Source organism: Maritimibacter harenae, from assembly GCF_009882975.1.
In the GTDB taxonomy this organism is placed as follows: Bacteria; Pseudomonadota; Alphaproteobacteria; order Rhodobacterales; family Rhodobacteraceae; genus Maritimibacter; species Maritimibacter harenae.
In genome coordinates, this window is sequence record NZ_WTUX01000005.1 from 26,512 (window position 1) to 138,003 (window position 111,492).

The 111,492-nt window shown below is 67.5% G+C and carries 112 protein-coding genes, 1 tRNA gene and 1 pseudogene (1 of these 114 only partly in view); 73 read left to right on the forward strand and 41 right to left on the reverse strand.

All coding sequences use genetic code 11. From position 1 onward, the window contains the following. Positions 1-11 precede the first annotated feature (11 nt). The 11 genes and pseudogenes from GQE99_RS01815 to GQE99_RS01865 all read left to right on the forward strand — a co-directional run bounded on the left by GQE99_RS01815 (position 12) and on the right by GQE99_RS01865 (position 10,739). A pseudogene (locus GQE99_RS01815) lies at positions 12-204 on the forward strand (Flp family type IVb pilin). 204 nt (positions 205-408) lie between these two features. Further along, positions 409-1,266, forward strand: coding sequence for a Flp pilus assembly protein CpaB (gene cpaB, locus GQE99_RS01820; protein ID WP_161349874.1), 858 nt, complete (start codon positions 409-411; stop codon positions 1,264-1,266). 261 nt (positions 1,267-1,527) lie between these two features. After that, positions 1,528-2,952 (forward strand): type II and III secretion system protein family protein, encoded by a 1,425-nt coding sequence (locus GQE99_RS01825; RefSeq protein WP_161349875.1) that lies wholly within the window; start codon positions 1,528-1,530, stop codon positions 2,950-2,952. 2 nt (positions 2,953-2,954) lie between these two features. After that, complete coding sequence (locus GQE99_RS01830) at positions 2,955-3,638, forward strand: OmpA family protein (protein WP_161349876.1); 684 nt, start codon at positions 2,955-2,957, stop codon at positions 3,636-3,638. A gap of 291 nt (positions 3,639-3,929) precedes the next feature. Beyond that, positions 3,930-5,228: an AAA family ATPase gene (locus tag GQE99_RS01835; RefSeq protein WP_161349877.1), complete on the forward strand. Its 1,299-nt coding sequence runs from the start codon at positions 3,930-3,932 to the stop codon at positions 5,226-5,228. A gap of 11 nt (positions 5,229-5,239) precedes the next feature. Beyond that, the gene (locus tag GQE99_RS01840; protein WP_328794027.1) at positions 5,240-6,721 is read left to right on the forward strand and encodes a CpaF family protein; all 1,482 of its coding nucleotides are present in this window, start codon (positions 5,240-5,242) and stop codon (positions 6,719-6,721) included. Positions 6,722-6,725: 4 nt separating this feature from the next. Beyond that, complete coding sequence (locus GQE99_RS01845; RefSeq protein WP_161349878.1) at positions 6,726-7,694, forward strand: type II secretion system F family protein; 969 nt, start codon at positions 6,726-6,728, stop codon at positions 7,692-7,694. 10 nt (positions 7,695-7,704) lie between these two features. Beyond that, on the forward strand, positions 7,705-8,676 hold the full coding sequence (locus GQE99_RS01850) for a type II secretion system F family protein (protein ID WP_161349879.1): 972 nt from the start codon (positions 7,705-7,707) through the stop codon (positions 8,674-8,676). Positions 8,677-8,749: 73 nt separating this feature from the next. Next, positions 8,750-9,298 carry a tetratricopeptide repeat protein gene (locus GQE99_RS01855; RefSeq protein WP_161349880.1) on the forward strand — a complete coding sequence of 183 codons (549 nt, stop codon included), beginning with the start codon at positions 8,750-8,752 and terminating at the stop codon, positions 9,296-9,298. Positions 9,299-9,366: 68 nt separating this feature from the next. Beyond that, positions 9,367-10,227 (forward strand): tetratricopeptide repeat protein, encoded by an 861-nt coding sequence (locus tag GQE99_RS01860; RefSeq protein ID WP_161349881.1) that lies wholly within the window; start codon positions 9,367-9,369, stop codon positions 10,225-10,227. Further along, positions 10,224-10,739: a prepilin peptidase gene (locus GQE99_RS01865; RefSeq protein ID WP_161349882.1), complete on the forward strand. Its 516-nt coding sequence runs from the start codon at positions 10,224-10,226 to the stop codon at positions 10,737-10,739. Before GQE99_RS01860 ends, GQE99_RS01865 begins: the two co-directional genes overlap by 4 nt. Positions 10,740-10,750: 11 nt before the next feature. Here GQE99_RS01865 and GQE99_RS01870 read toward each other — a convergent pair whose 3' ends face one another. After that, entirely contained in the window at positions 10,751-12,376 is a 1,626-nt protein-coding gene (locus tag GQE99_RS01870; RefSeq protein ID WP_161349883.1) for a hypothetical protein, read from the reverse strand. Positions 12,377-12,501: 125 nt separating this feature from the next. Here GQE99_RS01870 and GQE99_RS01875 point away from each other — a divergent pair, with 125 nt between their 5' ends. From GQE99_RS01875 to GQE99_RS01915, 9 genes are all read left to right on the forward strand, one after another. After that, positions 12,502-13,824 carry a P-loop NTPase family protein gene (locus GQE99_RS01875; RefSeq protein ID WP_161349884.1) on the forward strand — a complete coding sequence of 441 codons (1,323 nt, stop codon included), beginning with the start codon at positions 12,502-12,504 and terminating at the stop codon, positions 13,822-13,824. 32 nt (positions 13,825-13,856) lie between these two features. Then, positions 13,857-16,250, forward strand: a complete 2,394-nt coding sequence (locus GQE99_RS01880) for a ligase-associated DNA damage response DEXH box helicase (protein ID WP_161349885.1) — start codon at positions 13,857-13,859, stop codon at positions 16,248-16,250. 46 nt (positions 16,251-16,296) lie between these two features. Beyond that, the gene (pdeM, locus tag GQE99_RS01885; RefSeq protein WP_161349886.1) at positions 16,297-16,947 is read left to right on the forward strand and encodes a ligase-associated DNA damage response endonuclease PdeM; all 651 of its coding nucleotides are present in this window, start codon (positions 16,297-16,299) and stop codon (positions 16,945-16,947) included. A 65-nt stretch (positions 16,948-17,012) separates the two neighbouring features. After that, positions 17,013-17,459, forward strand: coding sequence for a PaaI family thioesterase (locus GQE99_RS01890; RefSeq protein WP_161349887.1), 447 nt, complete (start codon positions 17,013-17,015; stop codon positions 17,457-17,459). Positions 17,460-17,462: 3 nt separating this feature from the next. Then, positions 17,463-18,254 carry a crotonase/enoyl-CoA hydratase family protein gene (locus GQE99_RS01895; RefSeq protein ID WP_161349888.1) on the forward strand — a complete coding sequence of 264 codons (792 nt, stop codon included), beginning with the start codon at positions 17,463-17,465 and terminating at the stop codon, positions 18,252-18,254. Positions 18,255-18,443: 189 nt separating this feature from the next. Continuing rightward, positions 18,444-19,736 (forward strand): homoserine dehydrogenase, encoded by a 1,293-nt coding sequence (locus GQE99_RS01900; protein WP_161349889.1) that lies wholly within the window; start codon positions 18,444-18,446, stop codon positions 19,734-19,736. A gap of 191 nt (positions 19,737-19,927) precedes the next feature. After that, complete coding sequence (gene glpX / locus GQE99_RS01905) at positions 19,928-20,908, forward strand: class II fructose-bisphosphatase (protein ID WP_161349890.1); 981 nt, start codon at positions 19,928-19,930, stop codon at positions 20,906-20,908. Positions 20,909-20,918: 10 nt separating this feature from the next. Next, positions 20,919-22,667 (forward strand): single-stranded-DNA-specific exonuclease RecJ, encoded by a 1,749-nt coding sequence (gene recJ, locus GQE99_RS01910; RefSeq protein WP_161349891.1) that lies wholly within the window; start codon positions 20,919-20,921, stop codon positions 22,665-22,667. 371 nt (positions 22,668-23,038) lie between these two features. Further along, positions 23,039-23,113 (forward strand) — tRNA-Glu (locus tag GQE99_RS01915). 157 nt (positions 23,114-23,270) lie between these two features. Here GQE99_RS01915 and betA read toward each other — a convergent pair. The 4 genes from betA to betI are packed head-to-tail and all read right to left on the reverse strand — an operon-like array spanning position 23,271 to position 28,512. Continuing rightward, a complete protein-coding gene (betA, locus tag GQE99_RS01920) occupies positions 23,271-24,929 on the reverse strand; it encodes a choline dehydrogenase (protein WP_161349892.1) in 1,659 nt (552 codons plus the stop codon). Position 24,930: 1 nt separating this feature from the next. Then, on the reverse strand, positions 24,931-26,391 hold the full coding sequence (gene betB, locus GQE99_RS01925) for a betaine-aldehyde dehydrogenase (protein WP_161349893.1): 1,461 nt from the start codon (positions 26,389-26,391) through the stop codon (positions 24,931-24,933). A gap of 22 nt (positions 26,392-26,413) precedes the next feature. Next, a complete protein-coding gene (gene betC, locus GQE99_RS01930) occupies positions 26,414-27,928 on the reverse strand; it encodes a choline-sulfatase (protein WP_161349894.1) in 1,515 nt (504 codons plus the stop codon). Beyond that, a complete protein-coding gene (gene betI, locus GQE99_RS01935; protein WP_161349895.1) occupies positions 27,925-28,512 on the reverse strand; it encodes a choline-binding transcriptional repressor BetI in 588 nt (195 codons plus the stop codon). The genes betC and betI overlap by 4 nt, the downstream gene beginning before the upstream one ends. 98 nt (positions 28,513-28,610) lie before the next feature. On the opposite strand from betI, the gene GQE99_RS01940 reads away from it, so the two are divergent. After that, positions 28,611-30,170 (forward strand): ABC transporter substrate-binding protein, encoded by a 1,560-nt coding sequence (locus GQE99_RS01940; RefSeq protein WP_161349896.1) that lies wholly within the window; start codon positions 28,611-28,613, stop codon positions 30,168-30,170. A 58-nt stretch (positions 30,171-30,228) separates the two neighbouring features. Here the strand turns inward: GQE99_RS01940 and GQE99_RS01945 are convergent, their stop codons facing one another. The 4 genes from GQE99_RS01945 to GQE99_RS01960 form a co-directional block, all read right to left on the reverse strand. After that, positions 30,229-31,221 (reverse strand): GGDEF domain-containing protein, encoded by a 993-nt coding sequence (locus GQE99_RS01945; protein WP_161349897.1) that lies wholly within the window; start codon positions 31,219-31,221, stop codon positions 30,229-30,231. Further along, positions 31,218-31,826, reverse strand: a complete 609-nt coding sequence (locus tag GQE99_RS01950; RefSeq protein ID WP_235917079.1) for a heme NO-binding domain-containing protein — start codon at positions 31,824-31,826, stop codon at positions 31,218-31,220. Before GQE99_RS01950 ends, GQE99_RS01945 begins: the two co-directional genes overlap by 4 nt. Before the next feature lie 124 nt (positions 31,827-31,950). Continuing rightward, on the reverse strand, positions 31,951-32,664 hold the full coding sequence (locus GQE99_RS01955; protein ID WP_161349899.1) for an HAD family hydrolase: 714 nt from the start codon (positions 32,662-32,664) through the stop codon (positions 31,951-31,953). Beyond that, a complete protein-coding gene (locus tag GQE99_RS01960; RefSeq protein ID WP_161349900.1) occupies positions 32,655-32,933 on the reverse strand; it encodes a DUF3572 domain-containing protein in 279 nt (92 codons plus the stop codon). The genes GQE99_RS01955 and GQE99_RS01960 overlap by 10 nt, the downstream gene beginning before the upstream one ends. Before the next feature lie 97 nt (positions 32,934-33,030). On the opposite strand from GQE99_RS01960, the gene GQE99_RS01965 reads away from it, so the two are divergent. Further along, positions 33,031-34,395, forward strand: a complete 1,365-nt coding sequence (locus tag GQE99_RS01965) for a diguanylate cyclase (RefSeq protein ID WP_161349901.1) — start codon at positions 33,031-33,033, stop codon at positions 34,393-34,395. A 4-nt stretch (positions 34,396-34,399) separates the two neighbouring features. Here the strand turns inward: GQE99_RS01965 and GQE99_RS01970 are convergent, their stop codons facing one another. The 4 genes from GQE99_RS01970 to GQE99_RS01985 form a co-directional block, all read right to left on the reverse strand. Further along, positions 34,400-34,906, reverse strand: a complete 507-nt coding sequence (locus GQE99_RS01970) for a periplasmic heavy metal sensor (protein ID WP_161349902.1) — start codon at positions 34,904-34,906, stop codon at positions 34,400-34,402. Then, positions 34,903-35,298 (reverse strand): dihydroorotate dehydrogenase, encoded by a 396-nt coding sequence (locus tag GQE99_RS01975; RefSeq protein WP_161349903.1) that lies wholly within the window; start codon positions 35,296-35,298, stop codon positions 34,903-34,905. Before GQE99_RS01975 ends, GQE99_RS01970 begins: the two co-directional genes overlap by 4 nt. Next, a complete protein-coding gene (locus GQE99_RS01980; protein ID WP_161349904.1) occupies positions 35,285-35,872 on the reverse strand; it encodes an RNA polymerase sigma factor in 588 nt (195 codons plus the stop codon). The genes GQE99_RS01975 and GQE99_RS01980 overlap by 14 nt, the downstream gene beginning before the upstream one ends. Positions 35,873-35,961: 89 nt before the next feature. Further along, on the reverse strand, positions 35,962-36,591 hold the full coding sequence (locus GQE99_RS01985; protein WP_161349905.1) for an EF-hand domain-containing protein: 630 nt from the start codon (positions 36,589-36,591) through the stop codon (positions 35,962-35,964). Positions 36,592-36,817: 226 nt separating this feature from the next. Between GQE99_RS01985 and GQE99_RS01990 the strand changes: the two genes are divergently transcribed. From GQE99_RS01990 to GQE99_RS02000, 3 genes are all read left to right on the forward strand, one after another. Beyond that, a complete protein-coding gene (locus GQE99_RS01990; RefSeq protein ID WP_161349906.1) occupies positions 36,818-37,249 on the forward strand; it encodes a DUF983 domain-containing protein in 432 nt (143 codons plus the stop codon). A gap of 31 nt (positions 37,250-37,280) precedes the next feature. Then, positions 37,281-37,988, forward strand: a complete 708-nt coding sequence (locus GQE99_RS01995; RefSeq protein ID WP_161349907.1) for an NUDIX hydrolase — start codon at positions 37,281-37,283, stop codon at positions 37,986-37,988. A 187-nt stretch (positions 37,989-38,175) separates the two neighbouring features. Further along, a complete protein-coding gene (locus GQE99_RS02000; protein ID WP_161349908.1) occupies positions 38,176-38,673 on the forward strand; it encodes a hypothetical protein in 498 nt (165 codons plus the stop codon). A 369-nt stretch (positions 38,674-39,042) separates the two neighbouring features. Here the strand turns inward: GQE99_RS02000 and GQE99_RS02005 are convergent, their stop codons facing one another. Then, positions 39,043-39,696, reverse strand: a complete 654-nt coding sequence (locus tag GQE99_RS02005; protein WP_161349909.1) for a sulfotransferase family 2 domain-containing protein — start codon at positions 39,694-39,696, stop codon at positions 39,043-39,045. A 97-nt stretch (positions 39,697-39,793) separates the two neighbouring features. On the opposite strand from GQE99_RS02005, the gene GQE99_RS02010 reads away from it, so the two are divergent. Continuing rightward, the gene (locus GQE99_RS02010) at positions 39,794-41,422 is read left to right on the forward strand and encodes a long-chain-fatty-acid--CoA ligase (RefSeq protein ID WP_161349910.1); all 1,629 of its coding nucleotides are present in this window, start codon (positions 39,794-39,796) and stop codon (positions 41,420-41,422) included. Between the two features lie 3 nt (positions 41,423-41,425). Here the strand turns inward: GQE99_RS02010 and GQE99_RS02015 are convergent, their stop codons facing one another. The 3 genes from GQE99_RS02015 to GQE99_RS02025 form a co-directional block, all read right to left on the reverse strand. Continuing rightward, on the reverse strand, positions 41,426-42,724 hold the full coding sequence (locus GQE99_RS02015; RefSeq protein ID WP_161349911.1) for an NAD(P)/FAD-dependent oxidoreductase: 1,299 nt from the start codon (positions 42,722-42,724) through the stop codon (positions 41,426-41,428). 9 nt (positions 42,725-42,733) lie between these two features. Beyond that, complete coding sequence (locus GQE99_RS02020) at positions 42,734-44,131, reverse strand: aspartate aminotransferase family protein (protein WP_161349912.1); 1,398 nt, start codon at positions 44,129-44,131, stop codon at positions 42,734-42,736. Between the two features lie 88 nt (positions 44,132-44,219). Further along, positions 44,220-44,876, reverse strand: a complete 657-nt coding sequence (locus GQE99_RS02025) for a GntR family transcriptional regulator (RefSeq protein WP_161349913.1) — start codon at positions 44,874-44,876, stop codon at positions 44,220-44,222. Positions 44,877-45,041: 165 nt separating this feature from the next. On the opposite strand from GQE99_RS02025, the gene GQE99_RS02030 reads away from it, so the two are divergent. The 6 genes from GQE99_RS02030 (at position 45,042) to GQE99_RS02055 (ending at position 51,776) form a co-directional block, all read left to right on the forward strand. After that, a complete protein-coding gene (locus GQE99_RS02030) occupies positions 45,042-46,127 on the forward strand; it encodes a polyamine ABC transporter substrate-binding protein (protein ID WP_161349914.1) in 1,086 nt (361 codons plus the stop codon). Between the two features lie 51 nt (positions 46,128-46,178). Then, positions 46,179-47,330, forward strand: coding sequence for an ABC transporter ATP-binding protein (locus GQE99_RS02035; protein WP_235917080.1), 1,152 nt, complete (start codon positions 46,179-46,181; stop codon positions 47,328-47,330). Further along, positions 47,327-48,217 (forward strand): ABC transporter permease, encoded by an 891-nt coding sequence (locus GQE99_RS02040; protein ID WP_161349915.1) that lies wholly within the window; start codon positions 47,327-47,329, stop codon positions 48,215-48,217. Before GQE99_RS02035 ends, GQE99_RS02040 begins: the two co-directional genes overlap by 4 nt. 93 nt (positions 48,218-48,310) lie before the next feature. After that, positions 48,311-49,117, forward strand: a complete 807-nt coding sequence (locus GQE99_RS02045) for an ABC transporter permease (protein ID WP_161349916.1) — start codon at positions 48,311-48,313, stop codon at positions 49,115-49,117. After that, positions 49,114-50,469, forward strand: coding sequence for a glutamine synthetase family protein (locus GQE99_RS02050; RefSeq protein WP_161349917.1), 1,356 nt, complete (start codon positions 49,114-49,116; stop codon positions 50,467-50,469). Before GQE99_RS02045 ends, GQE99_RS02050 begins: the two co-directional genes overlap by 4 nt. Further along, the gene (locus GQE99_RS02055) at positions 50,466-51,776 is read left to right on the forward strand and encodes an NAD(P)/FAD-dependent oxidoreductase (RefSeq protein WP_161349918.1); all 1,311 of its coding nucleotides are present in this window, start codon (positions 50,466-50,468) and stop codon (positions 51,774-51,776) included. The genes GQE99_RS02050 and GQE99_RS02055 overlap by 4 nt, the downstream gene beginning before the upstream one ends. 144 nt (positions 51,777-51,920) lie before the next feature. On the opposite strand, the gene GQE99_RS02060 is transcribed toward GQE99_RS02055, so the two are convergent. From GQE99_RS02060 to GQE99_RS02075, 4 genes are all read right to left on the reverse strand, one after another. Next, entirely contained in the window at positions 51,921-52,574 is a 654-nt protein-coding gene (locus tag GQE99_RS02060) for an SOS response-associated peptidase (RefSeq protein ID WP_161349988.1), read from the reverse strand. Next, the gene (locus GQE99_RS02065) at positions 52,574-52,882 is read right to left on the reverse strand and encodes a DnaJ family domain-containing protein (RefSeq protein WP_161349919.1); all 309 of its coding nucleotides are present in this window, start codon (positions 52,880-52,882) and stop codon (positions 52,574-52,576) included. The genes GQE99_RS02060 and GQE99_RS02065 overlap by 1 nt, the downstream gene beginning before the upstream one ends. Positions 52,883-52,940: 58 nt before the next feature. Continuing rightward, positions 52,941-53,426, reverse strand: coding sequence for a phosphoglycerate mutase family protein (locus GQE99_RS02070; protein WP_161349920.1), 486 nt, complete (start codon positions 53,424-53,426; stop codon positions 52,941-52,943). A gap of 110 nt (positions 53,427-53,536) precedes the next feature. Beyond that, positions 53,537-55,105: a bifunctional metallophosphatase/5'-nucleotidase gene (locus GQE99_RS02075; RefSeq protein WP_202530547.1), complete on the reverse strand. Its 1,569-nt coding sequence runs from the start codon at positions 55,103-55,105 to the stop codon at positions 53,537-53,539. A gap of 173 nt (positions 55,106-55,278) precedes the next feature. Here GQE99_RS02075 and GQE99_RS02080 point away from each other — a divergent pair, with 173 nt between their 5' ends. Genes GQE99_RS02080 through arsC form a run of 3 tightly spaced genes read left to right on the forward strand, consistent with a single transcriptional unit; the run spans position 55,279 to position 57,022 of the window. Next, positions 55,279-55,617, forward strand: coding sequence for a DUF952 domain-containing protein (locus GQE99_RS02080; RefSeq protein ID WP_161349921.1), 339 nt, complete (start codon positions 55,279-55,281; stop codon positions 55,615-55,617). Next, positions 55,614-56,678 carry a quinone-dependent dihydroorotate dehydrogenase gene (locus GQE99_RS02085; RefSeq protein ID WP_161349922.1) on the forward strand — a complete coding sequence of 355 codons (1,065 nt, stop codon included), beginning with the start codon at positions 55,614-55,616 and terminating at the stop codon, positions 56,676-56,678. Before GQE99_RS02080 ends, GQE99_RS02085 begins: the two co-directional genes overlap by 4 nt. Continuing rightward, positions 56,675-57,022, forward strand: a complete 348-nt coding sequence (arsC, locus tag GQE99_RS02090) for an arsenate reductase (glutaredoxin) (RefSeq protein WP_161349923.1) — start codon at positions 56,675-56,677, stop codon at positions 57,020-57,022. The genes GQE99_RS02085 and arsC overlap by 4 nt, the downstream gene beginning before the upstream one ends. A 101-nt stretch (positions 57,023-57,123) precedes the next feature. Here the strand turns inward: arsC and GQE99_RS02095 are convergent, their stop codons facing one another. From GQE99_RS02095 to GQE99_RS02105, 3 genes are read right to left on the reverse strand one after another with little or no spacing between them, the layout of a single operon-like run. After that, the gene (locus GQE99_RS02095; protein ID WP_161349924.1) at positions 57,124-58,461 is read right to left on the reverse strand and encodes an MATE family efflux transporter; all 1,338 of its coding nucleotides are present in this window, start codon (positions 58,459-58,461) and stop codon (positions 57,124-57,126) included. Continuing rightward, positions 58,454-58,960: a PaaI family thioesterase gene (locus GQE99_RS02100; RefSeq protein ID WP_161349925.1), complete on the reverse strand. Its 507-nt coding sequence runs from the start codon at positions 58,958-58,960 to the stop codon at positions 58,454-58,456. The genes GQE99_RS02095 and GQE99_RS02100 overlap by 8 nt, the downstream gene beginning before the upstream one ends. Next, the gene (locus GQE99_RS02105) at positions 58,957-59,415 is read right to left on the reverse strand and encodes a PaaI family thioesterase (protein WP_161349926.1); all 459 of its coding nucleotides are present in this window, start codon (positions 59,413-59,415) and stop codon (positions 58,957-58,959) included. The genes GQE99_RS02100 and GQE99_RS02105 overlap by 4 nt, the downstream gene beginning before the upstream one ends. Positions 59,416-59,674: 259 nt before the next feature. On the opposite strand from GQE99_RS02105, the gene GQE99_RS02110 reads away from it, so the two are divergent. From GQE99_RS02110 to GQE99_RS02145, 8 genes are all read left to right on the forward strand, one after another. Continuing rightward, positions 59,675-60,067 (forward strand): MerR family transcriptional regulator, encoded by a 393-nt coding sequence (locus GQE99_RS02110; RefSeq protein ID WP_161349927.1) that lies wholly within the window; start codon positions 59,675-59,677, stop codon positions 60,065-60,067. Positions 60,068-60,187: 120 nt separating this feature from the next. Continuing rightward, entirely contained in the window at positions 60,188-60,586 is a 399-nt protein-coding gene (locus GQE99_RS02115) for a MerR family transcriptional regulator (RefSeq protein ID WP_161349928.1), read from the forward strand. Between the two features lie 54 nt (positions 60,587-60,640). Beyond that, positions 60,641-62,419: an acyl-CoA dehydrogenase C-terminal domain-containing protein gene (locus GQE99_RS02120; RefSeq protein ID WP_161349929.1), complete on the forward strand. Its 1,779-nt coding sequence runs from the start codon at positions 60,641-60,643 to the stop codon at positions 62,417-62,419. 24 nt (positions 62,420-62,443) lie between these two features. Continuing rightward, positions 62,444-62,656: a hypothetical protein gene (locus GQE99_RS02125; RefSeq protein ID WP_161349930.1), complete on the forward strand. Its 213-nt coding sequence runs from the start codon at positions 62,444-62,446 to the stop codon at positions 62,654-62,656. Between the two features lie 12 nt (positions 62,657-62,668). Next, positions 62,669-63,175, forward strand: a complete 507-nt coding sequence (locus tag GQE99_RS02130; RefSeq protein WP_161349931.1) for a hypothetical protein — start codon at positions 62,669-62,671, stop codon at positions 63,173-63,175. 94 nt (positions 63,176-63,269) lie between these two features. Then, positions 63,270-63,905, forward strand: a complete 636-nt coding sequence (locus GQE99_RS02135; protein ID WP_161349932.1) for a glutathione S-transferase family protein — start codon at positions 63,270-63,272, stop codon at positions 63,903-63,905. Between the two features lie 25 nt (positions 63,906-63,930). Beyond that, a complete protein-coding gene (locus tag GQE99_RS02140; protein ID WP_161349933.1) occupies positions 63,931-65,142 on the forward strand; it encodes an acetyl-CoA C-acetyltransferase in 1,212 nt (403 codons plus the stop codon). A 14-nt stretch (positions 65,143-65,156) separates the two neighbouring features. Further along, positions 65,157-67,340 carry a 3-hydroxyacyl-CoA dehydrogenase NAD-binding domain-containing protein gene (locus tag GQE99_RS02145; protein ID WP_161349934.1) on the forward strand — a complete coding sequence of 728 codons (2,184 nt, stop codon included), beginning with the start codon at positions 65,157-65,159 and terminating at the stop codon, positions 67,338-67,340. A gap of 190 nt (positions 67,341-67,530) precedes the next feature. Here the strand turns inward: GQE99_RS02145 and GQE99_RS02150 are convergent, their stop codons facing one another. Further along, positions 67,531-68,142, reverse strand: coding sequence for an ImuA family protein (locus tag GQE99_RS02150; protein ID WP_161349935.1), 612 nt, complete (start codon positions 68,140-68,142; stop codon positions 67,531-67,533). 112 nt (positions 68,143-68,254) lie between these two features. On the opposite strand from GQE99_RS02150, the gene GQE99_RS02155 reads away from it, so the two are divergent. The 11 genes from GQE99_RS02155 (at position 68,255) to ptsP (ending at position 79,246) form a co-directional block, all read left to right on the forward strand. Beyond that, positions 68,255-68,689, forward strand: coding sequence for a DsrE family protein (locus GQE99_RS02155; protein WP_161349936.1), 435 nt, complete (start codon positions 68,255-68,257; stop codon positions 68,687-68,689). Between the two features lie 90 nt (positions 68,690-68,779). After that, entirely contained in the window at positions 68,780-69,820 is a 1,041-nt protein-coding gene (locus GQE99_RS02160) for an aldo/keto reductase (RefSeq protein WP_161349937.1), read from the forward strand. 55 nt (positions 69,821-69,875) lie between these two features. After that, positions 69,876-70,409: a lipocalin family protein gene (locus GQE99_RS02165; protein ID WP_161349938.1), complete on the forward strand. Its 534-nt coding sequence runs from the start codon at positions 69,876-69,878 to the stop codon at positions 70,407-70,409. A gap of 21 nt (positions 70,410-70,430) precedes the next feature. After that, the gene (locus GQE99_RS02170) at positions 70,431-70,853 is read left to right on the forward strand and encodes a lipocalin/fatty acid-binding family protein (RefSeq protein ID WP_161349939.1); all 423 of its coding nucleotides are present in this window, start codon (positions 70,431-70,433) and stop codon (positions 70,851-70,853) included. Beyond that, complete coding sequence (locus GQE99_RS02175; protein ID WP_161349990.1) at positions 70,853-71,746, forward strand: DMT family transporter; 894 nt, start codon at positions 70,853-70,855, stop codon at positions 71,744-71,746. Before GQE99_RS02170 ends, GQE99_RS02175 begins: the two co-directional genes overlap by 1 nt. A 60-nt stretch (positions 71,747-71,806) precedes the next feature. After that, positions 71,807-73,525, forward strand: a complete 1,719-nt coding sequence (gene metG, locus GQE99_RS02180) for a methionine--tRNA ligase (RefSeq protein ID WP_161349940.1) — start codon at positions 71,807-71,809, stop codon at positions 73,523-73,525. A gap of 79 nt (positions 73,526-73,604) precedes the next feature. Further along, entirely contained in the window at positions 73,605-74,063 is a 459-nt protein-coding gene (locus tag GQE99_RS02185; protein WP_328794028.1) for an NUDIX hydrolase, read from the forward strand. Between the two features lie 68 nt (positions 74,064-74,131). Then, positions 74,132-74,551, forward strand: a complete 420-nt coding sequence (locus GQE99_RS02190) for a DUF1178 family protein (RefSeq protein WP_161349942.1) — start codon at positions 74,132-74,134, stop codon at positions 74,549-74,551. Between the two features lie 40 nt (positions 74,552-74,591). Beyond that, complete coding sequence (locus GQE99_RS02195; RefSeq protein WP_161349943.1) at positions 74,592-75,398, forward strand: glycosyltransferase; 807 nt, start codon at positions 74,592-74,594, stop codon at positions 75,396-75,398. An 81-nt stretch (positions 75,399-75,479) separates the two neighbouring features. After that, entirely contained in the window at positions 75,480-76,715 is a 1,236-nt protein-coding gene (locus tag GQE99_RS02200) for an aspartate kinase (RefSeq protein ID WP_161349944.1), read from the forward strand. Positions 76,716-76,948: 233 nt separating this feature from the next. Next, positions 76,949-79,246: a phosphoenolpyruvate--protein phosphotransferase gene (gene ptsP, locus GQE99_RS02205; protein ID WP_235917081.1), complete on the forward strand. Its 2,298-nt coding sequence runs from the start codon at positions 76,949-76,951 to the stop codon at positions 79,244-79,246. Here ptsP and GQE99_RS02210 read toward each other — a convergent pair. After that, entirely contained in the window at positions 79,243-79,761 is a 519-nt protein-coding gene (locus GQE99_RS02210) for a GNAT family N-acetyltransferase (RefSeq protein WP_161349991.1), read from the reverse strand. The genes ptsP and GQE99_RS02210 overlap by 4 nt on opposite strands. Positions 79,762-79,943: 182 nt before the next feature. Here GQE99_RS02210 and GQE99_RS02215 point away from each other — a divergent pair, with 182 nt between their 5' ends. Continuing rightward, positions 79,944-80,549: a flavin reductase family protein gene (locus GQE99_RS02215; protein WP_202530548.1), complete on the forward strand. Its 606-nt coding sequence runs from the start codon at positions 79,944-79,946 to the stop codon at positions 80,547-80,549. A gap of 88 nt (positions 80,550-80,637) precedes the next feature. Beyond that, on the forward strand, positions 80,638-81,039 hold the full coding sequence (locus GQE99_RS02220) for a DUF4260 domain-containing protein (protein ID WP_161349946.1): 402 nt from the start codon (positions 80,638-80,640) through the stop codon (positions 81,037-81,039). A 187-nt stretch (positions 81,040-81,226) separates the two neighbouring features. On the opposite strand, the gene GQE99_RS02225 is transcribed toward GQE99_RS02220, so the two are convergent. Next, entirely contained in the window at positions 81,227-82,855 is a 1,629-nt protein-coding gene (locus tag GQE99_RS02225; RefSeq protein ID WP_161349947.1) for a SulP family inorganic anion transporter, read from the reverse strand. An 82-nt stretch (positions 82,856-82,937) separates the two neighbouring features. Next, on the reverse strand, positions 82,938-83,540 hold the full coding sequence (locus GQE99_RS02230; protein ID WP_161349948.1) for a hypothetical protein: 603 nt from the start codon (positions 83,538-83,540) through the stop codon (positions 82,938-82,940). Positions 83,541-83,646: 106 nt separating this feature from the next. Here GQE99_RS02230 and GQE99_RS02235 point away from each other — a divergent pair, with 106 nt between their 5' ends. The 3 genes from GQE99_RS02235 to GQE99_RS02245 all read left to right on the forward strand — a co-directional run bounded on the left by GQE99_RS02235 (position 83,647) and on the right by GQE99_RS02245 (position 85,806). Then, positions 83,647-84,516 carry an S-methyl-5'-thioadenosine phosphorylase gene (locus GQE99_RS02235; protein WP_161349949.1) on the forward strand — a complete coding sequence of 290 codons (870 nt, stop codon included), beginning with the start codon at positions 83,647-83,649 and terminating at the stop codon, positions 84,514-84,516. An 11-nt stretch (positions 84,517-84,527) separates the two neighbouring features. Further along, complete coding sequence (locus tag GQE99_RS02240) at positions 84,528-85,187, forward strand: DUF2927 domain-containing protein (protein WP_161349950.1); 660 nt, start codon at positions 84,528-84,530, stop codon at positions 85,185-85,187. Positions 85,188-85,275: 88 nt separating this feature from the next. Beyond that, the gene (locus GQE99_RS02245) at positions 85,276-85,806 is read left to right on the forward strand and encodes an adenine phosphoribosyltransferase (RefSeq protein ID WP_161349951.1); all 531 of its coding nucleotides are present in this window, start codon (positions 85,276-85,278) and stop codon (positions 85,804-85,806) included. Between the two features lie 131 nt (positions 85,807-85,937). On the opposite strand, the gene GQE99_RS02250 is transcribed toward GQE99_RS02245, so the two are convergent. The 4 genes from GQE99_RS02250 to GQE99_RS02265 form a co-directional block, all read right to left on the reverse strand. Continuing rightward, a complete protein-coding gene (locus tag GQE99_RS02250; protein WP_161349952.1) occupies positions 85,938-87,356 on the reverse strand; it encodes an FAD-binding oxidoreductase in 1,419 nt (472 codons plus the stop codon). A gap of 37 nt (positions 87,357-87,393) precedes the next feature. Continuing rightward, positions 87,394-88,221, reverse strand: a complete 828-nt coding sequence (locus GQE99_RS02255; protein ID WP_161349953.1) for an MBL fold metallo-hydrolase — start codon at positions 88,219-88,221, stop codon at positions 87,394-87,396. Positions 88,222-88,294: 73 nt separating this feature from the next. Further along, the gene (locus tag GQE99_RS02260) at positions 88,295-90,511 is read right to left on the reverse strand and encodes a polysaccharide biosynthesis tyrosine autokinase (RefSeq protein ID WP_161349954.1); all 2,217 of its coding nucleotides are present in this window, start codon (positions 90,509-90,511) and stop codon (positions 88,295-88,297) included. 214 nt (positions 90,512-90,725) lie between these two features. After that, a complete protein-coding gene (locus GQE99_RS02265) occupies positions 90,726-91,841 on the reverse strand; it encodes a polysaccharide biosynthesis/export family protein (protein ID WP_161349955.1) in 1,116 nt (371 codons plus the stop codon). A 526-nt stretch (positions 91,842-92,367) separates the two neighbouring features. On the opposite strand from GQE99_RS02265, the gene GQE99_RS02270 reads away from it, so the two are divergent. Together GQE99_RS02270 and GQE99_RS02275 are read left to right on the forward strand one after the other, a co-directional pair. Further along, the gene (locus GQE99_RS02270; RefSeq protein WP_161349956.1) at positions 92,368-92,724 is read left to right on the forward strand and encodes an SPW repeat protein; all 357 of its coding nucleotides are present in this window, start codon (positions 92,368-92,370) and stop codon (positions 92,722-92,724) included. A gap of 183 nt (positions 92,725-92,907) precedes the next feature. Continuing rightward, positions 92,908-93,618 carry a response regulator transcription factor gene (locus GQE99_RS02275; protein ID WP_161349957.1) on the forward strand — a complete coding sequence of 237 codons (711 nt, stop codon included), beginning with the start codon at positions 92,908-92,910 and terminating at the stop codon, positions 93,616-93,618. Here the strand turns inward: GQE99_RS02275 and GQE99_RS02280 are convergent. Beyond that, entirely contained in the window at positions 93,581-95,554 is a 1,974-nt protein-coding gene (locus GQE99_RS02280) for a PAS domain-containing sensor histidine kinase (protein ID WP_161349958.1), read from the reverse strand. The genes GQE99_RS02275 and GQE99_RS02280 overlap by 38 nt on opposite strands. A 133-nt stretch (positions 95,555-95,687) precedes the next feature. Next, positions 95,688-96,110, reverse strand: a complete 423-nt coding sequence (locus GQE99_RS02285; RefSeq protein ID WP_161349959.1) for a phasin family protein — start codon at positions 96,108-96,110, stop codon at positions 95,688-95,690. A 165-nt stretch (positions 96,111-96,275) separates the two neighbouring features. Between GQE99_RS02285 and GQE99_RS02290 the strand changes: the two genes are divergently transcribed. Beyond that, a complete protein-coding gene (locus GQE99_RS02290; RefSeq protein ID WP_161349960.1) occupies positions 96,276-96,782 on the forward strand; it encodes a universal stress protein in 507 nt (168 codons plus the stop codon). 3 nt (positions 96,783-96,785) lie between these two features. Here GQE99_RS02290 and GQE99_RS02295 read toward each other — a convergent pair whose 3' ends face one another. Then, entirely contained in the window at positions 96,786-97,826 is a 1,041-nt protein-coding gene (locus GQE99_RS02295; RefSeq protein ID WP_161349961.1) for a hypothetical protein, read from the reverse strand. A gap of 107 nt (positions 97,827-97,933) precedes the next feature. On the opposite strand from GQE99_RS02295, the gene GQE99_RS02300 reads away from it, so the two are divergent. Genes GQE99_RS02300 through GQE99_RS02310 form a run of 3 tightly spaced genes read left to right on the forward strand, consistent with a single transcriptional unit; the run spans position 97,934 to position 100,233 of the window. Then, complete coding sequence (locus tag GQE99_RS02300) at positions 97,934-98,935, forward strand: ribose-phosphate diphosphokinase (protein WP_161349962.1); 1,002 nt, start codon at positions 97,934-97,936, stop codon at positions 98,933-98,935. A gap of 54 nt (positions 98,936-98,989) precedes the next feature. After that, positions 98,990-99,553 carry an HPF/RaiA family ribosome-associated protein gene (locus GQE99_RS02305; RefSeq protein ID WP_161349963.1) on the forward strand — a complete coding sequence of 188 codons (564 nt, stop codon included), beginning with the start codon at positions 98,990-98,992 and terminating at the stop codon, positions 99,551-99,553. A gap of 29 nt (positions 99,554-99,582) precedes the next feature. Next, positions 99,583-100,233, forward strand: a complete 651-nt coding sequence (locus GQE99_RS02310) for a BON domain-containing protein (RefSeq protein ID WP_161349964.1) — start codon at positions 99,583-99,585, stop codon at positions 100,231-100,233. 15 nt (positions 100,234-100,248) lie between these two features. Here the strand turns inward: GQE99_RS02310 and GQE99_RS02315 are convergent, their stop codons facing one another. The 5 genes from GQE99_RS02315 to GQE99_RS02335 form a co-directional block, all read right to left on the reverse strand. After that, positions 100,249-101,082: a universal stress protein gene (locus tag GQE99_RS02315; RefSeq protein WP_161349965.1), complete on the reverse strand. Its 834-nt coding sequence runs from the start codon at positions 101,080-101,082 to the stop codon at positions 100,249-100,251. A gap of 53 nt (positions 101,083-101,135) precedes the next feature. Next, a complete protein-coding gene (locus GQE99_RS02320) occupies positions 101,136-102,005 on the reverse strand; it encodes a Crp/Fnr family transcriptional regulator (RefSeq protein ID WP_161349966.1) in 870 nt (289 codons plus the stop codon). Positions 102,006-102,134: 129 nt separating this feature from the next. Further along, the gene (locus GQE99_RS02325) at positions 102,135-102,797 is read right to left on the reverse strand and encodes a phosphoribosyltransferase (RefSeq protein WP_161349967.1); all 663 of its coding nucleotides are present in this window, start codon (positions 102,795-102,797) and stop codon (positions 102,135-102,137) included. 9 nt (positions 102,798-102,806) lie between these two features. Beyond that, the gene (locus GQE99_RS02330) at positions 102,807-103,304 is read right to left on the reverse strand and encodes an Hsp20/alpha crystallin family protein (protein WP_161349968.1); all 498 of its coding nucleotides are present in this window, start codon (positions 103,302-103,304) and stop codon (positions 102,807-102,809) included. Positions 103,305-103,474: 170 nt separating this feature from the next. After that, complete coding sequence (locus GQE99_RS02335) at positions 103,475-104,566, reverse strand: bifunctional aminoglycoside phosphotransferase/ATP-binding protein (RefSeq protein ID WP_235917082.1); 1,092 nt, start codon at positions 104,564-104,566, stop codon at positions 103,475-103,477. 110 nt (positions 104,567-104,676) lie between these two features. On the opposite strand from GQE99_RS02335, the gene GQE99_RS02340 reads away from it, so the two are divergent. Genes GQE99_RS02340 through GQE99_RS02375 form a run of 8 tightly spaced genes read left to right on the forward strand, consistent with a single transcriptional unit; the run spans position 104,677 to position 111,091 of the window. Further along, positions 104,677-105,072, forward strand: a complete 396-nt coding sequence (locus GQE99_RS02340) for a c-type cytochrome (protein ID WP_161349970.1) — start codon at positions 104,677-104,679, stop codon at positions 105,070-105,072. A gap of 39 nt (positions 105,073-105,111) precedes the next feature. Continuing rightward, a complete protein-coding gene (locus GQE99_RS02345) occupies positions 105,112-106,317 on the forward strand; it encodes a thiamine pyrophosphate-dependent dehydrogenase E1 component subunit alpha (RefSeq protein WP_202530549.1) in 1,206 nt (401 codons plus the stop codon). 15 nt (positions 106,318-106,332) lie between these two features. Beyond that, positions 106,333-107,301, forward strand: a complete 969-nt coding sequence (locus GQE99_RS02350; protein WP_161349971.1) for an alpha-ketoacid dehydrogenase subunit beta — start codon at positions 106,333-106,335, stop codon at positions 107,299-107,301. 3 nt (positions 107,302-107,304) lie between these two features. Further along, complete coding sequence (locus GQE99_RS02355; RefSeq protein ID WP_161349972.1) at positions 107,305-107,625, forward strand: type II toxin-antitoxin system MqsA family antitoxin; 321 nt, start codon at positions 107,305-107,307, stop codon at positions 107,623-107,625. Beyond that, positions 107,622-108,206: a hypothetical protein gene (locus tag GQE99_RS02360; RefSeq protein WP_161349973.1), complete on the forward strand. Its 585-nt coding sequence runs from the start codon at positions 107,622-107,624 to the stop codon at positions 108,204-108,206. Before GQE99_RS02355 ends, GQE99_RS02360 begins: the two co-directional genes overlap by 4 nt. A 6-nt stretch (positions 108,207-108,212) precedes the next feature. Then, on the forward strand, positions 108,213-108,734 hold the full coding sequence (locus tag GQE99_RS02365; protein ID WP_161349974.1) for a hypothetical protein: 522 nt from the start codon (positions 108,213-108,215) through the stop codon (positions 108,732-108,734). A gap of 16 nt (positions 108,735-108,750) precedes the next feature. Further along, the gene (locus GQE99_RS02370; RefSeq protein ID WP_161349975.1) at positions 108,751-110,118 is read left to right on the forward strand and encodes an MBOAT family O-acyltransferase; all 1,368 of its coding nucleotides are present in this window, start codon (positions 108,751-108,753) and stop codon (positions 110,116-110,118) included. A 43-nt stretch (positions 110,119-110,161) separates the two neighbouring features. Further along, positions 110,162-111,091, forward strand: coding sequence for a hypothetical protein (locus GQE99_RS02375; protein ID WP_161349976.1), 930 nt, complete (start codon positions 110,162-110,164; stop codon positions 111,089-111,091). Between the two features lie 4 nt (positions 111,092-111,095). Here GQE99_RS02375 and GQE99_RS02380 read toward each other — a convergent pair whose 3' ends face one another. Continuing rightward, positions 111,096-111,492, reverse strand: partial view of a host attachment protein gene (locus GQE99_RS02380; protein WP_161349977.1) — the 3' portion only. It continues 116 nt past the right edge of the window; only the last 397 of its 513 coding nucleotides appear in the window; its start codon lies beyond the right edge, outside the window; the stop codon is at positions 111,096-111,098.

The window sequence follows — 111,492 nt, forward strand, 5'->3', positions numbered from 1 at the left end:
GAGACATGAAAATGAAACTCGTGAACCTCTTCAACCGCTTCAAGAAAGACGAAGACGGCGCCGTGACCGTGGACTGGGTTGTCCTCACCGCCGCCATCGTCGGCCTTGGCATCGCGGTNCCTGACCTCGGTTTCCGGCGGCACCACGTCGCTGGCCGACAAGGTCTCGTCCAGCCTCTCGGGCATGACGATCCTGACGCACTGAGCGTCATCTGAAGGACCTCCGGAATGGGGCCGTGCCTGATGGGCGCGGCCCTTTCCCTTTGATACCCGCGCAGGGATTGATCCCGGTTTCGAAGAAAACCGGCTTAAATTCACCCTTTGTCCAGAATTTCGCCGCATTCTCGCAGCATGAAGACGGCAGGGACTTTGTAGCCGGGCGACCGGCACAGATGGGAAAGGATACGATATGCGAGCAGTCTTCGGACTCGTGCTGGTGATCGGTGTGGCTCTTGCCGGCTTCGCCGTCTACATGGCGCGCGACTATATCGGGAACTACCAGGCCGCACTCGAGCAGGAGCGCGCCGCACGCGCGCAGATGGTGGAGACGGCCGAGATCTTCGTGGTCAACGAGCAGCTGAGCTACGGCGACCGCATCAACGACGAGAACATCCGCCTCGAACGCTTCCCGGTCAACGCGATCCCGGAAGGCGCCTTCAAGGACATCGAAGAAGTCTTCCCGCAGGGGGAGAAGCGGTTCCGCACCGTGCTGCGTGCAATGGAGAAGGACGAAGCGCTTCTCGCGGTGAAGGTCACCGACGCGGGCGCCGACGCCGGCGTTTCATCGCGGCTGGGCGCCGGGATGCGCGCCTTCGCGATCCGGGTCGACGTGGCCTCCGGCGTGTCCGGCTTCCTGCGCCCCGGCGACAAGGTGGACATCTACTGGACCGGCCGCGGCTCGGTCGACAACGTGACCACCCAGGAAGTCACCAAGCTGATCCAGACCAACATCCCGATCATCGCCGTCGACCAGATGGCCGACCAGGACCGCACCGCCCCCACGGTGGCGCGCACCGTCACCGTGGAAGCCACGCCGCAACAGGTGGCCGCATTGGCCCAGGCGCAGGCGACCGGACGCATGTCGCTGTCGCTTGTCGGCACGCAGGATGAAAGCGTGGCCGATGCCGTCGAGATCGACCAGAACGAGCTTCTGGGCATCGAGACCGCGGTGGTGGAAGCGCCGAAGCCGGAGAAGGAAGTCTGCACGGTGCGTACCCGCAAGGGCGCGGAAACGGTGGAAGTGCCGATCCCCTGCCCGACCAATTGATGACCCTCACCGCCCCGGCGGAACGGTATGGGCATCCCGCGTGTTGCGGGGTGCCCACAGCAATGTCGGGGGCCAAGCCCTTGATTCTTGCAATAAAGTGAAAACTGACGCATTGTGTGTTCAACTCGGGGTGAAAGAGCCGGAAAAAACGGCCGTGACCCGAAACAGGCGGACCCGGACAACCGGGCGAAACAATCGGACCGCGGGACACGCCCGCGCGAAGATGAGCAGACAGAGACGTGATCGGAGAGGCAGGATCACATGGGATTTGACCGAACCTTCAGGGCCATTCTGGCCGGTGTCGCGCTGGCGATGGCAAGCGTGCCGAGCGCCGCGTCCGCCCAGAACCTGCGTGTGCTGGACGGCGGGGTCGCCGAAACGCTGAACGTGCCGATGAACCGCGCGGTCGTGGTGGAAAGCGATGAACCCTTCGCCGAAATCTCGATCGCCAACCCCGGCATCGCTGACATCTCCACCCTTTCGGACCGCACGATCTACGTGCTGGGCAAATCGCAGGGGCGCACGACGCTGACGCTGCTGTCGCCCAACGGCACGCTCATCGCGAACGTCGAAGTCCAGGTCACGCCGGACATGTCCGAGTTCAAGGAACGCCTGCGCCAGATCCTGCCGGGCGAACCGATCGAGGTCCGGACCGCCAACGACGGCATCGTCCTGTCGGGCACCGTGTCGTCGGCCGCCGCGCTCGACCGCGCGCTCGACCTCGCCTCCCGCTACGCGCCCGACCGCGTGTCGAACCTGATGTCCGTCGGCGGCACCCAGCAGGTCATGCTCAAGGTGCGCTTCGCGGAAATGCAGCGTTCGGTGACCAAGTCGCTCTCCGCCTCGCTGGGCTTCGGGGCCGACATCGGGGGCGTCGGCGCCTCCGTCGGGACCAACGCCCTGGGCAACCAGTCCGCCATCAACAGCGCCGTGACCGGCGACCTCGTCTCGACCGGCAGCGATCGCACCGGGGCCTTCACCTTCGGCTTCAACGCCGGCGCGCTTCAGTTCGCCGTGATGCTGGAAGCCCTTGAAAACAAGGGCATGGTCCGCACGCTTGCCGAGCCGAACCTGACCGCCCTCTCGGGCCAGCAGGCGAGCTTCCTCGCCGGTGGCGAATACCCGATCCCGTCGGTCCAGGAGAACGGATCGGTGATGATCGACTACAAGCCCTTCGGCGTCGAGCTCACCTTCACGCCGCGCGTGGTCGATGAAGACATCATCAACCTGCAGCTGACGGCTTCTGTCTCCGGTCTCGACAATTCGGTGACCTACGGCGACGGTTCGATCTCGGTCAACGCCTTCGCGCGCCGCGAAACCTCGACCGTGGTCGAGATGCGCGACGGCCAGAGCTTCGCGATCGCCGGGCTCCTGCAGGACGACTTCCGCGACCTGAACGGCCAGGTGCCCTGGCTCGGCGACGTGCCGATCCTGGGCGCGCTGTTCCGCTCCGCCGATTACGAGCGGTCGCAATCCGAGCTGGTGATCATCGTCACCCCGCATCTCGTCAGCCCCACCCGGGGCGAGGCGCTGGCACTGCCCACCGACCGGGTGCGCCCGCCGTCGGAGAAGGACCTGTTCCTGCGCGGCGAAACCGCCGCCCCCAACCGCCCGACCACGGGCGCTGCGGGCGAAGTGGCGCGTCAGGACTTCACCGGCTCCTACGGCTACGTGATGGAGGATTGAGCATGGCCGCCCTGACCCGCACCGCCCGGATCGTCGCCACCACTTCGGCCCTCGCCCTCGCGGCAGGCTGTTCCGACTACGGCACGCCCTATGGCGGGCCCGAGGCCGGCGCGATCCCCGCGCGGTCCGAGTTCGGCGCCTCGACGCAGAACAATTTCCTCGTCCAGTCGGGCCAGCGGTCCTACGTGATCGACCTGGCCGAACGGTTCAACGAGGAAGTGCCGGACACGGTCAACTTCGCCTTCAACTCGGCGGTGCTCGATCCGACAGCGCGCCAGATCCTGGCCCGCCAGGCCGGCTTCATCAAGCAGTTCCCGGAAGTCACGTTCCGCGTTTTCGGCCACACCGACAAGGTCGGCTCGGCCGCCTACAACCGCACACTGGGCCTGCGGCGGGCGCAAGCGGTGGTGAATTACTTCGCCTCCGTCGGCATCAGCCGCGCCCGCGTCCAGGCGGTCGTCACCTATGGCGAAACGATGCCGCTCATTCCCACCGACGACCGCGAACGCCGCAACCGGCGCACCGTGACGGAGGTGTCCGGCTTCGTTCAGGACGACCCCTTGATCCTGAACGGGAAATACGCCGAGGTCGTGTTCCGCGAATACGTGCAGTCGGCGACCGAGTTCCCGCCGGGCAACGATGGCGGTCTTCAGAACTTGCTTTCCGCGGCGCAGGGCGGCGGCTGACGCCGCCCTCCCCCGACTTTTCCAAGCTTTTTCAATTACTTGATTCCAAGTCCCGATTCGGCTGCGCATTGTTTCTTCGTTGTCGTGTGGGAAACAGCCATCCAGCAGATAGCTTTATCGTCTCAATTCATCGCATAATTTCGCGCATTCCGACAAAATGTCGCCCAACTTACCCATGACATTCCAGACTTGCGAGCAGCCCGTGCGACCGAGTCGTGCGGGGCCCGTCCGGGGGTGCGCGAAGCAACCGCAAGCCCGAAACCGGACGGTCGTTAAGGAAAGGACCGAGGCATGAGTGGGAACACCGCACTGCGCGAAGAGGACCAGGGGCAGGAGCCGGCGCCGATCGTCGCCTGCACGATCTCGCGCGATGTCCAAGCCTTCGACCTGCTGATCGAGGACATGGAAGCGGAGATGGGCGAATCCTGGGGGGATCTGTCCATCGTCGACGCGCTGGCGTTCTTCCAGCAGTCCGAAAGCGACACGCTCGAATTCATCGCGATCGCGATGGACGACCAGGACGAAGCCAACCTCGCCCAGATCGCCGAGGTGATCCGCCAGGCGACCGCGAAGGGCATCAAGGCGATCGTCATCGCCGAGGAGGTCAGCCCCATCGCGCTGCACCAGCTGCTCAAGGTGGGCGCCGAGGAATTCATCCCCTACCCGCTCCCCGACGGGGCGCTGCACGATGCCATCGAACGGCTGCGTGCGCCGGAACCGGCACTCGCCCCGCAGGCCGAAGCGCCCAACGTGCCGCCGCAGCCCTCGGGGACCGATCGTCACGGCGTGCTGATCGCCATGCACGGGCTGGCCGGGGGCACCGGGGCCACGACGATGGCCGTGAACTTGGCCTGGGAACTGGCCACGATAACCAAGGACGACAGCCCGCGCGTCTGCCTGATCGACCTCGACCTGCAATTCGGCTCGGTCTCGACCTATCTCGACCTGCCGCGCCGCGAAGTCGTCTACGAGCTGCTTTCCGACATGGAATCCGCGGACGACGAAAGCTTCATGGCGGCCCTCCTGACCTTCAACGAGCATCTCAACGTGCTCACCGCGCCGTCCGACATGCTGCCGCTCGACCTGATCGGCCCGGCCGACGTCGACGCGCTGATCGCCCGGGCGCGGGCGAATTTCGACTACGTGATCATCGACATGCCGACGGCCGTGGTGCAGTGGACCGAAACGGTTCTGCAGGCCGCCCATATCTACTTCGCGAGCATCGAGCTCGACATGCGTTCGGCGCAGAACACGCTGCGGATGATCCGGGCCCTCAAGTCCGAGGACCTTCCGGTGGAAAAACTTCGCTACATCCTCAATCGCGCGCCCAAGTTCACCGACCTCAGCGGCAAGGGGCGCGTGAAGCGCATGGCGGAAAGCCTCGACATCTCGATCGACCTGCAGATGCCCGAAGGCGGCAAGCAGATCGTGCAGGCGGGCGACCACGGCGTGCCGCTTGCCGAAGCGGCGGCCAAGAACCCGCTGCGCAAGGAAATCCAGAAACTCGCCGACCAACTTCATGCCCTCTCCGCCGACGAAGAAGAACAGGCGGGCAAGCGGGGCCGGAAGAAGAAGAAAGCGCGGAAATAGGAGCGGCCCAGGTGTTTTCGAAATACAAGAAACCAGCAGGTGCCAGGAAGCCGGCCAGCCCGGAGGCGCCGAAACTCGCAGCGATCGACGGCGGCGCTCAGGCGCCCGCCAAGCCCGCGGCCCCGGCCCCGAAGGCGGCGCCCGCGCCGACCGCGAAGCCGCGCATGGTGGCCGAGACCAAGCCCGCGGCCCCCTCGCCCGCCGACAAGGAACGCAAGCGGCGCGACCGGCTGATGGAAATCAAGGTCGAGCTGCACAAGCAGCTGCTCGACAACCTGAACCTGTCCGCGCTGGAAAGCGCGCCGGAGAAGGAGCTGCGCGCCGAGATCCAGTCGATCGCGGCCGAGGTCCTGTCGGACATGAACGTGGTCCTGAACCGCGACGAGCGTCAGCAGCTCAACTCCGAGCTCTACGACGAGGTCACCGGCCTCGGCCCGCTCGAGCCGCTGCTCAAGGACGACGACGTGAACGATATCCTCGTGAACGGCCCCAAGCAGATCTTCGTGGAGCGCAATGGCAAGCTCAGCCTGACCGACGTGACCTTCAAGGACGAACGTCACCTGCTGCGCATCATCGACAAGATCGTCTCGGCCGTGGGGCGCCGGGTGGACGAGTCGAACCCGAGCGTGGACGCGCGCCTGGCCGACGGGTCGCGCTTCAACGCGATGGTTCCGCCGATCGCGGTGGACGGCAGCCTCGTGTCGATCCGGAAATTCAAGAAGGACAAGCTGGGCATCGACGACCTGGTCAAGTTCGGCGCCTTCTCGGAAGAGATGGCCGCCTACCTGCAGGCCGCGGTGTCGACCCGTCTGAACGTGATCGTCTCGGGCGGCACGGGTTCGGGTAAGACCACCACGCTCAACGCGCTGTCCTCCTTCATCGACGACAGCGAACGCATCCTCACGATCGAGGACACGGCGGAACTTCAGCTTCAGCAGACCCACGTGGGCCGGATGGAAAGCCGCCCGGCCAACGTCGAGGGCAAGGGCGCGGTTTCCCAGCGCGATTGTCTGAAGAACGCGCTGCGCATGCGTCCCGACCGCATCATCGTGGGGGAGACCCGCGGCGAAGAGGTCATCGACATGCTGCAGGCCATGAACACCGGCCACGACGGGTCGATGACCACGATCCACGCCAACTCGGCCCGCGACGCGATCTCGCGTCTCGAGAACATGGTCGCGATGGCCGGGATCGAGATGCCGGTGAAGGCGATCCGCAGCCAGATCGCCAGCGCTGTCCACCTGATCGTGCAGGCCAGCCGCCTGCAGGACGGCTCGCGCCGGATGGTCTCGATCACCGAGATCACGGGGATGGAAGGCGATGTCATCTCCATGCAGGAAATCTTCCGCTACGAGCGTCTCGGGCTGACGCCCGAGGGCAAGATCATCGGCCGCTTCAACGCGACCGGCGTGCGCTCGCACTACTCGGAACGGTTCCGCCAGTGGGGCTACGACCTGCCGCCCTCGATCTTCGAACCCCTGGTCGCGGAGTAACCCGATGCCGTTCTCGTCCGATATCATCATCTATGGCGTGATCTTCATCGCCGTGCTGCTGCTGGTCGAAGGCGTCTACCTGACCGTGTTCGGCAAATCGATCAGCCTGAACAGCCGGGTGAACCGCCGCCTCGACATGCTCGAGAAGGGCGTGGGCCGCGAACAGGTGCTGGAACAACTCCGCAAGGAAATGCACCAGCACATGAACGCGAAGGGCTTCCCGCTCTATTCGCTGCTGGCCGAGAAGGCGCAGAAGGCCAACATCGCCTTCACCCCGCGTCAGCTCATCATGGTGATGGCGGGACTGGCGATGGTCGCCTACCTGGGCCTGACGATGGGCACGAGCGCGGCGCCGGGCGTGCGCATCCTCGTTTCCATCGCGATGGGCGTGGGCGGGGTGTATGTCTGGATCAACGGCAAGGCCAAGAAGCGCATGGCGCTTTTCGAAGAGCAGCTTCCGGACGCGGTCGAGCTCATGGTGCGCAGCCTGCGCGTCGGCCACCCGTTTTCCTCGGCGATCCAGATCGTGGCCAAGGAAGTGCCCGACCCGCTGGGCTCGGAGATCGGCGTGATCGCGGACGAAAGCGCCTATGGCCGCGACGTGGGCGAAAGCCTCAAGGCGATGGCCGAACGCATGGACATGCAGGATCTCCGCTTCCTCGCGGTCGCGGTGACCATCCAGCAGCAATCGGGCGGCAACCTGGCCGAAATCCTCGAGGGACTCGCCAAGGTGATCCGCTCGCGCTTCAAGCTGTTTCGCCGCGTGAAGGCGATCACGGCGGAAGCGAAATGGTCCGGCGCCTTCCTGTCGGGCTTCCCGGTGCTGGCCGTGGTGATGATCAACGTGATCCAGCCGAACTATTACGACGACGTGAAGGAAACCGGGTTCTTCATCCCGGCGGCCCTCGTCTGCGTCGGTTTCCTTGTCGCGAACTGGTTCGTGATGAAGACGCTGACCAACATCAAGGTGTGAGGACCGGATCATGCTCGACACCCTGACGCAGATGCTGACCGATCAGCTCGGTCCCTTCGGCCCCCTGCTCGCCCTGGGCGGGCTCGGCCTGATCATGATCGTCGCGGCCCTGCCGCTGCTGCTCAAGAAACCCGACGACCCGCTCGACAAGCTCAAGCGCAGCCAGCAGGAGCTGGAAGAGGACCACACCGCCCTGCGCCGGGTCGAGAGCGGGATGGGGGACAAGCTCGAGAAGTACAAGGGTTTCCTCGAGCCGCAGGATAAGGAAGAATATTCCCAGATCCAGCTCAAGCTTCTGCAGGCGGGCTACCCGGGCAAGAACGCGGTGCGCACGTTCCACTTCGCGCAGTTCGCGCTCGGCATCGGCATGCTGTTCCTGGGCCTGATCTACGCGTTCTTCGTGAACGCCGACAATGCAACGCCCCAGCAGATGATGCTTACCGTGATCGTGCCCGGCGCCGTGGGCTACATGGCGCCCAAATACTGGATCACCCGCCGCGTCGAGGCGCGCAAGGAAGAGATCACCAACGGTTTTCCCGATGCGCTCGACATGATGCTCGTCTGCGTGGAAGCGGGCCAGTCGCTTGACCAGTCGATCATCCGCGTCGCCAAGGAAATGCGCTCGGGCTACCCGTCGCTGGCCGACGAGTTCGAGATCGTCGCCTGGGAAATGAAGGCCGGCAAGGAGCGCATCCAGGTCCTGCGCGACATGGGCGACCGCTGCGGCGTGCCCGACGTCGCCTCCTTCGTGACGGTGCTGATCCAGTCGACCTCCTTCGGCACCTCGATCGCCGAGGCGCTGCGCGTCTACGCCGGCGAAATGCGCGACAAGCGCGTGATGCGGGCCGAGGAGAAGGCAAACACCTTGCCCACCAAGATGACGCTTGCCACAATGATGCTGACCGTGCCGCCGCTTCTGATCATCCTGATTGGACCGTCGGTCTACGAAGTGTACAAGACACTGAGAAGCATCAGCTTCTAGGCGCGCAACCGGCGCGCCCCGACAGGAAAAAGGGACGCGCCACTTGGCCCGGGCAGCCACATCCATTCTCGCAATGATCATGATCCTCGTCGCCCTGTCGTCCTGCGACACGGCGCGGGGATTGGGCAACACCGGTGACAATGCCTATGCCCCCGATGCCCTGCCGGCGGGCGAGGACAGCGTCGACGGGCTCATCGTCGGCCATCGCCTCATGGAAGCCGGGGAATACGAGCTGGCGCTGAAGGCCTACCTCCGGGCGGCCGCCGAGCGCGGCATGACCGTCGACACGCTGTCGGCCATCGGGTCGGCCAACCTGCGTCTCGGGCGGCTGGGCCAGGCGGAACGCATCCTGCGCCAGGCCACCAAGGAGGATCCCGGCTTCGCGCCCGCCTGGAACAACCTGGGCGTCGTGCTCATGGAAATCGGCCAGGTCGGCGAGGCCGTGCGCGTCTTCAAGGTCGCCTTCGGCGCCGACAGTGGCAAAACGGACTCCATCCGCGAAAACCTCAACCGCGCGCTCGCAAAACAGGAAAACCTCGCCTATGATGGCGAGGCAGAAAGTGCGGAATTCGCCCTGATGCGACGCGGACGCGGGGACTACCTGCTGCTCGGGTCGCGCTAGACGCCGGAAAAACGGCGCAAGGGACAAGAAGCGGATCCGCCGAGGAGAGCAGGAAAAGGATGCAGGCCATGCGCCATCCGCTTGTCATGTCCGCCCTGATCGGGCTGGTCACGCTTGCCGGCTGTGAAAGCCAGATGAGCGACGAAGAAGTCGAACGCGCCGTCGCGGGCGTCAACGTCATCGACGAAGCGAACCTCAACGACATCATGCTGACGGTCGGCGACCCGGAAGAGGCGGTCGCCTATTTCCGCCGCGCGGCCGCGAAGGACCCCGACCGGATCGACCTCAAGCGCGGGCTCGCCCAGTCGCTGGTCAAGGCGCGCAAGGCGTCCGAAGCCGCAAGCGTCTGGACCGAGGTCGCCAACAGCCCCGAGGGCACCGCGCGCGACCGCGTGGAACTGGCGGATGCCTATATCCGCGCGGGCGACTGGGCCAAGGCCAAGACCGAACTCGACCGCGTGCCCCCCACCCACGAAACCTTCGAGCGCTACCGGCTCGAGGCGATGGTGGCCGACAGCGACGAGGACTGGAAACGCGCCGACAGTTTCTACGAAACCGCGGTGGGCCTGACGACGCAGCCTGCGGGCACGCTGAACAACTGGGGCTATTCCAAGCTCACCCGTGGCGATTTCGCCGGGGCCGAACGGCTCTTCGGCGAGGCTTTGACCTACGACCCGGACATGTTCACCGCCAAGAACAACCTGGTCATGGCGCGGGGCGCGCAGGGCAAGTACGACATGCCCGTGCTCGACATGAACCAGATCGAGCGGGCACAACTCCTTCACACGCTGGGGCTGGCCGCGATCAAGCAGGGTGACCTCGTGATCGGCAAGACGCTTCTGCAGGAGGCGATCGACACCCATCCGCAGCATTTCGAAGAGGCCGTGCGCGCGCTGCGGGCCCTGGAAGCGAACGTTTCGAACGGATGACGAGCGTCCAGCCGGCTCTCGCGGGGCTCGTCTTCCTGCCCTTCGCCACCGTGATCGCGGTCTGGGTCGCGGTGAGCGACATGAGCCGCATGAAGATCCCGAACAAGGCCGTGATGGCGCTGTTCGTGGTCTTCGCCGCGGCGGGCCTCGGGCTTGTCGCGCTCGGGGCGTTCACCCTGCCCGAGTATCTCTGGCGCTACGCCCACCTCGGCGTGGTCCTGCTCCTGGGTTTCGTGATGAACGCGGCCGGGCTTCTGGGCGCGGGCGACGCGAAATTCGCGGCCGCGATGGCGCCTTTCGTGGCCCTTGGCGATATCGCGATGTTCGGCTATGTCCTTGCGATCGCGATCCTTTTCGGTTTCGTCGCCCACCGGCTCGCCAAGCGGGTGCCAGGCGTGCGTAGCGCCACGGCCCACTGGGAAAGCTGGGAACGCGACGATTTCCCGATGGGCCTGTGCCTCGGGATCGCGCTGGTCGCCTATCTCGCCATCGTGGCCACGGGCGGCGCCTGACGCCCTGCCCCTTACCGCTCGAGCGCGTAGAGAATGAATTGCGCGTTGCGCGCGACCTCGGTCATCTCCGGGCCTTCTTCCTTCAACTCCTCGAGGATCGTGTTGCGCACGAGAAGCGACTGCGGGCAGACCGGCACGACCACGTAATCGGCCTGCGCAAGCCCCGTGAGCCCGCCGTAATACCACGGCGCGTTGCCCTCCAGCGGCTCGAACGCACCGAAGAGCCAGTACCCGTTCAGGATGTCGGCCACGAAGGCGGTCTTGCCCTCCGTGTCGACCGTCTCGTTCAGCGTGTCCGCCATGGTCTGGAACCAGGCAACCATCCCGACCTCGGTGACGCAGACAGGCAGGGTCTCGCCCTTCCAGTCGATCACTTCGCCCTCGCGGAACTCCGGATCGTAATACTTGGCATAGACCGTGTCCGGCCCGCCCAGCGCGACCTTGGCATCGAGCCGATGGGCGCGCAGGCCGAAGGTGCGGATGTCCTCGTGAATGCCCGAGCCAGGGATGAGCGCGGTGTATTCCTCGGGCTTCTCCGTCAGGTGGCGGAACGGCGAATAAGTCAGGTTGATGAGCGACGGCAGGCCGAAGGCGAAAGCCGCCACTGCCGTCGTCGTCATCACCTGCCGCATGTCCCAGCCCATGCCATTGCGCAGGCCCGCCGCGGGCAGAAGCATGACCAGGATCAGGCCCAGGAGCGGCAGCCACTGGGGGTCGTTCCCGAAATTCTGGAAGGTGACGTAGAAGAAGCCCGGCACCAGGATCAGAAGCACCAGCCCCTCGAGCTTGCGGCCCGCCTGTCTCAGCCAGATCACCGACAACAGCAGCGCGATGGACCCGGCCATGTAGGCGGGCGCCCCCACGACCACGTTGAACGGATGGCCCGGCTGTGGCCGCGTCTCGGAGGCCGCGACGATCATCAGGTCGCGCAGGTAGGCGAGCCACACCACCGGCGTGCCCGCCGCCACCGTCAGCGCGACCATCACGACCAGGCCGGTGATCACCCCTGAAGCGATGGTTCGCCAGGCGTGCCGCCCGATCAGGGCCACCAGCACCGGCGGGAAGAAGGCAAGGATATAGGTCGCCTTGGTCAGGAACAGCACGGCCATCGCCGCACCGATCACGGCCCCGTCGGCCACCCGGTTCTCGACCCGCGCGGGCAGGATCGCGGTCGCGATGGCAAGGAACGCCGCCGCCCAGGCCCAGCGGTTGTAATGCATCGAGATCGACGTGGCGCGTGTGGTTTCGCCGTGCACCAGCGCGAGGATCAGGATCAGGACGACCGCGCCGAAGGCATAGGCCCAGATCCCCGTGAACCGCGACCGGGCCACCCACCAGATCGCGGGCAGCGCGACCAGCGCCACGATCACCTGCGACCACAGGATCGCGTGCCCGACCCCCAGCCCCAAGGACACGAGCCAGGCGATGGGCGCGACGGCCAGCACGCCGATGGGGGTGACGAAGTCGAGATGCGGCCAGTCCCCTTCGGCCATGCGAAACACCATCTGGAGCAGGTGCAGCGTGTCGCCTTCGTGCTTGCCCAGGTAGAAGCCGCCCTTCGCCAGCGCCGTGCCGCCCAGCACCAGGATGATCAGCGCGAACACCCCAAGCAGCAATTTGCCGTTTGTCTTGCCCATTCTGCCCTCTTTTCGCCGATTTCTTGGTTTTTGTTGAAGGTGCGCCCGGCACCCTGGCCCGACTATACGGGATTTGCGGTGGCGACGGGACGCAAAGCGGAAAAAAATCGGGCAACGAGCACACGATGAATATGCAGACAGAGATGGCCACCTCGGGTGTCGAGGCGCCGCCGCCGTGCCGACAGATGGAGGACACCGGGCTCTCCCCCGTGATGATGCGCGACATCCTCCTCAAGACCATGTTCCGGATGAACCTGGAGCATGTCTCGAAGCTCGAACGCGTTCTGTGCCTGCCCACGCGGGTCACGCAGGAGTTGATCGACAACGCGCGCGACCAGGGCCTGGTCGAAGCGACCGGCACGCTCCATGCGACCTCGGGCAACGAGATGGGATATCGGCTGTCGGACAACGGCAAGGCGCGCGCGCTCGATGCGCTGTCGCAGTCGGAATACTACGGCGCGATGCCCGTGCCGCTCGACAAGTACTACGAACAGGTCGAGCGCCAGTCGATCAAGAACATCCGAATCACGCGCGACCAGCTGACCAAGGCGATGGGGCACCTGATCCTGCCCAGCGAGCTTCTCGATCATCTGGGTCCGGCCGTCGGGTCGGGCCGGTCGATCCTGATGTATGGCCCCCCGGGCAACGGGAAATCCTCGATCTCCAACGGCATCCGCGACGCGCTTGGCGACAAGATCTACGTGCCGCGCGCGATCCTGTATTCCGGGCAGGTGATCACGGTCTACGACCCGATCGTCCATTCGGCGGCCGAGGAACAGGTCGACGACCCCAATTCCCTGCGCCGCACGTCGAACAAGTTCGACCGGCGCTACGTGAGGTGCCAGCGGCCCACGGTCGTCACCGGCGGGGAACTGACGCTCGACATGCTCGACCTTGTCTACAACCCCACCGCGCGGACCTACACGGCGCCGCTTCAGCTCAAGTCGACGGGGGGCGTCTTCATCGTCGACGACCTCGGGCGCCAGGCGGATTCGCCGCAGTCGCTGATCAACCGCTGGATCGTGCCGCTCGAGGAGTCGAAGGATATCCTCGCGCTGCAATCGGGCGAGAAATTCGAGGTGCCGTTCGACACGCTGGTGATCTTCTCGACCAACTTCCACCCGAACGAGATCTTCGACAAGGCGGCGCTGCGCCGGATCTTCTTCAAGATCAAGATCGACGGGCCGGACCAGGAGAATTTCCTCAAGATCTTCGCGCTGGTGGCCAAGAAGAAGGGCATGGCGCTGGACGAAACGTCGCTGGTGCACCTGCTCAAGCGAAAGTACCCGACGATCGACAACGTCTATGCGAACTATCAACCGGTGTTCCTGATCGACCAGATGATCGCGATCTGCGACTTCGAAGACATCCCCTACCGGATGACGCCGGAGCTGGTGGACCGGGCCTGGGCCAACATGTTCGTGAGGGATGAAACGATCGTGCGCTGACATCCGCGCAGCGCACGCCTATCTTGCAGGGCATGACCGCCCTGCCCCCCGAGATCGACAGCTGGTTCGCCGCCAAGGGCTGGCACCCGCATCCGCACCAGTTGGAGATGCTGGCGCGCGGCGGCGACCCGGCGACGCTTCTTGTCGCGCCCACGGGCGGGGGCAAAACGCTTGCAGGTTTCCTGCCTACGCTGGTCGAATTGACCGAAAATCCGCGTAAAGGCTTGCACACTCTCTACATTTCGCCGCTGAAAGCGCTGGCTGCGGACATGCGCCGCAACCTCACCGGCCCGATCGCGGAGATGGGCCTCCCGATCCGGGTCGAGGATCGCTCGGGCGACACCACCCAGGCCCGCAAGAAGGCCCAACGCGCCGATCCGCCCGAGATCCTGCTCACCACGCCCGAAAGCCTTGCCCTGCTCTTGAGCTACGAGGACGCGCCGCGTGTCTTCGCCAACCTCGAACGCGTGGTGGTGGACGAGGTGCATGCGCTGGCGGAATCGAAACGCGGCGACCAGCTGATGCTCTGCCTCGCGCGGCTGCAAACCCTGCGCCCCGACCTGCGCCGCGTGGGCCTGTCGGCCACGGTCGAAGATCCCCCGGCCCTGTCGCGTTTCTTCATGGCAGGCGGTTGCCCCGTCCTGACCGCCGATCCCGGCCCCGACCCGGATATCGCGATGCTCACGACAACCGCGCCCCCGCCCTGGTCGGGGGGTGGTGCGGCCTACGCGATCCCCGACGTGCTGGAAGAAGTGAAGAAGCACAAGACCACGCTCATCTTCCACAACACCCGCGCGCAGGCGGAGATCTTCTTTCACAACCTCTGGCTCGCCAACGATGAAGGGCTGCCGATCGGCATCCACCACGGCTCGCTCGCCCTCGACCAGCGCAAGAAGGTCGAGGCGGCGATGGTCGCGGGCGACCTGCGCGCGATCGTCTGCACCGGCACGCTCGACCTGGGCCTCGACTGGGGCGACGTGGACCTCGTGGTGCAAGTGGGCGCCCCCAAGAACGTCAAGCGCCTCGTGCAACGGATCGGGCGCGCCAACCACCGCTACAACGCCCCCTCGCGTGCGCTGCTGGTGCCCGCCAACCGTTGGGAGGTGATCGAATGCCAGGCCGCGCTCGAGGCGGTGCTGGCCCGTGACCTCGACGGCGACCCGCGCGGCCCCGGACCGCGCGACGTGTTGTGTCAGCACATCCTGATCGCCGCCTGCTCGGCCCCCTTCGACGCCGACGCGCTGTTCGCCGAGGTCACGCGCGCCGGCCCCTACGCCGCGCTCACCCGCGCCCAGTTCGACGAATGCCTCGACTTCGTGGCCACCGGCGGCTACGCCCTGCGCGCCTACGACCGCTGGCAGCGGCTGAAACAACGCGCCGATGGCCTGTGGCAACTGCGCGACCCGCGCGCCACGCAGCTCATTCGCATGAACATCGGCACGATCCAGGACACCGACACGCTCAAGGTCCGGATGCGCCAGAACCGAAAGCAGCTTGGCGAGGTCGAAGAAGGCTTCGCGGCCTCCCTCACCCCCGGCGATACCTTCCTGATCGGCGGCAGGATCGTGCGGTTCGAGAGCCTCAAGGAGATGTTCGTCGACGTCTCCCACGACCGTGGCCGAAAACCCAAGATCGCTGTATTCGCCGGCTCCAAGTTCGCCACCTCGACCCAGCTGTCCGAACGCATCCTGCGCCTCATCCACCGTGTCGACCTCACCGCCCTGCCCGCCCATACGCGCGAATGGATCGGCCTCCAGCGCGAGGTCAGCCACCTGCCGCAGGCGGGTCGCATCCTGGTCGAGAGCTTCCCCCATTACGGGCGCGCGCAGACGGTGATCTACGGCTTCGCCGGGCGCGGTGCGATGCAGACCCTCGGGCTTCTCCTCACCCGCCGGATGGAAGAGGCCGGACTGGGCCCCCTGGGCTTCGTGGCCACCGATTACGCGACGCTCATCTGGGGGCTGCACCCGGTCGAGGAGCCGGCATTTCTCTTTTCCCGCCAGGATCTTGTCGATGCGCTCGAAGGCTGGCTGTCGGAAAACGCGCTGATGAAGCGCAGCTTCAAGGCGGTGGCGAACATCGCGGGCCTCACCCCGCGCAATTTCCCCGGCACCCGCGCCTCCGGGCGGCAGGCCACGTTCTCCTCCGCCATCCTCTACGACACGCTGCGCAAGTACGACCCGAACCACCTGCTCCTCGACATCACGCGCGAAGAGGCGATGCGCGGCCTGATCGATTTCGGCCGGATCGAGGAGATGCTCGACCGCACCGATGCCCGCGTCGACCACGTGATCACCGACCGCGTCACCCCCTTCGCCGCCCCTCTCTTCCTCGAAGCTGGCCGTGTGCCCGTCGAAGGCGCGGGGCGCGAGGCGCTGATCCAGGCCGAGGCGGAAGCCCTGATGCGCGAAGCCGGGCTCGCCTGAGCGCGGCCCCTTGCATCGGCCGGGTCCATGCGCGAAAGAACGGACCATGAACACCTACCGCTTCACCTTCCGCGACGCGACGCTCGATTTCCTGCCCTCCGGCGCGCTCCACTGGCCGGACGAGGGGTTGCTCTGCGTCTCCGACCTGCACCTCGGGCGGTCGGAACGCTATGCGCGCAGGGCCGGCGCGCTTCTCCCGCCCTACGAGGCACGCGAGACGCTGACCCGGCTCCAGGCGGACATCGACGCGACCGCGGCGACCACGGTCATCTGCCTCGGCGACAGTTTCGACGACGACGCGGCGGCGGCGGGGCTCGACGAGCCCGTCGCGCTCTGGATCGCCCGGCTCATGGCGGGCCGGCGCTGGGTCTGGATCGAGGGCAACCACGACCCGGGGCCCGTCGAACTGGGCGGCACGCACCGCGACGCGCTCACCCTTGGACCGCTGACCTTCCGCCACATCGCGACGGCCGACGCCGTGGGCGAAGTGTCCGGGCACTACCACCCCAAGGCGCGCATCGCCGGACGCGCGCGCCCCTGCCTGCTGGCCGATCGGCAGCGCCTGATCCTGCCCGCCTACGGCACCTATACAGGCGGCTTGCGCAGCACCGACCCGGCGCTCACCGCCCTCATGGCCGCCGACGCGCGCGCCGTGCTCACGGGCCCGCGCCCGGTTCCCATCCCGATGCCACGCTGAGCCGCCGTCGCGTCACGCTTGCCCCCCGCCCGGCCCGGCGACAGGATGCGACGAGGGAGGCGCCCATGACGGCATTCACACCGAAAGACCCGGATTACGAGGCCCGCGTGCGCGCGAGCTTCGCGCGTCAGCCGATGATGGAAACGCTGAGCGCCACGCTCGAAGAGGTCGCCCCGGGAACCACCACGATCGTCTCGACCATCCCCCCTGGCACGCTCCAGCAACAGGGGCAGACGCATGCCGGGCTGGCCTTTTCCATCGGGGACACCGCGGCGGGCTATGCCGCCTCCTCGCTCCTGCCCAAGGGGTTCGAGATCGTCACCTCGGAGATCAAGATCCACCTCCTCGCCCCCGGCCGCGGCGACCGGCTGGTCGCGATCGGCCGTGTCATCCGCCCCGGCCGCCGGCTGACGATCGTCGAGGCCGATGTCCATGCCGAGAGCGGCGACACCCGCACCCTCATCGCGAAACTCATGGGCACGATGGTGCCCGTCCCGCTGACGGAGAGCTGACACATGACCGACCGCGTCACGATCGAGATCGAAGACCACGTCGCCCGGGTCACCATGAACCGGCCCGACAAGCTGAACGCCCTCGACCCCGCGCAGATCGAGGCGATCGTCGCCGCGGGGCGCGAGGTGTCGGAGACCAGGGGCGTGCGCGCGGTTGTGCTGACCGGCGCGGGCAAGGCGTTCTGTGCCGGGCTCGACATGGCCTCCATGGCCACGATCGCGCAGGACGCGGCCAAGAACGGCTTCCAGGCCCGCACCCACGGCATCTCCAACCTGTTCCAGGCCACCGCGATGGTCTGGGCCGAATGCCCGGTCCCGGTGATCGCGGCGGTCTCGGGGCACACCTACGGCGGCGGCTTCCAGATCGCGCTCGGCGCCGACATGCGCATCGCGGGCCGCGACGCGCGTTTCTCGATCATGGAAACAAAGTGGGGCATCATCCCCGACATGGGCGGCATGCACCTGGCCCGCCGGCTGATGCGCGGCGACGTGCTGCGCCGGCTCACCTACACCGCCGAGGTCTTCGACGCGCAGGCCGCCCGCGACTGGGGCGCGGTGACGGAAATCGCCGACGACCCGCTCGCGCGCGCCATGGAACTGGCCCGTGCCATCGCGCAGAAATCCCCAGACGCGATCCGTGCGGCCAAGGCCCTCATTACCGAGACCGAGCAGACCTCGCCGGCCGATACCCTCCTGGCCGAAAGCCGGGTGCAGGAAGCGCTGATCGGCACGCCGAACCAGATGGAGGCGGTCATGGCTGGCATGCAGAAGCGCGCGCCCGACTTCAAGGACTGAGCACCCCCTTCTTCGTTTGAGAAATACCTCGGGGTGAGGCCCGCGCTTCGCGGGCCGAGGGGCAGAGCCCCTCGCCGCGCGTCAGCGCGGCCCCTCGCGACGCGCCCCGGCGCGGCGCAACACCGCGAGCGATTGCACCCCGGCCCGGGTTTGGCTAAGGGGACGGGGATTTTCGCAAGGAGAGCCGCCATGTCCAACCCCGCCCCGCTTCGCCTCGGCATCGCCGGTCTGGGCACCGTCGGCGTCGGCGTCATTCGCATCGTGCGCAAACACGCCAAGCTCATCGAGGAACGCACCGGCCGCCCGGTGGCGATCACCGCCGTCTCGGCGCGCAACCGCGCCAAGGATCGGGGCGTGGACCTGAAGCCCTACGACTGGGAAGACGATCCCGTCAGCCTCGCCACCCGCGACGATGTCGATGTCTACGTCGAACTCATGGGCGGCTCGGACGGCCCGGCCAAGGCCTCGGTCGAAGCCGCCATCGCGGCCGGCAAGCACGTGGTCACCGCCAACAAGGCGCTCTTGGCCCATCACGGCCAGGCCATCGCGGAAGCCGCCGAGGAGGCGGGCGTGGTCCTGCGCTTCGAGGCGGCCGTCGCGGGCGGCATCCCGGTGATCAAGGCGCTGACCGAGGGGCTCGCAGGCAACGAGATCACCCGCGTCATGGGCGTGATGAACGGCACCTGCAACTACATCCTGACGCGGATGTACGACGCGGAACTGCCCTACGACGTGGTCTTCGACGAGGCCGACAAGCTGGGCTTTCTCGAGGCCGATCCGCAGCTCGACGTGGGCGGGATCGACGCGGGCCACAAGCTTTCGCTCCTCTCCTCCATCGCCTTCGGCACGCAGGTCGATTTCGACGGGGTGGAACTCGAGGGGATCGAGCGCATCCAGATCGCGGATATCGAGCAGGCAGCCGACATGGGCTACCGCATCAAGCTCCTGGGCGTGGCCCAGATGACCGGACGCGGGCTCGAGCAGCGGATGTCGCCCTGCCTCGTCCCTGCCGCCTCGCCCCTGGGCCAGCTCGAGGGCGGCACGAACATGGTGGTGATCGAGGGCGACAGCGTGGGCCAGATCGTCATGCGCGGCGCCGGGGCCGGCGAAGGCCCGACCGCGAGCGCGGTGATGGGCGACGTCATGGACATCGCACGCGGCATCACGATCTCCACCTTCGGCAAGGCCGCGACCGCCCTGGTCGAGACTCGGCCGGCCAAGGCCACCGTCCCGGCCGCCTATTACCTGCGCATGTCGCTGATGGACAAACCCGGTGCACTTGCCAAGGTCGCCCAGGTGCTGGGCGATGCCGGCGTGTCGATCAACCGGATGCGCCAATACGGCCACGACGAGGGTACCGCGCCGGTGATCATCGTCACCCACACCTGCACTCGCGCCGCGGTGGACGAGGCGCTCGCGGGTCTCGGGACCACCGGCGTGGTCGAGGGCGACCCTGTCGCCATCCGGATCGAAGAGGTCTGAGGAGGTCCTCGGATGGGCTGCGCCCATCCGACCCGGCGGGAGGGCTCTGCCCTCCCGCACCCTCCCGAGGTATTTCCGAAACGAAGAAGGGGACGCGGGCTTTGGTAGCGCAAACCTGCGCATGCCAGCTTTTACCCTCCTCGCGTGCCTGCTAGGAGTTGGTCAACACGAACCTTCGAGGGACATTTTCCATGACCGCTTCGCCCGTCGTATTCGCCGACCGTCTGTTGTCTTTGGGCCTCGCCCGCGTGTCCGAGGCGGCCGCGATGGCCTCGGCCGAGCTCGTCGGGCGCGGTGACGAGAAGGCCGCCGACCAGGCCGCCGTCAACGCCATGCGCGACCAGCTCAACCTGCTCGACATCAAGGGCACCGTCGTGATCGGCGAGGGCGAGCGCGACGAGGCGCCGATGCTCTACATCGGAGAGGAAGTGGGCACCGGCAACGGGCCCGAGGTGGACATCGCGCTCGACCCGCTCGAAGGGACGACGCTCACCGCCAAGGACATGCCCAACGCGCTCACCGTGATCGCGATGGCCCCGCGCGGCACGCTGCTGCACGCGCCGGACGTCTACATGGACAAGCTGGCGATCGGGCCGGGCTATCCGGCGGACGTGGTGAGCCTCGAGATGTCGCCGTCCGAACGCGTGCGCGCGCTCGCAAAGGCGCGCGAGTGCGATCCGAACGACATCACCGTCTGCGTGCTGGAACGTCCCCGCCACGAGGAGATGATCGCCGACATCCGCTCCACCGGGGCCGCGATCCGGTTGATCACCGACGGTGACGTGGCCGGCGTGATCCATTGCGCCGAGGCCGAGATCACCGGGGTCGACATGTACATGGGGTCCGGTGGCGCACCGGAAGGCGTGCTCGCCGCCTCCGCGCTCAAGTGCATGGGCGGGCAGATGTGGGGGCGCCTCACCTTCCGCAACGACGACGAACGGGGCCGCGCCGCCAAGGCCGGGATCACCGATCTCGACAAGATCTACGCCCGCGACGAAATGGTGCAGGCCGACGTGATCTTCGCCGCCACCGGCGTCACCGACGGGTCCATCGTCGAGGGCATCAAGCGTGAACCCGATCACCTGACCACCGAGACGCTGCTCATGCGCTCGAAGACCGGGTCGGTGCGGCGCATGATCTACCGGAACCCGAAGGAATGGGTCGGCGCCTGATGGGGGCGCGGTGACAGCCTATCTCGGCGTCGAGGAGAGCCTGACCGGCCGGCGCTGGTCCGGGCCGGGCGTGGAGCTCGAGCGCCAGGCAGAGGCGCTGGTGCAGGCCACCGGCCTGTCCGCCCCGGTCTGCGCCGTACTGGCCCGGCGCGGCATCGCGCCGGAGGCCTGCGCGGGCTTCCTGGCCCCCACCCTGCGCGACACCCTGCCCGATCCCCGCTCCATGCGCGACATGGAGACAGCCGCCGCGCGCGTGATCGCCGCCCTCGACAAGGGCGAGCGGATCGCGGTCTTCGCCGATTACGACGTGGACGGGGGGGCCTCCGCCGCGCTCCTGATCGACTGGACGCGCCGGATGGGCCACCGGGTCACGCTCTACGTGCCAGACCGGATCGACGAAGGCTATGGCCCCAATGTCCCGGCGATGGAGACGCTGGCCGAGTCCCACTCGCTCATCATCTGCGTGGATTGCGGGACGCTGAGCCATGAACCCATCGCGGCGGCCAACGCCAAGGGGGCCGAGGTGGTCGTGCTCGACCACCACCTGGGCGGCGAAACGCTTCCCCCTGCCGTGGCCGTGGTGAACCCCAACCGGCAGGACGAGATCGACGCCCCCGGCTATCTCTGTGCCGCAGGCGTGGTGTTCCTGATGCTGGTCGAGGCCGGGCGCCAGCTGCGCGAGTCCGGTCGGCAGGGCCCCGACCTCTTGTCGCTCCTCGACCTCGTGGCGCTCGCCACGGTGGCGGATGTCGCGCCGCTCGTGGGGGCGAACCGCGCGCTGGTGGTCCAGGGGCTGAAGATCATGGCCCGGCGCACCCGCGCCGGCCTGGTGGCCCTGGCCGACGTCAGCCGGATGAACGAGGCGCCCCGCCCCTATCACCTGGGCTTCCTGATGGGGCCGCGGGTCAATGCGGGCGGACGCATCGGCAAGGCGGACCTGGGCGCGCGGCTCCTGTCGACCACCGACCCGGCCGAGGCCGCCGCGATCGCCGACCGGCTCGACCAGCTCAACACGGAACGGCGCGAGATCGAGGAACAGGTGCGCCTGGCCGCGATGGAGCAGGCCGAGGGCCGCGGGCTCGAGGCGCCGCTCGTCTGGGCCGCGGGCGACGACTGGCACCCGGGCGTGGTGGGCATCGTCGCCTCGCGCCTGAAAGAAGCCTCGAACCGTCCGTCCATCGTCATCGGCTTCGACGGGGACGACGGCAAGGGCTCCGGGCGTTCGGTGTCCGGCATCGACCTGGGCGCCGCGATCCAGAAGCTGGCCGCCGAGGGGCTCATCGAGAAGGGCGGCGGGCACAAGATGGCCGCCGGGCTGTCACTCGGCCGCGCGCAGCTGGAGCCCGCGATGGCGCGGCTCTCGGAGCTTCTTGAGCGACAGGGAGCCGGGGCGATGGGACCGCGCGACCTGGCGCTCGACGGCACGCTGATGCCGGGGGCGGCGCGCGTGGAGCTGATCGAGGAGATCGAGTCGGCCGGCCCCTACGGCGCCGGAGCGCCGGGCCCGCGCTTCGCCTTCCCGGACGTGCAGATCGCGTTCGCCAAGCGGGTCGGCGACCGGCACCTCAAGGTCAGCTTCGGCGACGGGCTGGGCGCGAAGCTCGACGCCATCGCCTTCGGCGCTTTCGACGGCCCGCTGGGACCGGCGCTCGAGAACCATGGCGGGGCGCGCTTCCACCTGGCCGGACGGCTCGAAATCAATCACTGGAACGGGCGCGTGATGCCACAGCTCCGGCTGGACGACGCCGCACCCGCGTGAGGGCACCACCGCCCGTCATCCCCGCCGCGCGGGACTGCGCGACCTGACGAGTCGGCCGGCGCCGGCGTGGCCGGGCGCAGTGGTCACGTGACCCGACGAAAACGTTTTTTCAAACGCGTGGGACGTGACCTGCGCCGCGCCTCCCGGCCATGTGCAGGCGAACTGGCGCGCGCTGCCGGATCGCCCGTCAACTCATTGATTAAAAGGGGTAATGACGAGACACCCGGGTCTTTTCCGGTCCTTCCATGCCCCTCGACACCCCCGCGATTTCCGGTGCCGGTGACGACGATGCAGAAAAAGTTGCATCGGGGCCAAGATTCCCTCTTGCACCCACCCCGGGCTTTTTCTAAACACCGGCTCACGCCAAGCGCGGCCCGTTCGTCTATCGGTTAGGACGCCAGGTTTTCAACCTGGAAAGAGGGGTTCGATTCCCCTACGGGCTGCCACTTGGCGGGTAACTTTCCCTGAAATTCAAGACCTTGCGCGCCTCACGCGACCATTCGCGTGCGCGGACGCAAAAGCCATGCGCCGGACTTTCTCTTCGCATGAAATGGCGGCTGCGGCGGCGGCGGAGAACCGTTCCGTGCGCCGCCGCCAAGTCGCCTACCGCTGCGCGGTCTGCCAGTCGGGGTGCATCCACACCTTGGCGTTTTCCGGGGGGAGCGGGGTGCGGCCCAGGATGTGGTCCGACATCTTTTCGCCCGTCATGATCGACGGCGCGTTGAGGTTGCCGTTGGTGATGCGCGGGAAGATCGAACTGTCGGCGACGCGCAGCGCGTCGACGCCGATCACGCGGCCTTCCGGGTCGACCACCGAGCGGGGATCGTCGGCACGGCCCATGCGGCAGGTGCCGCAGGGGTGGTAGGCGCTCTCGGCATGCTCGCGGATGAAATCGTCGAGCGCCGCGTCGTCCTGCGCGCCGGCGCCCGGCTGGATCTCGTGCCGCAGGAAAGGCTTGAACGCCGGCTGCCCGAAGATCTCGCGCGTGAGGCGCAGGCACTGGCGGAACTCCTGCCAGTCGCTCTCCTCGCTCATGTAGTTGAAGCGGATCACCGGGTCGTCGGCCGGGTCGGCGCTGCGCAGGCTCACGGCCCCGCGCGAGGCGGAGCGCATGGGACCCACGTGGGCCTGGAACCCATGTCCCTCGGCCGCCGCCTTCCCGTCATAGCGCACGGCGATGGGCAGGAAATGGAACTGGATGTCCGGGTAGTCGACACCGGCGCGCGAGCGGATGAAGCCGCAACTCTCGAACTGGTTCGACGCCCCCGGCCCCGATTTGCCCAGGAGCCAGCGCAGGCCCACGAGCCCTTTTCCCAACAGGTTCCAGTAGCGATAGAGGCTCACGGGCTGGCTCGCGGCCATCTGGACGTAGGTCTCCAGGTGATCCTGAAGGTTCGCCCCCACGCCGGGGCGGTCGGCGACCACCTCGATGCCGTGTTCGGCCAGATGCGCGCCGGGGCCGATGCCCGAGAGCATGAGGAGCTTGGGCGAATTGATCGAGGATGCCGCGAGAATGACTTCGCGCCGGGCCCGGATCACCTCGGTCCGGCCGCCGCGCAGCGCCTCGACGCCCACGGCGCGCCCCTCTTCGATCACCACGCGCTGCACCAGTGCGCGCACGATCGAGCAGGTCTCGCGCTTCAGCGCGGGCTTGAGGTAGGCGTTCGCGGCCGACCAGCGCCGACCGCGCCAGACCGTCATCTCGAAGGGGCCGAAGCCTTCCTGCTGGGCACCGTTGTAGTCGTCGGTACGGGGATAGCCCGCCTCGACCCCGGCCTCCACGAAGGCCCGGGTGAGCGGGTTGGCCATGCGCCCGCGGCTGACGTGAAGCGGCCCGTCATGGCCGCGCCAGGCGGCGTCGCCCCCGTGCCCGCCGTCGTGCCAGTGTTCCATGCGCTTGAAGTAGGGCAGCACGTCGGCATAGCCCCAGCCGTCCGCCCCCTCGTCGCGCCAGTGGTCATAGTCGCGGGCGTGGCCGCGCACGTAGACCATGCCGTTGATCGAGGACGACCCGCCGATCACCTTGCCGCGTGGGCAGGCCAGCCGCCGGTTGCCCAGGTGCGGCTCCGGCTCGCTCTGGTAGCCCCAGTCGTAGCGCTTCATGTTCATCGGGTAGGACAGCGCGCCCGGCATCTGGATGAACGGCCCCGCGTCCGAGCCGCCGTGTTCCACGACGAGCACCGAATGACCGGCCTCGCTCAGCCGATTTGCCATGACGCAGCCCGCGCTGCCGGCCCCAACGATGACGAAATCCGCTTCCATCTCAGAACGGCGCCTCCACCGCGCCCATGCGCACGTAGATCGATTTGAGCTGGCTGTAGTGCTCGATCGCGGCCTTGGAATTCTCGCGCCCTACGCCCGAGGCCTTCACGCCCCCGAAGGGCATCTCGACCGGCGCGTCGTTGTAGGAATTGAGGTAGCAGGTCCCCGCCTCCAGGCGCCCGATCACCCGGTGCCCACGCTTGAGGTCGGAGGTGAACACACCGGCGGCGAGCCCGTATTCCGTATCGTTCGCGCGCGCGATCACCTCGTCCTCGTCGGTGAAGTCGAGCACGCTCAGCACCGGGCCGAAGATCTCTTCGCGCGCGATCGCCATGTCGTCCGTCACGTCGGCAAAGACGGCGGGCGTCATCCAGAAGCCCGGCTTGTCGATCCGGGTGCCCCCGGTGACGAGCCGCGCGCCTTCCTCCTGCCCCGCGGCGACGTAGTTCAGCGCGATGCCCAGTTGGGCTTCGCTCACCATCGGGCCGAAATTCGTGGCCTCGTCCAGGGGATCACCGATCACGGCGGTCGAAAGCCGTTCGGTCAGGCGCTTCAGGAAGGCCTCCTTGATGCCCGCCTGCACGAAGACGCGGGTGCCGTTGGAGCAGATCTGCCCGGAGGAATAGAAGTTGCCCAGGATCGCGCCGCCCACGGCATCCTCGATGTCGGCATCGTCGAAGACGATCAGCGGAGATTTGCCCCCGAGCTCCATCGTGACGTGCTTGATGCCCTCGGCGGCTGCCGCATAGACCTTGCGCCCCGTCGGCACGGACCCGGTGAGCGATACCTTGTCGACACGCGGATCGGTAGTCAGCGGCGCGCCCACGGCGCCCGCCCCCTGCACCACATTGAAAAGCCCGGCGGGCAGGCCCGCCTCGATCAGGATCTCTGCGACCTTCAGGGCGCAGAGCGGGGTCGTCTCGGACGGTTTGAAGATCATCGCGTTGCCGCAGGCCAGCGCCGGGGCGGCCTTCCAGCAGGCGATCTGGGTCGGGTAGTTCCACGCCCCGATCCCCACGCAGACGCCCAGCGCCTCGCGGATCGTGTAGGCCCAGTCGCCCCCCGGCAGCGGGATGTGTTCGCCGGTCAGGCTGCCCGCGAGCCCGCCGAAGTATTCCAGCGCGTCCGCCCCGCTGGTCGCGTCCGCCACGGAGGTCTCCTGGTAGGGTTTGCCGGTGTCCATCGTCTCGAGCACCGACAGTTCGTGGTTGCGCTCACGCATGAGGTCGGCGGCCCGGCGCAGGACGCGGCCCCGTTCGGTGCCCGACAAGGCCGCCCAGTCCGCCTGCGCGGCACGCGCGCTTTCGATGGCCTGGTCGATGATCGCCGGCGTTGCCTCGTGGAGGCGCGCGACGACTTCGCCGGTGGCCGGATAGATCACGTCCATCGGGGTGCCGTCGGTGTCCTCGACGTAGCGGCCATTCACGAAATGGCTCGCCTCGGGTTGGGTCGGGTAGGTCATGTCGGCCTCTTTCGGATCAGGGTCACTCGCCGCGCGGGAAGCGCTGGTTCTCTTCGACGACGTTCAGGTCCATGTGGTTTCGCATGTAGCGTTCCGAGGCGCGCTGGAGCGGCTGGTAATCCCACGGGTAATACCCCCCGTGTCGCAGCGCCTCGTAGACGACCCAGCGGCGCGCCTGGCTTTCGCGCACCTCGGCGTCGAACTGGTCGAGGTTCCAGCGCGCATCGGCCATATCACTGAAATGCTTGAGCGTTTCGGCGTGGGCCGGATCCTCCGCAAGGTTGGTGAGCTCGTGCGGGTCGGCCTCGAGGTCGAAGAGCTGATCGGGGTCGAGCGCGCATCGGGTGAACTTCCATTTCCCTTCGCGCAGGCACACGACCGGGGCATAGGAGGCTTCGGCGGCGTATTCCATCGCCACCGGCGCGGTGCGTGCCACGCCCTGCCCCATCGGCACGACGCTTTGCCCCTCGGTCCAAGGCGCCACCTCGTCCATCGAGACGCCGGCCAGCTCGCACAGCGTCGGGCACACGTCGATGTTCGACACCGGCGTGTCCACGCGCCCCGGCTCCATGTTTGGCGCCGCGATCATCATCGGCACCCGCGCCGAGCCCTCGTAGAAGCTCATCTTGAACCACAGCCCCCGCTCGCCCAGCATGTCGCCGTGGTCGGAGACGAAGAGGATGATCGTGTCCTTGTCCTGGCGCGTCCCCTCGAGCGCCTCCATCACCTCGCCGATCTTGTCGTCGAGATAGGAGATGTTGGCGAAATAGGCGCGGCGCGACTTGCGGATGTCCTCTTGGGTGATGTCGAACGAGCGCCAGTCGTTGGCGTCGAAGATTCGCTTGGAATGGGGATCGTGATCCTCGTAGTCCATCGCCGGGACCTCGGGCAGCAGGTGCTCGCAATCCTCGTAGAGGTCCCAGTACTTCTTGCGCGCGACGTAAGGGTCGTGGGGATGGGTGAAGCTCACCGTGAGGCACCAGGGGCGCGCGTCGTGGCCACGCCCGAGGTCATAGACCTTGCGCGTCGCGTTGTAGGCGACCTCGTCGTCGTACTCCATCTGGTTCGAAATCTCGGCCACCCCGGCCCCCGTGACGCTCCCGAGGTTGTGATACCACCAGTCGATCCGCTCACCCGGCTTGCGGTAATCCGGGGTCCAGCCGAAGTCGGCCGGATAGATGTCCGTGGTCAGCCGTTCCTCGAACCCGTGAAGCTGGTCGGGACCCACGAAGTGCATCTTGCCCGACAGGCAGGTCTGGTAGCCCGCGCGGCGCAGGTGGTGGGCGAAGGTCGGGATGTCGGCCGAGAACTCGGCGGCGTTGTCGTAGACCCGCGAGCGGGACGGCAGAAGCCCGGACATGAAGCTCGCCCGACCCGGCGCGCAGAGCGGCGAGGCGGTGTAGCAATTGGCGAACCGCGTCGAGCGCTCGGCCAGCTTGCGCAGGTTCGGCACGTGGAGCCACTCGGCCGGCCCGTCGGGAAACAACGTGCCGTTGAGCTGATCCACCATGAAAATCAGGATGTTGGGGCGGGTCATGCGCAGCCTCCTTCGGTGAGCGACGTGTCGAGGTAATGCAGGAGCACCTGCAACGCGGTGTCGGCCTCCAGCGGGTCGTCGCGCAGCGCCTGGCGGATGTAGAGGCCGTCGATCATCGCGGCGAGCCCGTGGGTCAGCATCATCGGATCGGGGCAGCCCAGCGCACGCAGATCGTGCATCAGGTTGGAACGCAGACGGCTCTGGTAGACATGCAGAAGCCGGCGGGCATCGGCCGATTTCTGGGCCTGCACGTAGAAGTTCATCCAGGCCGAAACCATCTCGGGGCGGAACTGCGTGGGCGCGAAACTGGCCCGGATGATCGCCTCGATCCGCATGCGCGGCGTGGTCGCCATCGCCAGCGCCCCGCGCACCTCGGCCCCGTAAAGCTTGAGGATGTGGCGCATGGCCGCCGCGAAGAGCTGTTCCTTCGATCCGAAGTAATGATGGGCCAGCGCGCTCGAGATCCCGGCGGTGCGCGCGATCTGGCTCACGGTCACGTCCAGCGTGCCGCGTGTCCCGATCTCGTGCACCGTCGCCTCGACCAATTCAAGGCGACGCTTGGGTTCCATCCCGACTTTGGGCATTGTGACCCCACGTCTTGGTAGTTGCAGGAAGCACCCGGATATGTTTGATTGACTCATCAGTCAACAAAAATCAATGGGACCTTTAGAGGGAGAGGACTATGTCCAAATTTGGTAGCGGTATGTTCGATCGCCGCGGATTTCTGAAAACGACGGCGGCCACCGCCGTGGCGGCCACGCTGCCGCTGAGCGCAGCACGCGCGGAGCCGAAGCGTGGTGGCAACATGCGCTTCGGCATCGCCCACGGGTCGAGCACCGACACGCTGGATCCGGCCACCTACGAGAACAGCTTCACCACGTCGCTGTCGCACGGCATGCACACCCGCCTGACCGAGGTGGCCGCCGACGGTTCGATCGTCCCGGAACTGGCCGAAAGCTGGGAAGCCTCCGACGACGCGACCGAGTGGCGCTTCAAGGTGCGCACCGGCGTGCAGTTCCACTCCGGCAAGGAAGTGACGCTCGAGGACGTCGTCGAGTCGATCAACTACCACCGCGGCGAGAAATCGACCTCGGCGGCCAAACCGATCGTCGAGCCGATCGCCGACATCACGACCGAAGGCAACGACACGGTCGTCTTCAAGCTGAAGGGCCCGAACGCGGACTTCCCCTTCGTGCTCTCGGATTACCACGTGGTGATCCTGCCCTATAAGGACGGGGCCGTGGACTGGCGCTCCGGCGACGGTGCCGGGTCCTACAAGCTCGTGGAATTCCAGCCGGGCGTCGTGGCGCGTTTCGAGCGCAACGAGAACTACTACCAGGACGACCGCGCCTTCTTCGACACCATCGAGATGCTTTCGCTGGTCGACCAGAACGCGCGCACGACGGCGCTGGTGTCGGGTGACGTGGACGCGATCGACCGGCTCGACCTGAAGACCATCGGGATGATGAACCGGGCCAACCCGAACATCCAGGTGCAGTCGGTGCCGGGCAACCTGCACTACGACTTCGCGATGATCACGACGCAGGATCCGTTCACGGACAACAACGTGCGTCTCGCGCTCAAGCACGCGATCAACCGCGAAGAGTTGGTCGAGAAGATCCTCTTCGGCTACGGCGTCGTCGGCAACGACCACCCGATCGGGCGCGGTCAGCGCTATTTCAACGACGAGCTGGAACAGACCACCTACGACCCGGACAAGGCCAAGTACTACCTCAAGCAGGCGGGCATGGATTCGCTCAGCGTCAACCTGTCGGCGGCCGATGCGGCCTTCTCCGGCGCGGTGGACGCGGCGGTGCTGTACCAGAACTCGGCCCAGGCCGCGAACATCGACATCAACGTCGTGCGCGAGCCGAACGACGGCTACTGGTCCGACGTGTGGATGAAGAAGCCGTTCTCGGCGGTCTACTGGTCCGGGCGCGTGGTCGAGGACCAGATGTTCACCACGACCTACCAGACCGGGGCGTCCTGGAACGACACGTTCTGGTCGAACGAACGCTTCGACGAGCTTCTCGTGAAGGCGCGCGGCGAACTGGACGAAGCCAAGCGTCGCGAGATGTACTACGAGATGCAGGCGATCCTGAACCAGAAGGGCGGCGCGCTCATTCCGATGTTCGCCTCGTGGGTCTTCGCCCACAGCGACTCGGTCGCCCACCCCGAGGTGATGGGGTCCAACTGGGACGTGGACGGCATGCGCTGGATGGAGCGCTGGTGGTTCGCCTGATCCACTTGGAAAGTCTTTGGGAAGGGCCGGTTTCACCGGCCCTTTTCTTTTGCGCGGCTCACGCGACCCGCGGGTCGAGGAAGGTGAAGCAGGCGCGCCCGGCGGCCTTCGAGGCATAGAGCGCCGCGTCGGCGTCCGCCATGATCGCGTCGGCCTCGGGGTGGTCGTACTGCGTGGACAGGACGAGCCCGATCGAGGCCGACACCTCACACCGCTCGCCATCCACCATGATCGGCTCGCCCAGGCGCCGGATGATGCGCGCCGCGATGGCCGACACCCGGTCACGATCCGTGAGGCCGGGGAAAAGCAGGACGAACTCGTCGCCGCCGATCCGGGCCACGGCATCGCGCGCGCGTGTTTCCTCGACCAGCACCCGTGCCACGTCCCTGAGCACGCTGTCGCCCGCCGCGTGCCCGTGCGTGTCGTTCACGGACTTGAAGAAATCCAGATCCATGTGGGCGATGGTGAAGGGCACACCCCGGTCGATCAGCCGGCGCAATTGGCGGTCGAGCGCGCGGCGGTTGCTGAGCCCCGTCAGCGGATCGGTCTGGGCCGCCGTCTCGGCCCGGGTCTTGGCCCCGTGCAGGCGTTCGTTCAGCGCCCGGCTTTCCGCCATCGCCGCCGCGTTCGCCTCCGCCACGTAGAGCAGCTCCAGCGTCAGGTCCGTGGGCGCGAAATCGGACCCCGCCAGCCCGAAGTTGCGCACCGCATCGAAGACGGACAGGCCGAACGAGAGGTTCAGGAGAACCCCGTCCTCTCCCTCGAGTCGCACCGCGCTTCCGATCAGCTGGGTGTTGAACCCGTCGCGCAGGCGCAGGATCACCTTGCCCGTTGCACCACGGGTGAGGAGCGCGACGATCTCCGCCTCCCGCGGGCGGCGCAGTTCGAAGAGGTCGAGCATCTGCTGTCCCACCACGTCGCGCCCGCCCAGCACCTTGGTCAGCGTCGGGCCGATCTGCCGGATCGTGCCCTCGGTATCGAACACCACGTGAAGCGGCATCACGCGATCGAGCGCCTCCATCGATACCTGGATCGTCTTTTCCGCGCTCATGCGTCCCGCCCCCCGACGGCAAGAAGGGTGTCGGACAGGTCGAATCCGCGCGCTTCGGCGAACGCTTCCTGCAACAGGTGGATGTCGATCACCTCCGCATCCCCTTCCCGCCCGGCGCAGTCGAGCACCGCAAGCGCCCCGTATTCGTTGGCCAGCGCACGCAAGAGCCCGGTGATCACGTGCGCCGCGCCGGGAAAGCGGGAGCGGCAGGCAAGCCGGTAGCGCCCCGGCCCGCATTCGGTGAGCTCGAGTTCCGGCAGGCCGATGTCGGGCACCGCCAGCGCGACGCGGCCGGGCAGATCGTCCAGCGCGTGCAGGAAATCCGCGTAGTCGATCCCGCAATAGCGCAGAAGCCGGCGCACCCGGCCCGAGGCGAAGCCGGCCACGAGGTCGGTTCCGAAATCCTCCAGCAGCACCTCACGTGGCTTTCCCAGCCGTTCGGCGCAGAGCGTCACGAGCCGCAGGACCAGCCCGTCGTCGTAGTGAAACATCGGCTCGAAACTGGACGCGGCCATGTCGAGCCGATCGGTCAACTCCCGCCAGAGCGAAGGCCCGTAGGCGGCCTTCACGAAAGTTTCGAAAGAACGGCAGACAATTCCATGCATCGGGCACCCTCGATCAGCGCGCCGACCATGTCAGTGCATCCTTAAGATTTCGGAAAGATCAGCGGGGGCCGGAGCCGCCCAACACCCCGTAATACCGCGAATTTTTCGCAAAATGTCGTGCTGGTCAGCCCATACGGGTCCCGCTCGAAAGCCAGCCGGGCAGATGCCCGATATCCGGCAGAACGACATCGGCGTGACCCTCGAGATGCGCGGCTTCGGCCGGGCCCGTGAGCACCCCCACCGTCGCCATGCCCGCCGCACGTCCAGCGTGCAGGTCGTGCAGGCTGTCGCCCACCATCGCAACGCGCGCCGGTGCGACCCCCATCGCCTCGGCGAAGGCGAGGCACATGTCCGGCGCGGGCTTCGGGGTCCAGCCGCTGTCCGACCCGGCGACGAAATCGAAAGCGGCGAAGACACCGGCCCCCTCTAGATGCGCGCGCGCCGGGACGGCGCCGTCGTTCGTGGCGACCCCGAGCTTCAGCCCGCCGGAACGCAAGTCTTCCAGCAGGGGCGCGAGCGGCACCGCCTCGACCATCGGCGCGGCGGCGGCGGCACCGTTCAGCACCTCCACCAGCGCGTCCGGTTCCGTGCCGAGCACGGGGGCGATCAGGCCTGCCACGTCCTCGGGCGTGCCCGCGATCACCACGGAATCGGGCGAGAAGCGGCCGGTCGCCCGGTCAAAGGACATCGCCCGGCCCAGCGCATCGGCAAGCTCCGGATCGCCGCCCGCGAGCTCGTCGAGCACACGCACAGCCCAGGCCGACCAGCTCTTCGCGAAATCGAAAAGGGTGCCGTCCTTGTCGAAGAGCACCGCGTCCAAGTGACGTGTCAGGTCCAATGCATGTCTCCTCCGCCCGGCAGCGCCGCGCGCGCCTGCATCGGCTGCGCGTAGTCGAGCCCGGCGTCATCACAGAACGAAACGACCCAGGCGTCGTCCATCGTGATGAAATCCAGGACCGCCCCGAGGAAACCGGGATCGTTCGCCCGCGCCTTCAGATCCGCGAGGTCGCCGCCCGTCGAGCCAAGGAAGACAGGCATCAGCTCGTCGTTCCCTGCCAGCCAACCCAGCGCCTGCAAACCGATCGTTTCGGCCTGTTCCTGTTTCATCGTGCCCAGCCTCTCATTCCCGGAAACCATTTTTTAACACTTCTTGGGTAGTGGTTAATGAAACGCAATGTATGCAATGAAATTCGAGCGGAACACCATGGGTCGACGCATTCTCATCGCAGATGACCTCGTCACGGATCGTATCGCGATCAAGGCGCGATTGGCCGCGGGGCACTACCGCGTCGCGCAGGCCCGCGACAGGAACGAACTCCTGCATCTCGCCCGCGTGGAACAACCGGACGCGATCCTGATGGACATCGACTTCCCAGGCGGCGGCATCGAGGCCTGCCGTGCCCTCGGCACGTCCCCGGTGACAGGCGACATTCCGGTCGTGCTCTACGGCGTGGCCGACGATGGAGCGACCCGGATCGCCGCCTTCGAGGCGGGGGCCGAGGAATGCCTGTGCGCCATGCCCGACGAACGTCGGCTCCTCGCGGTGTTGCGCAGCCTGCTGCGCGCGCGGTCGGAACGGGCCGAGCTCGCGCGGCGCCAGGCTCTGATCGTGACCGACGGGCTGGCGGAGGCAGGCGTGGCGTTCGAACCGCCCACGCAGGTCACGCTGGTGCCCCCCGACCCCGCGCATGGGCCCGAGTGGCGCCGGGCGCTCGAGGCTGCCGTCCCGGCGCGGGTGATGCTCGCCGCACCGGCCAACGTTCTGGACCCCGGACGCGTCACCGATGCCTTCGTGATCGCCCATGTGCCAGGCCGGACCGACAGCGCCCTGGGCCTTGTCGCGGAACTCCGCGCGCGTCCGGCGACGCGCCACGCCATCATCATCGTCACGACCCCGTACCTGAAGGATACGAGCGCCGACCAGGCGCCCGACCTCGGGGCGGACGCGGTGATGCGCGGCGCCTTCCGGGGCGATGAGCTTGCCGCGCGCCTGCGCCGCCTCATCGCGCGCAAGCGCGAGACCGACCGGCTGCGCGCCCTGGTCGAGGACCAGCTGGGCGAGGCATTACGCGATCCCCTCACGGGCCTGTTCAATCGGCGCTACGCGGAATGCTACCTGTCGCGCGTGCTGCGCGAACCGGGCCGCGGGGCCTGCGCGCTCCTGATGCTCGATCTGGATCATTTCAAGGCGGTGAACGACCGATACGGCCACCTGGCGGGCGACGACGTGCTGCGCGAAACGGCGTGCCGGCTGCGCGGTGCGCTGCGTGACACCGACCTTGTCGCCCGGATCGGGGGGGAGGAATTCCTGGTGGTTCTCACCGACACTGGCCCCGACATGGCCCGGCGCATGGCGAACCGGCTGCGCCGCGCGGTGTCCGCGGGGCCGATGCCCGCCTGCGCCGGAACGCTCGCGGTGCCGGTCACGGTCTCCATCGGCGTGGCGCTGTGCGACGGCGGGTCCAACGGGCCGCGCGCCATGGTGGAGCGGGCCGACCGGGCGCTCTATGCCTCCAAGGCTGCCGGTCGCAACCGCGTCACCTTCACCGCCGAACGCAGCGCGGCCTGAGCCCTCAGCGCCCGGCCCCCTCGAGCGCGCGGCGCAACCCGCGCTCCAGCCGGTCGGCCAGGGCCGCGCGCTCCGCCGGGCTCATCGCCGCGATCTGTTCCAGCACCACGTCGCGTCCGATCTCGCCGCGTTCGGCGAAGACCGCGCTCTGGGCATCGAGCACCGCGCCCATCGCCTGCGCGTCGAATGGCTCGTCGCGCAGGAGCGAGAGCATCTCCGACACCTGCCCCGCGAGCGCGGCGCGGTTCGCCCGGGCGTCACCGGCCCGCGCCCGCAGTTCGTCGAGCGCGCGGTCGCGGTAGGGCTCCGGCAAGGCGCGCGAGAACGGGCCCAGCGCCGGGTCGAACCCGCCACGCGGGCCGGGGCGCCCGTCGTGGCCGTGCGGCCCGTCCCCGAACCGGGCGCCAACGACGATTCCCGCCACCAACAGGTTGAGCGCCAGGGACACGGCGAGGAGCACCTTGACCCAGGCGGGGGTCCGGCGGTCCGCCGGGGGCGTCGTTTCGGTCATTCGGCCAACTCCTCTTCAAAGCTCACGAGCGCCGCGTAGCCGGGGGCGAATTCCTCGAGCTGGTATTGTGCCGTCGTGCCGGTCAGCATCGTGCCGGTGAGCGTCGACAGCGCGGGCGGCTGGGCCACGCCGATCCAGACACCGGCCCCCGCCGCCGTCGCCATGCCTGCGACCGCGGGCCAGCCGCCGATCGCCGCGGCGATGGCCGCGAAGGCGCCCCGGCGGCGCACGGGGGCCGCACGGGCCGCATCACGCGCCCGCGTGACGTCGTCCGCATCGGCCATGATCCGGCCCAGAAGCGCTTGCGACGGCACCGGGGCCTCGTCGCGCGCGGCGGAAAAGACATCCTCGAGCATCACCGCATTGCGGTCGGTTTCGTCACTGCGACCCATATCCCAACCCCTCGCGCCGGCCGGACAGGATCCGTGCCAGCGTTCTCTTGCCCCGGGCGGTGAGACTTTCCACCGCCTCGACGCTGATTTCCATAACCTCCGCGATCTCGGGGTTCGCCATTCCCTCGAGATGGCGCAGGACCACGGCCTGGCGCTGCCGCTCCGGCAACTCGCCCAATGCGCGGTCGAGTGCCTGCACCCGGTCTGCCGCGATCATCCCGTCGACCGCGGCAGGCGCGTGGTCTTCCGGTTCCGGCACGCTGTCCAGGTCGACGCCGCGCCGCTTGCGCAGCCGGTCCGTGCAGAGGTTGGCCGTCACCCGGAAGAGCCAGGTCGTCACCTTGGCCTCGCCCTGGCGCCACTCCGGTGCGATCTTCCACAGGCGCAGCATCGCCTCCTGCGTGACATCCTCGGCCTCCGCCCTGTCGCCACCCAGGCTGCGCACGGCGAAGCCCAGCACGCGTGGCGCGAGCCGGGCGGTCAGGCGTTGAGCGGCCTCCCGGTCGCCGTTGCCAAAGGCCACCAGGAGCGCCTCGTCCGAGACCGCCTGTGCGTCGTCGAATGCCATGTCCATCGCGTCCGGAAGTAAACCCTGTCGCCCGCGTCACCGCAATCTTCGCGCGGGCGGGCCATACCCGGCCCACCCGCGTCTTAGGTGAAGGATCAGTGGCGGTCGCCACGTCCCCAGGGGCGTTCGTCCCCGTCGCCGTGGCGGCCCATGCCCTCGTGGCGCTCGTGCAGCCGGGCGGCCATCTCTTCGCGGGCCGCGTCGAACTCCGCCTCGGTGATCGCCCCGTCGCCATCTGCGTCGGCCCGGTCGAAGAGCCGGCTCATGCCGCGCCCTGCGCCCATCTCGGCGGCTTCGATGGTGCCGTTGCCGTCCGCGTCCGCGCGCTGGAGCATCCCGCTCGCCATGCGTTCGGCGCGCGCCGTGACCTGCGCGTCGGAGGGACGCCCCACCACAGCGCCCGGGGCGGCGGCCTGCTGGCGCGCGGCCCGCCTGTCGTCGAACCGGGCGATGCCGGCGGCCACCAGTTCTTCGAGCGTCAGCGACCCGTCGCCGTTGGCATCGGCGTCCGAGAACCGGGCCTCCGCGCGCGCGGCCAGGTCGGCTTCGGTGATCTGACCGTTTCCGTCGGCATCGAGTTCGGCGAAGCTGACCGGCGCCGGGCGCATGCCGCCCATCTGGCCGCGCGGCCCCATCGGCCCGCGATCGGCCATCGCCGCACCCGCGAGCGTCACGGCCGCCCCTGTCAGAAGCCCGAAGCCTGCAATCTTGAAGACGCGTTTCATGGTATTCTCCTCATGGTCTCAAGGTGTCCTGCCTTGATCGCCGGGGGGATCGTCCCTCCGACATGACCTAAAACGCGGCACAACGGCGTTTCCGTCGCCCGGACGTGCGTTTTTTTCGCGCTGCTTCCCGCCACTTGGCCCGCGCGACATTCCGAAGCATGGGCAAACGCCCCCGGGCACCCTAGATAGAGCCTGCGCGATTTCGAACGACCGAGTGAGACCCGACATGGATGCATCGACCAACGCCGAGCTGGCCCGCGACGCCGACACCGGCGCGGAACGCCCCGTGAAGCCCGCCGTGTGGCGCGGCTGGCGCCGGCGCTGCCCACAGTGCGGCACGGGACCGATGATGAAAAGCTACCTGAAGGTGCGCCAGAGCTGCCCCGTCTGCGGCGAGGAGCTGCATCACCAGCGCGCCGACGACGGCCCGGCCTATCTCACCATCCTCGTGGTGGGCCACCTCATGGTGCCGTTCTTCCACTTCGGCTTCACCATCTTCCGCCCCGACCCGATGGTCCTCTTCTCGGTGCTGGCCATTGTCGCGGTTGCGCTCTCCCTCTACCTTCTGCCAAGGTTCAAGGGCCTGATGGTGGGGGTGCAGTGGGCCAAGCGCATGCACGGGTTCGCCCCCGCCCAGATGGCCAACAGCGAAACATGACGCGGGCCCACCCCCGCGCGACGGGGGGAGCATGAACGAACAGAGTATCGACAAGTCCAAGGTGATCCGTGACGCGGCCACCGTCGTCCTGATCCGGGACGCGGGCACCGCACCGCGCGTGTTGATGGGGCAGCGCGGTGCCAAGGCCGCCTTCATGCCCAACAAGTTCGTCTTTCCCGGCGGCGCGCTGGACGGCGAGGATTACAACGTCCCGCTGGCCGAGGAAGGCGCCGAACCCTGTCGCACCCGGCTGGGCGAGGACGCGCGCGACGGGATCGGCCCCGCGCTGCTGGCCGCGGCGATCCGGGAACTCTGGGAAGAGACCGGCCAGATCCTGGGCGTGCCCGGCGACTGGCCCGGCGCTCCGCCGAAGCATTGGCACGGCTTCGCGAAGGCCGGCTACCGCCCCTCGCCCGACGGGCTCGCCTTCGTGTTCCGCGCGATCACGCCGCCGGGGCGCTCGCGCCGCTTCGACGCGCGCTTCTTCGTGGCCGATGCCGCCCGCCTGAAGACCGATCCGGACGATTTCTCCGGGGCCGAGGACGAACTGAGCCACCTCCAGTGGATCCCCCTCGCCGACGTGCGCGACTTCGACCTGCCCTTCATCACGCAGGTGGTGCTGGCCGAGATCGCCGCGCGTCTGCCGGATCTCGATGCCCCCGACAGCGTGCCCTTCTTCAAGAACGACGAGGAAGCTTCGCTCTTTCGTCGCCTGGGCGGTGAAGTGCCGCTTCCCTGACCCGCCGCCGCGCGGTTCCTGCCGTGCCGCGCATCCGGGCGCCCCTGCCCGGATCGCGGGCAGATGGGCCACAGTCGCGTGATCGCGTCGAGATTTCTTTTGATCAAATTCCGGGGCGGGGTAACCTCCTACCAAGGGTCGCGTGCGTTTCGCGCGGCTCCGAAGGCAGGAAGCAGGAGGTTCGAGAATGCAAGATGCCCTTGTTGCCGCCGCCGACGACCTTGTCGGAGACGGAATTCGTGAAACCGGGATTCCCCTGAGCGACACGCTGCGCCATTACATGGCGATCACCATCGCACGCTTCATGCGCGAACAGGTCCGGGTCGACCGGCTCACGATCCGCGTGGTGTCCGCGATGGACCGGCGCGCCGCTCCGGCCGAGATGCGCGCGCTTGCCGATACCTGTCTCATCGCCTGTTCGATCTTCGAGAAACGCCTGCGCCGCGCGGGCGGATCGCTCCGCCATTACTCCGGCCTCGGCCAGACCGCCTATGGCGCGGCCGCGCTGACCGAGCAGGCCTATTCCTTCCCCCATATGCGCGACGTGATCGCGGCGGCCACCGGCAATCCGCCGGAGGGCGTGCGCGACCTGATCGACGCCGCGCGCGCCGGGTCCTCGAAGGCCGCCGACCGGCTGGCCGACGAGGGCGTGATCGCCTTCCCGACGCAGAAGTTCTTCCACTGAAATAAAGTGCCCCGTCCGGCAAGGGGGTCGGACGGGGCGTTTTCGCGCTGGTGATTTTGGGGGGCAGGAACGAGCGCGAAAAACTCTTGCTGGCCTGCCTGGCCATGTATCTCTTTTCGGAGGTAGCGGGTCCGCGTCTCAATCGAACCGGGCCTTGCGGCGCACGTTCGTGATCGCGAACGTCGTGATCATCCCCCTGTCTTTGTGTCGGCGGAACGGTCACAGCCCTTGCGCCCCGCCAGCTCCTTCAGTTGTGGGAAGCGGGGACGAAGATTTTCGGGCACAAATAAGGCGACTTCGCGTCAATGTTGCGGATTGCCGGACGGTTTGCGAAGCGCGCGTCGCATTATCGCCGCAGCCGCGACAAAGTCAGGCATCGAACCGATAGCCGAACCGGGAAATATCGACCGCACAAGCGCGCGCGACCGCCTCCGCGCCGGCATCGGAGTAGTAGCTGCGGAAATCATCGCGCCGATTCGAGGCATTTTCGTGGGGAATTTCGTGAAATTTCACGCCCAACGCCGCCGCGACCGGCTCCAGGTCCTCCGCGAAGCGCTCGAGACGCACGAAATGATCCCCCTGCTCGACGCCGTCGCCATCCTCGACGTAGCGGCCATAGGGGCTGGCCTCGATCGCGCGCAGGACCATCGGATCGGTGACGAAGGCATCGAACGACAGGGCCCGCGCCCGCGTCACCGCCGGGTGGTCGAAGGACTGGTCGCGAAGCCAGTGGTAATAGCTCACCATCCGGTCCCACGGGTTGCGCACCAGGGTGAAGACGAAGAAATCCTCCATCTCCACCTGCGTGACGAGCCCGTAGAGGTCCGAGAGCATGGAATGCTTCCAGAGCCGCCCCGAGGTCTCGATCCCCTTGACCCGCCCCCGGCGCCTGCGCGCCTTGGGCGTGTCGCCCACCATGATGTCGTCCTTCATCGCCTTGCCTTCGAGCAGGAGGGCGAGCGACGTGCCCCCCGTCTTGGGCGCATGGACGAAAATGTAGCGGCGGCCGCGCGAAATGATCATGCGGTATCCTACCCGCCTGCCCTGTCAGTAAAAACCCGCATTGACCGGCCCCTTTCGTTCCGCCCTAATCGACCCGGAGGAGACATGGGAGGACATCATGGGTTGGCTGGCCGACGAGACCGGGCTTGAGAAGAACGCGGCGAACTTCGTCGCCCTGACGCCGCTGTCGCATCTTCGGCGCGCGAACCGGGTGTTTCCCGAACGCACCGCCATCGTCGACGGCGCGCGCCGGTTCACCTACGGCGAGCTTCATGGGCGCGTCTCGCGGCTCGCCTCGGCGCTCGCGCGCGCAGGCGTCGCCTCCGGCGACGTGGTCGCCACCCTGCTGCCCAACACGCTCGCCCAGGCCGAGGCACATTGGGGCGTGCCGGCGGCCGGCGCGATCCTGAACACGATCAACGTGCGCCTCGACCCCGGCACGATCGCCTATATCCTGGGCCATGGCGGGGCCAAGGCGGTGCTGGTCGACACCCAGTTTCTCCCCGTCCTCGAAAAGGCGCTCGAAGAGATGGAAGGCACGCCGCCCAAGGTGATCGAGGTCTCCGACGCCCCGGCCGGGCATCCGGCGACCGGGCGCCATGTCGAATACGAGGACTTCCTTGAAGGGGGCGATCCCGCCTTCGCATGGATCATGCCGAAGGACGAATGGGAAAGCCTCGCGCTGAACTACACGTCCGGTACGACGGGCCGGCCCAAGGGCGTGGTCTATTCCCACCGCGGGGCCTACCTGCACACGATGGGGGTGGCGGTCGCCTGGGGGCTCGACAAGGACACCCGGTATCTCACCATCGTGCCGCTCTTTCACTGCAACAACTGGTGCCATACCTGGACGCTTCCGGCGGTCGGCGGGACCATCGTCTGTTGCCGCGACATTACCGCGAAGGCGATCTACGACGCCATCGCCGACGAGGGCGTCACCCATTTCGGCGGCGCACCCATCGTGCTGGGCCTGATCGTCAACGCGAAGGACGAGGACCGGCGCGCCTTCGATCACGAGGTGGAGGTCTACACCGCCGGTGCGCCCCCCTCGGCCGCGACGCTTGCCGCGATCGAGCCCCTGGGCTTCCACGTCTGCCAGGTCTACGGGCTGACCGAGACCTATGGCCACATCACCGAGATGCTGTGGAAGGACGAATGGGACGATCTGCCCGACGAAGAGCGCTACGCGGTCAAGGCGCGCCAGGGCGTGGGGCATGCGAACATGGAAGAGGTCACCGTCCTCGACGGCGAGACGATGGAACAGGTGCCGTGGGACGGCGAAACCGTGGGCGAGATCATGATCCGCGGCAACGTCGTGATGAAGGGCTATCTCAAGAACCCCGAGGCAACGGCGGAGGCGTTCCGCGGCGGCTATTTCCACTCCGGCGACATCGCTTTCCAGCACCCCGACGGCTACATCAAGATCACCGACAGGGCGAAGGACGTCATCATCTCGGGCGGCGAAAACGTGTCCTCCGTCGAGGTCGAGGACGTGCTGATGCACCACCCGGCCGTGTCGCTCTGCGCGGTGGTCGCGAAACCCGACGAGAAATGGGGCGAGGTGCCTTGCGCCTTCGTGGAACTCAAGGAGGGGGCCGAAGTGACGGAGGAAGAGCTGATCGCGCATGCGCGCGCGAAGCTCGCCGGGTTCAAGACGCCCAAGCGCGTGGTGTTCACGGAACTCCCCAAGACATCGACCGGCAAGATCCAGAAGTTCGAACTACGCAAGATGGTGGAAGGGCTCTGATCCTCAGAGCCGGTCGCGCAGCGAGAACCACAGCATCGCGGCGACCAGGAGCGGCGTGCGCAGCGCAGCGCCACCGGGGAAGCGCGGGGTGGGCACGTCGGCCATCAGGTCGAAACGCCCCGCCTGCCCCGCGACCATCTCGGCCGTGAGCTTGCCGGCCATCGTGGCCATCGCGACCCCGTGACCGGAATAGCCCGAGGCGGAATAGACATTGGGGCCCAGCCGCGCGAAATGCGGCATGCGATTCATGGTTATACCCAACGTGCCGCCCCAGGCGTGGTCGATCCGCGCCCCGGCCAGCTGCGGGAAGATCTCGACCATCGGCTTGCGCGCCTTCGCAGCGATATCGTCCGGGAAGCGGTAGCCATAACTTTCGCCGCCACCGAACAGCATGCGGCCGTCCTGGCTCAGCCGGAAATAGTTGATCACGAACTTGGAATCCGCGACAGCGTGGTTTTGCGGCAGGATCTCGTGCGCGAGATCGCCAAGCGGCTCGGTCGCGACGATGAAATTGTTGATCGGCATGACGCGCTGCGCCACGCGCGGCTGGGCGTGGCCCAGGTATCCGTTCGCGGCCCAGAGCACGTGGTCCGCCGTGACCCGCGCCGCGTCGGTCTCGACCACCGCCGGCGCGCCCTCGGTGACACCGGTGACGCGGCTGCGCTCGAACATCCGCACGCCGGCCGTGCGCGCCGCACGTGCAAGGCCAAGCGCGTAGGCCAGCGGGTGCAGGTGCCCGGCCGCCGTGTCGAGCGTGCCGCCGTGGTAGGCGTCCGACGCGCAGAGCGCGCGCAACGCGTCGCGGTCCAGCGGGCGGATCGCGTCGTGCCCGTATTCGTCGCGCAGCTTGCGGGCATAGGCGTGGCTGTGGGCCACGTCGCGGGCGCGGTGGTCGGCATGGATGATGCCGGGCGCGAAACCCGCGTCCGGCGCGTGGCGCGCGGCGAGGTCCTTGGTCAGCGCGACCGCCTCGACCGCGATGTCCCACAGGGCGCGGGCGCGCTCGGCCCCGACGAGATCCTCGAGCGCCTCCTGGTCCAGCCGCTGGCCGGTGCCCACCTGCCCGCCGTTGCGCCCCGAGGCGCCGAACCCCACGCGCTGCGCTTCCAGGAGCACCACGTCGAGCCCCGCCTCGGCCATGTGAAGCGCGGCGGAGAGCCCCGTGAAGCCGCCCCCGATGATGCAGACATCGGCCCGCAGGGCGCCCTCGGCCGGGGCCATCGGCTCCGGCGCGGGAACGCTCGCGGCGTAGTGGGACGGCGGGTACTCCCCCGGCCGGTCGTTGGCGGTCAGGATGTCCAAGGGCCAGGCTCAGTCGGCGGTCTCAAGAAGACCCGCCTCCTTCACGTCCTTGTAGGCTTCGTCCAGCGACTTCACCGCGCGTTCGAACAGGGTGTCGATGTCGGACTTCGTCATCACCAGCGGCGGGGCGACGATCATGCGGTCGGCGACGTGGCGCATGATCAGGTTGTTGCCGAAGCAGCGTTCGCGGGTCATGTAGCCGACCGTCCCGGGGCTGGCCTTGAAGGGCTTGCGCACGGACTTGTCGGCGGTGAGCGCAAGGCTCGCCATCATCCCCACGATGGTCGTCTCGCCCACGAAGGGGTGATCGGCCAATTGATGCCATTTCTCGGCGAGGTAGGGCGCGGCCTCGTCACGGACGTGGTCGACGATCCTTTCCTCTTCGAGGATGCGCAGGTTCTCGAGCGCGACCGCGGCCGCGACCGGGTGGCCGGAATAGGTATAGCCGTGCGTGAACTCCTCGCGCCCGATGACCGCGGCCACCTTGTCGGAGACCAGCGAGCCGCCGATGGGCGCGTAGCCCGACGACAGGCCCTTGGCGACGGTCATGATGTCGGGGGACAGGTCGTAGTGCTGCGACCCGAACCATTCGCCCGTGCGCCCGAAGCCGGTGATCACCTCGTCGGCGATGAACAGGATGTCGCGCTCCGCACAGATCCGGCGCACTTCCGGCCAGTAGCTGTCAGGCGGGATGATCACGCCGCCCGCGCCCTGGATCGGCTCGGCGATGAAGGCCGCGACCCGGCCCTCGCCCAGCTCGTCGATCTTCTGCTCGAGCTCACGGGCGCGCATCAGGCCGAACTCTTCGGGGCTCATGTCCCCGCCCTCGAGATACCAGTAGGGCTGCCCGATGTGGACGATGTCGGGGATCGGCATCCCGCCCTGCGCGTGCATGCCCTGCATGCCGCCCAGGCTCGCCGAGCCCATCGAGGTGCCGTGGTAGGCGTTCTTGCGGCTGATGATGACCTTCTTGTCGGGCTTGCCCATCAGGTCCCAGTAGCGGCGCACCAACCGGATGTTGGTGTCGTTGGCTTCCGAGCCGCCGGAGGCGAAAAACACGTGGTTCAGGTCGCCCGGCGCGAGCTCGGCGAGCTTCTGGGCCAGCGCGATCGCAGGCACATGCGTCGACATGAAGAAGGTGTTGTAATAGGGCAGTTCCTTCATCTGGCGCGCCGCGACCTCGGCCAGCTCGTCGCGGCCGTAGCCGATGTTCACGCACCACAACCCCGCCATCGCGTCGAGGATCTGCTCGCCCTCGCTGTCGGTCAGCGTCACGCCGTCGGCGCGCGTGATGACGCGCGCGCCGTGCTTCGCCAGTTCGTCGTTCGCCGTGAACGGGTGCATGTGATGCGCCGCGTCGATCGCCTGAAGCTCGGCGGTGGGCATGTGATTCGTGATCTTGTTCATGGCGCGCTCCGGTTTTTGGGGGTCGGGTTCGGAAAGTTGCGGTCAGAATATGATCAAATTTTGGACTGTCAACGTGGTCCCCGCAAACTCATTGTGCGGCGTCGAGAGAGGCGGTCACCTGCTTGATCCCCTGCAGGATGTCACCCCGGATCGCCTCGGCCACCCCGTCGGCGTCCCCTGCCCGCATCGCGGCCAGCGCCTCGCGGTGCTTGTCCGGCAGATTGGCGGTGCCCGCACGGCCCAGCATGACCCGCAGGGAGGGCCCGGAGCGCAGCCAGAGCATCTCGGAAATCGTCAGAAGCACCTGCGCACCGGAGGCCTCGTAGAGCCGCATGTGGAACAGCCGGTTGGCCTCCAGGTAATCGCGCACGTCGCCCTTCTCGATCGCCGCGTCGACCCGCGCATCCAGCGCCTCAAGCGCGTCGATCGCCTCGGAATCCAGGTTTTCAACGGCCCGGCGCGCCAGTTCCGGCTCGACGGAAAGACGTACGAAGGCGAGCTCGTCGTAGGTCGCCGCGTCCATCGCCGGGACCGACACCCGCCGATTGCCCTTGAACTCCAGCGCCCCGCGCGACGTGAGACGCCGGATCGCCTCGCGCACCGGGGTCATGCCCAGTCCCAGCGTCTCGACCAGCCCCTGGATCGTGACCGCCTGACCGGGGGTCAATTCACCGTGCAGGATCATGTCCCTCAGGGCGCGATACGCCTTCTCGTGATCCGGCATTTTCTGGGGTGAATCGGTCACGTCAATTCCTCGCTGGCCAATCATCTGGCCATTGCGTTTGGCCATTTCGCGGATAGTGTCAATCGCGATCCCGGCTGGCGGATGGCTTGACCAGCTTGCCGATCACGGTCACTTTTGATCAAATACACCAAATACGGGACGAAAAGTCCAACAAGGGAGACAACGATGAAAACCACCTGGGTCACAATGACCGCCGGCCTCGCCCTGATCGCGGGCGCGGCCAGCGCCGACGAAGTGCGCGTCTACAACTGGTCGGACTACATCGACGAAGAGCTGCTCACCCAGTTCGAGGAAGAGACCGGCATCGACCTGGTCTACGACGTGTTCGATTCCAACGAGGTGCTCGAGACCAAGATGCTGGCCGGCGGGTCCGGCTACGACGTGGTCGTGCCCTCTGGTACCTTCCTCCAGCGCCAGATCACCGCGGGCGCGTTCCAGAAGCTCGACAAGTCGAAGCTGCCCAACCTCGACAACATGTGGGAAGTCGTGCGCGACCGCACCGAGGTCTACGACCCCGGCCATGAATACGCGATCAACTACATGTGGGGCACCACCGGCATCGGCGTGAACGTGGGCCGCGTGCAGGAAATCCTGGGCGAGGATGCCCCGATCAACAGCTGGTCGCTGGTCTTCGAACCGGAGAACATGGAAAAGCTGGCCGACTGCGGCGTGCATTTCCTCGACGCACCCGCCGAGATGATCCCGGCCGCGCTGAACTACATCGGCGAGGACCCGGACAGCCACGATCCCGACGTGATCGCGATGGCCGAGGACGTCTTCATGCCGGTCCGTCCCCACATCCAGAAGTTCCATTCGTCGGAATACATCGACGCGCTGGCGAACGGCGACATCTGCGTGGCCGTCGGCTGGTCGGGCGACATCCTGCAGGCCCGCGACCGCGCGGCCGAGGCCGACAACGGCAACGAGATCGCCTACCACGCGCCCAAGGAAGGCGCGCAGATGTGGTTCGACATGATGGCGATCCCGGTCGACGCGCCGAACCCGGACGCGGCCCACGTGTTCCTGAACTTCATCATGGATGCCGAGAACATGGCGCAGGCGTCGAACTACGTCTACTACGCCAACGGCAACAAGGCGTCGCAGGAATACCTCAACGACGACGTGATCAACGATCCGGCCATCTACCCGGATGAAGAGACGCTCAACAATCTCTTCACCACCACCCCCTACCCGGCCGGGGTCCAGCGCACCGTCACGCGCCTGTGGACCAAGATCAAATCGGGCACCTGAGCCCAACCGGCCCCCGGCAACGCCCGGGGGCCTGACCTTTTCGGGGGACAGATGGCCGACACGACACCGATGCCGCACGAGGGTATCTTCGCGCCCTGGGACGACCCGGACGCGGTTCCGCTCATCCGCTTTCGCAACGTGACCAAGCGCTTCGGCGACTTCACGGCGATCGACGACCTGACGCTCGACATCTACGAGCGGGAATTCTTCGCGCTGCTGGGCCCCTCGGGCTGCGGCAAGACGACGATGATGCGTATGCTCGCAGGGTTCGAAACCCCGACCGAAGGCGTGATCGAGATCGGCGGGCGCGACATGGCCCGCGTGCCGCCCAACCAGCGCCCGGTGAACATGATGTTCCAGAGTTACGCGCTGTTTCCCCATCTCTCGGTCTACGACAACATCGCCTTCGGGCTGAAACGCTCGGACATGCCGAAAGACCAGATCGCCGACCGCGTGGCCGAGATGCTGCGCCTCACGCGGCTGGAGAAATTCGCCAAGCGCAAGCCGCACATGATTTCCGGCGGCCAGCGCCAACGGGTCGCGCTGGCCCGCTCGCTCGCCAAGGCGCCGAAGCTCCTGCTCCTCGATGAACCGCTGGGCGCGCTCGACAAGAAGCTGCGCGAAGAGACGCAGTTCGAGCTCATGGACATCCAGGAGAAGACGGGAACGACCTTCGTCATCGTCACCCACGACCAGGAAGAGGCGATGACCGTCGCCACCCGCGTGGCCGTGATGGACGCGGGCCGGATCGAACAGGTGGACACACCCCCGGCGATCTACGAAGGGCCGAAGACGGTCTATGTCGCCGACTTCATCGGCGACGTGAACCTGATCGAGGGCACCGCGACGAAGACCGGCGAACACGCCTACGACGTGGCCTATGCGGCGGGGCGCGACCCGATCAAGGTCTCCGAATGCATGGCCGAGGTCGCAGACGGCAGCGCCGTCACCTTCGCGATCCGCCCCGAAAAGCTGCTCGTGACCCGCGAGCGGCCCGAGGACCGGCCCAACGCGCTCGAGGGGACGATCATCGACATCGGCTACCTCGGCAACCTGTCGACCTACCACGTGGAGCTGCCCGGCGGTCAGATGGTGAAGGCCACCATGACGAACGCGAGCCGCATCTCGCGGCGCGATTTCACCTGGGAAGACAAGGTCTGGGTGTCGTTCCGGGCCTCGGCCGGCGTGGTGCTGACAGAATGAAACGGATCGCCCTGATCCTCCTGCCCTATTCGTGGCTCGTGGCGCTGTTCCTGGTGCCCTTCCTGATCGTCATCAAGATCAGCCTGTCGGACATCGCGCTGGCCATCCCGCCCTATACCCCGAACCTCGACCTCAGCGCCGGATGGCAGGGGTTCAAGGATTTCATCAGCCAACTCGACTTCGACAATTTCGTCTTCCTGACGACCGACGACCTCTATTGGAAAGCCTATCTTTCGAGCCTTCGGATCGCGGTGGTCTCGACCCTGATCACGCTGCTCGTGGCCTATCCGATCGCCTACGGCATGGCCCGCGCGCCCGAGGAATGGCGCCCGACGCTGATGATGCTTGTGATCCTGCCTTTCTGGTCGTCCTTCCTGATCCGCGTCTATTCGTGGAAGGCGATCCTTGCGAACGAGGGGCTTCTCAACCAGCTCCTGATCGCGATCGGGGTGATCGACGAGCCGCTTCTGATCCTGAACACGCCCACGGCGGTCTACATCGGGATCGTCTACACCTACCTGCCCTTCATGGTGCTGCCGCTCTACTCGACGCTCGAGAAACTCGACGCCTCGCTCCTCGAGGCGGCCGAGGACCTGGGCTGCACCAGGTTCCAGGCCTTCTGGCTGGTGACCTTCCCGCTGTCGCGCAACGGGATCATCGCGGGCTGTTTCCTGGTCTTCATCCCGGTGATGGGCGAATTCGTGATCCCCGCGCTGCTGGGCGGGTCGCAGACGCTGATGATCGGCAAGGTGCTGTGGGAAGAGTTCTTCTCGAACCGCGACTGGCCGGTGGCCTCGGCGGTGGCGGTGATCCTGCTCGCCCTGCTCGTGATCCCGATCGTGCTCTTCCAGCGCAACGAGGAAAAGCAGCGGGAGGCCGAGGGATGAGGCGACTTCGAACCTTGAAATTCCGCGGTAATCCGGCGCGGATCTGGCAACCTGCCCTGCTGTCGTCGCATGAAATTGCGCGTGGAGGCGCCGATGCGTAGGATCAGCTGGTTCAACGCCACCTCGCTCACCCTCGGCTTTGCATTCCTCTACATGCCGATGGTGATCCTGGTCGTCTACTCGTTCAACGAGTCGAAGCTGGTCACCGTCTGGGCCGGGTTCTCGACCAAGTGGTACGGCGAACTCTTCCGCAACGAGGCGTTCCTCGACGCCGCCTGGGTCACGATACGGGTGGCCGTCGTCTCGTCGACACTGGCCACGATCCTGGGCACCGCCGCGGCCTACGTGCTGGTGCGCGGCGGGCGGTTCTTCGGCAAGACGTTGTTTTCCGGGATGATCTACGCCCCGCTCGTCATGCCCGACGTGATCCTGGGCCTGTCGCTCCTGCTGCTATTCATTGCCGTGGGGCTCGACCGGGGGATGCTCACGATCATCCTCGCCCACACGACCTTCTCGATGTGTTACGTGGCCGTCGTCGTGTCCTCGCGCCTCGTCTCCTTCGACCGGTCGCTGGAAGAGGCCGCACTCGACCTCGGGTGCACGCCATTCGACGCGTTCCGATCCGTCACCCTGCCGATCATCGCCCCGGCCGTCATCTCCGGCTGGCTCTTGGGCTTCACCCTGTCGCTCGACGACCTGGTGATCGCGTCCTTCACATCGGGGCCGTCCTCGACGACCCTGCCGATCAAGATCTTCTCGGCCGTGCGCCTGGGCGTCAGCCCCGAGATCAACGCGCTGTCTTCCATTCTTATCGGACTCGTGACAATCGGCGTGATCAGCTTCTCCATCACCACGAAGCGTGCGGCCGTGCGCCGCCGCCTGGAAGAAAACGCAACATGAAAAAATTCCTCGAAGAATACGAAGCCTTCTGCGCCGAACATGGCCGGCCGGAACGGGTCGAGCTGATGATGTGCGACATCAACGCGATCCTGCGCGGCAAGTGGCTCCCCGGCGACGACGAGGAGAAGCTGGCCAAGGGCGGCGTGCGTCTGCCGCTGTCGACCTACGCGCCCAACATCCTGGGCGAAGAGGTCGAGGCGACCGGTCTCGGCATCGCGGTGGGCGACCCGGACGGTCATCTCTTCCCGGTCGCGGGCTCCCTGCGCCCCGTGCCCTGGGCCTCGGCCTCGGGCGGGTCGGTGGCGCAGGTCCTGTGCGAGATGCGCGACGACACCGGCGAAATCGCCCCCTATTCGCCGCGCCGCCAGCTTCAGAACATGGTCGACCGCTTTACCGCGCGCGGGCTCAAACCCGTGATCGCGACCGAGCTCGAGTTCTACCTCTACAAGCCGCGCGAGGACATGAACGACGCGCCGCTGCCCCCGGACCGCTCGCCCACGGCGCAGAACTACGACCTCGACGTGCTGGACCGGACCCAGGCGATCCTCGACGACATCCTCGATGCCGCCTGGACGCAAGGCATGACGCCCGACACCCTGATCGCGGAATACGGACCCGGCCAGTTCGAGGTGAACTTCCACCACACCGACGACGTGATGGCCGCAGCGGACGAGGCGCTCTATTTCCGCCGCCTGGTGCGTGGCGTCGCGCGCAAGCACGGCATGTCGGCCACCTTCATGGCCAAGCCCTATGCCGACTATCCCGGCAACGGCATGCACGTGCATGTCTCCGTGCTCGACGAAGAGGGCCGCAACATCTTCGATGCGGGCGGTGACGACGCCTCCGAGCTTCTCCGGCAGGCGGTGGCGGGCACGCTCGACACGATGGACGACCTTCAGGCGATCTTCGCGCCGCACATGAACTCCTACCGCCGGTTCCAGCCCGGCTCCTTCGCGCCGCACACGCCCGACTGGGGCATCGACAACCGGGCCGCCGCCGTGCGCCTTCCGGAAGTCGCGGGCCCCGGCGCGCGCCTTGAGCACCGGATCGCGGGGGCGGACGCCAACCCCTACCTCGTCATCGCGGGCGTGCTGGGCGGGCTCCTCTACGGCCTCGACCACCCGGACCTGCCGCTGCCGGCGCCGCTGGACGAGCAGAACGGGGAATTCGGCGATCCCCTGACCTCGGACTGGTACACGGCCGTGGAATGTTTCGCCGACAGCGACATCGCCGAAGCGATGTTCCTGCCCGGCTTTCGCGACATTTACGCCGCCGTGCGCCGCGACGAGATCTCGCAGCTCACGACCGCGATCAGCCAGATCGAGTACCGCACCTACCTCGGCCGGCTGTGACGCACCTCTACGAAGCGCGTGCCTACGAAGACGCGGCCCGGGCCGATTGCGCCTGGCGGACCGCCGACGACTGGCCGGCGCTCGATGGGGCGCACCGGACGGACGTGGCGATCATCGGCGCGGGGGTCACCGGGCTCAACGCGGCACTGACCCTGGCGCAGAACGGCATGTCCGTCACCGTTCTCGAAGCCCACTTGCCCGGATGGGGCGCCTCGGGGCGCAACGGCGGGTTCTGCTGCATCGGCGGGGCGAAACTCTCGGGCGCACAGCTCTCCCGCCGCTTCGGCGACCGGGCCGCGACCGACTTCGCCAAGACCCAGCTCGCCGCGATCGACCATGTCGCGCAGGTGATCGGGACCCACGGGATCGAGGCGCACACCCATTCGGCCGGCGAGGTCCAGCTGGCCCACCGCCCCCGCCACCAGCGCGCCTTCGCGGCCGAGGCGGAGGCCCTCGCCCGGCTTGGCGTCGAGGCGGACGTGCTCACGAAGCAGGATCTCGGCAACCAGGGCTTCGACGGGCCGGGCTTTTACGGCGCGCTTCACGTCAGGGCGGGCTTCGGCCTCGATCCCGGGGCCTATGTCACCGGGCTCGCACGGGCCGCCGCGCGCGCGGGCGCGCGCATTCACGGCCATACGCCGGTCACCGACGTGACGCCCCGGCCGTCCGGCCATCGGCTCGACACACCGACCGGCCAGGTCACTGCCGACCGCGTGATCATCGCCACCAACGGCTACACCCCCGAACGCCTCGGCCCCCTGCGTGCGCCGGTCCTGCCGGTGCAGTCCAGCGTGCTCGTCACCCGCCCGCTGACGACGCAGGAACAGGCGGCGCAGAACTGGCGCTCCGACCTCATGGCCTACGACACCCGCAATCTCCTGCATTACTTCCGCCTCATGCCCGACGGGCGGTTCCTCTTCGGCATGCGCGGCGGGGTCCGGGCGAGCGCCGGGGCCGAAGCGCGCACGCTGAACCGTCTCACGGCCCATTTCCACACCCTCTTCCCCGCCTGGCGCCATGTCGAGACCCCGCACCGCTGGTCGGGGCTCCTTGCCTTTTCCCGCGATCTCCTGCCGCATGTCGGCGAGATCCCGGGCACGCCCGGCGCCATCGCGGCGATGGCCTACCACGGCAACGGCGTGGCAATGGGCAGCTGGTCGGGCCATGCCGCCGCCCGCCTGGTCCTCGGCGACGACATCCGTCCCGCGATCATGCGCCGCCCGCTGAAGCCCTTCCCGCTCGCCCCCCTGCGGCGCAACATCCTGCGCGTGACCTACCCGCTGGCCGCCCTCGCCGACCTGGTCTGACCTTCTTCGTTTCGCAAATACCTCGGGGGTGCGGGGGCTGGCCCCCGCCGGGGAGCACGAGGGGCTTGCCCCTCGTTCCACAATGCGCACGGACGAGGCTACCCCCGCGCCAGGCCCAGCGCGGGCACAGCCCTCACCGCACGCTCAAGCGGCGACGGGTTCGATCAGCTCGGGCCCCTCGGCCCGGTTGGAATTCACCGCCTTGTCGACCCGGTGAAAGGCCAGCACGTCATCTTCCGGTGCGCGCATCAGGACCGCCGCACCGTGCCCCTCCTCGCCCAGCCACTTGCCCCAGTGCTCCCGCTCGATCACCACGGGAATACGGTTGTGGATCGGCGCCATCAGGGCGTTCGCCTCGGTCGTGAGGACGGCGAAGGTGGGCAGCGCGTCCTCGCCCCACTCCCGCCAGACCCCGGCCATTACGAGCGGCGTGCCGTCGGCGCGGTGGAAGTAATAGGGCAGCTTCTCGCCCCCTTCCCGGTACCATTCGTAGAACCCCGAACAGGGGACGAGGCACCGGCGTTCGCGCACGGCCTTCCGGAAGGCGGGTTTCTCGGCCACCGTCTCGGCGCGCGCGTTGATCAGGAGCGGGCCATCGGTCGGGCTCTTGTACCAATGCGGCAGGAAACCCCAGCGCATCGGACGATAGCGCCGGCCACCCTCCTGCGTGACCACCGCCACGTCCTGCGTCGGGCAGATGTTGTAGTCGGGCAGCTGCGGCAGCGCGTTGGCGGGCACCGCATCGAACAGTTTCGCGACCGCGTCGTGGGGGAGCGTGTTGGCGATCCGCCCGCACATCAGCGGGACCACGCCTTGCGCGCGATGTCGATGCGCGCCTCGGTCATGGACATGTGCTTCATGATCTCGCGGCGCGACGCTTCGTCCGTGGTCGCCTTCAGCTCTTCGCGCAAGCGCTCGAGTTCACGCGACAGGGCCACGAAGGGCGGCGTCGCGGCGTTTTCGCGCATGATGCGGTTGAGCAGCGCGTTTTCCGGATCGTCCTCTTTCGGCAGCGGCTTGCCCGCCCCCGGCAGGTTGTCGAACTCGCCGTTGCGCTCCGCCTCGGCGATCTTGGCCGAGATCAGGTCCATCAGGGGATGATCCATGACACGTTCCTTTCAGCCCGGAATATAGGGCGGCCGCGCCGCGCGCAAAAGGCCCATGTCAGGGCATGTGCAAGCGCATGACGTCCCGTGCGTCCCCGCTGGCCGGCCCGAGCACGAAGAGCGAGGCGAAATCATCCGGTGCGACCTTCGCCCCCGGTCCGCCCCCCAACCGCTCGACGATGGCGGGGATGGTTTCGCTGTGCGCGACGACGAGGACGTCCGCATCTTCGAAATCGAAGGCGAGCAGGTCGACCAGCCCGACCACGTCCGTCCGCCCGACCTCCACGGGTTCGAGCGCGAGCGCCTCCGCGATGATCGTGCCCGTCAGGCGCGTGCGGGCGGCGTCGGTATGGATCACCGCGTCGAGCCCGACGTCGCGCAACATCTCGGCCCAGCGGTGGGCACGGTGCACGCCTGCCGGGGTCAACCCGGGGTCGTCGCCCGCCTCCTTTTCGGCGTGCCGGATGACGAACACCCGCTCCTGTGCCTCTACGGGCAGGCCGGTGACCACGATCAACAGCGCGCAGATCAGGAAATGTCGCATGGTCGTTCCTCCATTCCCGGCAGGATACCGCAAGGGCGTCCAATCGCGCGGCAAAATGAACCCCCCCGCCCATGACGGGCGGGGGGTGTCGCTTCAAACGTTGCGCGGCCTCACTCGACGGTCTTGATCCGCCCGTCGGTGAAGGGCTCGTAGGGCCCCATCTCGGCCAGGTATTCCGCGGTCACGTCCGCGAGGTCCGGTCCGAAGTCATAGGCGTTGGCGGCGTTCTCGAACATCGAATAGCCGTCCCCGCCGTTGCGCACGTAGTTGTTCGACACGGCCAGGTACGTGGCCTCCGGGTCGATCGGGGCCCAATCCATGCCCTGGCGCACCCAGACGTCCGCAACCCGCTCGCCCGGCGCAGCTTCGGGGTCCCAGGTGAACTGGAGCCCGGCGATCTGCGGGAAGCGCCCCGCGCCTTCCTCGACCTGGCTCACCCCGTTCTCGAGCGCCTCGACGATCGTGGCGCCGGAGACCTCGAAGGTGGCGAGCGTGTTCTGGAACGGCAGCACGGTCAGCACCTCGCCCATCGTCACCTCGCCCGCGTCGATCGAGGCACGCAGGCCGCCGCCGTTGGTGATGGCCACGGTCACGCTCTGGTCCGCGACACGGTCGAGCATGGCCTCGGCCACGAGGTTGCCCATCTCGCACTCGCCCGACCGGCAGGCCTCGCGCGACCCGTCGATCGCCTCGGCGGTCTCGGCCACGACCTTGTTGCGGATTTCGTCGAGCGGTTCGGCCGCCTCGGCGATGCGCGACTTGGTCGCCTCGTCCTCGGTCACGGCCGCGTCCATGATCAGGGGTGCGCCCTCGGCCGCGGTCACGTTGCCCGCGTCGTCGAAGGTCACGTTCAATTCGCCCAGAAACTTGCCGTAAGCATAGGCCTGCACGATCTGCACGTTGTTGACCACGGTCGGATAGGGCCCGGCGGCGCCGTCCATGTCCCCGAGCAGCGTGTTCGAGTGTCCCCCCACGATCACGTCGACCCCGTCGGTGTTCTGCGCCACGGTCTGGTCGACCTGGTAGCCCGAGTGGCTGAGCACGATGATCTTGTTCACGCCCATGTCCGTCAGCTTGTCGACCTCGCCCTGCACCGCGTCCGACGGATCGGTGAAGATGACGTTGGGCCCGGGCGAAGAAAGCTCGTCGGTGTCCTGCGGCGTGAGACCGATGAGGCCGATCTTCTCGCCCCCCTTCTCGATCACGGTGGACTTCATCAGCGCGTCGGCCAGAAGCGGCTCGCCCGACACGTCCGCGTTGGACATGAGGACGGGGAAATCCACGGTATCCATAAAGCCGCGCAGCACCTCGGGGCCGTCGTCGAATTCGTGGTTGCCCACGGTCATCGCGTCGTAGCCCATCTTGTTCATCATCTCGGCCGCGAGCGCGCCCTTGTAGTAGGTGTAGAACAGCGTGCCCTGGAACTGGTCGCCCCCGTCGACGAGCAGCCAGGTCTCGGCCCGCTCCTTCGCCTCCTCGATCGCGGTCACGAGCCGCGCGGAGCCCCCGAAGCATTCCCCCGCGTCGTTGTCCTCGGCCGAACAGCCGGAATCGTACTTGCTGATCGGCTCGAACCGGGCGTGGAAGTCGTTGGTGTGCAGGATGGTGAGCGAGAAATCGGCCCAGGCCATCCCCGAGGAAAGGGCGAGCACCGCCGCCGATCCGAGGACGCGTTTCATGATGGGAACTCCCTGTTTTGACTATCTGGTCAGGTTGCGACGAGTCGCCGCGCCTGTCAAAGACAAGCGCATCCCGACATCGTCGATTTCCATGACGCCCGTATAACAGGCAGATCGCCCCCGCGGCCCTCGACGCCCTTGACCGGACCCGCGCCGCGCGGCATGGGAACGCCATGCTGATCTACAAGATATTCCGCGCCCCGGAATGGGCCGCCTACCAGGCCGACGGGCGCACCGAAGGCGCGCCGATCGACGTGGCCGACGGGTTCATCCACTTCTCCACCGCCGAACAGGTGGCAGAAACCGCCGCCAAGCATTTCGGGGGGGAAGACGGGCTGATGATCGTGGCCTTCGACTCGGACGCCCTCGGCGACAAGCTCGTGTGGGAGCCCTCGCGCGGCGGGGCGCTGTTTCCGCACCTCTACCGCCGGCTGGACGCCACGGACGTGGTCTGGGCCAAGCCCTACCCGCTCGGGCCCGAGGGCCACGTGCTGCCCCCGGAGGTCGTATGAACCTCGTCGAACGGCTGGGACTTTTCGCGTTGCACCGGGTCGACCCGGAACGCGCCCACCGCCTCGCGCTTGCCGCGCTGAAGGCGGGGCTCGTGCCGCTGCCCGGCGCCTTCACCTCGCCGCGGCTCGCCTGCCACCTGGGCGGGCTCGACCTGCCCAACCCGGTGGGGCTCGCGGCCGGCTTCGACAAGAATGCCGAGGTGGTGGACGCGCTCGCCCAGGCGGGCTTCGGCTTCGTCGAGGTCGGCGCGATCACCCCGCGCGCCCAGCCCGGCAACCCGAGGCCGCGCATGTTCCGGCTGTCCGAGGACCGCGCGGTGATCAACCGCTTCGGCTTCAACAACGACGGGATGGAAGCCGCCTTCGCGCGCCTGACGCGGCGCGATCGCAAGACCGGCGTGCCCGTGGGCCTGAACCTCGGCGCCAACAAGGACAGCGCGGACCGGGCCGGGGATTACGTCCAGGTGCTTAAACGCTGCGCGCCGGTGGTGGATTTCGTCACGGTGAACGTCTCCTCCCCGAACACCGAGAAGCTGCGCGACCTGCAGGGGGCCGAGGCGCTGCACGCCCTCCTGACCGGCGTGATGGCCGCGCGGGACGGGCAGGACAAGATCCTGCCGGTGTTCCTCAAGATCGCCCCCGACCTCTCCGAGACCGAGCTGGGCGAGATCGCCGACGTGGCGCGCAAGGTCAAACTCGACGCGATCATCGCGACCAATACCACGCTCGACCGCGAAGGTTTGAAAAGTGCAAGAAGCGGAGAGAAAGGCGGTCTCTCGGGAGCACCTTTGTTCGAAAAGTCCACGCGCGTCCTGGCTCGCCTGTCCAAGCTGACGGAGGGCCGCATGCCGCTCGTCGGCGTCGGCGGTGTCGCATCGCCGGATGACGCCTACACCAAGTTCAAGGCCGGCGCCTCGGCGGTCCAGCTCTACTCGGCCCTCGCCTACGAAGGGCTGAGCCTCGCCGACCGGATCGCGCGCGGGCTCGACCGGCTCCTGGCGGAGGACGGCCACGCGCATCTGTCCGAGGCAATTGGAACCGAAAGGGAGGCATGGCTATGACCGAGGTCACCATCTGGCACAACCCGCGCTGCACCAAATCGCGCCAGACGCTCGCACTGATCGAGGAGAAGGGGATCACGCCGACGATCCGCAAGTACCTCGACGACGCGCCGAGCGAAGCCGAGATTCGTGCCACGCTGGACAGGCTGGGCGTCGCGCCGATCGAGATGATGCGCCCCAAGGAGGCCGAGTTCAAAGCGGCGGGCCTCACCAGGGACAGTGCGCCCGACGTGCTGATCGCGGCGATGGCCGAGACACCGAAACTGATCGAGCGCCCGATCGTCTTCGCCGACGGCCGGGCCCGGATCGGCCGCCCGCCGGAGGCGGTGCTCGACATCCTCTGACCTTCATCGTTCCGGAAATACTTCAGGGGGTTCGGGGGACTGGTCCCCCGATCACCGCGCCGGCCGGCCGAAGGCGGGACGGCGCAAGACCTGCGCGCGCGTCAGCGCGCCCCACCGGGCACCTCTGCCGCCCGCTCCAGCGCCGGGTAGCGCAGCCCCAGCGTGAGACCGCGCACCACGTAGGACACGAGATAGGCCGTCCAGAGCCCGTGGTTGCCGAAAGCCGGCACCAGTGCCACGAGCGCGAGGCCGTAGACCACCACAGACACCAGCATCATGTTGCGCATGTCGGCGGTGCGCGTCGCGCCGATGAAGATCCCGTCCAGCATGAAGGGCGCCCAGCCCGCGAGCGGCGCGAGCACCAGCCAGGGCAGAAAATCGCGCGCGGCGAGACGGGTTTCCGGGTCGGTCGTGAGCAGGTCGATGATCATTCCGCCCCCCACGAGGAAGACCGCCGCCACGCCCAGGCCGACGACCCCGCCCCAGAACGAGGACACCACCACGGCACGCCTGAGCCCGGGGCGGTTGCGCGCCCCCATCGCCTGGCCCACCAGGCTCTCGGCCCCGAAGGCGAAGCCGTCCATGCCGAAGGCGGTGATGTGGAGGAATTGCAGGAGCACCTGGTTCGCGGCCAGCGTCACGTCCCCGAAGCGCGCGCCCAGGAACATGAAGCTCACAAGCACGCATTCCAGAAGGAGCGAGCGGATCAGGATGTCGGTGTTGACCCGGGCCATGCGCACCAGCCGGATCCGGTCGAAGACCACCGGCCAGTCGCGCCACTCGGGGCGCCGGAACGCGGCCCGGCACAGGTAGAGGCCCAGCGCCAGCCCGCCCCACTCGGCCAGGAAGGTGGCCCAGGCTACGCCGGCCACGCCCCAATCGAAACCAAGCACGAAGACCAGGTCCAGGACGATGTTCACCCCGTTCATCGTGAGCTGGAGCAGCAGCAGCGCGGCGGTGCGTTCCTGCGCGATCAGCCATCCCATGATGCCGAAGAGCGCGATCATCGCGGGGGCCGAGAAGACGCGAATCTGCATGTACTGACGCGCCAGCCCCTCGACCTCGGCCGAGGCGGGCGCCAGTTCGAACGCGGCCCAGAAGAGCGGCACCTGGAGCGCGATGATCACCGCGCCGCCGGTCAGCCCGATCATCAGCACGCGCGACAGGAGCGCGGCCAGCTCTCCCCGGTCGCCCGCGCCCAGCGCCTGACTCGCAAGCCCCGCGGTGCCCATGCGTAGAAAGCCGAAGATCCAGTAGATCGCGGTCAGGATCACCGCGCCGATACCCACCGCACCGATCGGAGCCGGCAGGCCCATCTGCCCGACCACGCCGGTGTCGACCGCGCCAAGGATCGGGACGGTGACGTTGGCCGCCACGACCGGCAGCGCGATCTTCAGGACCCGGGCATGCGTGATCGTGTGCGGCGCCGTCCTAGCCATCGCGCGGGGGCGGCATCAGGAAATGCCCGGTCGCCTGCGCGAACATGCGCGAGCGGTTGTCCTGCCAGGCCTCGACATGGACGCTGGCGTAGCGCCGCCCCGAGCGGTTGACCCTTGCGCGGGCATAGGCGTCGCGCGGCAGGCCCGACCGCAGGTAATCCACGGTGAAGTCGATGGTCTTGGGCAGGCGCGGCATGGTTTCGGCCGAGATGTCCGCAGCCGACAGGCCGCCGCCCTCGATCTCCTCCCACATGAGCATCCAGCCCAGTTCGATGATCGACGTGATCTCGAGGAACGAGGCGGTCACGCCGCCGTGGATCGCCGGAAGCGCCGGGTTGCCCACGAGGGTGTCCGAGAACGGCAGCACCGCGGTCAGCTCGTCCCCGCGCCGGTCGAAGTGCACGCCGAGAAACCCGATGTAGGGCACCCGCTCCACGAGTGCCGCGAGCGCGGAATCGCGCCGTTCCTTGACCACCTGCACGGGTTCGGGACGCTTCATGCCGGGGCCCCCGCGCTGCGTTTCGTAATCTTGCCGCTGTCGGCGGTGAAGGCGCCGTTGGCCGTCGCGATCGGGTTCTCGGAATCGTCGTCATGGGCCACGGCGCGGATGAAGGCGACCGATCGTGTCACGTGGTAGCATTCGGCCCGGCACACGATCCGCTGACCCGGCACCGCGGCGCGCATGTAGTCGATCCTGAGATCGAGCGTCGCGGTTACCACCGGCGCGTCCGGGTGGCTCATCACCGCGGCGCCCCCGGTCGTGTCCATCAGCGCGGACACCGCGCCGCCGTGGATCACGCCCGTGTCCGGATCGCCCACGAAGCGGGAATCGTAGGGCATCGAGATCACGGCATCCCCGTCCCCGAGCTCGTCGAGCCGCATGTCCAGCGCGCGCGAATAGGGAATCGCGTTCGTGAAATGGCGGACCAGTTCGGCCCTCTGCTTTCGGTCCATGACTGTCCCTCTTCGTTTTGCCCCATCTATTCGCACTTGCACCGGCGCACACAAGTGTCAAACAAACACGGGCAGCGTGCGGTCCCCGGCCGGCGCCGCGCCCGACCCTGTCCGCCCTGCCCGGGGCCTTGCGGCACAGGGACCCGGTTGCGACGTCAATCGCTTGGTGAAACAGTTTTTCGCAAAGCGAAACCACTGGACGCCGGCAGGATCCGCCGTTACGCTGCGTCACAGTGAGGACAATCCAACAGCGACGGCCATGACCATGAAAGACACCACGGGTGCGAAACCTGAGCTCCTGTCATTCAAGGAGATGTGCGAGAAATTCGACGTCACCCCCCGCACCCTGCGGTACTACGAGTATATCGAGCTGCTCGAGCCGGAGAAGGAAGGCCGCACGCGCTGGTACACCCCGCGCGAGGTGGCCCGGATGACCCTGATCATGCGCGGCCGGCGCTGGGGGTTCTCGCTCGAGGAATGCCGCCAGTTCCTTCTGATCTACGACGAACAGGGCACCGATGCGCAGAACCGCGTCTGGGTCGAGATGGCCGACCGGCAGCTGGGCGTGCTCGAAAAGCAGATCGAGGAGCTCAAGGAGGCGCGCGAAGAGCTGGCCGCAATGCGCGAGCAGGTCGCCCAGAGCATCGAATAGGCGCGCCGGCGCCCTCACCATGCCGTGACGCAGCGTTACGTTGACGTAAACGTAATCTTGTGCTGAATTCCATGTCGATCCGCCCTACTTCTCGGGCACGGAAACGACACGGAGATTGGCATGACCGAAGATTTCATGACCATTCGCGAGATGTGCGACCATTTCGGCGTCACGGCGCGAACGCTGCGGTTTTACGAGCAGAAGGAACTGCTCCAACCGGTTCGCGACGGCCAGAAACGGTTGTTCACCCGACGCGACCGCGCCCGGCTCAAGCTGATCCTGCGCGGCAAGCGGTTCGGGTTCCCTCTCGAGGAAATCCGCCAGCTGCTCGACCTCTACCACGTGGGCGATCAGCAGGTGACGCAATTCACACGCACGATCGAACTGGCCGAGCATCACCTCGACGAGTTGCGCGCCCAGCGCGCAGAGCTCGACGAGGCGATCAGCGACCTGTCCGAACAGCTTGAATGGGGTCACAAGATGCTGACCTCGATGGCGCAGGACGAAGCCGCCGAGTGACGGCGCGCGCCCACACACAACCGGCTGTCTGAACAGACTACCAACGGAGAGAACATGCCCAGTTACACCCCCGACACCCGCGACATGGCCTTCCTTCTGCACGACGTGCTGAAGGTCGAAACCAAGGATGTCCCCGGCTACGAAGACCTGGATCCGAGCTTCACCTCGGCCATCCTCGAGGAAGCCGCCAAGATCTCGTCCGAGGTGCTGGCCCCCCTGAACCGCGTCGGTGACGTCGAGGGCTGCAAGCTCGAGAACGGCGTCGTGCGCACGCCCACCGGTTTCAAGGAAGCCTTCGACCAGGTCCGCGACGGCGGCTGGACCGGGCTCGACTGCGACCCGGAATATGGCGGCCAGGGCCTGCCCCACGTGATCGGCTCGGCGGTCGGTGAATTCCTCACCGCCTCCAACATGGCCTTCAACATGTACCAGGGCCTGACGCATGGCGCCTACTCGGCGATCCATGCCCACGGGTCGGACGAGCAGAAGCAGACCTACCTGCCCAACATGGTGTCCTGCCAGTGGACCGGCACCATGAACCTGACCGAGCCGCACTCGGGCACCGACCTAGGCCTGATGCGCACCAAGGCCGAGCCGCAGGATGACGGCACCTACAAGATCACCGGCCAGAAGATCTTCATCTCCGCCGGCGATCACGACATGTCGGAGAACGTCATCCACCTGGTGCTGGCCAAGATCCCGGGCGGCCCGGACGGCGTGAAGGGCATCTCGCTCTTCATCGTGCCGAAGTTCCTCGTGAACGAGGACGGCTCGCTGGGCGAACGCAACGCCGTTTCCGTCGGTGCGCTCGAAGAGAAGATGGGCATCCACGGCAACGCCACCTGCGTGATGAACTACGACGGCGCGACCGGCTACCTGCTGGGCCAGGAACACAAGGGCATGCGCGCCATGTTCACCATGATGAACGAAGCCCGCCTGGGCGTCGGCGTGCAGGGCCTCGGCCAGGCGACGGCCGCCTACCAGAACGCGCTGGACTACGCGCGTGACCGGCTCCAGGGCCGTGCCGTGACCGGCGTCGAGGCGCCCGACAAGCCCGCCGACCCGATCATCGTGCACCCGGACATCCGCCGCGCGCTGCTCGACCAGAAGAGCTTCATCGAAGGCGCCCGCGCGCTCGTCCTGTGGTCGGCCGAACTGATCGACCGCTCGCAGCGCCAGGGCGACGAAGAGGCCGAAGGGCTCGTCTCGCTCCTGATCCCGGTGGTGAAAGGCTTCCTCACCGACAAGGGGCTCGAGTCGGCCGTGCAGGCCCAGCAGGTCTTCGGCGGCCACGGCTACGTCGAGGAATGGGGCATGTCCCAGTTCGTCCGCGACAGCCGCATCGCCATGATCTACGAAGGCGCGAACGGCATCCAGGCGCTCGACCTCGTCGGCCGCAAGCTGGCCCAGGACAACGGCAAGCACGTCATGGGCTTCTTCGACATGGTCAAGAGCTTCATCAAGGAGAACGAGGACAACGGGCCGCTCAAGTCGGACTTCCTCGACCCGCTCAAGGACGCCTCCAAGGACCTGCAGTCGGCTGCGATGTTCTTCATGCAGAACGGCATGAAGAACCCCAACCACGCGCTCGCGGGCTCCTACGACTTCATGACCATGTTCGGTCACGTTGCGCTGGGCTTCATGTGGGCCCATATGGCGAAGGCCGCCTACGCGGCGCTTGACGCCGGGACCGATGACGCGGCGTTCTATGAAACGAAGCTCGCGACCGGCCGTTACTACATGAAACGGCAACTCCCCGCGACCAAGATGCACCTCGCGCGCATCGAGAGCGGGGCCGAGCCGGTGATGGAGCTGGCGGCCGAGGCGTTCTGATCGACTGAAGGAGGAGAGTGCCACATGCCCAAACGTTTCCGACTGACCCGCCGTTTCCCGGTCGCCATGACCGAGGACGGGTACCGGAAGCTGAAGAGTTTCGCCCGCGAGGCGGGGCTCGACGAGGGCGAGGCGCTTTCCTTCCTCTTCGAACATTTCGACAGCGTGACGGACACCGACGCGCTGACCCACCGCCTTCGGCTGTTCAACGCCGAGCTCGATGATCGCAAACGCTGAGGAGGACACCAGATGATCCGCTTGCTTGCCGCCGCCGCACTCGCCGCCACCCTGCCGATGGGCGCCTTCGCCTTCGACGATGCCGACCGGCAGGCCGTGTCCGAGGCGGCCCGTGACTATGGTCGCGATTTCATCGCCAAGGATTTCGAGGGGCTCGCATCCGCCCTGCCCCCGACGCTGCGCGCCTACATGGCCGACCAGCTCGGCGCATCGCCGGACGAGGTCATCGGGACGATGGCCGAACAGATGTCGGTCTTCCTGGCCGACACCACGGTGGACAAGTTCACGATGGACACCTCGCGCATGAAGACGGGCGAGACGTCGAACGGCATCGCCTATGCCTTCATCCCGACGGCCTCGACCGTCACCGGCGAGGGCAACACGGTGTCCAAGGACGCCCAGACGCTCGCCATCGAAGAAGGCGGCAGCTGGTATTTCCTGCGCATCGAACAGCCCCAGCAATACGAGATCGTGAAAGCGGTCTTCCCGGGCTTCGAGCGCGTCCGCCTGCCGCGCTGAGGCGCGACACGAGACAAGAGCGAGGGGCCGCCCAACGGCCCCCGCACAAGACCGGCCCGCGACCGCGGGCTCATCATCCACGGGGAGGATACACATGACCGTCAAGCTCTATTGCTTCGGCGAAAGCGGGAACTCATACAAGGCAGCGCTTCCGATGGAGCTTGCGGGTATCGACTGGGAACCCGTCTGGGTCGACTTCTTCTCGGGCGAGGCCCGCTCGGACGCCTACAAGGAAATCAATCCGATGGCCGAGGCCCCGGTGCTGGTCGACGGCGACCTGACGCTGAGCCAGTCGGGCGCGATCCAGGACTGGATCGTCGAGAAGACCGGCAAGTTCTGGTCCGACGACCCGAACGAACGGCGCGAGATCATGCGCTGGCAGTTCTGGGACAACCACAAGGGATCGAGCCAGTTCGGCGTGACCCGGTTCCTGATGAACTTCCTGCCTGAAAAGCACCGCAACCCGGACGTCATCGCCTTCATGCAGGGCCGCTGCAAGTCCGCTCTGGCCGTTCTCGAAAGCGAATTGTCCAAGCGCGACTGGCTGGCCGCCGGCCGGCTCACGATGGCCGACCTGTCCTGCTGCTCCTACCTCTACTACCCCGAGCCCTTCGGCTTCGAGCGCGACGCCTATCCCGCGATCTCGGCCTGGCTCGACCGCATTTCCGAGACCCCGGGGTGGAAACACCCCTACGACCTGATGCCCGGCTCGCCTGCCGACCGGGCCTGACGACTGACGACAGGAAAGGAAGACCATGTCCGACGCCTATATCTATGACGCCGTGCGCAGCCCGCGCGGCAAGGGCCGCCCCGATGGCAGCCTGCACGAGGTGACCTCGGTCGCGCTCGGCAAGCAGATGCTGAACGCGATCAAGGACCGCTCGAACCTGGACGGCCACGCCGTCGAAGACGTGATCTGGGGCAATGCCACGCAGGCCTTCGAACAGGGCGGCTGCCTGGCGCGGACCACCGTGCTCGCCTCCGACCTCGACGAGCGCATCCCGGGCCTGTCGATCAACCGCTTCTGCGCCTCCGGCATGGAAGCCGTGAACCTGGCCGCCAACCAGGTGAAGGGCGGCGCCGGCGAGGCCTACATCGCGGGCGGCGTGGAATGCATGAGCCGCGTGCAGATGGGTTCGGACGGGGCCGCCGTGGCGGTCGACCCCACCGTCGCGATGGACAGCTACTTCGTGCCCCAGGGCATCTCGGCCGACATCATCGCCACGCAATACGGCTTCTCGCGTGACGACGTGGACGCCTTCGCCGTGGAAAGCCAGAAGCGCGCCGCGCAGGCCTGGGAAGACAAGCGCTTCGCCAAGTCGATCGTCACCATCCGCGACGTGAACGGCCTGCCGATCCTCGACCACGACGAATACATCCGCCCCGGCACCGACATGCAGGCACTGGGCAGCCTCAAGGCCAGCTTCAAGGACCTGGGCGAGAACATGCCCGGCTTCGACAAGGTCGCGCGCATCAAGTACCCGCATCTCGAGCGCATCAACCACGTCCACCACGCCGGCAACTCGTCGGGCATCGTGGACGGGGCCGCGGCCGTCCTCGTCGGCTCCAAGGAATTCGGCGAGAAATACGGGCTGAAGCCGCGCGCGCGCATCCGCGCCACGGCCAAGATCGGCACCGATCCCACGATCATGCTCACCGGGCCCGTCCCCGCGACCGAGCGCATCCTGGAGACGTCGGGCATGTCGATCTCCGACATCGACCTCTTCGAAGTGAACGAGGCGTTCTCGTCCGTCGTGCTGCGCTTCATGCAGGCCTTCGACGTGGATCACTCCAAGCTCAACGTGAACGGCGGCGCCATCGCGATGGGCCACCCGCTGGGCGCATCGGGCGCGATCATCATCGGCACGCTGCTCGATGAAATGGAGCGCCAGGACAAGGAAACCGGCCTCGCCACGCTCTGCGTCGCCTCCGGCATGGGTGCCGCGACCATCATCGAGCGCGTGTAAGGGAGACAAGGCAAATGGCTGAATTCACGATGGAAAAAGACGCCGACGGCGTCGCGACGATCACCTGGGACCTGCCCGGCCGCTCGATGAACGTGCTCACCCAGCAGGGCATCGAGGAGCTGACCGCGCTCGCCGACGAGGCGCTGGGCGACGACAGCGTCAAGGGCATCGTCATCACCTCCGGCAAGGACACCTTCGCCGGCGGCATGGACCTGAACATCCTGGCCCAGTTCAAGCAGCAGGGCGCCGAGGGCGTGTTCGAGGGCACCATGAAGGGCCACCAGATGCTGCGCAAGCTCGAGCGCGCCGGCATGGACCCGAAGACCAACAAGGGCGGCAAGCCGGTCGCGGCGGCGCTGCCCGGCACGGCGCTCGGCATCGGGCTGGAACTGCCCCTCGCCTGCCACCGCATCTTCGCGGCGAACAACCCCAAGGCCAAGATCGGCCTGCCCGAGATCCAGGTCGGCATCTTCCCCGGCATGGGCGGCACCACGCGCCTTGCGCGCAAACTGGGCGTGATGGCGGCCTCGCCGTTCCTGCTCCAGGCCAAGATGTCCTCGCCGGAGCAGGCGCAGAAGGCGGGCCTCATCGACGAGGTGGTCGATGACCCGGTCGCCGCCGCCAAGGCCTGGGTGCTCCAGGCCACCGACAAGGACATCGTGAAACCCTGGGACGAGAAAGGCTTCAAGGTGCCCGGTGGCGCCCCGTACCACCCGGCGGGCTTCCAGACCTTCGTGGGCGCGAACGCCATGATCATGGGCAACACCTGGGGCGCCTACCCCGCGCCCAAGGCTATGCTCTCGGCGGTCTACGAGGGGTTGATGGTCCCCTTCGACACGGCCCTCAAGATCGAGGCGCGCTGGTTCACCAAGGTCATCATGGACCCGACCTCGGGCGCCATGATCCGCTCGCTGTTCCTGTCCAAGGAAGCGCTCGAGAAAGGGGCGGTACGCCCCGAGGGCGTCGAGGATCAGCGCGTGAAGAAGGTGGGCGTGCTCGGCGCCGGCATGATGGGCGCGGGCATCGCGCTGGTGTCGGCCCAGGCGGGCATCGAGGTGGTGCTCATCGACCAGCAGCAGGAGGCCGCCGACAAGGGCAAGGCCTATACCGAAAGCTACCTGGACGCGGGCATCAAGAAGAAGAAGACCACGCCCGAGAAGAAGGACGAAGTCCTTGGCCGCATCACCGCGACCACCGACTACAACGCGCTCTCGGACGCCGACCTGATCATCGAGGCCGTGTTCGAGGATCCGGGCATCAAGGCCGAGGTCACGAAGAACGTGGAAGCCGTCATCCCCGACAGCTGCATCTTCGCGACCAACACCTCGACGCTCCCGATCACCGAGCTCGCCAAGGCGTCGGGCCGCCCCGACCAGTTCATCGGCATCCACTTCTTCTCGCCGGTCGAGAAGATGGCCCTCGTCGAGATCATCAAGGGCAAGAAGACCGGCGACCGGGCCGTGGCCAAGGCGCTCGACTATGTGCGCCAGATCCGCAAGACCCCGATCGTGGTGAACGACGCGCGCTTCTTCTACGCCAACCGCTGCATCATCCCCTACATCAACGAAGGGGTGCGCATGGTGAAGGAAGGCGTCGAGATGCCGCTCATCGACAACGCCGCGCGCATCCTGGGCTTCCCGGTGGGGCCGCTTCAGCTGGTGGACGAGACCTCGATCGACTTGGGCGTGAAGATCGCCAAGGCGACCAAGGCGGCGATGGGCGAGGCCTATGACGACACCGTCGACGAGATCCTGTTCTGGATGTACGACGAGGGCCGGCTGGGCCGCAAATCCAACGCGGGCTTCTACGACTACGACGAGAAGGGCAAACGCCAGGGCTTCTCGGCCAAGGTGGGCGAACACTTCCCGGCTTCCGCCGCCCAGCCCGAGCTCACCGAGGTCCAGCATCGCCTGATGATGGCCCAGGTGCTCGAAGCGGTCCGCGCGCTCGAGGACGGCGTGCTCATGGACATCCGCGAAGGCGACGTGGGCGCGATCCTGGGCTGGGGCTTCGCCCCGTGGTCCGGCGGTCCGTTCAGCTGGCTCGACATGATCGGGGCGGCGAAGGCGGTCGAGATCTGCGACGACCTCAGCGCCACGCATGGCGAACGCTTTGCCACGCCCACGCTCCTGCGCGAGATGGCCGAGAAGGGCCAGACCTTCTACGGCCGCTTCGGCCCCGAGGCGAAGGCCGCCTGATCGGCCCCGATGATACGAACGAAAGGCCCGGTCCGCGCGACCGGGCCTTTTTTCATGCCCTTCTTCGTTTCTAAAATACCTCGGAGGGGGTGTCGCGCCCGCGGCGGGACGGGGGAGGCTGGCCTCCCCCCACCGCGTCGACCTGCCGGAGGCAGGGCGGCGCAAGACCTGCGCGCGGGCCTGCCCGCGCTCAATGCGGGCGCGCGGCCTCGGGGCCGGCGCCCAGCGCGAAGGTCTCGTCCTTGAGGCCGACATGCCAGCTGCGCGGCGGGGCCTGCCGCTCGCGCTCCCGCGTGAGGTGCCATCCCTCCTCGGCCCCGTGGGCCGGGGCCATGTGCCAGCGGCTCTCGGCCCCGGGACTCGCGCCCTCCGGTGTCAGAACCAGCCCCAGGGGGCGCACCCCCTGCCCCGCGCCCGCCTCGCAGGCCAGCTGAAGCCGGCGCATCGGCGTCAGGGCCGGCGGGCCCGGCATGTCGCCCACCACCAGCGGCACCGCGCCCGAACGCAGCGCCTCTTCCAGCGTCCACAGCAGGTCGAGCGGCCGCGGGGCCTCCACGAAGACCACCCGGCCCGGGTCCATCAGCCGCGCGAGCCCCGGCCCGTGAAGCTGCGCCCCCTCCCAGCCCGGCCGCACCCAGAGCACGGGGCCGGTCATGCCCCCGGCGATGATCCCGGCCAGCGTGTGGCGGGCCGGGCCGCAAAGCTCGTGGACCCGCGCCTCGGCCAGGGTCAGCCGGCCGAGGAACGGCTGGCCCGGTCGGGCGCGATGGGGACGGCGATCGAGAAGCGCTGTGTGATGCATGCGAACATGATAAATGTTCTCCTTATGTTCTCAATCCCTCTTTTTTCAGATTTACACTACGAATTCACGAATTCATTGATACGATAATGATATTACGAAACGGGAGGATACCATGAAACATCTAGCACTCGCCGGCGCCCTCGCGCTGGCCACGGCCACCTCGGCGCTCGCCGAGGGCGAGACCCACTACCTCGCCATCCATGTCGACCAGGCGGACGCGCAGGTGATGAACATGGCGCTGAACAACGCCCAGAACGTGCGCAGCTACTATGCCGAGCAGGGCGACGAGGTGGTGATCGAGATCGTCGCCTACGGCCCCGGCATGACCATGTACGTGGACGGCAAGAGCCCGGTCACCGACCGGATCGAAACGATGGCGCTCGAATCCGACGACATCACCTTCTCGGCCTGCGGCAACACGCTTCGCAACATGGAGAAGAAGACCGGGGGCGAGGTCGCGCTCCTGTCCGAGGCGCGCGTCGTGCCCTCCGGCGTCGTGCGACTGATGGAATTGCAGGGCGAAGGTTACGCCTACGTGCGGCCCTGATCATCACCCCCGGCGCCGGCGGGTGCCGGGGGCTTCACATTCCTGACCGGCCGCGACAGAGTGCGCGCAAACCGGACAGGAGACACCCAGATGAAGATGAACACGCTCGCCGGCGGCGCGCTGGAGGTCAGCGAATTGTGCCTGGGCTCGATGACCTGGGGCACCCAGAACACCGAGGCCGAGGGGCACGCGCAGATCGACATGGCGCTCGATCACGGGATCAATTTCGTCGACACCGCCGAGATGTATCCGACCAACCCGCTCACCTCGGAACGGGTCGGCAACACCGAACGCATCATCGGGTCCTGGTTCGAGAAGACCGGGCGACGCGGCGATGTCGTGCTGGCCACCAAGGTCACCGGCCCCTCGCCCACCGTGCGCAAGGAAGGCTACGACGGCGAGATCATCCGCGACACGCTCGAGGCGAGCCTCGAGCGCCTCAAGACCGACTACATCGACATCTACCAGCTTCACTGGCCGCAGCGCGGGTCGTACCACTTCCGGCAGAACTGGACATACGATCCTTCCGGCCAGGACCCGGTCGACACCGACGACCACATGCGCGACGTGATGGAGACGATGACCGAGTTCGTCGATGCCGGAAAGGTCCGCCACTTCGCCCTGTCCAACGAGACCGCCTGGGGCACGGCCAAGTGGCTCCAGATCGCGCGCGAGATGGGCGGGCCCGAAGTCGTGTCGATCCAGAACGAATACTCGCTCCTGTGCCGGCTCTTCGATCTCGACCTGGCGGAGCTGTGCATGAACGAGGGCGTGCGCTGTCTCGCCTATTCCCCGCTGGCCGCCGGGCTTCTGACCGGCAAGTACGAGGGCGGCAAGACCGTGCCGGAAGGCTCACGCATGAGCCATGTCGCGAACCTTGGCGGGCGCACGACCGACCGGGTCTGGCCGGCCATCGACGCCTACCTCGCCATCGCCGAGAAACACGGCCTCGACCCGGTGCACATGGCGCTCGCCTTCTGCAAATCGCGCCCCTTCATGGGCTCGGTCATCTTCGGCGCCACCAGCGAAGCGCAGTTGCAGCGCGCCCTCGGCGCGGCCGACGTGACCCTCTCGGACGAGGTGCTGGAAGACATCGCCAAGGCGCACAAGGCGCACCCGATGCCCTACTGAACTCATCCGCCGCGCCTCCGCCCGCGTAGACATCTCGACCATCACGGAGATTGAGATGTCCCTTCGCAAACTGCTTGCCAGCGCCGTGGTCGCCACCGCGCTGGCCCTGCCCGCCGCCGCCGAATACCGCGACGAAAGCGTCCCGCTCACCACGGTGAACGTGGACCTCGGGCGCTACCTGGGCACCTGGTACGAAATCGCCCGCTATCCCAACAACTTCGAGCGCGGCTGCGTCGGCGTGACCGCGCAATACGCGCGCGACGGCGACAAGATCAGCGTGCTCAACACCTGCCGGAAGGGCAGCGTGGACGGCCCCGCCACCTCCCGCAAGGGCGAAGCGGTGCCGGTCGGACCGGGCAAGCTCAAGGTCGATTTCGTACCTTGGCTGGGCGGGCTCGCCGCCGGGGATTACTGGGTGCTCTACGTTGCGCCCGATTATTCGCTCGCGGTGGTGGGCGAACCCTCGGGCAAATTCGGCTGGATCCTGTCGCGCACACCGCAGATCCGGCAGTCGCAGCTCGACACCGCCCTGTCGGTCTTCGCCCGCAACGGCTACGACACGGGCGAATTGCGGCTGGTCCCGCAGTAAACCCCGGCCTAGAACGGCCCCATGAGGGTCTTCATCGCCGTCTTCCTCCTGGCGCTTGCCGCCTGCACCGACACAAGCACGCCGCGCATGACTTCCATCGCGGGGTTCGAGGCGGGGCGGCTCGTGGGCTCGTGGCACGTGGTCGACGCTTTCGGCACGGCCCGCCCCGGGCTCTGGCGCATCACGCCCGCCGAAGGGGGCACGCTTGCGCTGAGCTCTCCCGCCGGGACAGCCCGTATCCGTGACGACGGGAACGGACGGCTTTCGGTGTCGGGACCGCCCGGCGACCTGCGGGTGCTCTGGGCGGACGCGGATGACCGCACGCTCGTGCTGGCACGCCCGGGCGGCGGCTACGCGGTGGTGCTGAACCGCACGCCTGCCATCGCCCCCGACCGGCTGCGCGCGGCGCGCGAGATCCTGGCCTGGAACGGCGTCACCCCGTGATCGAGCCGTGGGTTCTCGTCGCGCTGGCCGCGGCCGCGGTACAGACCGCGCGCTTCGCGCTGCAAAAGACGCTCAAGGGCGCAGGTCTGTCGGCCGCCGGGGCCACCTTTTCGCGCTTTCTCTACGCTGCCCCGCTGGCGCTCGTCGTGTCCGCCGTGGCGCTCTGGGTGACGGACGCCGCCCTGCCGCCCCTCACTCCGCGGTTCTGGGTCTTCGCGATCATCGGCGGACTGGGCCAGATCGTGGCCACGATGGCGACCGTGCAGCTTTTCTCCGAGCGCAACTTCGCCGTCGGCATCGCCTTCACCAAGACCGAGCCCTTGCTGGTCGCTCTTTTCTCGTTCGTGCTGCTGGGCGAGCGGATTTCCTCCGCCGGCTTCGCCGCGATCCTCGTCGGGGCGGCGGGCGTCGTGCTCCTGTCCTGGCGCACCGGCGGCGGGCGGCTGGCGCTCTTCAACCGGGCGACGGGGCTGGGCCTTCTTGCAGGCGCGCTCTTCGGGCTCGCGGCCATCGGCTATCGCGGCGCGACGCTGGAGCTGGCGCTTGACGATGCATTCCTGCGCGCGGTCCTCACGCTCGCCGCCGTCACCACGTTCCAGACCGCCGCGATGGCGCTCTACCTGCGCATGGCGGCGCCGGGCGAGATGACGCGCGTCGTCGCGCATTGGCGAGTCACCGGGCTGGTGGGGCTGACAGGCATGCTGGGATCGCTGGGCTGGTTCACCGCCTTCGCGCTTCAGAACGCGGCCTACGTGCGCGCACTGGGACAGATCGAGCTGGTGTTTTCCCTGCTCGTGTCGTGGTTCATCTTCAACGACCGCTCGACCCGCCGGGAGCTTGCCGGGATGGCGCTCCTCCTGGCCTCCATCGTGGCGCTCGTGCTCGTCACCTGACCTCTGGCACGTGGCCACGGCTTGCGTTACACCCGGCCCGGACCACACGAAGGACACATCATGTCGCGCATCCTCATCACTTCGGCCCTGCCGTACATCAACGGGATCAAGCACCTGGGCAACCTGGTGGGCTCTCAGCTGCCTGCCGACCTCTATGCCCGCTACTGCCGGGCGCGCGGTCACGAGGTGATGTTCATCTGCGCCACCGACGAACATGGCACGCCCGCCGAGCTCGCGGCGGCCAAGACCGGCGAAGACGTGGCCGATTACTGTGCCCGCATGCATGGCGTTCAGTCCGACCTCGCAGAGGGCTTTCGCCTGTCCTTCGACCATTACGGCCGCTCGTCCTCGCCCCAGAACCGCAAGCTGACGCAGCACTTCGCGGGCAAGCTCTACGACAACGGCTACATCGAGGAAGTGAGCGAGGAGCAGGTCTATTCCAAGGCCGACGGCCGCTTCCTGCCCGACCGCTACATCGAAGGCACCTGCCCGAACTGCGGCTACGAAAAGGCGCGCGGCGACCAGTGCGAGAACTGCACCAAGCAGCTCGACCCGGTGGACCTGATCGACCCGCGCTCGGCGATCTCCGGCTCGACCGATCTGGAGGTGCGCGAGACCAAGCACCTGTTCCTCAAGCAATCCGCGCTGAAGGACGAGCTCGATCAGTGGATCGACAGTCAGGCCGGCTGGCCCGTGCTCACGACCTCCATCGCAAAGAAATGGCTGCATGATGGTGACGGACTGCGCGATCGCGGCATCACCCGCGACCTCGACTGGGGCGTGCCGGTCAAGCGCGGCGACGCCGACTGGCCGGGGATGGAAGGCAAGGTCTTCTACGTCTGGTTCGACGCCCCCATCGAATACATCGGCGCGACGGCGGAATGGGCCGAAGCCACGGGACGTTCGGAAAGTGAATGGGAACGCTGGTGGCGCACCGACAAAGGCGCCGACGATGTTCGCTATGTGCAATTCATGGGCAAGGATAATGTGCCCTTCCACACCCTGTCCTTCCCTGCAACGCTGATGGGATCGCGCGAGCCGTGGAAGCTGGTCGATTACATCAAGTCGTTCAACTACCTGAACTACGATGGCGGCCAATTCTCGACCTCGCAGGGGCGCGGCGTGTTCATGGATCAGGCGCTCGACATCCTGCCCGCCGACTACTGGCGCTGGTGGCTTCTGTCCCATGCGCCGGAAAACTCGGACGCCGAATTCACCTGGGAAAACTTCCAGTCCTCGATCAACAAGGACCTCGCGGACGTTCTGGGCAACTTCGTCAGCCGCGTCACCAAGTTCTGCCGCTCCAAGTTCGGCGAGTCCGTTCCGGAGGGCGGCACGCTGGGCGAGGCCGAGACGGCGCTCATCGCCGACCTGGAACGCCGCATCCGCTCTTATGAGAAGCAGATGGAGGCGATGGAGGTGCGCAAGTCGGCGCAGGAACTGCGCGCGATCTGGGCGGTGGGCAACGAGTACCTTCAGACGGCCGCACCATGGTCGGTCTACAAGGAAGACCCGGACCGCGCCGCGGCGATCATCCGCCTGATGCTGAACCTGATTCGTGTCTATGCCGTGCTGTCGGCGCCCTTCGTGCCGGACGCCGCGGCCAAGATGCTCGAGGGGCTCCAGACCGACGACACGTCCTGGCCCGACGACGTGGAGGCGGCGCTCTCCGTCCTTCCCGCGGGTCACGCCTTCACGGTGCCCGAAGTGCTCTTCGCGAAGATCCAGGATGAAGAGCGCGACGCCTGGCAGGAGAAATTCGCGGGAACCCGCGACTGAGGCCGGGATTCGTCATTGCCGTTTCACCTTGCCGTTGTAACATCCTCGAAACGAGGGAGTTCCGGGCAGGATGTCGGCAATGACAACGCACCAACTGCCATTCCACCTGAGAAACGTCGGCAAACGCGACGTGCGTTCGCAATTCGGCGCGCTGTGCTACCGGGTGGTGGACGGCAAGGTGAAGATCCTGCTCGTCACCTCACGCGGGCGCGGACGGTGGATCATCCCCAAGGGCTGGCCCCTGCACCGCGCCACGCCGGCCGAAGCCGCCGCGAACGAAGCCTACGAGGAAGCGGGCGTGCGCACGCGCACGACCGACAGCGTGATCGGGTTCTTCACCTATCTCAAGGTGCAGGGCGGGCGGAAGATGTCCGTGGTCGTCGCGGTCTTCCCCTCGGAGGTGACACAGGAGCTGCCCCACTGGCCCGAAAAGGGCCAGCGGCGGCGCAAATGGGTCGGGCGCAAGAAGGCCGCCAAGATGGTCGACGCGCCGGAGCTGGCCGCGATCATCCGCAACTTCGACCCGTCCAAGCTGTGAGCCGCGGCCTTGCGCACCGCCCGCGAAGGTTTACATAATCACTGACCTTTCGTGACAGGTTCAGGAAGATGATCCGTTACACGTTGAAATGCGCCCAGGGACATGGGTTCGAAAGCTGGTTCCAGAACGCCGCCGCCTTCGACACGCTGGCGGCAGGCGGGCACGTGAGCTGCCCGGAGTGCGGCTCCACCGAGGTCGAAAAATCCCTGATGGCCCCGCGCGTGACCACGTCGGAGGCGGCCCGCGCCGCCGCCGCAACGCCCGAGGGCGAGCGTGACCGCAAGATCGCGGAGCTCAAGGCCAAGGTGGAATCCGAGTTCGACTACGTCGGATCGTCCTTCGTCGCCGAGGCGCGCAAGATGCACGAAGGCGAGACCCCGCATCGCGGCATCTACGGCGAAGCCAATCCGAAAGAGGCGTTTTCGCTGCTCGAGGACGGCATCCCGGTCGCTCCCCTGCCCTTCCTGCCGACGCGCAAGGCCAACTGAACATCTGGCAAAGCCCCCGGAAGCTGCTAGGCTTTCGCGCATGCAGGTGGTTTTTCAGACGCGGTTTTCCTTTTTCGGCCAGTCCGGCTGGAAATCGGCCCATGCCGGCAACCCCGACCTTCTGTTCGACCCCGAACGCCTTGCCTCCCGGATGCGGTATTTCGAAGGCGTGACGCTTGAGAGCCTTGCCGGGCAGACCGACAGCCGCTTCACCCACATGGTCCTGACCTCGACCCTCCTGCCCGAACCGTTCCGCTCGCGCCTGCGCGAACTCTGCTTCGACGTGCTGGGGGAGGCGCGGTGCCGCATCCTCTACCGTCCGGAAGGATCGGCCGGCCAGATCCTGCGTGACATGGTGCAACAGCTTCACGCGGATGACACGGTCGCCCAGGTGGTGCTGGACGACGACGACGCGGTGGCGGCGGATTTCGTGGCGGCGGTGCGGTTCTACGGACGCGTTGCGCTTCAGGATCCGATGAACCCGAAACCCTACACGTTCCTGTCCTTCCCGCGCGGCTTCACCCTGGGGATCGAGGACGGGCAGATCGGCTGGCTGTCACCGCGCTACGTGCCCTACACCAACCTCGGCCTCGCGCTCGTCGGTCCCGGCTCCACCCGGCGCAACCCGTACATGACCAGCCACAAGCGGATCGGCGAACGCCACCCGTCCTACATGGTCACGCACATGAGGCCCTATTACCTGCGCGCGGTCCACGGGCTGAACGACAGCCGCGCGCTGGCCTCCGACGAGAGGCTGACCGACAAGCAGATCGCGGGCATCTTTCCCTATTTCCCGTGGCTCGCCCGCCATTTCCCGGCGATCAGGCCCGGTATCGCGGCGCAGTGACGGGCGCGCTCGCCCCTTGCGTAAATTACCGGGCCGCTCTATCAGGCGCAGGATTTGAACGGGACCACGGGACGGGCGCCAATGCCGCTTCTGGTGATGAAATTCGGCGGCACGTCGGTCGCCACGCTGGACCGCATCGCGCGCGCCTCCAAACGCGTCGCGCGGGAGGTGGCGAACGGCTATGACGTGATCGTCGTGGTCTCGGCGATGGCCGGCAAGACCAATGAGCTGGTGGGCTGGGTCGAAGAGACGTCACCCCTCTACGACGCGCGCGAATACGACGCGGTCGTGGCCAGCGGCGAGGTCGTGACCGCCGGCCTCATGGCGCTGCGCCTGCAGGAGATGGAGATCCCCGCGCGCAGCTGGCAGGGCTGGCAGGTGCCGGTGAAGACCACGTCCGCCCATTCCGCTGCCCGGATCGAGGAGATCGGGACCGAGGCGATCAACGCCAAGTTTGGCGAGGGTTTCAAGGTCGCCGTCGTCGCGGGCTTCCAGGGCATCAGCCCCGAGGGCCGCGTCACGACGCTGGGCCGCGGCGGCTCGGACACCACCGCCGTCGCCTTCGCCGCCGCCTTCGGCGCGGAGCGCTGCGACATCTACACCGACGTGGACGGGGTCTACACCACCGATCCGCGTATCGAGGACAAGGCCCGCAAGCTCGATCGCATCGCCTTCGAGGAAATGCTCGAGCTCGCCTCCCTGGGCGCCAAGGTGCTCCAGACCCGCTCCGTCGAGCTCGCCATGCGCTACAAGGTCAAATTGCGCGTGCTATCGTCTTTCGAGGAATACGACCCCAATGCAGGCACCCTGGTCTGCGACGAGGAGGAAATCGTGGAACAGAATGTCGTCTCTGGCGTGGCCTACAGCCGTGATGAAGCGAAGATGACCCTGATCTCCGTGGCCGACCGCCCCGGGATCGCCTCGGCCATCTTCACCCCGCTGGCCGATGCCGGCGTGAACGTGGACATGATCGTGCAGAACATCTCGGAGGACGGGCGCACGGACATGACCTTCTCCTGCCCCGTGGGCCAGGTCGCACGTGCCGAGAAGGCGCTGGCTCAGGCGAAGGACGCGGGCTCGATCAATTTCCGCGAGCTCGTGGCCGACCAGGACGTGGCCAAGATCTCGGTCGTGGGGATCGGGATGCGCAGCCACGCGGGCATCGCCTCCAAGATGTTCTCGGTGCTCGCCAACGAGGGCATCAACATCAAGGTCATCACCACCTCGGAGATCAAGATCTCCGTGCTCGTCGACCGCAAGTACATGGAGCTCGCCGTGCAGGCGCTCCACGACGCCTTCGATCTCGACAAAGTCTGACAGCGGTGCGGGCGCGCGCGCCCGCGCTCCGTCCGCCACGCCCCGGACCGGCGGTCCGGCTGCGGCACCGCGGGGGGCCAGCCCCCCGCCGCGGATTTGCCAAGGCAAATCCGCTCCCCCCGAAGTATTTTTCGGAACGGTGAAAAGGGGTTGGCCCCTACGCACCTCGACGGGCGCATTTCGTCTCACCTTCGAAAGGTCACGGAAAAACGCTTTCCGGACCGCGGGCCGGTATGGTTAAACTCTGGCGAACGGTTCAGGGGACACCGGTGAACAGGGAAACCAGCACAAACGAGGAACCGACCGAGTCGCGCAAGCTCCTGGGTCGGCTGCGCGACACGCTTGCCACCGACACCGAGGGGCAGGAGCGGCTCGACCACGTCACGCGCATCATCGCGGAATCGATGGGCGTGGAGGTGTGCTCGATCTACCTGTTTCGCGATTCCGACACGCTGGAACTCTGCGCGACCGAGGGCCTGAAGGCCGAGGCCGTCCACCAGACCAGGATGCGCATGGGTGAAGGCCTGGTCGGCCGCGTCGCGCGCACGTCACGCATCATCAACACGCCGGACGCCCCCTCCGAACGCGGGTTCCGCTACATGCCGGAGACCGGGGAAGAGATCTACTCCTCCTTCCTGGGCGTGCCGATCCAGCGGCTGGGCGAAACGCTGGGCGTGCTGGTCGTGCAGTCCAGGGAGGCGCGCGGATTCACCGAGGACGAGGTCTACGGCATGGAAGTCGTGGCGATGGTGCTGGCCGAGATGACCGAGCTCGGCGCCTTCGTGGGCGAAGGTGCCGCGCTGGCCGCCCTGCACCAGCGCCCGGCGATGTTCCGCGGCGGCTCGGGCCAGGAAGGGATCGCCGAGGGGCACGTGTGGCTGCACGAGCCGCGCGTTGTGGTGACCAACCCGATCGCCGACGACCCCCACCAGGAGGCCCGGCGCCTGCGCGCGGCGGTGGACGAGCTCCGGGTTTCCGTGGACGAGCTTCTGGCCACGACCCAGGGGGCCGACAAGGACCAGCTCCAGGTTCTCGAAGCCTATCGCATGTTCGCCAATTCCAAGGGCTGGATGCGGCGCATGGAAGAGGACATCTACCGCGGCCTGTCCGCCGAGGCGGCAGTGGAAAAGGAGCAGAGCTCTGCGCGGTCGCGCATGGCGCAGGTGCCGGACCCCTACCTGCGCGAGCGGCTTCATGATCTCGACGACCTGTCCAACCGGCTGTTGCGCATCCTCACGGGCCAGGGCGACGACACCGGCGCCGAGATGCCCGACGACCCGATCCTGGTGGCCCAGAACATCGGCCCCGGCGAGCTTCTCGAATACGGGCGCAGCCTGAAGGGCGTGGTGCTCGAGGGCGGCTCGGTGGCGAGCCACGCGGCCGTGGTCGCGCGCGCGCTCGCGATCCCGCTGGTGGTCAACGCCAGCCGCATCACGACCGAGGCGCTGAACGGCGACCCGATCATCGTGGACGGCGACCAGGGGATCGTGCACCTGCGCCCCGAGGACAGCGTGCGCGGCGCGTTCCGCGACAAGATGGCGATGCAGGCGGAGCAGCAGAAGCGCTATGTCGGCCTGCGCGACAAGTCGGCCACCAGCGTGGACGGTACCACCGTGTCACTGATGATGAACGCGGGCCTGATGGCCGACCTCCCGTCGCTCGAAGGTTCGGGGGCGGAGGGCGTGGGGCTCTTTCGCACCGAGCTTCAGTTCCTGACGCGCGCCAACGTGCCGAAACGCGGCGAACTGGCGGCACTCTATTCGCGGGTGCTGGACGCGGCAGGGGGCAAGCGCGTGGTGTTTCGCACGCTCGACATCGGGTCGGACAAGGTCCTGCCCTACATGAAGCCCACGGAAGAGCCGAACCCGGCGCTGGGCTGGCGCGCGATCCGCGTGGGGCTCGACAAGCCCGGGGTGATGCGCATGCAGGTGCAGGCCCTGATCCGCGCCGCTGCCGGGCGCGACCTGTCGGTGATGTTCCCTTTCATCGCCCAGTTCGACGAATTCTCCGAGGCCAAGGCGATCTTCTACCGCGAGCTCGAGCGCGAGAAGCGCATGGGCCACCGGCTTCCGGCCACGGTCGAGGTGGGGGCGATGCTCGAGACCCCGTCGCTTGCCTTCGCGCCACGCCAGTTCTTCGAGGAGGCGGATTTCATCTCGATCGGGGGCAACGATCTCAAGCAGTTCTTCTTCGCCGCCGACCGGGAGAACGAGCGTGTCCGGCGGCGCTACGACACGCTGAACACGTCATTTCTGAACCTGATCGACATGATCGTGCACCGCTGTGCCGAGGCCCGGACACCGCTGTCGTTCTGCGGCGAGGACGCCGGGCGCCCGGTGGAGGCGGTGTGTTTCGCGGCACTCGGGATGCAGAGCCTGTCGATGCGTCCCGCCTCGGTCGGGCCGGTGAAGCACCTGATCCGGCGCACCGACCTGGGCGAATTGCGCGAGGTGATGGACGCGGCCCGCCGCTCGGGCCTGCAATCCGTGCGCGAACCGGTGATGGATTACCTCTTCCGGCGCGAGACCTAGGCCGGCGGCGCCACGCCCGGCACCGGCGTGTCGGTCCACCGTGTCACCGGGCCCGTCACGCCCTTCCAGGCATCGGGCGCGAGCGCGATGCCGAGGACCCGGTCCGGGTTCGTGGGAGGCGGCATTCGGACACCGTCCAGCCGCCGGAAACCGAAGCGCCCGTAATAGGGTTCGTCTCCCACCAACATCACCCGCGCCCAGCCGCGGTCGCGGGCGACATCGAGGCTGTGGCGGATCAGGAGACCGCCCAATCCTTCGCCCTGGCGTGTCGGGTGGACGGCGACAGGCCCCAGAAGCAGCGCATCCGCGTCGCCCACGTGCACGGGCCAGAACCGGATCGCGCCGGCCAGGATTCCTTCCGGGTCGCGCGCGGTGAGCGACAGCCCCTCGACCGGGGGGACATCGTCCCGCAGGCGATAGGACGAAAGCGCCTCGCGCCCCGGCGCGAAGCACAGGTCATAGAGCGCTTCGACCTCCCACCAGTCGGCGGGTGTTTCTGGGGCCAGCGTGAACAGGGCCGATTTCCTTCGCTTCGTTCTGACCCGCCTTAGCTCATATGGGCGGCCGGGGGAAAGCCCCGCGGCCGGGGTACGTGGCAAGCCGGTCAAATCCCGGTGGGTCGGTACTCCGTTCGCCGCGTCAGCCATTCCATTCCCCGGCCGGTCAGGCTAGCAAGAGGCAACTGACAAGGAGCCCCATGTTCTATCGCCCCGAAGACGGCCACGGCCTGCCGCACAACCCGTTCAACGCCATCGTCGCCCCGCGCCCGATCGGCTGGATCTCGACCCGCTCATCGCGCGGATTCGACAACCTCGCGCCCTATTCGTTCTTCAACGCGGTCGCCTATACCCCGCCGCAGGTCATGTTCGCCTCGACCTCGGGCAAGAGCGACCGGGCGCGCGGCAAGGATTCGCTGGGCAACATCGACCAGACGGGCGTGTTCTGCGTGAACGTGGTCGAGGAAGAGGCGATCCACCACATGAACGCCTCGTCGGCATCGCTTGCCGCGGGCGAGGACGAGTTCCCCCATTCCGAGGTGACCAAGGCCGCCTGCAACGAGATCGCCTGTTCGCGCGTAGCGCTGGCGCCCGCCTCCCTGGAATGCCGGTTGAGCCAGCTCATCCAGCTCGAGGGAGAAGACAATTTCATGGTCATCGGTCGCGTCGTGGGCGTGCATATCCGCGACGATTGCCTGGTGGACGGCAAGTTCGACATCACGCGCTTCGGCATGGTCACGCGGCTCGGGTATCGCGATTATTCGGTCATCCGCGAGGCGTTCGAACTGACGCGGCCGGACGACTGAGGTATTCAATTGTGAATGGTTGGGTCTCGGTTTTGGCCGATACCCATTCACGAGGCGAAAGGCCATGATGGCGTCGAAAGGAGCCATCATGACCGACACCGCCAGCTTTCCCGGCACCGCGCACCGGCGCGCCCCGCTCGACGCCGCCCAGATTCTGCACCTCAAGCTCGAAGGGCTCGCATTGGCGGTCATAGGCCTCTGGCTATTCGCGGATACGGGCGCAAGCTGGTGGCTGTTCGCCACGCTGATCCTGGTCCCGGATCTCAGCGCGTTGGGCTATCTCGCCGGGCCGCGCCGGGGCGCGGTCTTCTACAACCTCGCGCATGTCTTCACGCTGCCCGCCTTGACGATCGGCGTGGGCTGGGTGTCGGGCACGTCACTCGTCGTGGCGGTCGGGGCGATCTGGTGGTGCCATGTCGCGATCGACCGGGCGGTGGGATACGGGCTGAAGGCGAAGGACGGCTTCGACCGGACGCATCTGTCGCTTTGACGGGAGAGCGACCGGGAGCTCTCGTGTCAGGTCGGGAACTCTAGAATCCTAGAATCCTAGAATCCTAGAATCCTAGAATCCTAGAATCCTAGAATCCTAGAATCCTAGAATCCTAGAATCCTAGAATCCTAGAAAANCCGGAAATGGGCTGCGGGGCCGCCGTCAACAGCCCCGTGCACCGTTTCGGTCAGTGGCCGCCCAGGATCCCGGTACGAACCGAGTAATCCACGGCGATCTCGTAATCCGGATCGTCGTCACTATCGACCATCAGGTGACCGGCGCGCTTGAGCAGCCGGTGACAGTCCCGCGACAGGTGGCGCAGCTGGAGCGACTTGCCCGCGGCTTCGTACTTGCCCGCGACGGCCTCGATCGCCTGGAGGGCCGATTGGTCGGCCACCCGGCTGTCGGCGAAGTCGACGATCACCTTCGACGGGTCGCCGGACACGTCGAAGAGTTCCGCGAACCCGTCCGACGACCCGAAGAACAGCGGCCCCTGCACGCGGTAGACCTTCGCGCCTTCGGGCGTGATGTGGGTTTGCGCGCGGATACGCGTCGCGTTGCCCCAGGCATAGGCGAGCGCCGACACGATCACGCCCACGACCACGGCGACCGCCAGGTCCTCGACCACGGTCACGGCCGTCACCAGCAGGATCACGAAGGCGTCGATACGCGGCACGCGGGTCAGGATGCGGACCGAGTTCCAGGCGAAGGTGCCGATCACGACCATGAACATCACCCCCACCAGCGCCGCGAGCGGGATCTGTTCGATCAGGGGCGACGCGAAGAGGATGAAGCTCAGGAGGAACAGCGCCGCGGCGATCCCCGCGATCCGGGTGCGCCCGCCGGACTTCACGTTGATCATCGACTGCCCGATCATCGCGCAGCCGCCCATGCCGCCGAAGAAACCGGTCACGGTGTTGGCCACGCCCTGGGCGACACATTCCTGGCTCGCCCCGCCGCGCTGGCCGGTCATTTCGCCCACGAGGTTCAGGGTCAGAAGGCTCTCGATCAGCCCGATCGCGGCCAGGATCACCGCGTAGGGCAGGATGATCTCCAGCGTTTCCAGGTTGAGCGGCACCGCGGGGATATGGAACGGCGGCAGCCCGCCCTGGATCGAGGCCAGGTCGCCGACGCGCGGCACATCGATCCCGAAGCCGATGACCACCGCGGCCACCACCACAATCCCGGCCAGCGGCGCCGGGATCACCCGCGTGATGCGCGGCATGACCCAGATCACCGCCATCGTCAGCGCCACGAGCCCCAGCATGGTGTAGAGCGGAATGCCCGTCAGCCATTCGCCCCCGGAGGTGCCGTGCCCGGTCGCCTCCGCCGTGCCGGGCACCTTGAACTGGGTCAGCTGGGCCAGGAAGATCACGATGGCCAGCCCGTTCACGAAGCCCAGCATGACCGGGTGCGGCACGAGCCGGATGAACTTGCCCCAGCGCATGATGCCCGCGAAGATCTGGATCAGCCCCATCAGGACAACGGTGGCGAAGAGGTATTCCACGCCGTGCTTGGCCACGAGCGCCACCATGACCACCGCCAGCGCCCCGGTCGCGCCGGAAATCATGCCGGGCCGGCCACCGAAGACGGCCGTGATCAGCCCCACCATGAACGCCGCATAGAGGCCCACGAGCGGGTGAACGCCGGCCACGAAGGCGAAGGCGACAGCTTCCGGCACCAGAGCGAGCGCGACGGTCAGGCCCGAGAGAAGCTCGATGCGCAGGCGCCCGAAACTCAGTGGATCGTTCGGGGCCAGGCGCAGATCAGGCGTGGAAATACGATTGGCAAAACGTGCCAGGAGGGCTCGGGCCAAGGGTCACCTCTAACGCGGTTGGATGTTCAAGCCACCCAAATATCGCCGCGTCGCAGAAAAGGCCACCCCTGCCCGACCGCGATCAGGCCACCCGCGAGAGGTAGGCCTGAACCGTGAACCATTCGCCGACATAATACGCGGCGACCTTGCCCAGGGTGACGAAGACGACCCATTCGGTCAGCTGCGTCTCGTTCATCAGGATCACCGCGCCCAGCGCCACGAAAGCGTTGCGGATGGCGATCACCCAAAGGGCCGTCCGGGTGAAATCCGGTGCATGGGCCCATCGGGGACAGAGCATCGCGAGATCCTCGTTGTCGCCCATAAGGACGCCGACCGAGAAGACGAGCCCGTAGAGGATCGAACCGGCGATCCAGACCGACTGGATCATCCATGCCTGTGTCGACAGGCTCGAGGCCAGGATGACGAAGACCAGGAAGGCGGACATGCCGATCACGGCGGCCTTCTGCGGGGTCCCGTGGGCCCGGTCGTAGAATTCGGGCATTCGGCCGATCAGCCAGAACAACGTGCCCGAGGCAAGGGCGAACCAGAGCGGCAGGACGGGAAAGCCCATCCAGACAAGGTCCAGGTCCGCGACGGCCGACCAGACACCGAAGGTGACCAGAATCGGCGCGAGGTCGCGGGGCGGCGGCGGGGTCAGGGTATGAAACGCTTTCTGTATCAACATGGTGGTTCTCCTACCCCCCGATTTGGACCTATTCGTGAACCGATTGCGGCTTGTCTATGATCACTGTGGCTGGTTCACTCCCCCAAGGCGCGACAGGAGGGCAGAAATGGACACGATGATCGGCGTCATTGGCGGGTCGGGGCTATACGAGATCGAGGGGCTCGCGGACGCCGACTGGGTCACGCTGGAAACCCCCTTCGGCGATCCCTCCGACCAGATCCTCACCGGGACGCTGGACGGCGTGAAGATGGCCTTCCTGCCAAGGCACGGGCGCGGCCACGTGCATTCCCCGACAACGGTCCCCTACCGCGCGAATATCCATGCATTGAAGTCGCTTGGCGTCACCGACATCATCTCGGTCTCGGCCTGCGGGTCGTTCCGCGAAGAGATGGCGCCGGGCGATTTCGTGATCGTCGACCAGTTCATCGACCGCACCGTGTCGCGTGAAAAGAGCTTCTTCGGCTCCGGTCTCGTGGCCCATGTCAGCGTTGCCCACCCGGTCTGCATGCGGCTCGCCGCCGCCTGCCAGGCGGCCGCGGAAGCCTCCGGCGTGAGTGTCCACATGGGGGGCACTTACCTTGCCATGGAGGGGCCACAATTCTCGTCCCTGGCCGAATCCAAATTGTATCGGGAGGTCTGGGGCTGCGACGTGATCGGCATGACGAACATGCCGGAGGCCAAGCTCGCACGCGAAGCGGAGATCGATTACGCCTCCGTCGCGATGATCACGGACTACGACAGCTGGCACCCGCATCACGGCGAAGTCGACATCGCGGACATCATCGCCACGCTGGGGGCGAACTCCGACAATGCCCGCGCGCTGATCGCCCGCCTGCCCAAGCTTCTGGGCACCACGCGCGACACCTGCCCGCACGGCTGCGACCGGGCGCTCGACTTCGCTGTGATGACAGCGCCGGAAAAGCGCGACCCCGACATGGTGGCCAAGCTCTCGACGATTGCCGGCCGGGTGCTGTGACGCCGGCCGCCTTGGCGCTGGCGTTTGTCTTGCCGGGGCTCGCGCTCGCCCAGGAATACGTCGAGGCGACCGGCCCGATGCGCGACGAGGATTTCTACCGCGCGGTCGCCTGCGGCGCGCCGCCGGGCGGCGGCTGCACGAAGGCGATGGTCAAATGGGACCGGGCCTCCCCCATTCGCGTCGCGGTCCGCCGGATCGACGACGCTTACCTCGGGGGCAAGAAACTGCGCGCCGCCGCCGCCCTGGAACGCGCGATCCAGGCGCTGAACGCGGCCGACGCCGGCGTGCGGCTTGCCCAGGTCGCCCCGGACGCGGAGGCCGAGATCGAGATCTTCCTCTTCGACCTGGAACGTGGCGACCCCATCACCGGCACGGGGATCGACGGGGTCGACGGCTCACCGCTTGGCGGGGCCTCGACGCGTATGGTGTTCGAACGCGCCACAGGTCACATCCGGCGCGTGGCGATCGTCTTTTCGACCACGCTGAACATCCGCGCCTATGAAAGCGTGATGCTCGAGGAGCTGACCCAGGCGATGGGGCTGATGACCGATATCCGCAATCCGTATTACGACGCGATCTCGGTCTTTTCGCAGGACGCCAACATCGCCAAGCAGCTCGGTGAGCAGGATATCATGGCGCTGCGGCGCCACTACGGGACGGACACCCGGTGACGCGGCCCGTTGCAAATGCGAACGTGCATCCGGCGCGGCGCTGTTCTATGTGGTCGGCCGATCGAGACAAAAAACACGAAGTGAGCCGATGAAGACCGTCAAGGATTACATCCGAACCATCGTGGACTTCCCGCATGAGGGCATCATGTTCCGGGACGTGACCACGCTTTTCGCCGACCCGCGCGGCTTCCGCATGTGCATCGACCAGATGCTGCATCCCTATGCCGGCACCCGGATCGACAAGGTCGCGGGGCTCGAGGCGCGCGGCTTCATCATCGGGGGCGCCATCGCGCACCAGCTGTCGGTCGGCTTCATCCCGATCCGCAAGAAGGGCAAGCTGCCCGGCGCGACCGTGAGCGAGGCCTACCAGCTGGAATACGGCGAGGCGGTGATGGAAGTGCACGACGACGCGATCCAGCCGGGCGAGAAGGTGCTGCTGGTCGACGACCTGCTGGCCACCGGGGGCACGGCCGCGGCCGGCATCAAGCTCATCGAGCGGCTGGGCGGCGAGGTCGTGGGCTGCGCCTTCATCATCGACCTGCCGGAGATCGGCGGTCACGCGAAGCTCGAGAAGATGGGCATGGACGTCCACGCCCTCTGTGCTTTCGAAGGCGCGTAAACCAAATCGAAAGGTTTGGGGGCTATCCCTGACAGCGTCTGCAAGATCTATCCCGCTTGCATGATAGCACGTTCCCCGTGCCGCGCGCCCCGTCCGTCCCCCCGGCGGGGCGCGTCTCCTTTTCCGGCCGCTCACTCGGCGAGCATCACGCCCGGGTTCATGATCCCCGCCGGGTCGAGCGCCGCCTTGATCGCGCGCATCGCGGCAAGCTTCGCCGGATCGCCGTAACGCGCCAGGTCGCCCACCTTGAGACGCCCGATGCCGTGTTCGGCCGAGAAAGAGCCGCCCATTTCATCCACGAGATCATAGATCGTTCCGGCCACCTCGGCACGCCGGTCGGCATAGGCGTCGCGGCTTTCGCCTCGGGCCGGGAAGATGTTGTAGTGCAGGTTGCCGTCGCCCAGGTGCCCGAACGCGTTGATGCGGAAATCGCCGAGCGCCCGCACCGCGTCCCCCGCCCGATCGAGGAAGGCGGGGATCTCCGACAGCGGCAACGAGATGTCGTGCGAGGACACCGCGCCGATCCGGCGGTTCGCCTCCGGGATCTCTTCGCGCATCTGCCACAGGCCCGCGCGCTGGCCCTCGGACTGCGCGATCACCCCGTCGGACACCAGCCCCGCCTCGAGCGCGGCTTCGAACAGCCCGGTGAGCGCGGCGTCCGGGTCATCCCCGGCGCCCATGCCCAGGTCGATCAGCACCGACCAGTCCGGGATGGGCGTGAGCGGGCAGCGCGCCGGGCACTCGGTCTCCTCGAGGAACCGGGGCCCCTGCCCAGAGATGAGTTCGAACGCACTGATCCCCGGGCCGATCCGTGATCCCGCGAGCGCCAGCAGCTTGAGCGCCGCCGCCGGGCTTTCGACCGCGAACAGCGCGGTGCCGCTGCGCGCGGGGCGCGGAAAGAGGCGCATCGACGCGGCGGTGATGACGCCGAGCGTGCCTTCGGCCCCGATCAGCAGCCCCCGCAGGTCATAGCCCGTGTTGTCCTTGCGCAGCCGTTTCAGCCCGTGCCACACCGACCCGTCCGGCAGAACCGCCTCGAGCCCGAGGCACAGCTCGCGCGTGTTTCCGTAGCGCAGCACGTTCACGCCGCCCGCATTGGTCGCAAGCACACCCCCCAGCCGCGCCGATCCTTCGGAGGCGAGCGACAAGGGAAAGAGCCGGTCGGCCTCTTCCGCGGCCGCCTGCAGGGCGGACAGGATCACGCCCGCCTCCGCGATGGCGACGTTTTCTTCCGGGTAGATGCCGCGCATGGCCGTCATCCGTTCGAGCGACAGGATCACCGGCGCGGGCCCCTCGGCCCGGATCTGCCCGCCGACCAGCCCGGTGCCCCCGCCGTAGGGCACGATCCCGACGCGCGCTGCCTGCGCCTGGCGCACCACTTCGGCCACCTCCTCGGTCGAGCCGGGGGCCACCAGAAGCCCCTCCCCCCCGTGGAACAGGCCTCGGGGCTCTTCCAGGTAGGCCGGTGTGAGATCGCGGAACGCGGTCTCGGGCATGCGTGCGCGCAGGGTGTCGGCAAAAGCCGCGTCGGCAGGGTTCAAATCGCTCATGGCAGGTTGAATCGCACTCCGCGCCGCGCGGGGCAAGTCACTCGCGCATCAGGCCGGGCTGCAAGAGCATGACCGTGGGGCGCGTGGGCAGCGAATCCATCGACAGGGTGATCTCCCCGATCCCCGCATCGACCACGTCGTAGCCGCCTTCCTGCATGCCTTCCATGAAACGGTCGAGCGTGAAGCGCCCGAACCAGTGCATGGGGATGACCACCCGCGCCCTCAGCCGCTCCATCACCTTGAGCATGCTGCGGGTGTCCAGCGACGTGCCGCCGTCGACCGCCGCCATCACCACGTCGAGCCGCCCGATCTCGGCATACTGGCCCGCGTCCGGGATGTGGTGGAGGTGACCCAGGTGGCCGATGCAGAGCCCCGCCACCTCGAAGACGAAGATCGAATTGCCATCCTCGACCACGTTGCCACCCCCGTTCGAGCGGATGTCGGTGTGGACGTTGCGGATCAGCGCCTCGCCGAGGTCCAGGTCATACGCGCGCTCCCCATCCGCGTTCGCCCAGCCCTCAAGCACGTGCGGAATGTCCGGGTCGGGCGACCAGGTGAAATGGCTGACGTGGGCGTTGTTCATCGTCACCACGTCCGGGATCAGGTCGGCGCCGCCCTGGTCCCCGGTGTAGTCGGTGATGAAGTTCAACCCGCCCTCGGTCTGGATCAGGAAGGCTGCGTGCCCGATGTAGCTGATGCGCACGCTGTCGGGGGCCACCGGATCGGTGTAGGCCGCGCGATGCACGAAAGGCAGCCCGGCCTTCTGGGCCAGCGCGTGGCAATGGGACGGGATGCGTCCCTCCTGCGCCAGGGCGGGCAGCGCGGTCAGGACAAGCGAGGCGGCAAGGGCGATCGGTCGGAACATATGGCCATCCTGCCATGCCCCGCGACAAACGCGGCTCAACTCACCGTGAGAAAGGGGCCGGCCGCCCGCCGGTTCAGTCGCTGCTCTCGTCGCGCCCGTACTTGTAGCGGTACCCGCCGTAATAGTGGCCGTATTTCTGTCCGTAGCGGCCATAGCGGCTCTTCGATTCGTCGTACTGGTTCAGGATCGCCCCCGACAGGCGCACGCCCGCGGTCTGCAGCGTCTTCTGGGCCGAGAGGATCTCGGGTTCCGTGGTGACGAGGTGGCGCACAACCAGCATCTTCATCCCGACCTGTTGCCCGATGATCGTGGCGTCCGCGGCCACGAGGACCGGCGGCGCATCGACGATCACCAGGTCGTATTGCTCGTTGGCCCAGGCCAGGAGTTCCTCGAAGGCCTTGCTGTCCAAAAGCTCGGTCGGATTGGGCGGGAACCGCCCGGTGGCGAGGAAGTCGATCTTCTCTTTTTCGTAGGTCTGGATGCAGTCCTTGTTCTTGCCCGTGAGCACGTCGGACAGGCCCGGATGGTCGCGATCCAGCCCGAAATACTTGCGCAGGAAGCCGCGGCGCATGTCCGCGTCGATCAGCAACACCTTCAGCCCGGACTGCCCCGACACGATGGCGAGATTGAGCGAGATGAAGGATTTGCCGTCACCCGGTGCGCAGGACGAAACCATCAGGGTCTTTGACTCGGCCGAGGCCATCGCGAATTTCAGACCCGTGCGCAGGCCGCGCATGGATTCCACGATCAGGCTTTCGGGGTCGTGCAGGGCGAGCCCGTAGCGCTTGTCCGCCGCCCCGATCCCGATCGTCTGCGGCGCCTTGTTGATGGTCGCAAAAAGCGGCAGGCCCAGCGCCTCGATCTCGCGCCCGTCTTCGACACCGCGGCGCAGGGCGTTGAGGGCGAGCGCGCCGAAGGCACTCAGCACAAGGCCCAGTAGCCCGCCGAGCGCCGCCGGCATCAGGCGGTTGGGTCCGACCGGTTCGGCGATTTCGGCGGGTTCGAGAACCCGGATGTTGCCCACGGTGCTGGCCTGCAGCACCCGCAACTGCTCCACCCGCGCCCGCAACTGCTGCTCGAGCGCGCGCGCCTTCTCGACGCGCTGGACGAGGACCGCGAGGTCCTGCTCGACCTCGGGCAACCGCGTGAGCTCCCCCCGGATCTCTTCCAGCCGCTCCTGGTAGCGCCGTTCCTCTGCCTCGATGGCGCGCACGTCGGGGTGGTTGATCGTCAGGTTCTGAAGCAGTTGTTCCTTCTGGAACTCCAGTTCGTCGATGCGCGACTCCATCTCAACGGCGGTGTTGAGAAGCTCCTGCGTGCCGGCGGCCAGTTCCACGATCTCGCTGTTGCGGCGGAACTCGGCAAGCTCCTTGTTCGCTTCTTCGAGTTCGATGGCATTGTCGGCGAGCTGTTCCTCGATGAAGGCGATGCTGTTGTCGATCTCGGCCGAGCGGCGCCGCAGGTTCTGGTTCATGTATTCGCGGATGACCGCGTTCAGAAGCGGAACGGCCTTGGTTTCCTGCGCCGTTTCATAATCGAAATCGACGATACCGGTGTCTTCACGCTCGCTGATCTTCAGCCCTTCGCGGATGCGCTCGACGGCTTTGCGCAGGGGCTGCTGGTAGATGAGGTATTCGCGGCCGGTATCCGCTGTCATGTCCGACACGACCATCGTGCCGTCGTTCGGCAGGGCCAGCTCTTCGCCCACCCGTCCGGACAGGACGTCACCGTTGGGCAAGGCGAGCGCGTAGGTCTCCGGGCCTTCGACGGTCAGGCGAAACGGGTTGGCCGGGTCGCTTTCGGCGAGATCGAAGATCGACACGTCGATCGACTCCCCGGCCCGCGCGTGTTCGGGGGCGAGCACGTCGTCGAGCACGGGCAGGTCGTAGCGTGCCAGCGCATCGCCGACCACGGGGAAGCCTTCCGGAATGACGATGGTCTGCTCGCCCAGCCGTTCCACCACCGGTTGGAGAACAAGGCGCGAGCGGATGACGTGGACCTCGGTCTCGAGCCCGCTGTCCTGCGACTGGAGCCCGGTCAGCAGGTCGCCCACCAGCTCGGACGGAAGGAAAACCTTGTCGGAACGCTGCTCGATCTGGACCAGGGCGCTCGCGCGGAAGATGCTGGGCGGGATCAGGCCCCACGCCGCCCCGAGGAGCGTGCCCAGAACCACGAAGAAGAGGATCATCCACTTGCGCGCCAGAAGCTGGGCAAGAAGATCCTTCAGGTCGATTTCGTCATCCACGTCGGTCGAGGCCATCGTGTTCGCACCGGCGCTGTGTTCAGTCATTATTCATTCGCCTCAATTAGACGTGCCCGAAAAGGAGCGTTTTCAAGTGGCGGGTCCGCTAGGGGTGTGTTGCCCGCAAAATGCCCCGGAAGAAAGGTTTTTCCCGGAATTCGGCGCCGGGTATTCGAAATATCTCGGCTACGCGCACCAGTAAGGCGGCGTTCGTCCCGCGCCCGGCGGTCCCCGCCGAAGGGTCGTCCTGTGGGAAATGCGATCAAGGCGTAAAGGCGTCGACCAGTGCGCGGCCCTGCACCACCGCCGAGACGGCCGAGGCGACCTGCCCCACCGTGTCGTTCCAGCGCGCGATCGGGTCCGTGGTCACGAAGACCACGTCCATCGGGGCCATCATGAACTGCGATGTCAGGATCAGCGTCGAGGCATCCGTCAGGTCGAACTGGAACACGTCGAAGCCCTTTTGCCGGCCCGGCGGGCGGCGGAAGACGAAGATGCCGCGCGCGTTGGCGCGAACCTGGTCGATCCCGCCCTGCCCCGCGAGGATCTCGGTCAGGTTGCGCGGGGCGGAGCCGAGCAGCACTTCACCTGTCTCGATCTCGCCGAACACGAAGACCTTGTTGTCGTTCATCGCCGGCACGACGACCATGTCGCCGGGCAGGATGAGCGGGTTCTGCCCGCGCGCGCCGTAGTCCACGAAGGACTGAAGGTTCACGATGTAGGTCTTGCCGTGGCGGCGGATTTCCACGCGCCGCAGGTCCGAGTCCGGCTCGGTCCCCGCCTGGTTGAGAAGGTCGAGCAGCCGCATCGGCACGTTGGTCAGCGTGACCGCGCCCTGGTTCGTCACTGCCCCCACGACCGACACGCGGTGCGCGTTGAATTCCTGTACGTCGACCTCGACCTGCGGATCGGCGATGTAGACGCTGAGCTTCTGCTCCAGGATCCCGCGAATCTGCGTGGTGGTACGGCCGACAGCGGTCACCATGCCCACGAAGGGATAGAAGAACTGCCCCCGCTCGTTCACGATGGGCCCCTCGACGATCGCGTCGCCGTCGCCGGAGACGCGCCGTTCCGGTGTGCTCCAGGTCTGCACGCGCAGCTGGTCACCCACCCCGACGGGATAGGCGTAGACGCCCGGATCGCTGGGCGGGTTGGACTCCACCGACAGGATCGCGGCACCCTTGGTGTCGCCGTATTGTTCGATGTTCTTGGTGGAGATGCGGATCACGTTGATGCCGCGCTCGGCTAGGGGTTCCTGCGCTTCCTCGGAAACCGGGAAGGTCATCCCGCCGGCGCAGGCCGAAAGGCTGGTGCCGGCAAGAAGCGCGAGCGCGGTGCGCCGTGCGATCTTCGCGTTTCGAGGATTGTCTATGCTCACACCACCACCCCTAGGATTCTTTTCTGTCTGCCGACACAATATCTACCATCAAATTTCTGCAGGCGCGAACCCCGCGAAGCCGGGCCTGTGCCAGTGTTGCGCCTGCGCCCCAAGTCGATTTATGTCGGCGGCTCCCCGCACGCGCAACAGCTGGAAACCCTGTCCACCGCCTTTTTCGCATGGAAAAATGCAAGGGGGGCGGTTCGGCAACGCCAAACGTGCGATTTGGTATAAGAGGCGATCGGGCGCCCGAATTTCGGCCTACGCCTTTTGGTGAATACGTGCCCCCTTCGAAAGAATGTGTCGGGTCCGGAGGCAACGCATGCGGGGACTTCGCGATTCGCGCCAAGGGGTAATTTGAATAGTCCATGCACAATTTCAGGTTGTGCCCCGCGATCACCCATACGCCGCCGCGCCGCGCGCATTATTCTGTCCGCGGTTGTCGGCCGTCAATGCCACGCCCGCAAAGGCTGAAATGATGGAGGCGCGCGATGGACACATCGCGTGCAACACGGAGACCTGAACCATGAACAAGATACATTGGCAGGACGTCATCACCCTCATCATCGGCCTGTGGATCATCGCCTCGGCCTTCTTCCTGGGACCGACCCTCGCCGAGGGCGAGGCGTTCCCCATGAGCGGCTGGAACTTCCTCGCGACCGGGGCCGTGGCCGTGATCCTGGGCGGTGCGGCGCTGTTTTCTTTCCAGAAATGGGAAGAATGGCTCACGGCGCTGGTCGGGGCCTGGCTCGTCCTTTCGCCCTGGGTGCTCGGATACGCGACCGAAACGGCATTGGTATGGAATGCCATCGTCTCGGGCGGCATCCTCGTCGTGATGGGGCTCTGGACCTCGTTCGAGGAAAGCGAGAGCGCCATCTTCTGAACCGGCGCGGCCGCAGCCCTGCGGCCGCCCGCCCGAAGCCACGCGTGACAACGTTCGCGCGATGGGCCGTCGATTGCCACGCGATGCCCTGATCGGCATTATTGGATCAGCCGATCACTTGGCGGGCGCATCGTGCAGATGGGCACGAACGCCGGTCCGGGCCGAAACGACACGCGGGGGACCATGTTCAAGAAAACAATCCTGGTCGTCGACGACGAGGCCGAGGTCCGGTCAATTCTGCGCAAACTTCTTGAAACCGAAGGCTGGCGGGTCCGCGAGGCCGCCGACATGAACGGCATGATCGCCGAACTCGACGCCGGCGGGGTCGACCTGGTATCACTCGACCTCGAACTGGGGGACGGCGACGGGCTGTCTCTGGCGCGCGATCTGCGGGCGAAACAGAACATTCCGGTCGTCATCATCAGCGGCCACGGCGCGCCGGACACCCGGGCCCAGGGGCTGGTCGCCGGGGCCGACGATTTCATCGTGAAACCCTTCGACTCCCGCGAAGTCGTCATCCGCATCCACCGCGTGCTCGATCGTTACGAACGCCCGAAAAGTCCCGCAGAACTGTCGATCGACCACGCGCGGGTCGACCTCAAACGCGGCCGGGTCGTCCACCACGACGGCCGGAGCGAGGATCTCACCCCGTTCGAGGCAAAGCTCCTCGAACTGTTCCTGAAGCATCCCGAACAGGTGATAAGCAGGGACGAGATCAACCGCGCGCTCCACGGGCGCGAATGGTCGCCCTACGACCGCACCATAGACGGGCACGTGGCCCGTCTCAGGCGCAAGATCGAGCCGGACGGCGACGCCCCGCGGCTGATCCGGTCGGTGCGTGGCGTGGGCTACGTCTTCATACCGGAGAACGAGAGCGGCACGCTTCAGCCTTGAGCGCGCGCGCCACGGCCACGGCGAGCGTGTGCAGCGTGTAGGGCTTGGGAAGGAGCTCCATCGCGATGTCGCCCGTCATCCGCGCGTCCTCGCGCAACGAGGTATGACCGGAGGTGAGAAGCGCGGGGATCTTGCGGCCCTCGGCGCAAAGGTGTTCGACAAGATCGATGCCCGTCTTGCGGCCCGGCAACACGACATCCGAGAACACGAGGTCCACGGGCTCGCCCCGTTCGACGAGCGAAATCGCCTGGTCGGCCGAGCCCGCCTCGATGACCGCGTATCCCAGCGCCTCGAGCCGGTCGAGCACGCTTTCGCGCACCAGCGGGTCGTCCTCGACCACCAGCACCAGCTCGCCGTCGCCACGCGGCATGTCCTTGGACAAGGTCCCCGTCTCGAGTTCCGGCATGTCCACGCGCGGGAAGTAGAGGGTCACGTCGGTGCCCGCCCCGACCTCGGAGTCGATCCTGAGAAACCCGCCGGCGCGCGACAGCATCGTCGCGACGCTGGTCAGGCCAAGGCCGCTGCCCCGGTCGGGCATCTTCGTCGTGAAGAAGGGCTCGATCGCCTTCTGGGCCACGTCCGGGCTCATCCCCGCGCCGGTATCGGTCACGGTGAGCCAGACGAAATCGCCGGGCCGCCCGCCCGGGATCTGACCCGCGTCCGCGGCCGTCAGGCGCCGCGAGCCGGTGGAAATGCTGATCGTTCCCCGGTCCGCCGTCGCCTCACGCGCATTGAGCACGAGGTTGAGGACGGCCCCGTCGAGCTCACCGCGGTCGAGGAAAATCGCCCCCTCGGGCGCCCCCGGCACGAAGGTGGTGTGCGCGTCTTCGCCCAGCACCCGCTCGAGCATGGTCCAGGTGCGCGTGAGGTGTTCGTCGACGGCGAGCGCGCCTGGCCGCGGCTCGCGTGCCCCCGACAGCGACAGAAGCCGGCGGGTGAAGCTTGCGCCGAGCTGCGTCGCCTCGGTCGCGCGGCGCAGGTGGTCCTTCATCGCCCGGTCCACGGTCTGGTCCGAGGCGAATTCCAGGTTCGACATGATGACGGTCAGCAAGTTGTTGAAATCATGCGCGATCATACCCGCCATGCGCCCCACGGTCTCGAGCCGCTGCGCCGAGTCCAGCGCATTCGACAGGCGCGCGCGTTCCGTCCGGTCGAACAGGACGCCGATCCCGCGCACCGGGCGCCGCGCCGCGCCCTCGCCCGTGTATTCGACCCGACCCTTCAGCTCGAAATGCCGCCGCATTCCGCCGATCTCGGGGGCGAGTTCCAGGCTGAAAAGCCCGGTGCCCGTCGGGTCCAGAACGTTGTCGCGCAGCCTGCGCAGTTCCACCTGGTCCTCGGGCGCGGCGAGCTGGATGAATTCTTCGATCGTGTCGAACGGCCCCTCGGCGTCGAGCAGATCGTAGATCGTGGGCGAGACATAGATTTCGCCGGTGTCCGCGCGAACCTCGAACAAGCCGATACGGGCCACGTCCATCGCGTGGCTCAGACGGTGTTCGCTGGCCTCCATCCGGTGGCGCGCCTGCACGGCCTCGGTGATGTCCTCGGTCACCACGACGATGCCGGTCACCTCGTCGTCGGCGCCGTGGATCGGACGGATGGTCCAGCGTTGCCAGGTCTCGGTCCCGTCGGGGAGTGTCGTCCGGCTCTCTTCGTTGCTGATCGTCCGACCGGCCAGGCCGGCGCGGTGGGCGGCCCTGAGTTCCTGCGACATCCACGGGGCGATGTCGTACTGGCACGTCCCGATCAGCGTTTCACCCTGGAGCCGGAACGTCTTCACCCAGGCCTTCGATACGGCCACGTAGTTCATCGCCCTGTCGAACAGGGCGAGCGGGACCGGAAAATCCTCGATGAACGTGGAGAGCCGGAGTTTCAGGGAGTCGAGCGTTTCGCCCCCGAACGGCACCGGGCCGATGATGTCTTCGTCCTTGGGCATGCGATCGTCCCCCGCATCCGTGCCCTGCGCAGAACGTCACGCGTCCCACGCCCGTCAATACAGGGGTAATACCACGATCACTGTATTCTGAGGAGTCGCCGAAAGTCGGTATCGACTGACTTTTTCGTGCGCGTCACACCGGGACGGACTTCATGATCTCCTCGGTATCCGCCACGCCCAGCGCCTCCTGCATCTCGCCGCGCGCCTTGTCGAACCCCTCGAAGACCTCCGCGAAATACTCGCCCCAGAGCCTGCGCGCCTCGACCGCGTATTCCTGGGCCGTCATGGCGAAATAGCTTCCCCAGAGCGCCGCGACCGTCGCAGGGTCGCGCGGCGTGGCCATTTCGCGCAGCCGCTCCTGGTCTTCCTGCAGGCGTTCGATGGCGAAGCGCAGCATCTCGTTGTTGATGCGCTGAATCCCGGCCGCGTTCGTCGCCTGCATGGTCCGCAGGCTTTCCATCATGACCTGGTTGACGTTGAAGCCGTTCGTCATCGCCTCGAACGGAACCGCGGTGGCCTTCGATGTGTCGGGCTTTTTCGATTTCTGCTTGGACATGGCGGGCCTCCGATCATGGGCGGATCTGTGACACCGACCGTCCTAACGATCCCGGCGGCGTGCGACATTGATCTTCGTCAACGCGCCGGCAATGACGGCCGGCAATGCGCGGCAAGGCCGCGCCCGGCAGGGTCATCGCGGGTTCACACAGAAGGAGACCGCCCGATGCCCGATCGCATACTCGTCGCCACCGATGGTTCGGACCACGGGAACAGGGCCGTGGAGCAGGCCGCGCGACTTGCAGCGGCGCTTGGAACCGACCTCACGATCACGCACGTCGTGGGCCATCGGCACCCGGACCCGGAGTGGCGGAAGATGGCCGAATCCGAGCACATGGTCGAGCATTTCGCCCAGGCCGACCAGCCGGCGATGAGCGATTTCCTGGTGCGGGCCGACCGGGACGTGAATGAAAGCCAGCTCATGTCCGCCCTGGGCGAACAGGTTCTCGCCCAGGCACTGCAGCGCGCCCGCGACTGCGGCGCGCGCGGCGTGCGCACCAAGATGTGTACGGGCGACTATGCCGACGAGATCCTGGATCTTGCCGAAGCGCTCGACCCGACGATGATCGTCATGGGGCACCGCGGGCTGGGACGGTTCCGTGGCGCGCTTCTGGGCAGCGTGTCCCAGAAGGTGCTGCATCACGCGCCCTGCCCCGTCCTGATCGTGCCCTGAGCCTCACCAGCCCGAAACGCCCGCGCCCTGCGCGATGGACCGCGCGAGAAGGAGGTAGCGGCGCGCCTCGCGCGGCCAGCGCGCGGGCGCGCGCGGCGCCGTATCCCGCAGGTGGTCGATCGCCAGTCGCGCGCGCGTCAGCAGCCGGTTGACCCCGTAGGCGCACATGAGCGTGCGCGAGGGCGGCGCCATGCCCGCCGACGCGAGCCGCTCCATCAGCGCCATCCCGATCCACCCGGCCCCGAACCGCGCGCATTCGATGCCAAGGTAGGCGCATTCCTCGAACGGATCGGCGAGCCTGAGGTCCGGGTCGAACTCCAGCCTGTCGAACACCACCGGCGGGTTCTCGAGGCAGATGTGCTCGGGGCGCAGGTCGCCATGCCCCTCGACGATCAGGCCGGCCCCGGCGCGCGCCACGATCTCGGCCCGGCACCGGGTGACGAGGCCGGGGGCATGACGCACGAAGGCCGGCGAGAAGGCTGGTCCCAGCCACGGTTGCATCGCGGCGAGATGGGCGGAGTTGACCCGGCCCGTGTGGCTCCACCTGTCGAGATAATGCGCGGCGGCCGCGGGCGGGCGCACCGCCCGGCGGTAGAAGGCGACGAGCCGATCGGCCAGCGCCTCGACCTCGTCCAGCGTGGGCGCGGGCCCCGCGTCCAGCCGGGCTGCCAGCATCCGGCGTGCATCCAGCCGACGCATGAGGACGAGCGCCTCCACCACGAGCCCCTCTCCATCGAGAGCCAGCGTGCCGTCGTCCGCCTGGGTGATCGCCGTCAGCCCGAGGTAGACGTCGGGCCCCGCAAGCTCCCGGTTGAGCCTGAGCTCTTCGCGGCACAGGTGGGCGCGGGCGGTGGCGGTGGTGAGGTCCGCGAACGGCAGGCGCACGGGTTTCTTCATCTTCCAGGCGTGGGGGCCCGCCATCACGACGACGGCGGAATGGGTCTCGACCACCGTGGGCCGGGCCCGCGCCGCGCGCGCCGCCGCGCGCACCAGGAAGGCGCGTTTGGTGTCGTAATCCGGGCGGCGCGGACGCGTCAGCATCATCGGTCGGGCTCATGTGAGTGGTGGTCCTTCCGATCCTCGCCCTATTGCGCCGCGCGTCATTGCGCCCCGTCATTGCCGCGCCTCTCTGGCCGGGACACCCTCGCCCCATGTTGTTCTTCGCACTCAAGGGATCCACCGGGCTCGGACGCCGGATCGCGGCGGCCGGCGGCTTCGGGCTCGCGCTGCACGAAGAGCGCGACTTCGGCGGTGGCGAGCACAAGGCGCGTCCGCTGGTGCGGGTGCGCGGGCGCGATGTCTACATCCTGCACGGACTGCAGCCCGACGCCCGCTGGTCGGTCAACGACCGGCTGATGCGCCTGCTGTTCTTCATCGCCACCTGCCGCGACCACGGGGCGGCGCGCATCACGGTGATCGCGCCCTACCTCGCCTATTCGCGCAAGGATCGGCGCACCAAACCGCGCGACCCCGTGACCACGCGCTATGTCGCCACGCTTTTCGAAGCGGTCGGCGTCAACCGGATGGTGACGCTCGACGTCCACAACCCTGCGGCCTTCGAGAACGCCTTCCGCTGCCCCACCACGCATCTTTCGATGTGCGACCTCTTCGCACGCGACATCGCGGAGCGGGCAACGGACGCGCCATTGGTCGTCGCCTCGCCGGACGCGGGTGGCGTGAAACGGGCGCAGATCCTGCGCCTCGGGCTGGAAGCGCGGGCCGGCCGCGCGGTGGGCTTCGGACTGATGGAGAAACGGCGCTCAGGCGGCCATGTCTCGGGCGCGCTCTTCGCGGGCGACGTGGCCGGGCGCAGCGTATACCTCGTCGATGACATGATCGTGGGCGGGGCGACCATGCTTCGCGCGGCCCGCGCGGTGCGCGATCACGGAGCGCGCGAAGTGCATGCGGTGGCCACCCACGCCCTGATGACGGGCGAGGCACTGGGCACGCTGCTCTACGGTCGCTTCATCGACAGCGTCACGGTCTCCGACAGCACGTCGCCCTTCGCCCCCGGCGTGGCGGCGCGCGCCCCGCGCTTTCGCGTGCTGGAGAGCGGCCCGCTCATCGCCGCGGCGGTCCGCGCGCTCCACGATGAAAGCGACATGGGCGCGGTGCACCGGGCGGCGCTGCGCCGGACCGCCGAGCCCGCCTGATCCCCGTTGATGATCGACAATGACGTCGGGCGCCCCGGGGCCGATCTTCCTCCCATGCAAATCGATCCCATCATTTCCTGGCGCAACCTCGACCCGTCACCGGCGGTCGAAGACCTTGTCCGGCGGCGCATCGCAGCGCTCGAAAAACGCTTCGACCGGCTGATCGGCTGCGAGGTCGTGCTCGAAGCCCCGCAGAAACGGCGCGTCTCCGGCGAGGTGTTCCGCGCCGCGATCACGCTGCGCATTCCCGGCGAAGACTTCCACGTCGAGCGCGAGGTGGCGCAGGGCAACGCGCATGACGACCTGCTGCTCGCCGCGAACCGGGCATTCTCGGCGGCCGAGACGCATCTCAAGCGCCAGAAGAAGGTGCGCGGGGGTGTCGAGGTGAAGCGCCACGCACCGCTGCTCCACGGTGAGATCACCTTGATCGAACCCGAGCTCGGCTATGGCTACCTGCGTGCCGACGACGGGCGCGAGGTCTATTTTCAGCGCGACGGGCTCACCCAGGATGTCTGGGACACGCTGGCCAAGGGCATGCGCCTGCGGTTCCGGGAATTCGAGGGCGACAAGGGCCCCTTCGCGGCCAACGTGACCTTGGCCGAGCCGCCCGGGGCCTGAGCCGCGTCACCCAGCCAGGAGGGCCTCCCATGAAAGACACCGCGCTCAGACATGACATCCTCGAGGCGCTGGAATTCGAACCCAGCCTCGATGCCGCCGATATCGCCGTCTCGGTCGAGGACGGCACGGTCACGCTTGCCGGTCACGTACCGAGCTTCGCCCAGAAACGCATGGCCGAACGCATCGCCGCGCGTGTCCAGGGCGTGCGCGCCATCGCGCAGGAGCTCGAGGTGCGGCTGGCGGGCGAACACACGGACGCTGACGACGAGATCGCCGCGCGCGCCGTCGCCGCCCTGCGTTATGACGGCACGGTGCCTTCGGACGCCATCCAGGTGAAGGTCGAGAAGGGCCGTGTCACGCTGACGGGAGACGTGGAATGGGCCTACGAGCGTCACGCCGCCGAGGCCGCTATCGAGCCGCTGGCCGGGGTGCGCAGCATCTTCAACCAGATCGTCATCGCGCCGAAGCATGTCCCCGCGGGGCTGCGCGGAAAGATCGAGGCGGCGCTTGCGCGCGATGCGCTCTTGCACAATTCCGATATCCGGGTCGATGTGGCCGGCGCCTCCGTGACGCTCGAAGGCAGCGTGCGCAGCCTCGCCGAGCGCGCCGCTGCCGAGCGCGCGGCGTGGTCGGCGCCGGGCGTGACGACCGTGGTGGACCGGCTGGCGATCCGGCCCTGAGCCCGGGGCCCGCGCCTATTTCGAAAGGAACAACGGACGCTCCGCCTTCGACAGAAGGTCGCGCGTCACCGCGCCGATGACGAAATCGTAGGTCCGCGAATGACCGAAGGCGCCGGAGACCAACAGGTCCGCCTTGGCCGCGTCGGCCGCCGCGACCAGGTCGTTGGCCCGGTTCTCGGCCCCTTCGATCCGGTCGGTCACCCGGACCTTGAACCCGTGCCGGTCGAGGGCCGCGGCCAGGTCTTCGCGCGGGCTGAGGCCGGGGACATGGTCCCCCTCGTGCGCCGTGATCGTCACCAGTTCGATCTCGGCACCGGGCGCGGCCAGCGCCAGCGCGTCATGCGCCGCGCGCGTCGCCTCGCGCGTTTCGCTCCAGCCGATCAGAAGGCGTTTGGCGAGACCGCCCAGCGCTTTCTCCGGCGACAGCATCATCACGGGGCGTCCCATGTCGCGGATCAGCCGCTCGACCAATGTCCGCTCGTCGAGCGAGCGGCGGTCGGGCCGGTTCGCACCGATCACGACCAGGTCGGAGCCCCGCGCGGCCGAGAGGAGGAACGGCTCGGCGCCGAACATGCTTTCCTGGGACCGGAACTCGCCCGCCACGCCGTCGCGGCGCAGCCGGTCCTCGAACGCCGTGCGCAGCGCCTGGGATTGCTCCGTCTCCCATTCCTGCAACGTGCCGAACACGGTGGGATCCGTCGCGAAGCCGCCGGCGTAGAGGATGGGCGAGAACGGGTTCAGCGCAATGACGTGGGCATCGCAGGCCGCGGCGAGCGTGGTGGTCTGCTCGATCAGCCACTTGGCTTCGTCCTCGTCGAACAGAATGACGGAAATGGTCTTCGGTCGCATGATGCGCTCCTTCGCGATGGTTCGCTTCAACTCATCGCGTCCCGCGCGCGCCGTCATTGACGGCGATCACCTCCGACAACGGCGCGCGGACGCGGCGCGGACAGGGAAAGGTCGTGGCCGGCATCCGCGGCGGACAGATCGCTCCAGTTCCTGCGCGCGCTGCCGAGCGCCTGGAACGCCGGGCGGGCCAATGTCTGCTGCACCCGGTCGTCGTGCCATTTCGCCTGCGTGCGCAGCCGCGCCATGTTGGTCACCTCGACCACGTCGGGCGCGAGCAGCGTGATGGCCCCGCGGGTGTCGAGTTGGTGAAGCGCCCGGCACAGCGTCTCGACCGTCATGTCGAGGAGCGACGCCAGGTCACGCCGGGTGAGCGGGATATGGACGACCGTCTCCCGACCGCCGGTGGCGAGCGGCACTTGCTCCAGAAGCCACAGGGCCACGCGCTGCGTCGTATTGCGTCCGCGCATCTTGATCACGGTCTGGCGCGTCGCCTCGAACTGATCGGCAAGCGTCGCCACGAAAGCCTGGAAATGCGCGGGGGATTCGTTGAGGTAGGCAAGCCAGGCCGGACGGGGAATCCAGCACACCTCGGCGGGGATCGCCGCCTCGGACGAGAAACTGTTGGTCTCGCGGTTGGGGTCGCCGACGAACTGGCCCGGCTTGACGATCTGGATGAGGTGCTCGTCCCCGTTCTCGGTGATCACCACGTTCTTGACGAGTCCAGAGGCCACGACCCCGATCCGGTCGTTGGGTTCGTCCTGCGCGGCGATCTCGGCCCCCTGAACGTAGCGGGATCGGTAGGTCGCCGCCGCGAAGCGCTTGCGGCTTTCCCCGGTGAGCAGGGAACAGAATCCCAGCCCGCGGGACTGGCAGTTGGCACAGGCACTGGTCGTGATACGGCCGTCTTTGATCGATGTTTGCATGATATCCCCCCCGAGAAAATCTTCATCGCAATATCGGACGCGTGGTCCTACGGGAAGTCTGCCACAGGGGGGCGGATGCCGTCCGGGGTTGAATTGTGCAAAAGTGTGCGCGTCACGGTTGGGCGCTGTTCACGGCGCGGTGCCGGACCCTGACGCCGCGTCTTCGAGCGCCGCGCGCACCACCTCGTCCGGGACTTGCGGGAACGCTGCATAGGCCTGGCCCACGCCGCCCAGCGGCGCCTCGGGCCAGGGGCAGATGACGGTGAGATCGCGGTCGCGCAGGGCGTCGAGCGCGTCGCCCAGCGCGACCGGCACGGCAACCGCGATCCTCGTCGCACCACCAGCGCGCACCGCCTGCACGGCGGCGGCCATCGTGGTGCCGGTCGCCATGCCGTCGTCGACGATCAGAACCTTGCGCCCTTGCAGCGGCTGCGCCGGGCGCACGCCGCGCCAAAGCGCTTCGCGCCGGGCGACCTCTTCGATCTGGGGCGCCGCGAAGGCGTGCACCCGGGCATGATCCATCCCCAGCTGCACGCACAACGCATCGTTATAGGCGATCTGGTCGGGCCCCGGCCCCGTCACGGCGGCGAGCGCCAGCTCCGGATTGCCGGGGGCGCCGACCTTTCGCAGGATGAGCACGTCGAAGGCCGCGCCCAGGTGACGGGCGATCGGTGCGCCGACCGGAACGCCGCCGCGCGGCAGGGCCAGGACAAGCCAATCGTCCCCTATGTCGTCGGGCAGTTGCCCGATCAGCGCGTCGGCGGCGGCTGCTCGGTCCCGGTAGCGCGCCATGCGGCCCCGTCAGGCCGCCTTGATCGCGACGTCGCGCTCGGAGGCCTTCGCCTCCTTCGACTTCGGCATGGTCACGGTCAGGACGCCCTTGGCGAACTGGGCGTCGACCTTGTCGCGGTCCACGCTGTCGGGCATGCGGATCGAACGCTGGAAGCGTCCCCAGCGCCGTTCGCGCATGTGCCAGGTCTCTCCTTCGTCTTCTTTCTTCTCCTCGGACTTCTCGCCCGAGATCGTCAAAGTGCCATTCGCGATCTTCACGGACACGTCTTCGGGGGCGAGGCCCGGAAGCTCGGTCGTGATCGTGAAGGTGTCGGCGTTCTCGACAAGGTCGATCGCCGGGCTGAGGCCCAGCGCGGGTGCATCCCTGTCGAACCAGGCGCGCGGCTCGAACGCGTCGAACAGGCGCTCCATCTCCTCGCGCAGGTTGCCGAAACCGCCCCAGGGCGCGGGCGTGCGCGCCTCCTTGGGGGCCTTGTCGCGGGTCACGGGAATGCTGGTCTTCGTCATGTCTTCGTCTCCGTTTGCCGAAAAGGGCACCGCCGGCCAGACGGGGTGGGACAATTGTCTGACCGGCGGCAATAAACCATGACCACGCTCCAACATGGGACAGGCAAGAACTCGCGCGACCATGATCGGCTTCACTGTGCCAAACCCGGGGACGCGCGCATTGACGACCGTCAAGCGGGCGTGGGCACGAGCGGCGCGAGCGCGGCGCGGGCCCGTTCGAGCGTGTCCTGCGGTGTTCCGGCCGCACTCACCCGGCCCCAGTCCGGCGCATCAGCCCCGCCCGCCAGTTGCCGCTCAAGGACGGCGAGGTCCGCGTCGGACGGATCGCCCCGCCGCCCCGCGACCCGGTCGCGCAGAATGTCCGGCGGTGCAGAGAGCCAGAGCCCTGCGAAGGGGACGCCCGCCGCGTCGGCCACGTCCCGCACCTGTCGGCGCCGGGCCGGGTCGAGGAAGGTCGCGTCGAGCACCACGGAGTGGCCGGCCGCAAGGATCGCGCGCGCCCGCGCCGCCATCCGGTCATAGACCGCGCCACGCGCCGCCCGGTCGTACTGCACCGTCCCGCCGCCCGCCTTGCGCAGCACGTCGGAGGCGAGCCAGATCGCGCCTGGCGCGGCCCCCGTCCCGGCCGTGAGCGCGCGTGCCAGAACACTCTTGCCGGTGCCGGACATCCCGCCCACGGCGATACAGACCGGGGCGCGCGGGGCGAGGTATCGGCACGCTTCCTCGATGTAGCCCCGCGCCTCGCTCTCACCATCCGTGCCGCGCGCCGCGGCCGTCTGAAGCGCGACCATCGCGCGGATCGCGGCGCGCAGCGACAGGCACAGGGGAAGTATGGCAAGCCCGTCATCCTCGGCCCCGTCGAAGCCCAGGAGCCAGGCCTCGAGCACCCGGCAGGCTTGCCGCGCAAGTCCCCGGTGGCACAGGTCCATCACGAGGAAGGCGATGTCGTAGACGATGTCGGAAGTGCCCATCGCCTCGTCGAACTCCAGCGCGTCGTAAAGCACCGGTTCGCCGTCGATCAGCACGATGTTGCGCAGGTGGAGATCCCCGTGACAGCGCCGCACCGCGCCCCGGTCCGCGCGCGCCGCGATCAGCGGTGCGTCCTGCGCCAATATCCGGTGCGCCGCCTCGGCCCAGTCCGGGGCCCGCCCGGCGGCCGGGGAGCGCGGGAAGCCGGCCAGCACATGCGCGACCTCGTCGATGATCGCCCCGAAGGCGGCCGGGTGCGACAGGAACCGCGTGATGTCCTCCTGATCCGCCATCTGACCCTCCGATCCTGATCCTGCCGGGTACCGGCCCGGCCCCCGTTGACCGCTGACAATGCGCCAAGGCACCCGTCCAAGCATGCTGGCGCAAAACGAAGGAGCCTACCATGAAACCTGTCATGACCCTGTGCGCCGCCCTGCTCGCGGCACCCGTTCTGGCCCAGGAAAACCCGGACATCGAAGCCCTTCTGTTCGAGGAAAACTGCGCCGTCTGCCACGGTACGGGCGGCAAGGGCGACGGCCCGATGACCGAGATGCTGGTCGCCGAAGTGCCCGACATCACCGGGCTGTCGGCGCGCAACGAGGGCGCGTTCCCGATGCTCTACGTGATCCAGACCATCGACGGACGCTCGGGCATGCGGCCGCACGATTCCGTCATGCCGCGCTTCGGGCGCCGGTTCCTCGACGACCTGTTCCCGTTGATCGGCCCCTACGGCGCCGAGGCGATGATCCGCGGTCGGACGCTGTCCATCGCGCAATACGTCGAGCGCATCCAGGAATGAGCGCGCCGACCTGACCTCTGCCGATGAAAGGAGGACACCATGAGCAACGACATGACACCGGACACCGAGAGACAGCGCGGGGGGATGAGCCGACGTGGCTTTCTCCAGATCGCGACGCTCGCGGGGGCCGCGGCCGGGTTCACCGGAACGCTGGCGCGCTCCGAGAACGAGATCGGCTACTACGCGATGGACCTGTCGGACGACACGCTGCGCCACATGCTGCGCACCATCCTGCGCATCCGCTGGCACGAACGTACGATGGCCGACAAGATGCTCTCGGACCCGAGCTACCGGGCCTACAACCACTTCTACGCGGGCCAGGAGGCGGTCGCCACAGGGGTCTGCGCCGCCCTGCGCAACGACGGGCCGTTCGACCAGATCGACCTCGTCTATTCCACGCACCGCCCCACGGGCCATGCCATCGCCAAGGGCGTGGACATGGCCAAGATGCAGGCGGAATTCGATTTTCGCGCCACCGGCCTCAACAACGGCTACGCCGCCGAGATGCATATCTCGGACCCGGACGTGGGTTTCATCGGCGCGGACGGGATGATCGGGCCGGGCCACGTGATCGCAACGGGGAGCGCCTTTGCCTTCCGCGCGCGCGGGTCGGACCAGGTGTCCGTCGTTTTCGGCGGCGACGGCACCTATGCCACGCCGCATTTCCACTCGGCCCTGAACAATGCGCGGCTGCTCGACCTGCCGTTCATCTACGTGCTGGAGAACAACCTCTACCACCAGTACGCGCATTATTCTCACTCCTGCCCGCATGCCGACATCGCCGATGCCGCGCGGGCTTATGGCATCCCCGCGCGGGTGGTGGACGGCCAGGACGTGTTCCAGGTCTACAACGCCGCGAAAGAGGCGGTGGACCGGGCGCGCGCAGGGGGCGGGCCGAGCTTCATCGAGGCCAAGACCTACCGTTACTACAACCACTGGGGCGCGCCGGGGGCAGAGGTCGGCAAGCTTGGGGCGTTCGGTTACGACCCGCTCGCCATCAGCTCGTTCCGCCCCGAACGCGAACTGCGCTCCTGGATGCAGCGCGACCCCGTCGACATCGCACGCGCCACGCTCATCGACTGGGGCGTGATGGACGAAACCACGGCCGACACGATGGAGACGGACGTGCGCGCGGAGGTCGACGCGGCCTTCGCCTGGGCCGCCGAGCAGCCGCTCTGCACGCCCGAGGACGGCCTCAAGCACGTCTTCGCCGAAGGCGTGGTCGCCCCGCGTCAAATGGCCTGAAACGGGAGAGAGATCATGACCGTCAAGACATGGATGTATTCGGTGCTGGAGGCCGTGCAGTGGGAAATGCGCGACGATCCGGCGATGACCTGGATCTTCGAGCTGACGCCCCCCGTGGCGTCGAACCCGGACATGCCGGTGATCAACCTTGAAACCGAGTTCGGCAAGAAACGCGTGGTGAACACCGGGATCGACGAGAACTGGATGTGCTCGGCCGTGCTGGGCGCCGGGCTCGCCGGATCGCGCGCCGCGACCTACGTGCCCTACCAGGGCGCCGGAATGCCGTTCCAGGTGATCCAGAACCACGCGGGCAAACTGCGCCACATGACCGGTGGCCGCGCGTCGATGCCCGTGGTCTTCGTCATCGAGATGACCGGGCAGACGCCGGGCTTCGCCGGGCAGCACTCCGACTACGAGGTCGACAGCGCCTACATGCACATCGCCGGCGTGCGCACGGTGGTCCCGTCGACACCCTATGACGCCAAGGGACTTATGCACGCGGCCCTGCGCAGCCCGGACCCCGTGGTCTACCTCTACCCGGCGGGCCTTCGGATGCTCTTCGAGGAGGTGCCGGACGAGCCTTACGAGGTCCCGCTCGACAAGGCGGCGGTGCGCCAGGAAGGTTCGGACATCACGCTCGTGGGCTCGGGCGCCGGGATGCCGGACGTGCTGGGCGCGGCCGAGATACTGGGCGCCGACGGCATGTCGGTGGAGGTCATCGACCTGCGCGCGCTCAAGGAGATGGATACCGAAACGCTGGTCGGATCGGTCGGAAAGACCGGGCGACTGCTGGCGGTGGACCAGTCCTACTACACGCTCGGCCCGGCGGCCGAGGTGGTGGCGCGCTGCGCCGAGAACGTGGACGGCGCGCGCTTCCGGCGCATCGCCTTCCCCGACGCGCCGCCCCCCGCCTCGCCCGAAATGTTCAACTGGATGCGCCCCAATGCCGATGGCATCGCGGACGCCGCCCGAAAGATGGTGTGAACCATGGCCGACAATGTCACGCCCCTGCGCCCCGCCCTGACCTCCACCGACACCACCGACCCGGAGCTCGCCCCGACCTGCGGGCGCTGCGAGCTGGGTACGCTCAAACCGGACCGCGCGCGCATGGCGTTCTGGCGCGGTGAGGGGTTGATGGTGGTGCGCAACATCCCCGCGATGGTCTGTCCGAACTGCGGTGAACAGTACCTGGGCGAACGCGAGGTCTTGGGCCTCGACCGGATGCGCGGCGAGGGTCCGAACCTCGAGCCCGCCGAAATCATGAACGTGCCGGTCCTCGACTACCGGGCCCCGAAGAGGTCGACATGACGGGGCGGACCGTCCTTCTCGCCCTGCTCCTGCCGATCGGTTTCGCATTCGCCAACGGCGACGGGCCGGCCACGCTTCCCGACCGGGAGGACGCACCGACGGTGGGCAGCAACGCCGAGGCGACGCCGCCGCCGCGACGCGACGCCTTCGCCTTCATGCCGCGCGGTGGCGGCGACCTTCTGCCCCGCGTCTACGGCACGCCGGAGGCACGGGCCGAGGTCTTGGCGCGCACGCAGAGCGTCGAAGACTGGCAGGCAGATATCGCCGCCGATGCGCCGGACATGCCGGAGACCGAGGCCCGCACGCTTGCCGCCTACCTCGCGAACGTGACCCCGACCACGGAAGCGGAGCTTCCCCCGGACGGGCGCACGCTCGCCCTGCGCCATTGCCAGTCCTGCCATTCGCTCTTCACCGGCTACCTCATGCAGCGGCGCGACCGGCAGGCGTGGCTCGGCACTTTCGCGTCGCCGTTCCACGGCCCGATCGACATGAGCGCGCAGGAAAAGGCCATCTTCGCCGACTATTCCGCCATCAACATGCCGATGCAGGTGGGCGACGTGCCCGCCGAGCTTCGGTTCTGACCCGCCATGACCCGTCTCGCGATCCTTTTCACCCTTTCCCTCGTCCTCGCCTCGCCGCTGCGCGCGCAGGACGACCTGTTCGACTTCATCCCCGCGGGCGGGCGCAGCATCGTGGAGCGTCTGCTCGACCGCGCCCCGGCCCTTGCCGATACGCTCACCCAGCCCCGCGATGCCGAGGCGTGGAGCGCGCTGCTCGACGATCCCGCCTATGGGCTCGACGACTGGACGCGGCGCACGGCGGCGGAATACCTGGCCTATGCCGGTGCCATCACGGATCCGGCCGACCTGCCGTGGGACGGGCGTGACATGACGCTGGCGCGTTGCCAGTCCTGCCACATCGTGACGGTGGTCGTGACACAGGCCCGCACCCGCGAGGCCTGGCTCGGTACGTTGAACAAGCCGAGCCATGTCGAAGTGCCCCTGAGCGAAGCGGAACGCGGGCAGCTCGCCGACTACCTCGTCGTCAACGGCGGCCTGCCGATCGACGCGATCCCGCCGGCGCTGAGGGCGGGCGGCGCCTCCTATTGAACGGGGCACCGGGCGGATGAGCTACACCTCCCCCGGTTTCTGGTTCTTCCTCGCGATCCTGCTCGCCGGTCTCACGATCCTGCCCCAACGCTTCCGCGTGGGCTGGCTCCTGGTCCTGAGCCTTCTGTTCTACACGGCACCCGACCCGGTCCGGTTCGTCTGGGCCGTGGGCCTCGGGGCCGTGACGCTCGCGGGGCTCGAAATGGGCACGCGCGACCGCCCCTGGCTTGGGCGCGGGGTGGCGATCGTGATCCTCTTGGCCGTGCTCGTCTGGGCCAAGTTCGCGGACGCGGTGGGCCTGCCGGACCCCGGGGGCCCGCCCGGCCTGTCCTTCATCGTGTTCACCGCCGTCGCGCTTCTGGCCGAAGCCGCACGGCGGCACGAAAGTTGGAGCCAGGCGGACGCGGCCCTGCACATCGCGTGGTTTCCCAAGCTGCTGGCAGGCCCGATCGAACGGCCCCAGTCGATCATGCCGCAGCTTCCCGCGCTGGGGCTGAAACCGGACATGGCCGCGCTGGGGCTTTCCTTCCTGCTGGTGGGGCTCGTGAAGAAATTGGTGATCGCCGACAGCCTTGCCCCGGTCGTGGACGCGGCCTATGCGATCCCGGCCTACGCGCCGCCGATGGAGCTCTTGCTCGCCACCTATTTCTTCGCCTTCCAGATCTACTGCGATTTCTCCGGCTACGCGGACATCGCGGTCGGCCTGTCACTGTTCGTCGGGCTGCGCCTGTCGCGCAATTTCGCGCGCCCCTACCTCGCCACGACCGTCACGGATTTCTGGGCAGCGCGCTGGCACATCACGCTGGGGCGCTGGTTCCGCGACTTCGTCTACATCCCGCTGGGCGGCAGCCGCGCGGGGCGCACACGCCAGATGGTGAACCTGATGACGGTCTTCATGCTGTCGGGGCTCTGGCATGCCGGGCTGGGCTACGGCGTCGGGTGGGGGTTCCTGGCCTGGGGCGCGTTGAACGGCGCGCTGGTCCTCGGTGAACGCCTGCTGCCCAAGCCCCGCCGCGTGGCGGGCCGGGTCCTGCGCACGGCCGTCACCTTCCACCTGATCCTTGTCACCTGGGTCTTCTTCCGCGCCGCCGACCTGGCCACGGCCTGGACCATACTCGAGCGCATCGGCGAGGCGCTGCCGGGCCTGCCCGCCCTGGTCGCCGCCTATCCGTTCACCCAGGCGCATCTCTGGGGCTTCACTCTGATCGCGGCGCTTCTGATCGTCGAGATCGCGGCCGAGGCGCGGCACGGTCCTTCACCGGTCGCCGAGCTCGTGACCGCCGCGCGCCGCCCGATCCGCTGGGCCGGGTGGTACGCAGCCCTGGCGCTGCTCCTCGTCGCCGGACACTGGCAGGATACGGAGTTCATCTATGCAGCGTTCTGAAGCCAGGTGGCAACCGCGTCGCATTGCGCTTTTCCTGGGCCTCTTGGCGTTGCTCTACGGCGTGCTTTTCGTGGCCGCCGATCAGATCCTGCGCGCCAAGAGCGCGCGCAATCCGTTCCACCGCATCGCAATGGCGCCCGCCGAGGTGGACTGGATCGTCCTCGGCGCCTCCCACGCGCTTCCCCTGTCGATGGGTGACATGCCCAAGGTCATCGCCGCGCGCACCGGGGCGGACATGCTAAGCCTGGCGCTCACGGGCGGTGGACCGTTCACCGCGCGGCTCATCGCGGATCGGTTCTTCGCCGACCACCGCGCTTCGGGCGTTCTCGTGGTGGTCGACCGTTTCACTTTCCTGGACGAACGCTGGAACGCGGGGCGGATCGACGACGCGGACGTATTGCCGAAGATTCCGGCCGACCGTCGTACGCTCGCCGCCTTCATGCGAGCCGTGCCGCATGGGCTGCCAACGGGGGCCCTGGCCGCCTATGCCACCGGGTTTGCCCGGATCAACGATCACGACCGGCTGAAGCGGGACGTGTGGGAGGCCGAGGCGCGGTTCGACACCAGCCCACGCCCCTCGCCCGCCGCCGACGCCGCGCGCCTTGACTACCTCTACCCCGGCCCGCCGGACGAAACCGCGCGCGCCGCCGCGCTGGCAGAGTTCGAGGGATTGGTGGACCTAGCGCGGACCAACGGGGCGCAGGTCGTGCTCGTGTGCCCGCCCCTGCCCGACCGCTTCCGCGCGCGCCTGCCGGCGACACCCGAACTCGACGCTGCGCTGATCGACATCGTGGCGCGTCATGACCTGACCTTCGTGGATTTCGAAGCGGCGGTGCCGGAGCCCGCATCCTATTTCGACACCGATCACCTGAACCGGAACGGCGTGGGACAATGGCTCGACGCCGGGCTTGCAGCGCTGCTGGCCGGGACCGGCGCCGCGCGCGCTCCGGGGTTCAAGGCGCGGCGCCGGTAGCGGTTCACGTCTTCTCCAGATCGGCCAGCGCCGCCCGAAGATCGGCGGCAGGGAGCGGGACCAGGTTGCGCACGATTTCGGACTGCACGAGCGGGGCGAGCGTGCCGGGGATCGTCTCGCGCCAGGTGCCGACGATGCCGGGCGCCCCGACCAGCACGAGCGCGTCGAAGGCGTCGGCGCGCCGGTCCCGGTCGAGCTGCTCGAAGACGTCGCGCAGGAAGCGGCGCGCGTCCTCGGCCAGCGGATCGTGGCCCGGCTCCACGGCCGAACGTGCGCTGCCCGCGCTCGCGTAGCTGCGCGTGGGCCGGTCGTCGAGCGTGTCGCGCAGCGTGCGGTCGGGCCCCTCGAGGACCGTCTCGGCTTCGTCGTCGAGACCGTGCAGGATGCGCGCCTGGTGGCCA

Excerpts from the sequence above, each read along its gene's own strand:
- GQE99_RS02005 (WP_161349909.1), bottom strand. The coding sequence starts at position 39,696 with ATGATCATTTCGCGCGGCCGCCGCTACATTTTCGTCCATGCGCCCAAG.
- GQE99_RS02350 (WP_161349971.1), top strand. The coding sequence starts at position 106,333 with ATGACCGTCAAGACATGGATGTATTCGGTGCTGGAGGCCGTGCAGTGG.
- GQE99_RS02370 (WP_161349975.1), top strand. The coding sequence starts at position 108,751 with ATGAGCTACACCTCCCCCGGTTTCTGGTTCTTCCTCGCGATCCTGCTC.
- GQE99_RS01845 (WP_161349878.1), top strand. The coding sequence starts at position 6,726 with ATGCCGTTCTCGTCCGATATCATCATCTATGGCGTGATCTTCATCGCC.
- GQE99_RS02365 (WP_161349974.1), top strand. The coding sequence starts at position 108,213 with ATGACCCGTCTCGCGATCCTTTTCACCCTTTCCCTCGTCCTCGCCTCG.
- betB (WP_161349893.1), bottom strand. The coding sequence starts at position 26,391 with ATGACCTACCCGACCCAACCCGAGGCGAGCCATTTCGTGAATGGCCGC.
- betA (WP_161349892.1), bottom strand. The coding sequence starts at position 24,929 with ATGGAAGCGGATTTCGTCATCGTTGGGGCCGGCAGCGCGGGCTGCGTC.
- GQE99_RS02290 (WP_161349960.1), top strand. The coding sequence starts at position 96,276 with ATGCCCGATCGCATACTCGTCGCCACCGATGGTTCGGACCACGGGAAC.
- GQE99_RS02100 (WP_161349925.1), bottom strand. The coding sequence starts at position 58,960 with ATGAAGCGTCCCGAACCCGTGCAGGTGGTCAAGGAACGGCGCGATTCC.
- GQE99_RS01995 (WP_161349907.1), top strand. The coding sequence starts at position 37,281 with ATGAACGAACAGAGTATCGACAAGTCCAAGGTGATCCGTGACGCGGCC.
- GQE99_RS02105 (WP_161349926.1), bottom strand. The coding sequence starts at position 59,415 with ATGGACCGAAAGCAGAGGGCCGAACTGGTCCGCCATTTCACGAACGCG.
- GQE99_RS02250 (WP_161349952.1), bottom strand. The coding sequence starts at position 87,356 with ATGAGCGATTTGAACCCTGCCGACGCGGCTTTTGCCGACACCCTGCGC.
- GQE99_RS02355 (WP_161349972.1), top strand. The coding sequence starts at position 107,305 with ATGGCCGACAATGTCACGCCCCTGCGCCCCGCCCTGACCTCCACCGAC.
- GQE99_RS01960 (WP_161349900.1), bottom strand. The coding sequence starts at position 32,933 with ATGAAACAGGAACAGGCCGAAACGATCGGTTTGCAGGCGCTGGGTTGG.
- GQE99_RS02085 (WP_161349922.1), top strand. The coding sequence starts at position 55,614 with ATGAACCTCGTCGAACGGCTGGGACTTTTCGCGTTGCACCGGGTCGAC.
- GQE99_RS02300 (WP_161349962.1), top strand. The coding sequence starts at position 97,934 with ATGTTGTTCTTCGCACTCAAGGGATCCACCGGGCTCGGACGCCGGATC.
- GQE99_RS02045 (WP_161349916.1), top strand. The coding sequence starts at position 48,311 with ATGCGTAGGATCAGCTGGTTCAACGCCACCTCGCTCACCCTCGGCTTT.
- GQE99_RS02065 (WP_161349919.1), bottom strand. The coding sequence starts at position 52,882 with ATGGATCATCCCCTGATGGACCTGATCTCGGCCAAGATCGCCGAGGCG.
- GQE99_RS02220 (WP_161349946.1), top strand. The coding sequence starts at position 80,638 with ATGACCGACACCGCCAGCTTTCCCGGCACCGCGCACCGGCGCGCCCCG.
- GQE99_RS02330 (WP_161349968.1), bottom strand. The coding sequence starts at position 103,304 with ATGACGAAGACCAGCATTCCCGTGACCCGCGACAAGGCCCCCAAGGAG.
- GQE99_RS01970 (WP_161349902.1), bottom strand. The coding sequence starts at position 34,906 with ATGACCGAAACGACGCCCCCGGCGGACCGCCGGACCCCCGCCTGGGTC.
- ptsP (WP_235917081.1), top strand. The coding sequence starts at position 76,949 with ATGGTTAAACTCTGGCGAACGGTTCAGGGGACACCGGTGAACAGGGAA.
- GQE99_RS02075 (WP_202530547.1), bottom strand. The coding sequence starts at position 55,105 with ATGAAACGCGTCCTCGGATCGGCGGCGGTGCTCGCCCTTTCCTCGGGG.
- GQE99_RS01870 (WP_161349883.1), bottom strand. The coding sequence starts at position 12,376 with ATGGGCAAGACAAACGGCAAATTGCTGCTTGGGGTGTTCGCGCTGATC.
- GQE99_RS02050 (WP_161349917.1), top strand. The coding sequence starts at position 49,114 with ATGAAAAAATTCCTCGAAGAATACGAAGCCTTCTGCGCCGAACATGGC.
- GQE99_RS02275 (WP_161349957.1), top strand. The coding sequence starts at position 92,908 with ATGTTCAAGAAAACAATCCTGGTCGTCGACGACGAGGCCGAGGTCCGG.
- GQE99_RS02360 (WP_161349973.1), top strand. The coding sequence starts at position 107,622 with ATGACGGGGCGGACCGTCCTTCTCGCCCTGCTCCTGCCGATCGGTTTC.
- betC (WP_161349894.1), bottom strand. The coding sequence starts at position 27,928 with ATGACCCGCCCCAACATCCTGATTTTCATGGTGGATCAGCTCAACGGC.
- GQE99_RS01990 (WP_161349906.1), top strand. The coding sequence starts at position 36,818 with ATGGATGCATCGACCAACGCCGAGCTGGCCCGCGACGCCGACACCGGC.
- GQE99_RS02310 (WP_161349964.1), top strand. The coding sequence starts at position 99,583 with ATGAAAGACACCGCGCTCAGACATGACATCCTCGAGGCGCTGGAATTC.
- GQE99_RS01825 (WP_161349875.1), top strand. The coding sequence starts at position 1,528 with ATGGGATTTGACCGAACCTTCAGGGCCATTCTGGCCGGTGTCGCGCTG.
- GQE99_RS01875 (WP_161349884.1), top strand. The coding sequence starts at position 12,502 with ATGAATATGCAGACAGAGATGGCCACCTCGGGTGTCGAGGCGCCGCCG.
- GQE99_RS02215 (WP_202530548.1), top strand. The coding sequence starts at position 79,944 with ATGTTCTATCGCCCCGAAGACGGCCACGGCCTGCCGCACAACCCGTTC.
- GQE99_RS02340 (WP_161349970.1), top strand. The coding sequence starts at position 104,677 with ATGAAACCTGTCATGACCCTGTGCGCCGCCCTGCTCGCGGCACCCGTT.
- GQE99_RS01835 (WP_161349877.1), top strand. The coding sequence starts at position 3,930 with ATGAGTGGGAACACCGCACTGCGCGAAGAGGACCAGGGGCAGGAGCCG.
- GQE99_RS02035 (WP_235917080.1), top strand. The coding sequence starts at position 46,179 with ATGGCCGACACGACACCGATGCCGCACGAGGGTATCTTCGCGCCCTGG.
- cpaB (WP_161349874.1), top strand. The coding sequence starts at position 409 with ATGCGAGCAGTCTTCGGACTCGTGCTGGTGATCGGTGTGGCTCTTGCC.
- GQE99_RS01890 (WP_161349887.1), top strand. The coding sequence starts at position 17,013 with ATGACGGCATTCACACCGAAAGACCCGGATTACGAGGCCCGCGTGCGC.
- metG (WP_161349940.1), top strand. The coding sequence starts at position 71,807 with ATGTCGCGCATCCTCATCACTTCGGCCCTGCCGTACATCAACGGGATC.
- GQE99_RS02115 (WP_161349928.1), top strand. The coding sequence starts at position 60,188 with ATGACCGAAGATTTCATGACCATTCGCGAGATGTGCGACCATTTCGGC.
- GQE99_RS02145 (WP_161349934.1), top strand. The coding sequence starts at position 65,157 with ATGGCTGAATTCACGATGGAAAAAGACGCCGACGGCGTCGCGACGATC.
- GQE99_RS01860 (WP_161349881.1), top strand. The coding sequence starts at position 9,367 with ATGCGCCATCCGCTTGTCATGTCCGCCCTGATCGGGCTGGTCACGCTT.
- GQE99_RS02295 (WP_161349961.1), bottom strand. The coding sequence starts at position 97,826 with ATGATGCTGACGCGTCCGCGCCGCCCGGATTACGACACCAAACGCGCC.
- GQE99_RS01895 (WP_161349888.1), top strand. The coding sequence starts at position 17,463 with ATGACCGACCGCGTCACGATCGAGATCGAAGACCACGTCGCCCGGGTC.
- GQE99_RS02285 (WP_161349959.1), bottom strand. The coding sequence starts at position 96,110 with ATGTCCAAGCAGAAATCGAAAAAGCCCGACACATCGAAGGCCACCGCG.
- GQE99_RS02305 (WP_161349963.1), top strand. The coding sequence starts at position 98,990 with ATGCAAATCGATCCCATCATTTCCTGGCGCAACCTCGACCCGTCACCG.
- GQE99_RS01965 (WP_161349901.1), top strand. The coding sequence starts at position 33,031 with ATGGGTCGACGCATTCTCATCGCAGATGACCTCGTCACGGATCGTATC.
- GQE99_RS01945 (WP_161349897.1), bottom strand. The coding sequence starts at position 31,221 with ATGAGCGCGGAAAAGACGATCCAGGTATCGATGGAGGCGCTCGATCGC.
- GQE99_RS02040 (WP_161349915.1), top strand. The coding sequence starts at position 47,327 with ATGAAACGGATCGCCCTGATCCTCCTGCCCTATTCGTGGCTCGTGGCG.
- GQE99_RS02165 (WP_161349938.1), top strand. The coding sequence starts at position 69,876 with ATGTCCCTTCGCAAACTGCTTGCCAGCGCCGTGGTCGCCACCGCGCTG.
- GQE99_RS02345 (WP_202530549.1), top strand. The coding sequence starts at position 105,112 with ATGAGCAACGACATGACACCGGACACCGAGAGACAGCGCGGGGGGATG.
- GQE99_RS01850 (WP_161349879.1), top strand. The coding sequence starts at position 7,705 with ATGCTCGACACCCTGACGCAGATGCTGACCGATCAGCTCGGTCCCTTC.
- GQE99_RS02060 (WP_161349988.1), bottom strand. The coding sequence starts at position 52,574 with ATGTGCGGGCGGATCGCCAACACGCTCCCCCACGACGCGGTCGCGAAA.
- GQE99_RS01865 (WP_161349882.1), top strand. The coding sequence starts at position 10,224 with ATGACGAGCGTCCAGCCGGCTCTCGCGGGGCTCGTCTTCCTGCCCTTC.
- GQE99_RS02280 (WP_161349958.1), bottom strand. The coding sequence starts at position 95,554 with ATGCCCAAGGACGAAGACATCATCGGCCCGGTGCCGTTCGGGGGCGAA.
- GQE99_RS02150 (WP_161349935.1), bottom strand. The coding sequence starts at position 68,142 with ATGCATCACACAGCGCTTCTCGATCGCCGTCCCCATCGCGCCCGACCG.
- GQE99_RS02010 (WP_161349910.1), top strand. The coding sequence starts at position 39,794 with ATGGGTTGGCTGGCCGACGAGACCGGGCTTGAGAAGAACGCGGCGAAC.
- GQE99_RS02235 (WP_161349949.1), top strand. The coding sequence starts at position 83,647 with ATGGACACGATGATCGGCGTCATTGGCGGGTCGGGGCTATACGAGATC.
- GQE99_RS01830 (WP_161349876.1), top strand. The coding sequence starts at position 2,955 with ATGGCCGCCCTGACCCGCACCGCCCGGATCGTCGCCACCACTTCGGCC.
- GQE99_RS02140 (WP_161349933.1), top strand. The coding sequence starts at position 63,931 with ATGTCCGACGCCTATATCTATGACGCCGTGCGCAGCCCGCGCGGCAAG.
- GQE99_RS02320 (WP_161349966.1), bottom strand. The coding sequence starts at position 102,005 with ATGCAAACATCGATCAAAGACGGCCGTATCACGACCAGTGCCTGTGCC.
- GQE99_RS02110 (WP_161349927.1), top strand. The coding sequence starts at position 59,675 with ATGACCATGAAAGACACCACGGGTGCGAAACCTGAGCTCCTGTCATTC.
- GQE99_RS02030 (WP_161349914.1), top strand. The coding sequence starts at position 45,042 with ATGAAAACCACCTGGGTCACAATGACCGCCGGCCTCGCCCTGATCGCG.
- GQE99_RS02095 (WP_161349924.1), bottom strand. The coding sequence starts at position 58,461 with ATGGCTAGGACGGCGCCGCACACGATCACGCATGCCCGGGTCCTGAAG.
- GQE99_RS02000 (WP_161349908.1), top strand. The coding sequence starts at position 38,176 with ATGCAAGATGCCCTTGTTGCCGCCGCCGACGACCTTGTCGGAGACGGA.
- GQE99_RS02255 (WP_161349953.1), bottom strand. The coding sequence starts at position 88,221 with ATGTTCCGACCGATCGCCCTTGCCGCCTCGCTTGTCCTGACCGCGCTG.
- GQE99_RS02245 (WP_161349951.1), top strand. The coding sequence starts at position 85,276 with ATGAAGACCGTCAAGGATTACATCCGAACCATCGTGGACTTCCCGCAT.
- GQE99_RS02155 (WP_161349936.1), top strand. The coding sequence starts at position 68,255 with ATGAAACATCTAGCACTCGCCGGCGCCCTCGCGCTGGCCACGGCCACC.
- GQE99_RS02160 (WP_161349937.1), top strand. The coding sequence starts at position 68,780 with ATGAAGATGAACACGCTCGCCGGCGGCGCGCTGGAGGTCAGCGAATTG.
- GQE99_RS01900 (WP_161349889.1), top strand. The coding sequence starts at position 18,444 with ATGTCCAACCCCGCCCCGCTTCGCCTCGGCATCGCCGGTCTGGGCACC.
- glpX (WP_161349890.1), top strand. The coding sequence starts at position 19,928 with ATGACCGCTTCGCCCGTCGTATTCGCCGACCGTCTGTTGTCTTTGGGC.
- GQE99_RS02120 (WP_161349929.1), top strand. The coding sequence starts at position 60,641 with ATGCCCAGTTACACCCCCGACACCCGCGACATGGCCTTCCTTCTGCAC.
- GQE99_RS01980 (WP_161349904.1), bottom strand. The coding sequence starts at position 35,872 with ATGGACATGGCATTCGACGACGCACAGGCGGTCTCGGACGAGGCGCTC.
- betI (WP_161349895.1), bottom strand. The coding sequence starts at position 28,512 with ATGCCCAAAGTCGGGATGGAACCCAAGCGTCGCCTTGAATTGGTCGAG.
- GQE99_RS02185 (WP_328794028.1), top strand. The coding sequence starts at position 73,605 with ATGACAACGCACCAACTGCCATTCCACCTGAGAAACGTCGGCAAACGC.
- GQE99_RS01950 (WP_235917079.1), bottom strand. The coding sequence starts at position 31,826 with ATGCATGGAATTGTCTGCCGTTCTTTCGAAACTTTCGTGAAGGCCGCC.
- GQE99_RS02260 (WP_161349954.1), bottom strand. The coding sequence starts at position 90,511 with ATGACTGAACACAGCGCCGGTGCGAACACGATGGCCTCGACCGACGTG.
- GQE99_RS02195 (WP_161349943.1), top strand. The coding sequence starts at position 74,592 with ATGCAGGTGGTTTTTCAGACGCGGTTTTCCTTTTTCGGCCAGTCCGGC.
- GQE99_RS02335 (WP_235917082.1), bottom strand. The coding sequence starts at position 104,566 with ATGGCGGATCAGGAGGACATCACGCGGTTCCTGTCGCACCCGGCCGCC.
- GQE99_RS02080 (WP_161349921.1), top strand. The coding sequence starts at position 55,279 with ATGCTGATCTACAAGATATTCCGCGCCCCGGAATGGGCCGCCTACCAG.
- arsC (WP_161349923.1), top strand. The coding sequence starts at position 56,675 with ATGACCGAGGTCACCATCTGGCACAACCCGCGCTGCACCAAATCGCGC.
- GQE99_RS02230 (WP_161349948.1), bottom strand. The coding sequence starts at position 83,540 with ATGTTGATACAGAAAGCGTTTCATACCCTGACCCCGCCGCCGCCCCGC.
- GQE99_RS02315 (WP_161349965.1), bottom strand. The coding sequence starts at position 101,082 with ATGCGACCGAAGACCATTTCCGTCATTCTGTTCGACGAGGACGAAGCC.
- GQE99_RS02020 (WP_161349912.1), bottom strand. The coding sequence starts at position 44,131 with ATGAACAAGATCACGAATCACATGCCCACCGCCGAGCTTCAGGCGATC.
- GQE99_RS02270 (WP_161349956.1), top strand. The coding sequence starts at position 92,368 with ATGAACAAGATACATTGGCAGGACGTCATCACCCTCATCATCGGCCTG.
- GQE99_RS01975 (WP_161349903.1), bottom strand. The coding sequence starts at position 35,298 with ATGGGTCGCAGTGACGAAACCGACCGCAATGCGGTGATGCTCGAGGAT.
- GQE99_RS02130 (WP_161349931.1), top strand. The coding sequence starts at position 62,669 with ATGATCCGCTTGCTTGCCGCCGCCGCACTCGCCGCCACCCTGCCGATG.
- pdeM (WP_161349886.1), top strand. The coding sequence starts at position 16,297 with ATGAACACCTACCGCTTCACCTTCCGCGACGCGACGCTCGATTTCCTG.
- GQE99_RS02125 (WP_161349930.1), top strand. The coding sequence starts at position 62,444 with ATGCCCAAACGTTTCCGACTGACCCGCCGTTTCCCGGTCGCCATGACC.
- GQE99_RS01940 (WP_161349896.1), top strand. The coding sequence starts at position 28,611 with ATGTCCAAATTTGGTAGCGGTATGTTCGATCGCCGCGGATTTCTGAAA.
- GQE99_RS01855 (WP_161349880.1), top strand. The coding sequence starts at position 8,750 with ATGATCATGATCCTCGTCGCCCTGTCGTCCTGCGACACGGCGCGGGGA.
- GQE99_RS02170 (WP_161349939.1), top strand. The coding sequence starts at position 70,431 with ATGAGGGTCTTCATCGCCGTCTTCCTCCTGGCGCTTGCCGCCTGCACC.
- GQE99_RS02200 (WP_161349944.1), top strand. The coding sequence starts at position 75,480 with ATGCCGCTTCTGGTGATGAAATTCGGCGGCACGTCGGTCGCCACGCTG.
- GQE99_RS01985 (WP_161349905.1), bottom strand. The coding sequence starts at position 36,591 with ATGAAACGCGTCTTCAAGATTGCAGGCTTCGGGCTTCTGACAGGGGCG.
- GQE99_RS02135 (WP_161349932.1), top strand. The coding sequence starts at position 63,270 with ATGACCGTCAAGCTCTATTGCTTCGGCGAAAGCGGGAACTCATACAAG.
- GQE99_RS02190 (WP_161349942.1), top strand. The coding sequence starts at position 74,132 with ATGATCCGTTACACGTTGAAATGCGCCCAGGGACATGGGTTCGAAAGC.
- GQE99_RS02070 (WP_161349920.1), bottom strand. The coding sequence starts at position 53,426 with ATGCGACATTTCCTGATCTGCGCGCTGTTGATCGTGGTCACCGGCCTG.
- GQE99_RS01880 (WP_161349885.1), top strand. The coding sequence starts at position 13,857 with ATGACCGCCCTGCCCCCCGAGATCGACAGCTGGTTCGCCGCCAAGGGC.
- GQE99_RS02325 (WP_161349967.1), bottom strand. The coding sequence starts at position 102,797 with ATGGCGCGCTACCGGGACCGAGCAGCCGCCGCCGACGCGCTGATCGGG.